Annotated in this window: 95 protein-coding genes, 1 tRNA gene and 1 pseudogene (2 of these 97 cut by a window edge); 45 read left to right on the plus strand and 52 right to left on the minus strand. The window is 71.9% G+C overall.

All coding sequences use genetic code 11. The annotated features are described in order from the left end of the window. The 6 genes from AC0KTA_RS24030 to AC0KTA_RS24055 all read right to left on the minus strand — a co-directional run. Positions 1-32, minus strand: partial view of a hypothetical protein gene (locus AC0KTA_RS24030; RefSeq protein WP_481050289.1) — the beginning only. 355 nt of this gene lie to the left of the window's left edge; 32 of the gene's 387 nt are visible here — the first part of the coding sequence; its start codon is at positions 30-32; its stop codon lies beyond the left edge, outside the window. Between the two features lie 507 nt (positions 33-539). Beyond that, complete coding sequence (locus AC0KTA_RS24035) at positions 540-713, minus strand: hypothetical protein (protein WP_481056737.1); 174 nt, start codon at positions 711-713, stop codon at positions 540-542. Next, a complete protein-coding gene (locus AC0KTA_RS24040) occupies positions 710-2,047 on the minus strand; it encodes an AAA family ATPase (RefSeq protein ID WP_481050290.1) in 1,338 nt (445 codons plus the stop codon). The genes AC0KTA_RS24035 and AC0KTA_RS24040 overlap by 4 nt, the downstream gene beginning before the upstream one ends. Positions 2,048-2,080: 33 nt before the next feature. Continuing rightward, entirely contained in the window at positions 2,081-3,901 is a 1,821-nt protein-coding gene (locus AC0KTA_RS24045; protein ID WP_481050291.1) for a heterocycloanthracin/sonorensin family bacteriocin, read from the minus strand. Then, on the minus strand, positions 3,892-5,235 hold the full coding sequence (locus AC0KTA_RS24050; protein ID WP_481050292.1) for a hypothetical protein: 1,344 nt from the start codon (positions 5,233-5,235) through the stop codon (positions 3,892-3,894). The genes AC0KTA_RS24045 and AC0KTA_RS24050 overlap by 10 nt, the downstream gene beginning before the upstream one ends. Next, a complete protein-coding gene (locus tag AC0KTA_RS24055; protein ID WP_481050293.1) occupies positions 5,177-6,271 on the minus strand; it encodes a phosphatase PAP2 family protein in 1,095 nt (364 codons plus the stop codon). The genes AC0KTA_RS24050 and AC0KTA_RS24055 overlap by 59 nt, the downstream gene beginning before the upstream one ends. 250 nt (positions 6,272-6,521) lie before the next feature. Here AC0KTA_RS24055 and AC0KTA_RS24060 point away from each other — a divergent pair, with 250 nt between their 5' ends. Then, positions 6,522-7,118, plus strand: a complete 597-nt coding sequence (locus tag AC0KTA_RS24060; RefSeq protein WP_481050294.1) for a histidine phosphatase family protein — start codon at positions 6,522-6,524, stop codon at positions 7,116-7,118. 27 nt (positions 7,119-7,145) lie between these two features. Here the strand turns inward: AC0KTA_RS24060 and AC0KTA_RS24065 are convergent, their stop codons facing one another. Then, the gene (locus AC0KTA_RS24065) at positions 7,146-8,600 is read right to left on the minus strand and encodes an NsdA family TPR-like regulatory protein (protein WP_481050295.1); all 1,455 of its coding nucleotides are present in this window, start codon (positions 8,598-8,600) and stop codon (positions 7,146-7,148) included. A 315-nt stretch (positions 8,601-8,915) separates the two neighbouring features. Here AC0KTA_RS24065 and AC0KTA_RS24070 point away from each other — a divergent pair, with 315 nt between their 5' ends. Together AC0KTA_RS24070 and AC0KTA_RS24075 are read left to right on the plus strand one after the other, a co-directional pair. Continuing rightward, positions 8,916-9,425, plus strand: coding sequence for a hypothetical protein (locus AC0KTA_RS24070; protein ID WP_481050296.1), 510 nt, complete (start codon positions 8,916-8,918; stop codon positions 9,423-9,425). Between the two features lie 200 nt (positions 9,426-9,625). Further along, the gene (locus AC0KTA_RS24075) at positions 9,626-10,486 is read left to right on the plus strand and encodes a spermidine synthase (RefSeq protein ID WP_481050297.1); all 861 of its coding nucleotides are present in this window, start codon (positions 9,626-9,628) and stop codon (positions 10,484-10,486) included. Positions 10,487-10,512: 26 nt separating this feature from the next. On the opposite strand, the gene AC0KTA_RS24080 is transcribed toward AC0KTA_RS24075, so the two are convergent. Continuing rightward, positions 10,513-11,085, minus strand: coding sequence for a hypothetical protein (locus AC0KTA_RS24080; protein WP_481050298.1), 573 nt, complete (start codon positions 11,083-11,085; stop codon positions 10,513-10,515). 210 nt (positions 11,086-11,295) lie between these two features. Between AC0KTA_RS24080 and AC0KTA_RS24085 the strand changes: the two genes are divergently transcribed. From AC0KTA_RS24085 to AC0KTA_RS24095, 3 genes are all read left to right on the plus strand, one after another. Continuing rightward, positions 11,296-11,994: a response regulator transcription factor gene (locus AC0KTA_RS24085; RefSeq protein WP_481050299.1), complete on the plus strand. Its 699-nt coding sequence runs from the start codon at positions 11,296-11,298 to the stop codon at positions 11,992-11,994. Between the two features lie 28 nt (positions 11,995-12,022). Further along, on the plus strand, positions 12,023-13,441 hold the full coding sequence (locus tag AC0KTA_RS24090) for a sensor histidine kinase (RefSeq protein ID WP_481050300.1): 1,419 nt from the start codon (positions 12,023-12,025) through the stop codon (positions 13,439-13,441). 408 nt (positions 13,442-13,849) lie between these two features. Next, on the plus strand, positions 13,850-15,277 hold the full coding sequence (locus AC0KTA_RS24095) for a glycoside hydrolase family 18 protein (RefSeq protein ID WP_481050301.1): 1,428 nt from the start codon (positions 13,850-13,852) through the stop codon (positions 15,275-15,277). Between the two features lie 147 nt (positions 15,278-15,424). Here the strand turns inward: AC0KTA_RS24095 and AC0KTA_RS24100 are convergent, their stop codons facing one another. The 4 genes from AC0KTA_RS24100 to AC0KTA_RS24115 form a co-directional block, all read right to left on the minus strand. Further along, positions 15,425-16,876 carry a GH1 family beta-glucosidase gene (locus AC0KTA_RS24100; protein ID WP_481050302.1) on the minus strand — a complete coding sequence of 484 codons (1,452 nt, stop codon included), beginning with the start codon at positions 16,874-16,876 and terminating at the stop codon, positions 15,425-15,427. A 57-nt stretch (positions 16,877-16,933) separates the two neighbouring features. Further along, positions 16,934-17,785 (minus strand): carbohydrate ABC transporter permease, encoded by an 852-nt coding sequence (locus AC0KTA_RS24105; RefSeq protein ID WP_481050303.1) that lies wholly within the window; start codon positions 17,783-17,785, stop codon positions 16,934-16,936. A 9-nt stretch (positions 17,786-17,794) separates the two neighbouring features. Beyond that, positions 17,795-18,769 carry a carbohydrate ABC transporter permease gene (locus AC0KTA_RS24110; protein ID WP_481056542.1) on the minus strand — a complete coding sequence of 325 codons (975 nt, stop codon included), beginning with the start codon at positions 18,767-18,769 and terminating at the stop codon, positions 17,795-17,797. Between the two features lie 118 nt (positions 18,770-18,887). Next, complete coding sequence (locus AC0KTA_RS24115; protein WP_481050304.1) at positions 18,888-20,225, minus strand: ABC transporter substrate-binding protein; 1,338 nt, start codon at positions 20,223-20,225, stop codon at positions 18,888-18,890. A gap of 261 nt (positions 20,226-20,486) precedes the next feature. Here AC0KTA_RS24115 and AC0KTA_RS24120 point away from each other — a divergent pair, with 261 nt between their 5' ends. After that, positions 20,487-21,542 (plus strand): LacI family DNA-binding transcriptional regulator, encoded by a 1,056-nt coding sequence (locus AC0KTA_RS24120; protein ID WP_481050305.1) that lies wholly within the window; start codon positions 20,487-20,489, stop codon positions 21,540-21,542. Positions 21,543-21,807: 265 nt separating this feature from the next. Here the strand turns inward: AC0KTA_RS24120 and AC0KTA_RS24125 are convergent, their stop codons facing one another. The 5 genes from AC0KTA_RS24125 to AC0KTA_RS24145 form a co-directional block, all read right to left on the minus strand. Further along, the gene (locus tag AC0KTA_RS24125; RefSeq protein ID WP_481056543.1) at positions 21,808-22,176 is read right to left on the minus strand and encodes a cupin domain-containing protein; all 369 of its coding nucleotides are present in this window, start codon (positions 22,174-22,176) and stop codon (positions 21,808-21,810) included. A gap of 199 nt (positions 22,177-22,375) precedes the next feature. After that, positions 22,376-22,448: transfer RNA gene (locus AC0KTA_RS24130), tRNA-His, on the minus strand. Positions 22,449-22,559: 111 nt separating this feature from the next. Then, positions 22,560-23,162, minus strand: a complete 603-nt coding sequence (orn, locus tag AC0KTA_RS24135) for an oligoribonuclease (RefSeq protein ID WP_481050306.1) — start codon at positions 23,160-23,162, stop codon at positions 22,560-22,562. Between the two features lie 10 nt (positions 23,163-23,172). After that, positions 23,173-24,453: a helix-turn-helix domain-containing protein gene (locus tag AC0KTA_RS24140; RefSeq protein WP_481050307.1), complete on the minus strand. Its 1,281-nt coding sequence runs from the start codon at positions 24,451-24,453 to the stop codon at positions 23,173-23,175. 396 nt (positions 24,454-24,849) lie between these two features. Continuing rightward, positions 24,850-25,263, minus strand: coding sequence for a hypothetical protein (locus AC0KTA_RS24145; protein WP_481050308.1), 414 nt, complete (start codon positions 25,261-25,263; stop codon positions 24,850-24,852). 548 nt (positions 25,264-25,811) lie between these two features. Between AC0KTA_RS24145 and AC0KTA_RS24150 the strand changes: the two genes are divergently transcribed. Continuing rightward, positions 25,812-26,336, plus strand: coding sequence for a universal stress protein (locus tag AC0KTA_RS24150; protein WP_481050309.1), 525 nt, complete (start codon positions 25,812-25,814; stop codon positions 26,334-26,336). A 222-nt stretch (positions 26,337-26,558) separates the two neighbouring features. Beyond that, entirely contained in the window at positions 26,559-27,140 is a 582-nt protein-coding gene (locus AC0KTA_RS24155) for a GPR1/FUN34/YaaH family transporter (protein ID WP_481050310.1), read from the plus strand. Between the two features lie 178 nt (positions 27,141-27,318). Here AC0KTA_RS24155 and glmS read toward each other — a convergent pair whose 3' ends face one another. From glmS to AC0KTA_RS24170, 3 genes are all read right to left on the minus strand, one after another. Continuing rightward, complete coding sequence (gene glmS / locus AC0KTA_RS24160; protein ID WP_481050311.1) at positions 27,319-29,136, minus strand: glutamine--fructose-6-phosphate transaminase (isomerizing); 1,818 nt, start codon at positions 29,134-29,136, stop codon at positions 27,319-27,321. Positions 29,137-29,180: 44 nt separating this feature from the next. After that, complete coding sequence (locus AC0KTA_RS24165; protein ID WP_481050312.1) at positions 29,181-29,438, minus strand: hypothetical protein; 258 nt, start codon at positions 29,436-29,438, stop codon at positions 29,181-29,183. 64 nt (positions 29,439-29,502) lie between these two features. Next, positions 29,503-30,402 carry a DUF4429 domain-containing protein gene (locus AC0KTA_RS24170; protein ID WP_481050313.1) on the minus strand — a complete coding sequence of 300 codons (900 nt, stop codon included), beginning with the start codon at positions 30,400-30,402 and terminating at the stop codon, positions 29,503-29,505. 126 nt (positions 30,403-30,528) lie between these two features. Between AC0KTA_RS24170 and AC0KTA_RS24175 the strand changes: the two genes are divergently transcribed. Continuing rightward, positions 30,529-32,139 (plus strand): beta-N-acetylhexosaminidase, encoded by a 1,611-nt coding sequence (locus tag AC0KTA_RS24175; RefSeq protein WP_481050314.1) that lies wholly within the window; start codon positions 30,529-30,531, stop codon positions 32,137-32,139. A 52-nt stretch (positions 32,140-32,191) separates the two neighbouring features. On the opposite strand, the gene AC0KTA_RS24180 is transcribed toward AC0KTA_RS24175, so the two are convergent. The 9 genes from AC0KTA_RS24180 to AC0KTA_RS24220 form a co-directional block, all read right to left on the minus strand. Further along, positions 32,192-33,976: an IucA/IucC family protein gene (locus AC0KTA_RS24180; RefSeq protein WP_481050315.1), complete on the minus strand. Its 1,785-nt coding sequence runs from the start codon at positions 33,974-33,976 to the stop codon at positions 32,192-32,194. Beyond that, the gene (locus tag AC0KTA_RS24185; RefSeq protein WP_481050316.1) at positions 33,973-34,548 is read right to left on the minus strand and encodes a GNAT family N-acetyltransferase; all 576 of its coding nucleotides are present in this window, start codon (positions 34,546-34,548) and stop codon (positions 33,973-33,975) included. Before AC0KTA_RS24185 ends, AC0KTA_RS24180 begins: the two co-directional genes overlap by 4 nt. Then, a complete protein-coding gene (locus AC0KTA_RS24190; protein WP_481056544.1) occupies positions 34,545-35,780 on the minus strand; it encodes a lysine N(6)-hydroxylase/L-ornithine N(5)-oxygenase family protein in 1,236 nt (411 codons plus the stop codon). The genes AC0KTA_RS24185 and AC0KTA_RS24190 overlap by 4 nt, the downstream gene beginning before the upstream one ends. A 64-nt stretch (positions 35,781-35,844) precedes the next feature. Then, the gene (locus AC0KTA_RS24195) at positions 35,845-37,287 is read right to left on the minus strand and encodes a pyridoxal phosphate-dependent decarboxylase family protein (protein WP_481050317.1); all 1,443 of its coding nucleotides are present in this window, start codon (positions 37,285-37,287) and stop codon (positions 35,845-35,847) included. A gap of 280 nt (positions 37,288-37,567) precedes the next feature. Then, on the minus strand, positions 37,568-38,611 hold the full coding sequence (locus tag AC0KTA_RS24200; RefSeq protein WP_481050318.1) for an ABC transporter substrate-binding protein: 1,044 nt from the start codon (positions 38,609-38,611) through the stop codon (positions 37,568-37,570). 143 nt (positions 38,612-38,754) lie between these two features. Next, entirely contained in the window at positions 38,755-39,915 is a 1,161-nt protein-coding gene (locus AC0KTA_RS24205; protein ID WP_481050319.1) for an acyl-CoA dehydrogenase family protein, read from the minus strand. 5 nt (positions 39,916-39,920) lie between these two features. Next, a complete protein-coding gene (locus AC0KTA_RS24210) occupies positions 39,921-40,901 on the minus strand; it encodes a hydroxymethylglutaryl-CoA lyase (protein WP_481050320.1) in 981 nt (326 codons plus the stop codon). Beyond that, on the minus strand, positions 40,898-42,964 hold the full coding sequence (locus tag AC0KTA_RS24215) for an acetyl/propionyl/methylcrotonyl-CoA carboxylase subunit alpha (protein WP_481050321.1): 2,067 nt from the start codon (positions 42,962-42,964) through the stop codon (positions 40,898-40,900). Before AC0KTA_RS24215 ends, AC0KTA_RS24210 begins: the two co-directional genes overlap by 4 nt. Before the next feature lie 20 nt (positions 42,965-42,984). After that, a complete protein-coding gene (locus AC0KTA_RS24220; RefSeq protein ID WP_481050322.1) occupies positions 42,985-44,601 on the minus strand; it encodes a carboxyl transferase domain-containing protein in 1,617 nt (538 codons plus the stop codon). Positions 44,602-44,684: 83 nt separating this feature from the next. On the opposite strand from AC0KTA_RS24220, the gene AC0KTA_RS24225 reads away from it, so the two are divergent. From AC0KTA_RS24225 to AC0KTA_RS24235, 3 genes are all read left to right on the plus strand, one after another. Then, on the plus strand, positions 44,685-45,278 hold the full coding sequence (locus tag AC0KTA_RS24225) for an SACE_7040 family transcriptional regulator (RefSeq protein ID WP_481050323.1): 594 nt from the start codon (positions 44,685-44,687) through the stop codon (positions 45,276-45,278). A gap of 201 nt (positions 45,279-45,479) precedes the next feature. Beyond that, positions 45,480-46,637, plus strand: a complete 1,158-nt coding sequence (locus tag AC0KTA_RS24230; protein ID WP_481050324.1) for an acyl-CoA dehydrogenase family protein — start codon at positions 45,480-45,482, stop codon at positions 46,635-46,637. A gap of 8 nt (positions 46,638-46,645) precedes the next feature. Beyond that, complete coding sequence (locus AC0KTA_RS24235) at positions 46,646-47,557, plus strand: acyl-CoA thioesterase (protein WP_481050325.1); 912 nt, start codon at positions 46,646-46,648, stop codon at positions 47,555-47,557. A 42-nt stretch (positions 47,558-47,599) separates the two neighbouring features. On the opposite strand, the gene AC0KTA_RS24240 is transcribed toward AC0KTA_RS24235, so the two are convergent. Continuing rightward, positions 47,600-48,394, minus strand: coding sequence for a phosphatase (locus AC0KTA_RS24240; RefSeq protein ID WP_481056545.1), 795 nt, complete (start codon positions 48,392-48,394; stop codon positions 47,600-47,602). Positions 48,395-48,473: 79 nt separating this feature from the next. After that, on the minus strand, positions 48,474-50,483 hold the full coding sequence (locus AC0KTA_RS24245) for a PucR family transcriptional regulator (protein ID WP_481050326.1): 2,010 nt from the start codon (positions 50,481-50,483) through the stop codon (positions 48,474-48,476). Between the two features lie 178 nt (positions 50,484-50,661). On the opposite strand from AC0KTA_RS24245, the gene AC0KTA_RS24250 reads away from it, so the two are divergent. The 7 genes from AC0KTA_RS24250 to AC0KTA_RS24280 all read left to right on the plus strand — a co-directional run bounded on the left by AC0KTA_RS24250 (position 50,662) and on the right by AC0KTA_RS24280 (position 62,464). Continuing rightward, positions 50,662-52,137 carry a sodium:solute symporter family protein gene (locus AC0KTA_RS24250; protein ID WP_481050327.1) on the plus strand — a complete coding sequence of 492 codons (1,476 nt, stop codon included), beginning with the start codon at positions 50,662-50,664 and terminating at the stop codon, positions 52,135-52,137. Between the two features lie 265 nt (positions 52,138-52,402). Then, entirely contained in the window at positions 52,403-53,398 is a 996-nt protein-coding gene (speB, locus tag AC0KTA_RS24255) for an agmatinase (protein WP_481050328.1), read from the plus strand. Positions 53,399-53,510: 112 nt separating this feature from the next. Continuing rightward, positions 53,511-55,208 carry a thiamine pyrophosphate-binding protein gene (locus AC0KTA_RS24260; RefSeq protein WP_481050329.1) on the plus strand — a complete coding sequence of 566 codons (1,698 nt, stop codon included), beginning with the start codon at positions 53,511-53,513 and terminating at the stop codon, positions 55,206-55,208. Positions 55,209-55,309: 101 nt separating this feature from the next. Then, positions 55,310-56,233 (plus strand): serine hydrolase, encoded by a 924-nt coding sequence (locus AC0KTA_RS24265; protein ID WP_481050330.1) that lies wholly within the window; start codon positions 55,310-55,312, stop codon positions 56,231-56,233. 300 nt (positions 56,234-56,533) lie between these two features. After that, a complete protein-coding gene (locus tag AC0KTA_RS24270; RefSeq protein WP_481050331.1) occupies positions 56,534-60,280 on the plus strand; it encodes an ABC transporter ATP-binding protein in 3,747 nt (1,248 codons plus the stop codon). Between the two features lie 134 nt (positions 60,281-60,414). Next, entirely contained in the window at positions 60,415-60,807 is a 393-nt protein-coding gene (locus tag AC0KTA_RS24275; RefSeq protein WP_481050332.1) for a hypothetical protein, read from the plus strand. Positions 60,808-60,991: 184 nt separating this feature from the next. Continuing rightward, complete coding sequence (locus AC0KTA_RS24280) at positions 60,992-62,464, plus strand: aminopeptidase (protein WP_481050333.1); 1,473 nt, start codon at positions 60,992-60,994, stop codon at positions 62,462-62,464. 399 nt (positions 62,465-62,863) lie between these two features. On the opposite strand, the gene AC0KTA_RS24285 is transcribed toward AC0KTA_RS24280, so the two are convergent. From AC0KTA_RS24285 to AC0KTA_RS24295, 3 genes are all read right to left on the minus strand, one after another. Then, positions 62,864-63,493: a hypothetical protein gene (locus AC0KTA_RS24285; RefSeq protein ID WP_481050334.1), complete on the minus strand. Its 630-nt coding sequence runs from the start codon at positions 63,491-63,493 to the stop codon at positions 62,864-62,866. Between the two features lie 141 nt (positions 63,494-63,634). Beyond that, positions 63,635-65,464, minus strand: a complete 1,830-nt coding sequence (locus AC0KTA_RS24290) for a glycoside hydrolase family 3 protein (protein ID WP_481050335.1) — start codon at positions 65,462-65,464, stop codon at positions 63,635-63,637. A gap of 304 nt (positions 65,465-65,768) precedes the next feature. Continuing rightward, the gene (locus AC0KTA_RS24295; RefSeq protein ID WP_481050336.1) at positions 65,769-66,725 is read right to left on the minus strand and encodes a LysR family transcriptional regulator; all 957 of its coding nucleotides are present in this window, start codon (positions 66,723-66,725) and stop codon (positions 65,769-65,771) included. 112 nt (positions 66,726-66,837) lie between these two features. Here AC0KTA_RS24295 and AC0KTA_RS24300 point away from each other — a divergent pair, with 112 nt between their 5' ends. Further along, the gene (locus tag AC0KTA_RS24300; RefSeq protein WP_481050337.1) at positions 66,838-67,797 is read left to right on the plus strand and encodes an EamA family transporter; all 960 of its coding nucleotides are present in this window, start codon (positions 66,838-66,840) and stop codon (positions 67,795-67,797) included. Next, a complete protein-coding gene (locus AC0KTA_RS24305) occupies positions 67,794-68,615 on the plus strand; it encodes a MerR family transcriptional regulator (RefSeq protein WP_481050338.1) in 822 nt (273 codons plus the stop codon). The genes AC0KTA_RS24300 and AC0KTA_RS24305 overlap by 4 nt, the downstream gene beginning before the upstream one ends. On the opposite strand, the gene AC0KTA_RS24310 is transcribed toward AC0KTA_RS24305, so the two are convergent. From AC0KTA_RS24310 to AC0KTA_RS24325, 4 genes are all read right to left on the minus strand, one after another. After that, entirely contained in the window at positions 68,558-69,358 is an 801-nt protein-coding gene (locus tag AC0KTA_RS24310) for a sugar phosphate isomerase/epimerase family protein (RefSeq protein ID WP_481050339.1), read from the minus strand. The two genes, AC0KTA_RS24305 and AC0KTA_RS24310, sit on opposite strands and share 58 nt — an antisense overlap. 21 nt (positions 69,359-69,379) lie before the next feature. After that, positions 69,380-70,315: a bifunctional helix-turn-helix transcriptional regulator/GNAT family N-acetyltransferase gene (locus AC0KTA_RS24315; RefSeq protein WP_481050340.1), complete on the minus strand. Its 936-nt coding sequence runs from the start codon at positions 70,313-70,315 to the stop codon at positions 69,380-69,382. A gap of 100 nt (positions 70,316-70,415) precedes the next feature. Beyond that, positions 70,416-71,441 (minus strand): SMP-30/gluconolactonase/LRE family protein, encoded by a 1,026-nt coding sequence (locus tag AC0KTA_RS24320; protein WP_481050341.1) that lies wholly within the window; start codon positions 71,439-71,441, stop codon positions 70,416-70,418. A 144-nt stretch (positions 71,442-71,585) separates the two neighbouring features. Further along, positions 71,586-72,761, minus strand: coding sequence for a methyltransferase domain-containing protein (locus tag AC0KTA_RS24325; RefSeq protein WP_481050342.1), 1,176 nt, complete (start codon positions 72,759-72,761; stop codon positions 71,586-71,588). Positions 72,762-73,004: 243 nt separating this feature from the next. Here AC0KTA_RS24325 and AC0KTA_RS24330 point away from each other — a divergent pair, with 243 nt between their 5' ends. From AC0KTA_RS24330 to AC0KTA_RS24370, 9 genes are all read left to right on the plus strand, one after another. Further along, positions 73,005-73,199 carry a hypothetical protein gene (locus tag AC0KTA_RS24330; protein ID WP_481050343.1) on the plus strand — a complete coding sequence of 65 codons (195 nt, stop codon included), beginning with the start codon at positions 73,005-73,007 and terminating at the stop codon, positions 73,197-73,199. Next, positions 73,192-73,707 (plus strand): DUF6879 family protein, encoded by a 516-nt coding sequence (locus tag AC0KTA_RS24335; RefSeq protein WP_481050344.1) that lies wholly within the window; start codon positions 73,192-73,194, stop codon positions 73,705-73,707. The genes AC0KTA_RS24330 and AC0KTA_RS24335 overlap by 8 nt, the downstream gene beginning before the upstream one ends. Then, a complete protein-coding gene (locus AC0KTA_RS24340; RefSeq protein ID WP_481050345.1) occupies positions 73,704-74,537 on the plus strand; it encodes a helix-turn-helix domain-containing protein in 834 nt (277 codons plus the stop codon). Before AC0KTA_RS24335 ends, AC0KTA_RS24340 begins: the two co-directional genes overlap by 4 nt. 32 nt (positions 74,538-74,569) lie before the next feature. Then, complete coding sequence (locus AC0KTA_RS24345) at positions 74,570-74,797, plus strand: hypothetical protein (RefSeq protein WP_481050346.1); 228 nt, start codon at positions 74,570-74,572, stop codon at positions 74,795-74,797. Positions 74,798-74,869: 72 nt separating this feature from the next. Next, the gene (locus AC0KTA_RS24350; RefSeq protein ID WP_481050347.1) at positions 74,870-75,307 is read left to right on the plus strand and encodes a hypothetical protein; all 438 of its coding nucleotides are present in this window, start codon (positions 74,870-74,872) and stop codon (positions 75,305-75,307) included. An 83-nt stretch (positions 75,308-75,390) separates the two neighbouring features. Then, the gene (locus AC0KTA_RS24355) at positions 75,391-75,555 is read left to right on the plus strand and encodes a hypothetical protein (RefSeq protein WP_481050348.1); all 165 of its coding nucleotides are present in this window, start codon (positions 75,391-75,393) and stop codon (positions 75,553-75,555) included. Next, a complete protein-coding gene (locus AC0KTA_RS24360) occupies positions 75,552-75,674 on the plus strand; it encodes a hypothetical protein (RefSeq protein WP_481050349.1) in 123 nt (40 codons plus the stop codon). The genes AC0KTA_RS24355 and AC0KTA_RS24360 overlap by 4 nt, the downstream gene beginning before the upstream one ends. After that, positions 75,671-76,270: a methyltransferase domain-containing protein gene (locus AC0KTA_RS24365; RefSeq protein ID WP_481050350.1), complete on the plus strand. Its 600-nt coding sequence runs from the start codon at positions 75,671-75,673 to the stop codon at positions 76,268-76,270. The genes AC0KTA_RS24360 and AC0KTA_RS24365 overlap by 4 nt, the downstream gene beginning before the upstream one ends. 48 nt (positions 76,271-76,318) lie before the next feature. Then, a complete protein-coding gene (locus AC0KTA_RS24370; protein WP_481050351.1) occupies positions 76,319-76,507 on the plus strand; it encodes a hypothetical protein in 189 nt (62 codons plus the stop codon). A gap of 54 nt (positions 76,508-76,561) precedes the next feature. Here the strand turns inward: AC0KTA_RS24370 and AC0KTA_RS24375 are convergent, their stop codons facing one another. Further along, positions 76,562-77,614 carry a LacI family DNA-binding transcriptional regulator gene (locus AC0KTA_RS24375; RefSeq protein ID WP_481050352.1) on the minus strand — a complete coding sequence of 351 codons (1,053 nt, stop codon included), beginning with the start codon at positions 77,612-77,614 and terminating at the stop codon, positions 76,562-76,564. Between the two features lie 192 nt (positions 77,615-77,806). On the opposite strand from AC0KTA_RS24375, the gene AC0KTA_RS24380 reads away from it, so the two are divergent. From AC0KTA_RS24380 to AC0KTA_RS24390, 3 genes are all read left to right on the plus strand, one after another. Further along, positions 77,807-78,958 (plus strand): Gfo/Idh/MocA family protein, encoded by a 1,152-nt coding sequence (locus AC0KTA_RS24380; RefSeq protein WP_481050353.1) that lies wholly within the window; start codon positions 77,807-77,809, stop codon positions 78,956-78,958. A 74-nt stretch (positions 78,959-79,032) separates the two neighbouring features. Beyond that, positions 79,033-80,139 carry a dihydrodipicolinate synthase family protein gene (locus AC0KTA_RS24385; RefSeq protein ID WP_481056546.1) on the plus strand — a complete coding sequence of 369 codons (1,107 nt, stop codon included), beginning with the start codon at positions 79,033-79,035 and terminating at the stop codon, positions 80,137-80,139. Continuing rightward, positions 80,136-81,005 (plus strand): sugar phosphate isomerase/epimerase family protein, encoded by an 870-nt coding sequence (locus tag AC0KTA_RS24390; RefSeq protein ID WP_481050354.1) that lies wholly within the window; start codon positions 80,136-80,138, stop codon positions 81,003-81,005. Before AC0KTA_RS24385 ends, AC0KTA_RS24390 begins: the two co-directional genes overlap by 4 nt. A 1,016-nt stretch (positions 81,006-82,021) precedes the next feature. On the opposite strand, the gene AC0KTA_RS24395 is transcribed toward AC0KTA_RS24390, so the two are convergent. The 7 genes and pseudogenes from AC0KTA_RS24395 to AC0KTA_RS24425 form a co-directional block, all read right to left on the minus strand. Further along, the gene (locus AC0KTA_RS24395; RefSeq protein ID WP_481050355.1) at positions 82,022-83,227 is read right to left on the minus strand and encodes a S1 family peptidase; all 1,206 of its coding nucleotides are present in this window, start codon (positions 83,225-83,227) and stop codon (positions 82,022-82,024) included. A gap of 568 nt (positions 83,228-83,795) precedes the next feature. Beyond that, positions 83,796-84,296: a DUF937 domain-containing protein gene (locus AC0KTA_RS24400; protein ID WP_481050356.1), complete on the minus strand. Its 501-nt coding sequence runs from the start codon at positions 84,294-84,296 to the stop codon at positions 83,796-83,798. Positions 84,297-84,516: 220 nt separating this feature from the next. Then, the gene (gene rbsD / locus AC0KTA_RS24405; RefSeq protein ID WP_481050357.1) at positions 84,517-84,912 is read right to left on the minus strand and encodes a D-ribose pyranase; all 396 of its coding nucleotides are present in this window, start codon (positions 84,910-84,912) and stop codon (positions 84,517-84,519) included. Positions 84,913-85,049: 137 nt separating this feature from the next. Further along, positions 85,050-85,955, minus strand: a pseudogene (locus tag AC0KTA_RS24410) (ribokinase); the annotation flags it as partial. Between the two features lie 83 nt (positions 85,956-86,038). Then, complete coding sequence (locus tag AC0KTA_RS24415; RefSeq protein WP_481050358.1) at positions 86,039-88,012, minus strand: ABC transporter permease/substrate-binding protein; 1,974 nt, start codon at positions 88,010-88,012, stop codon at positions 86,039-86,041. After that, positions 87,999-89,624, minus strand: coding sequence for a sugar ABC transporter ATP-binding protein (locus AC0KTA_RS24420; RefSeq protein ID WP_481050359.1), 1,626 nt, complete (start codon positions 89,622-89,624; stop codon positions 87,999-88,001). Before AC0KTA_RS24420 ends, AC0KTA_RS24415 begins: the two co-directional genes overlap by 14 nt. Continuing rightward, entirely contained in the window at positions 89,621-90,652 is a 1,032-nt protein-coding gene (locus tag AC0KTA_RS24425) for a LacI family DNA-binding transcriptional regulator (RefSeq protein ID WP_481050360.1), read from the minus strand. The genes AC0KTA_RS24420 and AC0KTA_RS24425 overlap by 4 nt, the downstream gene beginning before the upstream one ends. A 351-nt stretch (positions 90,653-91,003) precedes the next feature. Here AC0KTA_RS24425 and recD2 point away from each other — a divergent pair, with 351 nt between their 5' ends. Together recD2 and AC0KTA_RS24435 are read left to right on the plus strand one after the other, a co-directional pair. Further along, on the plus strand, positions 91,004-93,262 hold the full coding sequence (recD2, locus tag AC0KTA_RS24430) for an SF1B family DNA helicase RecD2 (protein ID WP_481050361.1): 2,259 nt from the start codon (positions 91,004-91,006) through the stop codon (positions 93,260-93,262). 228 nt (positions 93,263-93,490) lie between these two features. Continuing rightward, entirely contained in the window at positions 93,491-94,789 is a 1,299-nt protein-coding gene (locus AC0KTA_RS24435) for a citrate synthase (RefSeq protein ID WP_481050362.1), read from the plus strand. Positions 94,790-95,360: 571 nt separating this feature from the next. On the opposite strand, the gene AC0KTA_RS24440 is transcribed toward AC0KTA_RS24435, so the two are convergent. The 5 genes from AC0KTA_RS24440 to AC0KTA_RS24460 form a co-directional block, all read right to left on the minus strand. Beyond that, positions 95,361-97,625: a heavy metal translocating P-type ATPase gene (locus AC0KTA_RS24440; protein WP_481050363.1), complete on the minus strand. Its 2,265-nt coding sequence runs from the start codon at positions 97,623-97,625 to the stop codon at positions 95,361-95,363. A 100-nt stretch (positions 97,626-97,725) separates the two neighbouring features. Further along, positions 97,726-97,971, minus strand: a complete 246-nt coding sequence (locus tag AC0KTA_RS24445) for a heavy-metal-associated domain-containing protein (RefSeq protein WP_481050364.1) — start codon at positions 97,969-97,971, stop codon at positions 97,726-97,728. 159 nt (positions 97,972-98,130) lie between these two features. Then, complete coding sequence (locus AC0KTA_RS24450) at positions 98,131-98,331, minus strand: MarR family transcriptional regulator (RefSeq protein ID WP_189730045.1); 201 nt, start codon at positions 98,329-98,331, stop codon at positions 98,131-98,133. 337 nt (positions 98,332-98,668) lie between these two features. Next, a complete protein-coding gene (locus AC0KTA_RS24455; protein WP_481050365.1) occupies positions 98,669-99,670 on the minus strand; it encodes a helix-turn-helix domain-containing protein in 1,002 nt (333 codons plus the stop codon). A gap of 212 nt (positions 99,671-99,882) precedes the next feature. Next, on the minus strand, positions 99,883-100,782 hold the full coding sequence (locus tag AC0KTA_RS24460) for a sugar phosphate isomerase/epimerase family protein (RefSeq protein WP_481050366.1): 900 nt from the start codon (positions 100,780-100,782) through the stop codon (positions 99,883-99,885). Between the two features lie 127 nt (positions 100,783-100,909). Between AC0KTA_RS24460 and iolC the strand changes: the two genes are divergently transcribed. The 6 genes from iolC (at position 100,910) to AC0KTA_RS24490 (ending at position 108,980) form a co-directional block, all read left to right on the plus strand. Continuing rightward, on the plus strand, positions 100,910-101,917 hold the full coding sequence (iolC, locus tag AC0KTA_RS24465) for a 5-dehydro-2-deoxygluconokinase (RefSeq protein ID WP_481050367.1): 1,008 nt from the start codon (positions 100,910-100,912) through the stop codon (positions 101,915-101,917). Between the two features lie 142 nt (positions 101,918-102,059). Further along, positions 102,060-102,947 carry a Cgl0159 family (beta/alpha)8-fold protein gene (locus tag AC0KTA_RS24470; RefSeq protein WP_481050368.1) on the plus strand — a complete coding sequence of 296 codons (888 nt, stop codon included), beginning with the start codon at positions 102,060-102,062 and terminating at the stop codon, positions 102,945-102,947. 31 nt (positions 102,948-102,978) lie between these two features. Next, complete coding sequence (gene iolB / locus AC0KTA_RS24475) at positions 102,979-103,782, plus strand: 5-deoxy-glucuronate isomerase (protein WP_481050369.1); 804 nt, start codon at positions 102,979-102,981, stop codon at positions 103,780-103,782. Beyond that, positions 103,779-105,686, plus strand: a complete 1,908-nt coding sequence (gene iolD, locus AC0KTA_RS24480) for a 3D-(3,5/4)-trihydroxycyclohexane-1,2-dione acylhydrolase (decyclizing) (protein ID WP_481050370.1) — start codon at positions 103,779-103,781, stop codon at positions 105,684-105,686. Before iolB ends, iolD begins: the two co-directional genes overlap by 4 nt. 32 nt (positions 105,687-105,718) lie before the next feature. Continuing rightward, entirely contained in the window at positions 105,719-107,221 is a 1,503-nt protein-coding gene (gene mmsA, locus AC0KTA_RS24485) for a CoA-acylating methylmalonate-semialdehyde dehydrogenase (protein ID WP_481056547.1), read from the plus strand. Between the two features lie 313 nt (positions 107,222-107,534). After that, entirely contained in the window at positions 107,535-108,980 is a 1,446-nt protein-coding gene (locus tag AC0KTA_RS24490; RefSeq protein WP_481050371.1) for an APC family permease, read from the plus strand. A gap of 335 nt (positions 108,981-109,315) precedes the next feature. On the opposite strand, the gene AC0KTA_RS24495 is transcribed toward AC0KTA_RS24490, so the two are convergent. After that, on the minus strand, positions 109,316-110,545 hold the full coding sequence (locus tag AC0KTA_RS24495) for a threonine synthase (RefSeq protein ID WP_481050372.1): 1,230 nt from the start codon (positions 110,543-110,545) through the stop codon (positions 109,316-109,318). Positions 110,546-110,702: 157 nt separating this feature from the next. Here AC0KTA_RS24495 and AC0KTA_RS24500 point away from each other — a divergent pair, with 157 nt between their 5' ends. The 3 genes from AC0KTA_RS24500 to AC0KTA_RS24510 form a co-directional block, all read left to right on the plus strand. Beyond that, positions 110,703-113,456 carry an alpha/beta fold hydrolase gene (locus AC0KTA_RS24500; RefSeq protein ID WP_481050373.1) on the plus strand — a complete coding sequence of 918 codons (2,754 nt, stop codon included), beginning with the start codon at positions 110,703-110,705 and terminating at the stop codon, positions 113,454-113,456. After that, the gene (locus AC0KTA_RS24505; protein ID WP_481050374.1) at positions 113,453-114,391 is read left to right on the plus strand and encodes an ABC transporter permease; all 939 of its coding nucleotides are present in this window, start codon (positions 113,453-113,455) and stop codon (positions 114,389-114,391) included. Before AC0KTA_RS24500 ends, AC0KTA_RS24505 begins: the two co-directional genes overlap by 4 nt. Before the next feature lie 171 nt (positions 114,392-114,562). Continuing rightward, a protein-coding gene (locus tag AC0KTA_RS24510) for a vWA domain-containing protein (RefSeq protein WP_481050375.1) crosses the window boundary here: on the plus strand, positions 114,563-115,343 show its beginning. Its footprint extends 803 nt past the window's final position; 781 of the gene's 1,584 nt are visible here — the first part of the coding sequence; it begins with the start codon at positions 114,563-114,565; its stop codon lies off the right edge, out of view.

Consider the following 115,343-nt stretch of genomic DNA (forward strand, 5'->3'; position numbering starts at 1 on the left):
TGGCTGGACCGGGGCCGCGAGGGCTCCGCCATGTCGTTTTCCTCTCGTCGTACGCCGCGTGGCCGCATCCATTGTCCCCCCTCCCGCAAGACGCCCGCGCGACGTTCCCCTGAGCAGCCCGGGGTTGCCCCCCGTCGCCCCGCCGACCCGGGCAGGGGGCCTCCCCCCCCTCACATACCGGCACCGTCGGCCTGGGCTGTGCCCACCCGTGCCGCCCTGCGGCACGACTGCCCACAGCAGGTACCGGCCGACGCCGGGTGCCGGCCACCGCACCGCCCACCATCCGGAAGCCGGAGTCGCAACCCCGCCCGGTAGGGAACGGGCCCGGAAGCCGAATCCGCAGCCCCCACCGGAGGGGCAGCCGCCGACGGACCGGAGGGGACGTGGCGGTATGTGCGCGCGCAGCTCGCCCGGCCACGCCGTCCGTCAGGGCAATGCCTACGGCGCCCCAGGCGCGAGCACGGACATACCGCCGCGGCCCCGCCCCACAACCGGAGAACGGGCGGCGCAACCCCCACCGGCGGAAAGCAGCTCAACGGCTAGGGCCGCCAGGTCACCCGGTGCTCGGAGAGGCGGGCGAGGATCGCGTGGTTCGCCTCCCAGCCGTCCGGGCTGTTTCCTTTGGCCGCCTCCGGCGGCGTGCCGGACTCTGTCCGGCGGATGGGCGGCGCTGTGCTCGGCGCCCGCCGACCAGGTGCGGGCACGTCGGTCACGGCCGCCAGGTCACCCGGTGTTCGGAGAGGCGGGCGAGGATCGCGTGGTTCGCCTCCCAGCCGTCCGGGAACTTGACCGTGACGCCCAGTCGCACGGGCTCCGTCGACGGGTGGTCGTCCAGGAGTGTCTCCACCCCCGCCCGGCACACCACGATGCACGCGTGCCGATGCCGCGAGGCAAGCACGCACAACCGCCCCGTCTCCAGATGGAACGCCGTCGCGTCCGGCCGCCCCGACAGCGGATGCAGCACGACGGTCACATCGAACTCCCGCCCCTGCAGCCGGTTGGCGGTGTCCACGGTCACATCCACGACCCCGAGCGACGCAAGCGCACCCCGCACAGCAGCGGCCTGATCCCGGTGCGCGGTCCCCACGGCGACCCGGTCGGCGGTGAGCGGCACGGGCTCCCCGGACCGCTCGGACGTCGCGGCCCCGCCCCGGTCGAGCAGCCGCCGCACGACGAGCGCGACGGCCCGCACGGCCTCCGGGTCCGTGCGCGGCGTGTGCCGGGCGGGCAGTTCGAGGAGCCCCCACCCGGAGACGGCGGCTTCGTCGATGACCCGGTCGGGCCCCGAACCGTCCGACGGGACACCGAAGTTGAGCACCCGGTCCCCGTGCCCCGTACCACTACGGAAGGGCGTGTACGGATAGAACGCGTCGGACACCAGCGGCGCGGCGGACGCGGGCAGCCGCCACGACACGGGCAGCCGGTGCTGCGGCAGTCCCGGGTTGTGCGCGAGCAGCGTGGTCACGGCGCTGGCGGAGGGGTCATAGGCGAGCCCCGCCCACTGCTCGGCCTCGGCGATGGCGAAGGGGTCCAACTGCCCCGGGTCGCCGACGAACAGGGCTCGTTCGAAGAGCCCGGCAACGGCGAGCAGGGCATCCGACCGCATCTGGTAGGCCTCGTCCACGATGGCGTGCCGCCAGGGCTCGACGCCCTTGACGTGCCCCCACTTCGCGGCGGTGGACACGACGACGTCGAGCCCAGCGAGATCGCCGGCCTTGGCGGACTTGCGTACGTTGGGCAGCTCGTCGAGCGCCTTGTCGTACGGGTCGGAGTCGCTGCTGTGCAGCCGCCCGACGGGCAGCTCCGGATCCTTCTCGGCGAGGCGCAGGACGAGGTCGTCGACCTGGGCGTTGGTCTGGGCGACGACCATCAGGGGCCGCCCCGCGGCGGCGAGTTCGCATGCGGCGCGCACGACGAGCGTGGACTTGCCGGCGCCGGGCGGCGAGTCCACGACGACACCGCGGTGCGTGCCGTGCAGCGTGTCGCGCAGGATGGCGTCCGTGGCGCGCGCGGCCTCGGCCCCGGGGTCGAAGGGAACCGTACTCACAGAAGATCCTCCGAGGTCACAGCATCAGGCAGCTCACCCAGAGCACCCGCACCGGAGACCCGGGCACCCGCACCGGAGACCCCGGCACCCGCACCGGAGACCCGGGCACCCGCACCGGAGACCCCGGCACCCGCACCGGAGACCCGGGGCACCCCCACCGGAGCCCCCCGCGCCCCCACCGGACAAATCCGATACCACCCCCGTGGCACCCCCACCGGAATCCCCGTCACCCCCACCGGAGAGACCGGAGAGACCGGAGAGACCGGAGAGACCGGAGAGACCGGAGAGACCGGAGAGAACCGTCCCCCCGACCGCCTCCGGCGGCCCGCCATGCGTCCACGGCGTGTCCTCAGGATCGGGCAACCGAGGCCCACCCCGCTGCTCGTGCTCGAAGAGCGTCCAGCACAACAGGTCACCCACGTCCGGCACAGACCCGGGCTCGGCCTCCTTGCCACGCCCCATCTTGTCCAGGACACGCAGGACGATGCCGCCGTCGGTGTCGTACATCACGAACTGCGCGGCCTGAGGCTTCCCTTCGAGGGAGCGATACACCTTCACGCCCTCGTCCAGATGCGGCCGATCGCCCGTGCGCACGGTGACGAGCGGCCGCGGCCGGGGCGAGCGACCCTCGCTGTGGGCCATGACGACGTCGGTCACCTCTCCGGCGAAGGCTTCGCCCGCGAGCCGCCGCCCGGCCATCACCAGGGGATCGTCCAGGGCCTCCTGGGCGTCGAGCCGGGCCTGCTCACGCTCGCGGGTGCCGAGCTTGTTCGCCGCGGTGACGGCGTCGTCGACGCGCGGCTGCGGCGGCTCGCCCGCGGCCACGCGGTCGCGGTGGCCGGTGAACGACCAGCGGTCACCGCGCCATCGGTCGACGGCGTGCGGCGCCTCGGGCAGCGTGCACAGCGCGTCCAGGCCGCGCCACACGGCGTCCCAGGTGGGGCGCGTGCGGCTCGCCACCAGGGCGTCGATCTCCCGCTCGGCGGCGGCGAGGGAGGCGAGCAGGCCGTCCGCCTCGACGCCGTCCGCGGCGGCGGCGAGGGCGGTGCGCGCCCGGTCGTACCGCTCGATGGCCGGGGCGAGGAGCTGGTTGTCGAAGGCCGGATCCGTGGCGGGCCCGGCGGGCGGGCACAGCAACTGCCCCTCGCCGTCCCGCGCCAGCTCCGCGCGGAGCGCCGCCTCGGCCCCCGAGACGCCCTCGGGCGCCTCGATCCACGCGAGCAGCGCACCCAAGTGCTGCTCCTCCAGGGAGGACTGGCCGGTCGCCCAGTGCCGCGACAGCAGGTCGGTCATGGCGAGCAGGAGCGATGATCCCGGCACCCGGGAGCGCTCGCCGAAGTGCGTGAGCCAGCGCCCGAGCAGCGGCACGCGCGGGGGCGCGGGATACGGCGCGTCCGGATCCTGCTCGGCCGTCCGCCGGAACCGCATCGATCGGCCGAGCAGGCGCACGAACTCGACGCCCGCGCGGCTCGGCACGATGAGCTGCGGCGCGTCCGCGCACAGCTCGACCTCGACCTTGACGCGCTTGCCGGTCTCCGGGTCGGCCTCCGTGCGCTCGGCGGCCTCGACGTCGCCTTCGTACGACTCCACGTACGGCAGCAGGATCTCGGCGAGCCGGGACAGGAACGCGAAGCGCAGGTCGCGGTCGCGGGGCTGGGGCACGGTGAGCAGACGCGGCGACGTGCGCTCCGTGCCGATCAGGGCGCCGAGCGGGGCGCCCGCCTCACCGGCGGTGGTGAGCGGCACGAAGACGAGGGGGCGCTCGGAGAGGTGGCGGTGCCGCACGGTCGCCCGCGGCCGTGCGCGGCCGCTGTTCGTCGCCTCGAGCCGGGCCAGGTTGTCGATCAGGGACAACGCACACCTCCCGAGAGCGCCTCCGCGCGGGACGCGCCGACGGAAGGGCGAGCCGCGTCCACCGACGGGTGGGACGCGCCTGCCGAGTGGGCACGCGACGCGCCCACCCCGGCGGCCCGCGACTCGCCCAGCGCCTCCGCTCGCAACTCGCCCGCCCGGCGCAGCGCCGCCACCGCCGGGTCGTCCGGATCGCCCGCCGTGCCGCGGGAGGCGGCGAGGGCCTCCTCGACCGTCGTGAGCGTGCCGAGGTCGGCGCGCAGGGAGCGGCCGAGGGCCGTGAGCTCGCCCGCCGCGCGGGCCCGGTCGCGGCAGTGGAAGGCCAGCTCGCAGGCGGCCAGGCACTCGGGGGCGTACGTCGCGGGGACCGCGTCGACCGCGGCGGTCAGCTCGGCGGCGGGGCGCGTGACGTCGAACGTGGTGCCGGGCGGCAGCGTGGCCGCGATGTCCTCGACGCGGGTCAGCCGGGAGAGCTGGCGGCGGGTGACGGCGAGCTGCTTGCGGATGTCCACGGGGGACGCGGCCGGGAGGTTGGAGAAGTCCTTGGGGCAGACGAGCAGCGCGCGCCGCCGCACTTCGGGCACGCGACCGGGCCGCTCGGAGGGTTGCTCGGCGACGTGAGCGGAGGCTGAAGGGGCGGCTTGCTCGGCGATCGGGGAGGCGACGTGAGCGGAGGCCGACGCGGCCATCTGCTCGGCGACGCGCGCCGCGACCTGCTCCAGGGCGAGGACGTACACCGCGGACTGGCGCGCCGCCGCGCCCACCTTCGCCGCGTCCGCCGCCCCGTCGATCATCGGGAAGGACTTGATCTCGACGACCGTCCAGGTCCCGTCCGGCGCGACCACCACCGCGTCCGGCTCCAGGAAGGCGGGCGTGCCCGCGACGTCCAGGGCCAGCATGGGGTGGTCGAGCAGCGTCCAGGTGCAGGCGGCCGTGGCCTCGCGCAGGGCGAGCGCCGTGCGGCCCGCGCGGCCTTCGGGACCGGCCGCCGTGAGGTCCGGCACCCGCGCGGAGCCGGGCTCCGGCTCGGGCCCGCCGCCCAGGCACGCGTGCGTGAGGCGCAGCAGCTCCGCGCCGCCGTCGGCCTTGACCCGCGCCTCGAAGGCGTGCCCGCGCATGAACGCGAACTGGGACTGCCCGAAGCCCGACGGGGAGCCGAGCGACTGCGCGAGCGCCGCCTTCGGCACCCCCGCGCCGTCCAGGAGGGCGCGCCGCCTGCAGCCCGGATTCGCCGCGAGCGCCGCCAGGGCGCGGGCGTCCAGGGGCTGCGGCGGTACGTCAGGTCCGCGCAGTTCCGCGAGCCGTTGCCGCAGCGCCGTCCCCGGTGTCCGCGGCACGCCCCGCGGGTCTGCTGCCCTTGTTCCCGCGGGGCTTTCCGGCAGGCTTGCCCGCGGCACTGCCGCCCGGCTCGGCGCCGAGCTTGCGCTGATGGGGAATTCGCTCACCCGCCGAAGTCTGGCATCCACCACTGACATTGGAGGACTCCACCGGGGCCTTGGCGACGGCAGAGGCGGCCGAGGCGCCCGCGGGGCGCCGCGCGGAGCCGGTGCCGCGGGCGGCAAGGGCTCCGGCGAGCACCGGCTGCAGCCGCCCCTTGAGCCGGGCGGCGGCGAGCCGCACGGGACGGACGAGCAGCAGTCCCACACCCATCACGGCCACGCCCGCGAGCGCGTCGAAGAAGTAGTGGTTGGCCGTGCCCATGACGACGATGGTGGTGAGCAGCGGGTAGGCGACGGCGATCGTCTTCACCAGGGGCGTGCGGCCGTACCGCCACAGCACCACGCCGCACCACAGCGACCAGCCGACGTGCAGGCTGGGCATCGCCGCGTACTGGTTGGTCATGCCGCCGAGCCCGCGCGGCGCGCTGGCCTGGCCGCCCCACCAGCCCCAGTCGCTGTACTGCGCCATCGTGTCGACGAAGCCGTAGCCCTTGTCGAGGAGCCGCGGCGGGCAGGTCGGCATGAGCGTGAAGCCGACGAGGCCGATGAGCGTGGAGACCATCAGCCAGGTGCGGGCGGCGGCGTAGTGCACCGCCCTGCTGCGGAACATCCAGATCAGCACCAGCGGCGTGACCAGGTAGTGCAGCGAGGCGTACCAGAAGTCGGCCGGGACGCCGATGGAGGTGTGAGCGGTGAAGAGACGGTTCAGCGGATGCTCGAGGTTGAGGTTCAGGGCCTTCTCGACGCGCAGGATGTCCAGGCCGTGGCCCACGGCGGTCGTGACGTCCCCGCGGGCGAGCAGCCGCCCGGCCGAGTAGGCCCCGTACACCAGCAGGATCAGCGGCAGCTCCGTCCACCACCGCAGGCGGAGCCGGGCGGCCCGGTTCCCGGATATGCCGCCGGCGCCCGCGCCCTGTGCCTCGGTCTGCGGCATCCGGTGGGTCCCCCATCTCATTTCGCGCTGTTCCCGCTCAGTTCGTGCGGCGTACGGCCGCTGGGTCACTTTACGGCGTACGCGAAGGCCGATGAGTCATCCCCCTGGTCGTCAAAGACGCAGAGATCGTCGCCGGGGTTGCTCATCGGCGGCGTGAGTGATGATGGAAGGAACGGACGGGCGACTGTCCGCTTTTGTCCTGAATATCTCCTTGCATATCTCCCTGCACGTCTCCTTGGAAAGGTCTCTCATGGCACCGCGCATCCTGCTGGCCCGGCACGGACAGACGGAGTGGTCGCTGTCCGGCAAGCACACCGGCAGGACGGACATTCCCCTCCTGGACGAGGGCCGGCGCGGTGCGAAACTGCTCGGCGAGCGACTGCACAGGGCGCCCTACGACGGCCTCCCCGGAGTCGAGGTGCGCACCAGCCCGCTGTCCCGCGCGCGGGAGACGTGCGAGCTCGCCGGGTTCGGCGACCGGGCCGCGGAGTGGGACGCGCTGATGGAGTTCGACTACGGCTCGTACGACGGGCTGACCCCCGCCGACATCCAGGCCGTGCGCCCCGGCTGGTTCATCTGGCGCGACGGGGTGCCGGACGGCGAGACGCTGGCGCAGGTGTCCGCGCGCGCGGACGAGGTCGTCGCCTGGGCGCGCGAGGCCGACCGGGACGTCCTCGTCTTCGCCCACGGCCACATCCTGCGCGCCATCGGCGCCCGCTGGCTCGGCTACGACATCGACTTCGCGTCCCGGATCCGCCTCAACCCGACCTCCCTGTCGATCCTGGGCTGGGCCTACGGAGAGCCCGCCCTGGAGTCCTGGAACGACACGGGCCACCTGGTCGGTTAGCGACCACTCGCGCGGGCGGCGGCGCCATCACCCACGCGCGCGGGCGGCGTGCTGCTCCAGGAAGTCGGTCACCCCGGCGGCCCGCCGGTGCGGGAGCAGCAGCCGCGCGGTGGTCGCGAGCATGGACTCGATCCGCGTCGACTGGACCTCGTCCAGCAGGGCCAGGACCCGCAGGCCCTCCGCCGCGGCCTCGTCGGGGCGGCCCGCGCGGGCCAGGTCGTCGGCCAGCTCGGCGGTGTACAGGGCGATGTTCCGGGTGAACTCGGGGGTCTGCGTCGCCGCGACGCCCGCCGCGCGCTGTGCGTGCCGGGACGCGCGCTCCCAGTGGCCGAGCGCCGACCAGCACTGCGCCTCCAGGCCCGCGAACTCCGCGGGACCGTAGAAGGTCATCCACTCCGGGTCGGTCTCGGACGGGCCGATGTCGAACAGCGCGTGCGCGCGCGTGAGCGCCTGCCGGCAGCCCGTACGGTCGCCGAGCCCGGCCCAGCCGCCCGCCTCGCGCAGCGCGATCAGCGAGAGCAGCCGGGGCGAGCCGAGCTGCCGCGCCGCGCGCGCCGCGGCCTGCGCCGCCCGCACCGCCTCCCGGGGCCGTCCGGCGTCGCGCGCCAGGAACGCGGTGTTGCAGAAGGCGTGCGCCTCCAGGGCGGGGTCGCCGGACATCCGCGCCGTCGCCAGCGCCTCCGCGTAATGCGAGCGGGCGTCGTCGAAGCGGCCCGAGTCGTGCGCGAGCCACCCTACGGAGATGGCGAGTTCGCCCGCGCCCGCGTAGAGCCGGTCGGCCACCGCCTGCCCGCCCTGCCGGGTGGTGCCCGCGTCGAGGAGGGCGTAGGCCGTGCGCAACGGGGCGGCGGCTCGCTGGTACAGGCCGTCGGCGCCGTGCCGGTCGTCGAGCAGCCGGATCTGGCGTACGGCCTCCTCGACCGCGCTCACCTCGTTCTCGTCCGCCGCGCGCAGGCGGTGCGCCGCGCGGACGCGGGCGGCCTCGGCGACGCCGCCCAGGGGGAGCCCGACGGCTCCCAGGGAGGCGGCGGCCACCGTGGCCGTGCCGCTGGTCATGAATGCGCGACGCCGCACGTCGCTCTCCTCGTCTCCGGTGGTGGTGCTGTCAGTGCCGTGGTCGCGCGGGTACCTGGCGTCCCCGCGGTCATGCGGGTACGTGGTGTCCGCCCCGCGCGCGTCCCCCGCCGCGCGCGCCCCCCGGCCCCGGACCGCCGCGCGCGGCGCGAAGCCCAGGTCCGACAGCGTCCGGCCGGGGAACATGTGCAGGAACACCCGCTCGTACGCGTAGTTGGGGCAGCGGATCTCGCCCGCCTCCACGCGGCCCACGTACCGCGCGTCGCAGCTCACCCGCTCGCCGATCTCGCGCGCGGCCCGCCGCACCGCGGCCGCGAACTCGCCCGGCGAGCGCTGCCCGCGCAACTGCCGGAACGCGAGATTCGGCCGCGGAGGCGGAGTTGACGATGCCGAAGACGACGACGCCATGCCGGATCCTCTCGCTGGGGGACCGTGCCGGATCGCGCCGTGCCGTCCCGCGCCGTCGGCCGCTGAGGTATCGGCTGGATCGTGTGCGGGGGGCTGCGGACCTGTTCCGGCGGAGCATGAACGTACCGGTTGGGAACCGGCCACCACGCGGAGTTTGGCTACAAACCGGATATCTCACCCGCGATCTGCCATGAACTGCCATCCTTTGCAGCGGCGTGGCGCCGTAGCCGTTGCCGCCCTGGGGCGTTGAACCATGCGGAGAGGGAGCGACGCCGCTCCCGACCTGGCGAGGAGGTTCCCTTGTTGGAGTTCGGCATGGAGAACAGCGAATCCGGGGGCGCGCTGACGACGGCCCGGCACTGGCCGAGCCGGGACCACAGCGCGGGGCCCGGCTGCGTCGAGCCGTGGGACCCGGCCCGCCCCGGCTACCCGCACGCCCCGCACGACGGTCACGAGGACTGCGACCTGGTGACCGTGCCCGCGCGGCAGGGCCTGGAAGCCGTCGACATCCTGCGCCGGGGCGCCGGCGACGAGGCCGTGGGGCCCGTCCTGCACGACGGCGGCTGCGACACTCTCGGCTTTCTTGTGCCGCCCGGCACCGCGGACGGGTGGGACCTGCCCGGCAGCGCGTGCACCCAGACCTACGGTCGGGGCGCTTCCCTCGTTCCTGACCCGGACCCGGATCCTGTGCCCGCGCCGCCCGTCGTCGGTACTGGGTGGCTGGTGCCGCCCGGGGCCACCGATCCCGTGACCGACCCAGCCGTGCTGCGTGCCGCGCTCGGGGAGGCTGCCCGCATGATCGAGGCCGCGGACAACTGCCGTTGAGGCTGTGCGGGGCTGCCATATGGGGCTGCGCCCCTTTCCCCTGCTTGTCGCCGCTTCGCGGCTCGTCCTCAAACGCCGGACGGGCTGAGATTGGCTCGCCCTCGGGCGTCGGGACGGGCTGAGATTGGCTCGCCCTTGGACGACTGGCAAGGGGTCATCGCGCGCGAGCGAAGGTGCCCGTGCCCGGCGATAATGGGCTGATGGCGAGGAACAGGCGAGAACGGCAGACGCGCGAAGCGCTCGTCGAGGAGGTTGACGGGGGGCTTGCCGAGCTTATGCCGGATCGGGAGCGGCCCCGGGGCTGGACGCTGCTCGTGGACGGTGCGCCGCAGTCGCACGTCGACCTCGACGACCCGGCGTATCTCGACTTCGAATACCAGCGCAGGCTCGGCCATATCGTCGACCTCCTCGCCCCGCCGGGACGGCCCGTGCACGTCCTGCACCTCGGTGGCGGCGCCCTCACCCTCGCCCGCTATGTCGCCGCGACCCGCCCCCGCTCCACCCAGCAGGTCGTCGAACGCGACACCGCGCTCGTCCAACTCGTCCGCCGCGCCCTGCCGTTGGACCCCGCCGCCCGCATACGCGTGCGCGGCACCGACGCCCGCGAAGGGCTCGCGAAGACCCCCGACGGCTGGGCCGACCTCGTCATAGCCGACGTGTTCAGCGGGGCCCGCACCCCCGCCCACCTGACCAGCACGGAATTCCTCGGCGACATCCGCAGGGCGCTCAAGCCCACCGGCTGGTACGCCGCCAACCTCGCCGACGGCCCGCCGCTCGCCTATCTGCGCGGCCAACTCGCCACCGCCGCCACCGTCTTCCCCGAACTCGCCCTCGTCGCCGACCCCACCGTGCTGCGCGGCAAGCGCTTCGGCAACGCCGTGCTCCTCGGCGCCGGGCAGCCGCTGCCCGTCGCCGAACTGACCCGGCTGAGCGCCGCCGACCCGCACCCCGCCCGCGTCGAACACGGGCGCGCGCTCCTCGACTTCAGCGGCGGCGCGGCGGCCGTCACGGACGCCAGCGCGGTGGCTTCACCCGCACCGCCGTCTTCGGTGTTCCGCTGAGAGGGCCTCTCAGTAAAGGGCCCCGCTCAGTACTCGTTGATGTCGACCCGCGGCGCGTGGTCGTGCCAGGTGCAGAACACCGACACCCGGTCCGCGCCCGAGGTGTACTCCACCCGGATCCACGTCGACGCCTTCCACACCTGCATCGACCAGCCCGCCGCCGGTGACGCCGACACGAGCGTCGCGGAGGACCTGCCGATGTCGAAGACGACCCGTCCGCCTTCGGTGGTGTAGCCCTTGACGCTTCCGGAGGAGGAGGGGGAAGGGGGTGAAGCGGATTTGTCGGGCTTGTCGTCCTGGTGGTCGGGGCGGTCCGGGGACGGGCTCTTCGTGTTCTCCGGGGTCTTCGTCGGCCCGGGCGGCCTCGACTTGGACGGCTCACCGGACTTCTTCGGCGGCCTGGTGCTCGACGTCGGCTCCGGGCGGTACGTGGACGACGACTGCGGCAGCGCCGACCGGTCGCCCGCCGCCAGCGGCAGGGCGCGCGGCGGATCGTACGCCGTGCCCGCCATCACCGTGTGCACACCCCACCACGACAGCGTGACCGCCGCGCCCGTGGCGAGCGACCACGCGATGGCGTGTACGAGACCTCTGTGCATCGCGGGCCATACTGCACCACGCGTCGCCGCGAGGACCAGGAGTCCCGCCTTCCGCTTTCCCGTCTGGAAGAGGGCATTCGCTGCCCGGAAAGGGCACTTTTCCGGCCCGGAAGGGGGACATCTCCGGCCCGGAAGGGGACATCGGACCCAAGTCCGGGCCAAAAGTCCCGCGCGGCACCGGGGTCCTCCGGATGGCGTACGGTGCCGCCCATGGCAAGTGTGCTCGTCGTCGAGGACGACCAGTTCGTGCGCTCGGCCCTCATCCGGCATCTGACCGACGCCTCCCACACGGTACGGAGCGTCGGTACCGCCCTGGAGGCGCTGCGCGAGGTCGCCCATTTCCGCTTCGATGTCGTCATCCTGGACCTCGGCCTGCCCGACCTCGACGGGTCCGAGGCGCTGAAGATGCTGCGCGGCATCACCGACGTACCCGTGATCATCGCGACCGCGCGGGACGACGAGGCGGAGATCGTCCGGCTCCTCAACGACGGTGCCGACGACTACCTGACCAAGCCGTTCTCCGTCGAGCACCTGTCCGCCCGGATGGCCGCCGTGCTGCGCCGCTCGCGCGGCTCCTGGTCCGGCTCCGGCGAGGCGGCGCCCCGGCAGGTGCTCCAGGTCGGCGGCCTGACCGTCGACCCGCTGCGGCGCCAGGCCGAGCTGGACGGCGCGCGGCTCGACCTGACGCGGCGCGAGTTCGACCTGCTCGCCTTCCTCGCGGGGCGGCCCGGCGTCGTCGTACCGCGCAAGGAACTGCTCGCCGAGGTGTGGCAGCAGAGCTACGGCGACGACCAGACCATCGACGTCCATCTGTCCTGGCTGCGCCGGAAGTTGGGCGAGACCGCCGCCAACCCGCGCTATCTGCACACGCTGCGGGGCGTCGGCGTGAAACTGGAACCGCCGCTGTGAACCGGACCCGACCGACGGGGGCCGCGCCGTGAGGTGGGCGCTCGTGAAGGTGTGCCTGGCCGTCACCACGATGGTCGTGGCCGCCTTCGCCATCCCGCTCGGCCTCGTCATCCAGGAGATGGCCCGCGACCGCGCCTTCTCCGCCGCCGAACGGCACGCCGCCGGCATGGGCCCCACCCTCTCCATCACCACCGACCGCGCCCAGCTCACCCGGGCCGTCGCCACCTCCGAGGCGGGCGGCGACGGGCGGATGGCCGTGTACGTACCGGCCGTCGGCCAGAACCCGCCGCTGAAGATCGGCGACCGCCGCGCCACCGCCCACGACGTGGAGGCCACCCGCGCGCAGGGGCGGGCCAGGACCACCGGCGTGCCCGGCGGCTCCGTGCTGCTCCAGCCCTTCGGGCTGAGCTCCGGGGAGATCGCCGTCGTCGAGATCTTCGTGCCGGAGAGCGAGGTCAGCAATGGCGTGACCACGGCGTGGCTGGTGCTCGCGGGCGTCGGTGTGGCGCTGATCATCGGGTCCGTCGCGGTCGCGGACCGGCTCGGCGTACGCATGGTCCAGCCCGCGCGCCGCCTGGTGGGCGCCGCGCACGACCTGGGCGAGGGCAAGCTCGGGGCGCGGGTGCCGGAGGACGGGCCGACCGAACTGCGGCTCGCCGCCGTGGCGTTCAACTCCATGGCCGACCAGGTCGTCCAACTCCTCGCCAACGAGCGGGAGCTGGCGGCGGACCTGTCGCACCGGCTGCGTACGCCGCTGACCGTGCTGCGCCTCAACGCGGCCTCGCTGGGCGGCGGCCCGGCCGCCGAGCAGACCCGCGTCGCCGTCGAGCGCCTCGAACGCGAGGTCGACACCATCATCCGTACGGCGCGGGACGCGAAGCCGCAGACGGCGGCGGGCGTCCACACCGGCCCGGGTGCCGGGTGCGACGCCGCCGAAGTGATCCGCGAGCGGATGGAGTTCTGGTCGGCGCTCGCGGAGGACGAGGGGCGCGAGGCGCGGGTCGCCGGGGTGGACCGGCCGGTGTGGATCCCGGTGGCGCGGGCCGAACTGGTCGCCGCGCTCGACGCGTTGCTCGGCAATGTCTTCCGGCACACGCGGGAGGGCGCGGCGTTCGCCGTCGACGTGCACAGCGGGGAGGACGCGGTGATCGTGCTCGTCTCCGACGCGGGGGACGGCATCGCCGACCCGGGGGCCGCGCTGGCCCGCGGCAACTCGGGCACCTCGGCGGGCGCGACCGGCTCCACGGGCCTCGGCCTCGACATCGTCCGCCGCCTGGCGGAGTCCACGGGCGGCGATGTCCGCATCGGGAGCTCGGTGCTCGGCGGCACGGAGGTACGCCTCTGGATCCAGCGGGACCCTCGGCGGTCGCCGACCGGGGGGAGGCGGCGGGGGCCGGTACGGCGCCGGAGCAGGCGGTCGGCCCGGGTGAGCGGCGGCGCAGGCTGACGCGGCGGTGCCGTGGGGAGCGCCACACTGGCCGCATGTGTCAAGTGGCCTTAGGCGACAGCGCCGTGGGGAGACGCCCCCACTGGCCGCAGACGCCAAGTGACCGCGCGCGACGGGGGCCACGGAGCCGGGGCGAGGTCGCGGCGTGCGGGGAGCCCCTCTGCGGCCCGAGCCTTGCGGCCGACTGGAAACGGGCGGGCGGGTGGGAAAGATCCGCCGCGAAGCGGCGGCCTAGAAACCCCCCACAACCCCGGCCGGAAGGCCCAACCTTTGCGCACCCCGATCCCACTCTTAAGCCCACCCTAAGATCCACCCCCGGGCCCGGGGAAGCCCGTTTTGTCGCACCCCCACGGGGCTAACGTGCGGAGCGATCCCACCCGCACCCCCCCCGAAAAGGCAGGCGCAGCCATGAGCACCCACCGCCGCAGGATCACAGGCAGACAAAAGGCGATAGGCGCAGCGGCCACCGCGGCCATCGTCGGCGCCGGCGCCTTCCTGTTCTCCGGCACGGCCCAGGCGGCAGCGGTCGGCGCCGCGTACACCAAGACCAGCGACTGGTCGGGTGGTTACACCGCGCAGTACGTGATCAAGAACAGCACAGACAAGGCCCAGTCCGACTGGACCCTGGAGTTCGATCTGCCGGCGGACGCCAAGCTCGGCTCGCTGTGGAACGCCGAGCACAAGGTCGAGGGCCGCCGCGTCACCGTCACCCCGCCCAAGTGGGACAAGGAGCTGGCCCCCGGCGAGTCCCTGACGGTCGGCTTCGTCGTGTCCGGCGCTGCCGACCCGGTCAAGTGCCTGATCAACGACGCCAAGTGCGCGGCCGACGACGGCGCGCCCCCGCAGCCCTCCGGCCGCCCCACCGAGAAGCCCACGCAGACCCCCACCCCGACCCCCAATCCCACCCCCACCAAGACCACCCCCGGAGAGGGCACCGGAACCAAGGGCTCCGCCAAATTCGCCCCCTTCGTGGACACCTCCCTCGCCCCGGCCTACGACCTCGTCGACACTGCCACGAAGACCGGCGTGAAGGAGTTCAACCTGGCGTTCGTCACGTCGGGCGGCGGCTGCGAGCCGTTGTGGGGCGGCACCACGGCGCTCGGTGACGACAAGGTGGCCGCCCAGATCGGCGACCTGCGCGCCAAGGGCGGCGACGTCCGCGTGTCGTTCGGCGGCGCCGCCGGCTCCGAACTCGGCCTGCGCTGCGACAGCGCCGACGCCCTCGCCAAGGCGTACGGCAAGGTCATCGACACGTACAAGCTGACGAAGGTGGACTTCGACATCGAGGGCGCGGCGCTGCCGGACACCGCCGCCAACTCCCGCCGCGCGCAGGCGATCGCGAAGCTCCAGAAGGACCACCCCGGGCTCGACGTCTCCTTCACGCTGCCGGTGATGCCGGAGGGGCTGACGCAGCCCGGCGTCGACCTGCTCGCCGACGCGAAGAAGCACGGCGTGAAGACGTCGGCCGTGAACATCATGGCGATGGACTACGGACCGGCGTACAGCGACGACATGGGCAAGTACGCCACCCAGGCGGCGACCGCCACCCAGGCGCAGATCAAGGGCGTCCTCGGCCTGTCGGACGCCGACGCCTGGAAGACCGTCGCGGTGACGCCGATGATCGGCGTCAACGACGTCACCACGGAGATCTTCAAGGTCGACGACGCCACCGAGCTGGTGAAGTTCGCGCAGGACAAGGGCATCGGCTGGCTGTCGATGTGGTCCTCGACGCGCGACAAGGCGTGCGCGGGCGGCAACAACTCCGTGCAGCCGACGTGCTCGTCGATCGAGCAGGACCCGCTGGCGTTCACGAAGGCGTTCGCGGCCTACAAGTAGCCGTACAAGTAGCCGTACGAGTAGCTGCTTCCCTCACACATAGAGCCACTGCATCCCCCCACACGCGCCCCGGCCGGACTTTCCCCCCACTCGGCCGGGGCGCACCCCTTTTCACATCTCGACCCACATGTTGACTCACACCTCGACTCACGCCTCGGTGCTGGGCAACTCCCCGCTCGCCGCCACCTGCCCGTACCACTGCGCGCTCGTCTTCGGCGTCCGCGCCTGCGTCTCGTAGTCGACGTACACCGCCCCGAACCGCTTGCTGTAGCCGTACGCCCACTCGAAGTTGTCCATCAGCGACCACAGGAAGTAGCCGCGGACATCGGCGCCCGCGGTGACCGCCTCGTGCACGGCGGAGAGGTGGCCGTGCAGATAGCGGACGCGGTCGGGGTCGTGGACCTGGCCGCCCGCGCCGGGCTTGTCGTCGTAGGCGGCGCCGTTTTCCGTCACGAAAAGGGGAACCCCGGGGGCCTGAGCGGTGTACTCAAGGAGAAGGTCCTTCAGGCCGGTGGGGTCCACCGGCCAGTCCATGGCGGTGAGTTCACCGGGCGCCCGGTGGAAGGAGACGGAGTCGGCGCCCGGCCAGGGGGAGTGGTCGGCGGCGCCGTGCCCGTCGTGGCGCGGTCCGCCCGCGTCCGGGTCGGCCGACACGACAGCGGGGGAGTAGTAGTTGATGCCGAGGAAGTCCAGCGGCTGCCGGGCGATGCCCAGGTCGCCGTCGCGCACGAAGGACCAGTCCGTGATCCGGGCGGTGTCCGCGAGCAGATCGTCGTCGTATGCCCCGCGGAGCATCGGCCCGGTGAAGACGCGGTTGGCGAGCGCGTCGATGCGGCGCCGCGCGTCGAGATCGGCGGCGGAGGAGGTGAGGGGGCGCACGGCGCTCGGGTTGAGGCAGACGCCGATCCGGGCGCGCGCGGGCAGCGCCGCGCGCAGCGCCCGCGCGCCCAGTCCGTGGGCGAGGTTGAGGTGATGCGCCGCGCGCAGGGCGGCCGCGGGATCGGTGCGGCCGGGCGCGTGCACCCCCGAGCCATAGCCCAGGAACGCGCTGCACCAGGGCTCGTTGAGGGTCGCCCACAGCTCCACGCGGTCGCCGAGCGCCCCGGCGACGATCCCGGCGTACTCCTCGAAGCGGTAGGCGGTGTCCCGCTCCGGCCAGCCGCCGCCCGCCGGGGAGCCGCTGGGGAAGGCCGACTCCAGCTCCTGGGGCAGGTCCCAGTGGTAGAGCGTGACCATCGGCGTGATGCCGTGCGTGAGCAGTTCGTCGACGAGGGCCCGGTAGAAGTCGAGCCCGCGCTGCACGGCGGGCCCGCGCCCGGTCGGCTGCACCCGCGGCCAGGACACCGAGAAGCGGTAGGCGCCGATGCCGAGGTCCGCCATCAGCCGCACGTCGTCGCGCCACCGGTGGTAGTGGTCGCAGGCCACGTCCCCGGTGTCCCCGCCGAGCACCTTGCCCGGCGTATGGCTGAAGGTGTCCCAGATCGACGGCGTCCGGCCGTCCTCGGCCACCGCCCCTTCGATCTGGTACGCGGCGGTCGCGGCACCCCACAGAAAGGCAGGCGGAAACCGCAGGTTCGCGTCGGACTTCGCGTCGGACATGGAAGCGCTCCCAAGGGTCGTACGGAAAGGGCACATAGGCTTGCTGGCGGAGTGGGCTCAGCCCTTGACGGCGCCCTGCATGATCCCGCCCACGATCTGCTTGCCGAACAGGACGAAGGCGATGAGCAGCGGCAGCGTGCCGAGCAGCGCCCCCGCCATGATCACGGACTGGTCGGGGATCTGCCCCCGCCCGAGCCCGGCGAGAGCCACCTGCACGGTCGGCTCGCCGCCCTGCGTCAGCGCGATGATCGGCCAGAAGAAGTCGTTCCAGGCCATGACGAAGGTCAGCATGCCGAGGACGGCCATCGCGGGCCGCGCCGCGGGAAAGACGACGTGCCAGATCAGCCGGACGCTGCTGGCCCCGTCGACCCGGGCGGCCTCGATCACCTCGGTGGGCAGCGCCTCGATGAGGTACTGCCGCATGAAGAACACCCCGAAGGCGCTCACCAGCGTCGGCAGGATCACCGACTGCAGCTGATCGGTCCAGCCGAACTCGGCCACCATCATGAACAGCGGTACGACGCTGAGCTGCGGCGGCACCATCATCGTGCCGATCACGAGCAGGAGAAGCAGCCCCCGGAAGCGGAACCGCAGCTTGGCGAAGGCGAAACCCGCGAGGGTGGAGAAGAGCACGGTGCCCACGGTCACGCTGCCCGCCACCACCAGGGTGTTGATCAGGGCCGAGCCCATGTTGGCGTCGGTCCAGGCGATCTCCAGGTTCTTGAAGAGATTGCCGCCGAACCAGAAGGGCGGAGGTGTCTCGGCGAGCCGCGTGTTGTTGCGCGAGGCGGCGATCGCGGTCCACACCAGGGGGAAGAGGGAGCCGATGGTGAACAGGATCAGCACGGCGTACGCCAGCTTGCCGCCCTGCAGTTGGCGGCCCGCGCCGCGTTTCTTGAGGCTGGTCACGTCATCCCCTCACGAGCTCCGGCGGATCCAGCGGCTGATCGCCCAGTTGAGCAGGCCGATCAGGACGAGAATGAGGAACATGGTCCAGGCGATCGCGGAGGACCGCCCCAAGTGCTGGTTGAACCAGCCCTGTTCGTACAGATAGAGACCGAGCGTCTGGAACTGGTGGTCGGAGCCGCCGGTGGGACTCGCGCCCTGGTTGAAGAGGAGCGGCTCACCGAAGAGCTGGGTCGCCCCGATCGTCGACACCACGCAGGTGAACAGGATCGTCGGCCGCAGCGAGGGAATCGTCACGTGCCGGAACTGCTGCCAGCGGCTCGCGCCGTCCAGCGCCGCCGATTCGTACAGATCGTTGGAGATGGCCTGCATCGCGGCGAGATAGATCAGCGCGTTGTAGCCGGTCCACCGCCAGATGACGATCGAGGAGACGGCGAACTGCGCGGTCCAGTCGCCGTTCTGCCAGTCGACGGCATCGATCCCGACCAGGCCGAGCCCCCAGTTGATCATGCCGTGGTCGGTGCGGCTGAACATGAGCACGAAGACGAGCGTCGCCGCGGCCACGGACGTGGCGTAGGGGGTGAGGATCGCGACGCGGAAGAACATCGAGCCGCGCAGGCGGTAGTGGAGGAGATGGGCGAGGCCGAGCGCCATCAGGAGCTGCGGCACGGTCGAGATGAGGCCGATGGTGAAGGTGTTGCGCAGCGCGTTCCAGAAGAAGTCGTCTTCCATCAGCCGCGAGAAGTTGCGCAGGCCCACCCACTCCATGTCCGTGGGCGACCCCAGCTCCACGCGGTGCAGCGAGGCCCACCCCGTATAGAGGAGCGGGAAGAGCCCGAAGGCGATGAAGAAGAGGAAGAAGGGCGCGATGAGGGCGTAGGGGCTCCACTTCACGTCCCGGCGGTAGCGGCGGCTGCGCCGGGCCCGGCGGCGTTCGGCGGCCGGGTCGGCGGCGCCGGGGAGCGAGCCGGAGCGGGCGCCGGCCACGGCCTCGCGGCCGTCGCCGGCGAGCGTTCCGGCCCGCGCGCGGGGGGCCGCGCCCTCCTCCCCCGTGGAGGAGGGCGCGGCAGCAGGTGCGTCACTCGGGATGTCGGTCACCGGATGATCACTGGTCCAGTGCGTTGTCGATCGTCTTCACGGCTTTGTCCCAGGCCTTGTCGGCAGACGTTCCCTTCTGGTCGACGCCGAGCATCCCGGTGTCGGCCAGGTACTGCTGGATGATGCCGTCCTTGGGGCCGATGGGCTGGACCGGCACGCCCTCGGCGGCCTTGGCGAAGATCTGTCCGACGGGCGCGTCACCGAAGTAGGGGTTCTTGGCGTCCTTCACTTCGGGCAGGTCGTACGCCGCACTGGCGCTCGGGAAGCTGGCCCGCTTGTCGAACAGCTTGGCCTGCTGCTTCGGGGCGGTCAGCCAGGCGACGAGCTTGGCGGCCTCCTCCTTGTTCTTGCCCGCCTCGGGCACGGTCAGGAAGGAGCCGCCCCAGTTGCCGGGCTTGGGCGCCGTGGCGACGTCCCACTGGTCCTCGCCCTTGTCGCCCGCCTTGTCCTTGATGTAGCCGAGCATCCAGGGCGGGCAGGTCACGGTGGCGAAGGAGGCGTTGGAGAAGGCCTGGTCCCAACTGGGCTGGAACTGCTGGAGCTTGGCGGTGAGCCCGGCCTCGGCGAACTCGGCCGCGATGTCCCAGCCCTCCTTCACGCCCGCGCTGTCCTTGTAGACCAGCTCGCCCTCGGCGTCGTAGAACTTCTCCTTGCCGGAGGCGTGCACGGCGGCCATCACGCCGGTGGCGCCGTCGACGAAGGCGGTGCCCTTGGGTGCCTTCGCCTGGTACCGCTTGCCCGCCTCCAGGTACTTGTTCCAGTCCCCGGCCCACAGTTTGCCGACCGCCTCCCGGTCCGTCGGAAGGCCGGCCTTCTTGAACAGGTCCTTGCGGTAACAGATGCCGGTCGGCCCGATGTCGGTGCCGAGACCGACCGTCTTGCCGTCGTCGGTGCTGCCCTGCTGCCACTTCCAGTCGAGGTAGGCGTTCTTGTCGACGCCGGAGGTCTTGCCGAGATCCATCAGCTTGCCGGAGTGCGTGCCGGTCAGCTCGGCGATGTTGCCGACCTCGACGGCCTGGATGTCGGAGAGGCCGCTGCCGCTGCTGAGGTGGGTGAGCAGGGCGGGCCAGTAGTTCTCGTTGCGCTGTACGGAGTTCTGCTTGATGGAGATGTCCGGGTTGAGCTTCTCGTACTCCTCGTAAAGACCGGCCTCCTGCAGGCCGAAGGCGCCGAACACCCCGATGGTCAGGGTCGTCTTGCCCTTGCCGCCGCCTCCGCCGCCCGAGGAGCCGCCGGGCTCGTCACCGCCGGAATCCTCGGCGCAGCCGGCGAGCAGCCCGGTGGTGAGGGTGGCCACGGCCGCGAGGACCACGGCCTTGCGGGACGTTCGAGTCCTGTAGCGCATTACGTCCTCCTGGTGCCCTGACGTACCGACGACCGGCCAACTACCTTGCAAATGTCACTAGTTGGTGGGAAACGGCTCGGACGGGACGTGCGGGTCATGTAAGAGCCGGGTAGGGTGGGAGCGCTCCCATGTGTGATGTGTTGAAGGTTCGCGGCTTGCCACGGGGGTGTCAAGGCACCGGACGCCGGGAGTTGCGGGCCGTTCGCGCTGTCGCTGGTGGCCGTGGTCCTGCTGTTAGATTCGCGTCGTGGGGAGGCACTGATGGGGAGTGGTCAGCTCAGGGGGCGCAGCGGGGGGCGGCCGACGCTGGAGGAGGTCGCCGCGCGGGCGGGGGTCGGCAGGGGCACGGTGTCCCGGGTGATCAACGGCTCGCCCCGGGTGAGTGAGCACACGCGTGCGGCCGTCGAGGAGGCGGTCGCCGAGCTCGGCTATGTGCCGAACACGGCGGCCCGCGCGCTCGCCGCGAACCGTACGGACTCGATCGCCGTGGTCGTCCCCGAGCCGGAGTCCCGGTTCTTCGCGGAGCCGTATTTCTCGGACATCATCCACGGCGTGGGCGCGGCGCTCGCCGACACCGACATGCAGCTGGTCCTGACCTTCGCAGGCGGCGACCGCGAGCGCCGCAGCCTGGCGCAGTATCTGTCCGCGCACCGCGTGGACGGTGTCCTCCTCATCTCCGTGCACGCCGACGACCCCCTCCCTGACCTGCTCCAGCAGCTGGAGATCCCCGCGGTGATCAGCGGCCGCCGCTCGGCCGACGAGCCCCTCGCCTCGGTCGACTCCGACAACTTCGCGGGCGCGCGGGCGGCCGTCGGCCATCTCCTGGGCCGGGGCCGCCGCGCGATAGCCACGATCACCGGGCGCCTGGACGTGTACGGCGCCCAGCGCCGCCTCGACGGCTACCGCGACGCGCTCGCCGAGGCCGGCCACCCCGTCGACGAGGACCTGATAGCCCGCGGCGACTTCACCGAGGACGGCGGCCGCCGCGCCATGACCGAGCTCCTGGCCCGCCGCCCCGACCTGGACGCCGTCTTCGCCGGCTCGGACGTGATGGCGGCCGGCGCCCGCCAGGTCCTGCGCGAGGCGGGCCGCCGCATACCGGACGACGTGGCCCTCGTCGGCTTCGACGACTCGGCGATCGCCCGCCACATGGATCCGCCCCTGACCAGCGTCCGCCAGCCCATAGCGGAGATGGGCCGCACGATGACGGACGTCCTCCTGACAGAAATCGCCGACACCCGCCCGACACCGGCCCGCCGCCTGACACGCCAGCAGATCGTGCTGCCGACGGAGCTGGTGTGCAGGGAGTCGTCCTGAGGGACGTGGTCCAGGAATATCGAGGGGTATCCCTCCCCCATGGCCACCATCAAGCAGATCTCGCTGGGCGTGAGCGACGACAAGAGGGCGTACGAGTTCTGGCGCGGGGCTCTGGGCTATGTGCGGCGGGCCCCGCGCTTCGAGGGTGACGACTGACCGCACTATCCGGAGGCCCCGCCCCTGATGCCTGGATGAGCCCACCAGTGCAGAGGGCGGCCTGAGTGCCCCTGTCGTGACGGGATAAGCAGTCGTGTGCGCCCGACGGCTAGCCCTCCGCCGCCTTTGCGTACTCCTTCGCCATGCCTCCCGCGAAGTCGTACACCACGACCGGTTCGTCACCGACGACCCAGGCGTCGTGTCCGGGCGGGCACACGAAGACGTCGCCCGGTCCGACTTCGGCCTCGCCGCCGTCGTCGTCCATGCGGATGTGCATCCGTCCTTCGACTACATAGCCGTTGTGGTGGACCTGGCAGCTCTTGGTCCCCGCGATCGGAGCCACGGACTCGGACCAGCGCCAGCCGGGCTCGAAGGTGCCCACAGCGAAGTCCAGCCCCGTGAGATGGACGGCTTCGAGGTGACCGCGGGGGAAGTCACGCCGCTCATCCGGCTTCTCGACTGCCTTGACCTCGATCATGACGACTTCCTCCGTTCTGGACATGCCAACACGGTCGGGGTCGGTCGCCGCCACGGTGTCCACGGCCGGGTGCCCACGACCGATGTCGTCGCCGACCGCCCCTTCTCATTCCATCGTCTGCCTGTCCACCTGAGGGCGCCATCTGGGTGGCATGACGAAGGCCCGACCTGTTTTCACAGGTCGGGCCTTGATCATTCAGGGTGAGTGACGGGACTTGAACCCGCGGCCACCTGGACCACAACCAGGTGCTCTACCAACTGAGCTACACCCACCACGGGCCGGTCTTTGTCGTTCTTCCGACCGGCCGAGAAAAAGTGTACAGGGTCCGAAGGGGTGCTCGCGCACGCCTTTTCCGGACCCCGTACGGGGGGTGCCGGGGAGGGCTAATCCGCAGGCAGGGCGTGCTTCGCGGCGATCGACTTGGCGGTGTCCGAGTCGGGTCCGGGCTGCGGGACGAAGATCGCCTCGCGGTAGTAGCGCAGCTCCACGATGGACTCGCGGATGTCGGCGAGCGCCCGGTGGTTGCCGTTCTTGTCGGGGCTGTTGAAGTACGCCCGGGGGTACCAGCGCCGGGCCAGCTCCTTGATGGAGGAGACGTCGACGATGCGGTAGTGCAGGAAGTCCTCCAGGGTCGGCATGTCCCGCAGCAGGAAGCCGCGGTCCGTGCCGACCGAGTTGCCGCACAGCGGGGCCTTGCGGGGCTCCTTGACGTGCTGACGGATGTAGGTGAGGACCTGCTCCTCGGCGTCGGCCAGCGTGGTGCCGCCGGACAGCTCGTCGAGGAGCCCCGAGGCGGTGTGCATCTGCCGCACCACCTCGGGCATGGTCTCCAGGGCCGCGTCCGGCGGGCGGATCACGATGTCCACACCTTCGCCGAGCACGTTCAGTTCCGAGTCGGTGACCAGTGCGGCCACCTCGATAAGTGCGTCATCCGTCAGCGAGAGCCCGGTCATCTCGCAGTCGATCCACACCATGCGATCGTTCATGCGCCCAACCCTACGGCGCGCTCCTCTGACCGGGCAGGGGAGTGCGACCCGGCGCGTACGCGTCGGCGTGCGGTTTACCCGCGTCCATGGGCAGGGACGCGGTGGCGCCGAGCGAGCTGGCGGCCGCCGTACGCCGGGTCTGGGACGGCACGGGCCCCGGTGACAGGCCGGGATTCCCGGCCGGGCCGGGCCCGGGACCCTCCGCGGAGACCACCGAGGCGGTCGCGGGCACGGCGGTGGCCGCCGCGGCCGACTCGAGCGGGCGCTCGCCCTGTGGCCTGCGCGCCCGGTAAGCGGCGCGGTAGGCGGCGGGCGAGGAGCCGAGCTGACGCCGGAAGTGGCCGCGCAGGGCGACCGGCGAGCGGAAGCCACAGCGCCCGGCGACCTCGTCGACGGAGTAGTCGGAGGTCTCCAGGAGCCGCTGTGCCTGCAGCACCCGCTGGGTGATCAGCCACTGCAGGGGAGCGCTCCCGGTCAGCGAGCGGAAGCGCCGGTCGAACGTGCGGCGGCTCATGTAGGCGCGGGCCGCCAGCGTCTCCACGTCGAACTGCTCGTGGAGGTGCTCCAGGGCCCAGGCCACGACCTCGGCCAGCGGGTCGGCGCCGATCTCCTCCGGCAGCGACCGGTCCAGATAGCGTTCCTGGCCCCCGGCCCGGCGCGGCGGCACGACCAGCCTGCGGGCGAGCGCGCCCGCCGCTTCGTTGCCGTGGTCGGTGCGCACGATGTGCAGGCACAGATCGATTCCGGCCGCGGTGCCGGCCGACGTCAGCACGTCGCCGTCGTCGACGAACAGCTCCCGCGGGTCGACGTGGACGGACGGATAGCGCTTGGCGAGCGTCGGCGCGTACATCCAGTGCGTCGTCGCCGGGCGGCCGTCCAGTAAACCGGCCGCCGCGAGGACGAACGCGCCGGTGCACAGGCCGACGATGCGGGCGCCTTCCTCGTGCGCGCGGCGCAGCGCGTCGAGCGCCTCCAGCGGCGGTGGCGATGTGATCGACCGCCACGCCGGTACGACGACCGTGCCGGCCCGCGAGATCGCCTCGAGGCCGTGTGGCGCGGTCAGTTCGAGCCCGCCGGTGGTACGCAGCGGACCTTCCTCGCCGGCGCACACAAGCAGCCGGTATCGAGGGACTCCCGCGTCCTGCCGGTCAATGCCGAACACGGAGAGAGGTATGGAACTCTCGAAGATGGGACCACCGCTGAAGAGCAGCACCGCGACGATTTCCCGACGGCGCCGCCCGGAGAGTTTCCGCGCCGCGGCTTCCTGCACGGCAGTGGAGTCGTGGCTCATGGCGCTAAGCCCCCCTCGGTCGTCGCGGCTCCCTGTTCTTGGCGCGCTTGATGGACCTGTCGCTCCTGCACGTTTCCCCTCGGTCCTCCACCAGTCCCCCGCCGTACTACAGTCAAGATCGAATCTACTGCGTCACGTGACGCCGCCGTGACCAGTTCAGCACCCGGCGCATTGTCGACATGGCAACTTGGCGTGAAGCATTCGATCACGAAGCGTCGCACTCACGGGGCGCCCAGGGAAGTGCGCCTCGTCCCAGTGGCCGGTCAACGTAGGGTGCAGAGCCCTTCGTCACTCCTTTCACCCCTGGTGGGACGTGGGTTGACCCCCCGTTCGGCCAGGGAATGCCGACGGCCGGGAAGTTGGCTGAAAACATTCGGGGGAGCGTGCGGGAATCAGTCAGTCCACCGGCGCGCTCGGCCCCGGCCGTCGACCGCCCCGATGCGCCCCCGGCGCCTGCCGCTGACGCCGCCCCCGTCCGCCCCCGCCCCGCTGCGCGCGCGCCCTCGCCGCCCCGCGCTCGGACTGCCGCAGGAGCACCCGGCAGACCCCGGTCACGGCCGCCAGGCCCAGGGCCGTCCCGCCCGCGCCGGCCAGGGAGGTCCCGTACCCGACGAGTACCACGGGAACGAGGACGCAGGAGAACGCCGCCCAGCGCACCACGTCGCTCGCCGACTCCTGCGGGGCGGTGGCCGGGGCCCGGGCGGGCCGGGGCGCGGGGACGGCGGAGGCCCGGCGCTCGCGCGCCCCCTCGGCTGCACGGTGGCGGACGGCGGCTGGGGCGGCGGTGGCGGCGGTGGGCGGTCCTGGCACGGCGTGCTCCCTGCGGCGGTGGTTGCGCACGGTGTGGCGGGCAGTGTGGGGCAGTGTGGCGGGCGGCTGCGGATGTCTCCGAAAGAGTGGTTTCAGGGGTTCAACGCGTGGCCGAGCGGCCGGTCACTGGCCTGAAGGAGAGCGCCCGCCCGAACCGGGCGCAAACCGCCTGTACGGGGCAGCCGCCATTGCCATCCGGGCCCGGCTCATGCATGCTCCGGTGAACGCCGTGCGGCCGCGGTGAGGCCTTACAGGGGCCTCGTCCGGGGTTCCGGACGGCGCCGGGACAGCCCCGGAAGGTTCCGGGCGGGACCTGGGCAGGAGAGGAGTGCCGCCGTACCCTTGGGGGTAAGGGCTTGGGAAGATGATTCCCGGACACACGTCCGGTGACCTGCATCGCCGCAGTGCCCCACCTGCTCCCGACCGCGTCGCACCACCCCGGGCACCGCACCAGCCGCCCGACCCGTGCATGCGACCGTGCACCCGAGACACACCGCGCACTGAAAAAAGCCGACCCTCCCACAGAGGACTCCTTCGCCGAGACACCGATGGCCGGTCACGAATTCTCCGAACCCGCGGACCGCAAGCGGCAGGTCGCCGATCCGAGCGCGACCCCCCGAGCGGCGGAAGAACCACGTCATTCCTGCGATCCCGCCTTCCGGCACGGTGTCGTCGTCGGCTTCGACGGCTCGACATCCAGTGAGCGGGCCCTCGCCTACGCGATCGGGATGGCCCACCGCTCCGGCTCCGGCCTGATCATCGTGCACGTGGCCAACCGGCTGCCGACCACGGTCTGGGCGGGCTGCGAGCCCCCCGTCTTCGTCGACGTCCCCGACCACCGCACCGAGGTCCTGGGTCTCGAGCTGGCCTGCGCGGACTATCTGACCGAGGTGCCCTGGATCCTGGTCGAGCGCGGCGGTGACATCTGCCACGAGCTCGAAGAGGTCGGCCGGGAGTACTCCGCGGACGCCATCGTCGTCGGATCGACGCACGGAATCGTGGGGCGCATCTTCGGCTCGGTCGCGGGCCGTCTCGCGCGCCGTGCGCAACGGCCCGTGGTCGTCATTCCGTAGCGCCCGGCCGGGCCGCACACCGCTTCCGGCCTGATTCCGCAACGCCCTTTCGTGCCTGGTGGGATGAGGGTTTCGCAGCGTCAACTTCCCTGTGGCGGCGCATAAATCTACTCGTGCGTAGAGGTGGTTTGCGCCCTTGTGAAGGGTACATATCGCTCGCCGGGGAACCGCAGCCCGGCGCCGCGCGCAGCACGACTGCACCTTGCACGAAGGGAGCCCGCCGTGGACAAAGACGTCTCCGCGGGAAGCACCACCTCCACCCTCGGTCAGCTCGCCCTCGGACTCACCCTGTTGGCCTTCGGCCTCGGTCACACCAAAGTGATCGACGGCGTGACCGCCGCCGACGCGGTCACCCTCGCCACGTATGTCGGGGGCGTCGCGCTCTTCGTCGCCGGACTCTTCGCCTTCCGCGACCACGACGCGTTCACGGGCACGGCCTTCGCCGCCATCGGCGCGCTCTGGTTCACCTGGGGCGTCTCGGCCGACGCGCGGGTCTCCGCGAACGCCGCGGGTCTCTTTCTGCTTCTGTTCGCGCTTGTCGCGCTCACCCTCACTGCGGGTGCAGGCGCAGGCGCCTCCGGCGGCTCTGTGCTTACGCGCGCCACGTACGCGTTGATGTTCGTGGCGCTGCTGTTGCTCGCCATCGCGCAGTTCGGTGACGGTGACGGCCTGGCCAAGGTGGGCGGCTGGGTCGCCGCGGGTGGCGGTCTCCTTGCCTGGTACGGCGCGACGGCCTCGTTGGCCAACTGGCCTACGGCCCTTCCCGGGCGTCCTGCTGGTCGGGGGGTGACGGCCGCCGGCTGAGCAGGCGCGGGCCGGGGTAATGGGCGACCCTGGCCCTTGAAGAGCGGGTCCTTGTGCGCCTGGTGGCACGCACAAGGACCCGCTCACTTTGTTCTTCGACTGCGGGTAGTGGGGGTTGGTCGCGCAGTTCCCCGCGCCCCTAGGGAAGCCGGGGTGCCCCGTACTCGACAGATACCGATTACTCGACAGTCACCGACTTCGCGAGGTTGCGGGGCTTGTCGATGTCGCGGCCCAGGGCCAGGGCCGTGTGGTACGCGAGGAGTTGGAGCGGGATGCCCATCAGGATCGGGTCCAGTTCGTCCTCGTTCTTCGGGACGACGATCGTGTGGTCGGCCTTCTCCTGCTCCTGGTGGGCGACCGCGAGGATCTTGCCGCTGCGGGCCTTGATCTCCTCGAGGGCGGCGCGGTTCTTCTCCAGGAGGTCGTCGTCGGGGACGATCGCGACGGTCGGCAGGGCGGGCTCGATCAGGGCGAGCGGGCCGTGCTTGAGCTCGGACGCGGGGTAGGCCTCGGCGTGGATGTAGGAGACCTCCTTGAGCTTCAGGGAGGCCTCGCGGGCCACCGGATAGCCGCGTACCCGGCCGATGAACAGCATCGACTTGGCCTCGGCGAACTCCTGCGCCAGCTTCTTGATCTCGTCCTCGCGCGCCAGCATCTGCTCGATCTGCGCGGGCAGTTCGCGCAGGCCCGCGATGATCCGCTTGCCGTCGGAGACCGACAGGTCGCGGATGCGGCCCAGGTGCAGGGCGAGCAGCGCGAAGGCGACGGTGGTGTTGGTGAAGCACTTGGTGGAGACGACGCAGACCTCGGGGCCCGCGTGCACGTAGACACCCGCGTCCGCCTCGCGGGCGATCGCGGAGCCGACGACGTTCACGATGCCGAAGACGCGGGCGCCCTTGCGCTTGAGCTCCTGCACGGCGGCGAGCACGTCGTAGGTCTCGCCGGACTGGGAGACGGCGACGTACAGGGTGTCGGGGTCGACGACCGCGTTGCGGTAGCGGAACTCGGAGGCGGGCTCGGCGTCGGCGGGGATGCGGGCCAGCTCCTCGATCATCTGGGCGCCGATCATGCCCGCGTGGTACGAGGTGCCGCAGCCGAGGATCTTGACGCGGCGCACCTTGCGGGCGTCGTGGGCGTCCAGGTTCAGGCCGCCGAGGTGCACGGTGGAGAAGCGGTCGTCGATGCGGCCGCGCAGCACGCGGTCCACGGCGTCGGCCTGCTCGAAGATCTCCTTGTGCATGTACGTGTCGTGGCCGCCCATGTCGTACGACTCGGCCTCCCACTCCACGGTGGTCGGCTCGGCCGAGGTGCGGGAGCCCTCGGTGGTGTACGTGCGGTAGTCGTCGGCCTTGATGGTGGCCATCTCGCCGTCGTCGAGGGTGACGACCTGGCGGGTGTGCGAGACCAGCGCGGCGACGTCGGAGGCGACGAACATCTCCTTCTCGCCGATGCCGAGGACGACGGGCGAGCCGTTGCGGGCGACGACGATGCGGTCGTTGAAGTCGGCGTGCAGGACGGCGATGCCGTACGTGCCCTCGATGTGCCGCAGCGCCTCGCGGACCCGGTCCTCCAGCTTCTCGGCGTCGGAGCGGGCGATGAGGTGGGTGAGGACCTCGGTGTCGGTCTCGGAGAGGAACTCGACGCCGTCGGCGATCAGCTTGGCGCGCAGCTCGGAGGCGTTGTCGATGATGCCGTTGTGGACGACGGCGACCTTGTTGCCGGCGTCCAGGTGGGGGTGGGCGTTCTCGTCGGACGGGGCGCCGTGGGTGGCCCAGCGGGTGTGGGCGATGCCGGTGGTGCCGGTGAAGCGCTTGGGGACGCGGGCCTCCAGGTCACGGACGCGGCCCTTGGCCTTGACCATCTTCAGGCCGGTGGCCTTGGGGCTGGTGATGACGACGCCCGCGGAGTCGTAGCCGCGGTACTCCAGGCGCTGCAGGCCTTCCAGGAGGAGGGGGGCGACGTCACGCTTACCGATGTATCCGACAATTCCGCACATAAGGGTCCCCTTGGGTCAGGCGGTTCGTACGTGGTCAGACGGGTCTAGCCGTACACGATGCGGCGCAGCTGTCTGAGCGTGAGCTCGGGCGGCGCGACCGCTCGGTACTGCAGGTCCGCCGCGATCCGCTCGAAGATCTCCGCGTTCACCAGGCCCTGACCCTGGAGTTCGCGGTGGCGGCGGCGGACGAACTGCTCGGCCGTCTCGTCGAAGTAGGCGAGCACGTCCTGGATCACCCGCAGGGCCTCACCTCGCTGGAGCGAGGTGGAGCGGGTCAGGTGATCGACAAGTTCTTCGTGCACTCGATGATCCTGGAGTACCAAGGGGTCTTTCGCAAGAATCCTGCCCGATATCGGGCAGGATGGCTCACATTCGCTTCAGCACCGCCTGCTTGGCCGCCGCGAACTCCTCGTCGGTCAGCACGCCGCTCTGCCGCAGCTCGCCGAGCTCGCGCAGGCGGCGCAGCAGCGCGTCGTGATCGTCCTCGGCCGCGGCGGCGGTCGGCGCGGGGGCCGCGGCCGCCGCGTCACCGGCCGCGGCGTCCTGCGGGAGCGCCGGCCTCGCGGCGGCCGGGTGCGGAAGCCGGGCCTGCACGGCCGCCGCGACGAGCGCCATCAGCGGGTCCTTCTTGAAGCCCCACAGCTCCACCGAGTTGGGGTCGTACTTCGGCGGGGCCTTGGTGGGGGAGTTCCGCACCGTGAAGCGCAGATAGCCGTTCTCCAGGCCGATGGCGGGCTGCCACTCCACGGCCGCGACGTCGCCGAGCGCGATCGAGCGGGTGCCCGCCGCGGCCTTGGCCTCCTCCGTCTTCCAGTTCCACTCCAGGCGGACGTGCTCCCCGTCGAAGCTCACCGTGGCGTCACCGGCGGCGACCTGGAGCGGCACGGAAGGCCCCGGCAGCAGATAGCTCTCGCAGGCCTTGGCGGGGACCTGCTCCAGGAGCAGCGCGTTGCGCACCTCCTCGACCATGTACTCCGCGACGCCGTAGCGGTCCGAGTCCACGGTGAGCTGGTACGGATCGGAGGCGTCCGCCAGCTTGCCGGCCGTCGCCTGGAGCAGCGGGTCCGCGCCGTCGCGCAGCCGCAGCCGAAGACGGCCGCTCTTCTTGCCCTGTTCGAACGCGATGCCCGTCAACGCCGCGAGCGGCAGGGTGAGTTCGCCGAGCGTCTTGCGCAGCAACGAGACGCCCTTGTCGCGGCCCGGCACGAGCCGCAGCGTCTCTCCGTCGAAGGTCCAGGTCCCGTCGCGTTGGATGATTTCCGCCATGTAGGGATTCTCGCATCGCGGGCTGGGCCAGGTGGTCTACACCTTGACCCGGTCTGGGGTGCGCGGTACGCATGGTGAACGGTTCGACTGCGTCACATCCGCGTTGCCCGGCGAAGGGACCCGCTTGTGAGACAGCACCACAGAACTGCCTGTGTCATCGGATCACTCCTGCTGATCGCCGCCGCCGGTACGTCGTCCTCGACGGCCGCCCCCGGTCCCGCCGCCGAGCGGGCCGAGCCCATCCCGCTCGGCCGTATCGTGCCGGTGCCCATGAGCGCCGAGCCGGGCGGACCCGGATTCGAGATCACCCCCAAGACCCGCATCCGCGTCGGCGACCGGCCCGAGGAGCGCCGCGTCGGCGAGTACCTCGCGGGCATCCTGCGCCCCTCCACCGGCTACCGCCTGCCGGTCACCGACCGCGCGGGCGGCGACGGCATCCGGCTGCGCATCAGCGCCGAGCCGGCGAACAAGGTCCTCGGCGCCGAGGGCTACCGCGTCATCTCCGAGCGCGGCTCCCTCACCATCACGTCCTGGTCGCCCGCCGGACTGTTCCACGGCGTGCAGACGGTGCGGCAGCAACTGCCCGCGGCCGTCGAGAAGAAGACCAAGCAGCGCGGCCCGTGGCGCATAGCGGGCGGCACCATCAAGGACATGCCGCGCTACGCCCATCGCGGCTCGATGCTGGATGTGTCCCGGCACTTCTTCCCCGTCGAGCAAGTGAAGCGCTACATCGACCAGTTGGCGCTCTACAAGATGAACAAGCTGCATCTGCACCTGAGCGACGACCAGGGCTGGCGCATCGCCATCGACTCCTGGCCGCGCCTGGCCACCTACGGCGGGTCCACCCAGGTCGGCGGCGGCCCCGGCGGCCACTACACCAAGGCCCAGTACAAGGAGATCGTCGCCTACGCCGCGTCCCGGCAGATGCAGGTGATCCCCGAGATCGACATGCCGGGCCACACCAACGCCGCGCTCGCCTCGTACGCCGAACTGAACTGCGACGGCGTCGCGCCTCCCCTCTACACGGGCACGAACGTCGGCTTCAGCTCGCTGTGCGTGAAGAAGGACGTGACGTACGACTTCGTGGACGACGTCGTCCGAGAGCTGGCCGCGCTCACGCCCGGCGGGACCGTGCACATCGGCGGCGACGAGGCGCACTCCACGAGCCACGAGGACTTCGTGACGTTCATGGACAAGGTGCAGCCCATCGTCGCCAAGTACGGCAAGGACGTGATGGGCTGGCACCAACTGGCCGGCGCCCGCCCGGCCAAGGGCGCCGTCGCCCAGTACTGGGGCTACGACCGCACCGGCCAGGCCGAGCGCGACCAGGTCGTGAACGCCGCGAAGAACGGCACCAAGCTGGTCCTCTCCCCGGCCGACCGCGCCTACCTCGACATGAAGTACGACAAGGACACCCCGCTCGGCCTGACCTGGGCCGGCTATGTCGAGGTGCAGCGCTCCTACGACTGGGACCCGGGCACGTATCTGCAAGGGGCCCCGGCCGACACGATCCTGGGCGTCGAGGCACCGCTGTGGACGGAGACGCTCTCCACGCCCGCGCACCTGGACTACATGGCGTTCCCGCGGCTGCCCGGCATCGCCGAGCTCGGCTGGTCGCCCGCGTCCACGCACGACTGGAACACGTACAAGACCCGGCTCGCGGACCAGGCGCCGCGCTGGGATGCCCTCGGCATCGGCTACTACAAGTCGCCGCAGGTGCCCTGGCACAGCGAGTAGGCACGTAAGTGAGCGGGGCTCCGCGGGACCGTCCGCGGAGCCCCACCCGGTCTCAGGCGATCGGGTTCTTGAGCGTCCCGGCCAATGGCAGCGCGCCCGCCGGATCGGCAAGGTCCAGCATCTGCTCGTTGTCGCGCAGCTGGAGCCGGTTCAGGCAGGACAGCGCGAACTCCGGCGCGAACAGGTCGTACTGGCGGAACTTGTCCGCGAGTTCGGGCATCGAGTGCTGGTAGTCGCGTACGCACTCGGCAACGGTCCGCCAGAAGGCGTCCTCGTCGATCAGGCCCGCCGTGACGAGGTGCGCGGACAGGAAGCGGAAGAAGCAGTCGAAGACGTCCGTGAAGATCGACAGAAGTTTGCGGTCCTCGGGCACCTCGACGCGAATCCGCTCGACCTCGGGCGGAAGCACCGCCGTCGGGTCCATCACCGCGATCTCCTCGGCGATGTCCTTGAACAGGACACGCTGCACGACGCCGTCCTTCAGGACGAGGATCACGTTCTCGCCGTGCGGCATGAAGACCAGGTCGTACGCGTAGAAGCTGTGCAGCAGCGGCGTCAGATAGGCGCGCAGGTAGCGGCGCAGCCACGCGGTGGGGGCGAGGCCCGAGCGCTCGATCAGGGCGGCCGCGAAGGACGCGCCGTCGCGGTCGGTGTGCAGCAGTGAGGCCATGGTGGCGAGCTGCTCGCCGTCCTGAAGAGACGGCACGGGGCTCTCGCGCCACAGTGCGGCGAGCATTTTGCGGTACGGCGAGTGGCGGTCGGTGGCGGCCTCGTACTCCAGGTGCCGGTAGCCGACGGCGGCGCGCTCGCGGATGATGCCGAGGCCGGTGGAGCGCAGCACGTCGTCGGAGGCGACGAGCGCGGCGAGCCAGTCGTTGATGGCCGGGGTGGCCTTCATGTACGCGGCGGAGAGCCCGCGCATGAAGCCCATGTTGACGACGGAGAGGGCCGTCTTCACATAGTGCTTGGCGGGGTCGGAGGTGTTGAAGAACGTCCGGATCGACTGCTGGGCCAGATACTCGTCGCCGCCCTCGCCCAGACACACCAGGCGCCGGTCGGCGACCTCGGCGGCGAAGGTGACGGACAGCTTGTTCCACCACTGCCAGGGGTGGGCGGGGACGAGGAGGTAGTCGGCGGGGTCGAGGTCCTGGGCGCGCAGGACGGCGTCGAAGCGGGCGAGCGCCTCCGCGCCCAGCTCGGTACGGAGGAACGACTCGTACTCCAGGCCCTGCCCGGCCGTGAACGCGGCCCGGTCGCGGCACGCGGCCAGCCAGATGAGCCGGACGGGGCTCGCAGTCTCGGGCGCGTACGACAGGTACTCGTGCACGCCGAAGCCGAGCCGCCCGTTGTTGGCGACGAAGCAGGGGTGGCCCTCGGCCATGCCGGTCTCGATCTCCTGGAAACCGGCGGCCGCGAGCTCGGCGGCGCTGACGTGGGGCTTGGCGAGCTTGAAGCAGGTGCCGGCGAGGGTGGAGGAGATCTCCTCCAGGTACACCGGAAGGACCTTGTCGCTCAGGCCGAGGGCGGCGCGCAGCTCGGTGAAGAACTCCAGGGCGTTCAGGGGGAGTTCGGTCCCGTCGCGGTGGCGGGTGATCGAGGCGGCGTCGACCTGCCAGTGGTCGAGGGCGAACAGGGTCGTGGCGAAGCGGTAGCGGGTCAGGCCGTCGTCGCTGCGTACGACGTAGCGGCCGCCGCCCAGCTCCTCGGGGTTCAGGAGCCGCTCGTGGGCGAACTCGGCGAGGGCCTTGCGGATGAGGAGCCGATTGGCCTCGGCCCAGCGCTCCGGGGTCAGGTGGTCCACGGCCGCGGACAGGGGGGAAAGGGGCGTGCGGGTCATGTCGTCGCTCCAAAGACTGCGTGCGGGCGGCTTGCGACCGCTCGGCGGATCACCGCCGCTTCGAACTGCTCGCGGGTGCAGAAGCTGAGCAGGGCGTCCTTCTCGGGCTTCTCGATCTCGCGCTCGGGCACGAAGCCGACGCTTTCGTTGAGGCGGTGCACCGCCGTGTTGCCGACGTCGGGCTCGACGACGACGCGGTGCGTGCGCGGGTCGGCGAACAGGTGCTCCATCACGGTGGTGATCACGGCCCGGGTGAACCCGTGGACGGGCCGGTCGGTCGGCGCCACCAGCAAGTGCATGCCGACGTCGCCGGGTTCGGGCTCGTACAGGCCGACGAGCTCGATGTACCGGGGGTCGTAGCGCTCCATCACGAAGGCGGGCTCGCCGTCGTGCAGACCGATGTACGCGTGGTGGTGCTCGGACGCCGCGATCCCCATGTACTCCCGCTCCACGTCCTCGAGCCTCGCGCCCTGCATCAGCCAGAAGGCGGCTTTGGGGTGGGTGACCCATGAGTGGATCAGTTCCGCGTCGGTGAACGGGTCGACCGGTCGCAGCGTGAGAGTCCCCTTCATACGGCGAACTCCTGGAAGGCGATGGACTTCTCCACCGGATAGACCTCGCGGCCGAGCAGCTCGCGGATGATGTACGCGTTGCGGTACGGGCCCATGCCCAGGTCGGGGCTGGTCAGCGCGTGGGTGTGGACGGCGGAGTTCTGGAGGAAGACGCCGCGGCCGGTGGCGTCGACGGAGTAGTTGCGGGCCACGTCGAAGCGGCCGCGGCCGTCGAAGCGCAGGTGCTCGCGCAGCGGCTCCAGGAAGGCGGGCGGGGTGTACCGGTAGCCCGTGGCGAGGATCAGGCCCTCGGTCGTCATCTCGAAGTCCTTGCCCTGCTCCTCCTGGCGCAGGCCGAGGGTGTAGACGCCGCCCGCGTAACGAGCCCTGGTAAGGGCCGAGTTGGTGAGCAGCCGGGTCGGCACGGGCCCGTCCAGATTCTTCTGGTAGAGCAGCTCGAAGATGGCGTCGACCAACTGCCCGTCGATACCTTTGAACAGGCTCTTGTGCTCGCGCTCCAGGCGGTAGCGGGTGTCCTCGGGCAGGGCGTGGAAGTAGTCGATGTACTCCGGAGAGGTCATCTCCAGGGTCAGTTTCGTGTACTCCAGCGGGAAGAAGCGCGGGGAGCGGGTGACCCAGTTGAGGCGGTAGCCGTGGACGTCCATCTCGCTGAGCAGGTCGTAATAGATCTCGGCGGCGCTCTGCCCGCTCCCGACGACGGTGAGGGAGTTCTTCTTCTGCAGCTCTTCCTTGTGCTGCAGATAGCGGGAGTTGTGGATGAAGTCGCCGCCGAGTCCCTTGCAGGCGTCGGGGAGGTGCGGCGGGGTGCCGGTGCCGAGGACGAGGTGGCGGGCGCGGAAGGTGTCGCCGGAGCGGGTGGCGACGACGTACGACTCGTTCTCGTACGCCACCCGAGTCACCGTCGTACCGAAGCGGACGGACGACAGTTGCGCGGCGGCCCAGCGGCAGTAGTCGTTGTACTCCCGGCGCAGCGGATAGAAGTTCTCGCGGATGTAGAAGGAGTAGAGCCGCCCCGATTCCTTGAGGAAATTCAGGAAGGAGTACGGGGACGCCGGATCGGCGAGCGTCACCAGGTCGGACAGGAACGGCGTCTGGAGGTGGGCGCCCTCCAGGAACATGCCCGCGTGCCACTCGAAGTCCGCCTTGGACTCCAGGAACAGGGCGTTCAGTTCGTCGAGGGGTTCGGTGAGGCAGGCGAGGCCGAGGTTGAAGGGCCCGAGTCCGATGCCGATGACGTCGTACGTCGTCCCGGACGCCGTCGGCGTCGTCGTGGTCTCCGGCTGCGCGTCGCGGAGGTCAGCAGGCGCGGTCAAGGTTCTCTCCCAGGAACTGCTCGGCGTGGCCGGCTATCAGATCGAGGACGGCGGCGATGTCGGCGGCGGAGGTCTCCGGGTTGAGGAGCGTGAACTTCAGGAACTGGCGCTCGCCCACCTTGGTGCCCGCGACCACGGCGTCACCGGAGGCGAACAGGGCCTTGCGGGCGTACAGGTTGGCGCGGTCGATGGCTGTCGGGTCGCAGATCGCCTCCGGGATGTAGCGGAAGACGAGGGTGGAGAGCTGCGGCTGGACCACGACGGCGAAGCGCGGGTCGGCGGCGATGAGATCGAAGCCCTTGGCCGCCAGGGCGCACACCTCGTCGAAGAGGTCACCGACGGCGTCGGCGCCCATCACGCGCAGCGTCATCCACAGTTTCAGCGCGTCGAAGCGGCGGGTCGTCTGGAGGGACTTGTCGACCTGGTTGGGGACGCGTTCCTGCGCCGCGCGCCGGGGGTTGAGGTAGTCGGCGTGGTACGTGGCGTGGCGCAGCGTGGCCGCGTCGCGAACGAGCAGAGCCGAGGAACTCACGGGCTGGAAGAAGGACTTGTGATAGTCGACAGTCACGGAGTCGGCGCGCTCGATGCCGTCGAGGAGGTGGCGCCGGGTGCGCGAGGCGAGCAGCCCGCCGCCGTAGGCGGCGTCGACGTGCAGCCACGTCCCGTACTCCGCGCAGAGCTCGGCGATCTGCGGCAGCGGGTCGATGGAGCCGAAGTCGGTGGTGCCCGCGGTGGCGACGACGGCCATGGGGACGAGGCCCTGGCCGTCGAGGCGGGCGAGCTCGCGGGCGAGCGCGACGGTCTGCATGCGCTTGTTCCGGTCGGTGGGGATCACCACGACGGCGTCCGGGCCGAGGCCGAGGGTTTTCGCGGCCTTCTGGACGCTGAAGTGACCGGCGTCGGAGGCGAGGACGCGCAGCCGGGCGGTGGAGTCGGCCTTGGCCTCCTCGCGGGCGAGCAGCAGGGCCTGCAGGTTGGACTGGGTGCCGCCGGAGGTGAACACGCCGTCGGCGGCGGGCCCGAGGCCGACGCGCTCGGTGGTCCAGTCGACGATCCGCCGCTCGATGAGGGTGCCGCCCGCGGACTGGTCCCAGGTGTCCAGGGAGGAGTTCACGGCGGAGAGGACGGCCTCGCCGAGCACGGCCGGGATGACGACCGGGCAGTTGAGGTGGGCGAGGTAGCGGGGGTGGTGGAAGTAGACGGCGTCGCGCAGGTACAGCTCGTCGAGTTCGTCGAGGGCGGCGACGGTGTCGTGCAGCGGGGTGTCGAGGTCGACGGCCTCGACGAGGGGGGCCAGGGTGTCGGCGGTGACGCCGGTGAACGGGCGGGAGGTGGTGGCGATTCTGGCCGCCACCCGCTCGACTCCTTCGGTCACGGAGGCGCGGTACCGCTCCGTGGTGGTGTCATTGAGCAGGTGCGAGCGCATGAACGGTCCTCCAGGTGAGGGGACTTGGTCGCGCCCCCGGGAACAGGGCACAGCAGGGAGGGCCCGGGGGCGCGACGTGGAACTTAGGTTAGCCTAACCTAAGTTAATCTCGCCTTCCCCTTTGGGTCCCTGTGCAACGCAAAGAGCCGCCCGGCTGCGGAGCGCAGCCGGGCGGCACTGGAATCGATTCGGGGGCGAGAGATTGAGCCCGTCCGGCGATTGAGGACGAGCAAGGCCGAAGGCCGCGATCAACGGCGCCCAAGGCCCACGGCCAGCCTACTCAGCCGACCCTCTTGGCCTTTTCGATGGCCTCCGCCAGGTCCTCGAGGATCGGGGCGCACTTGGCGTACGAGTAGATCGGCTCGGTCACGCGGGGGATGACCTGGCCGGCCTTGACGGCGGGCAGCTTCTCCCAGGTGGGCTTCTGCTTGGCCAAGGCGGCAGGCTGAATCGCCGAGGTCCGGTTGTCCATCATGATGACGTCGGCCTTGTACTTGTCGACGTTCTCCCAGGACAGGTTCTCGAACCAGCCGCCGCTCTCCTTGAGAGCCTTCGCCGGCGGCTCGACGAGGTTCACGCCGAGGGCCTTGAAGTACTCCAGGTCCGCGGAGAGGTTGGAACCGGAGACGTAGAAGATGTCCTGGCTGGCGGAGCCGACCAGGACCTTGATCTCCGGGCGGGACTTCGCGGCCTTGCGCAGCCGCTCCGCGGCGGCCTCGAAGCGCTTCTTCGCCTTGACGACCTTGTCGGCCCGGACGTCCGCGCCGAGCGTCTCGGCGAGGGTGAGCAGGCGCTCCAGGGGCTTGGTCATCTGGCGGTCGTAGACCGAGATGCCCACGCTCGGGGCGAGCTTGAGGATCTTGTCCTTGGACGCCTCGGGGACGTACCAGAGGGTGCCCGCGTCGTCGAACATCGTGGAGATGAGGACGTCCGGCTGGAGGCCCACGTACTTCTCGATGTTGAACTGGTCCCAGGCGTTGCCGAGGATCGTCAGCTTGCTGATGTCCATGTCGCCGGCCTGGACGTCCGGCTTGCCGTCCTTGGTCTTCGTCGGGCCGAAAACGCCCTTGACCTCGACGCCGTAGTCGTACAGCGCGGCGGCGACGCCCGTGAACGCCACGATGTTCTTGGGCGTCGAGTCCGTCTCGGCCGTTTTGCCGCGGTCGTCCTTGAAGGACCAGGCGCCGCCGTCCTTCGTGCCGTTGCCCGAGCCGCCCTTGTCCTTCTTCTCGTCCCCGCAGGCTGCGAGGACGGCCGTGAGGCCGAGGGCGCCGCCCGCGGCGAGCATGCCGCGGCGCGAGGGCTTGCGGAGGCTGTGGGGCATGGAGGGTCTCTGCTTTCGTACGGGGCCGCTGGCCGGAAGTGGTGCTTAGGTTAACCTAACCTTGCCTTCCGGCCTGCGGGGCCCCGGGCGACCGACGCGCTCGGCTGATCGCACACGCGACAGGCCGAGGCGTCCTGAAGGGGTCAGCTCGTGAGGCCCAGTTCGCGGGCGATCAGCATGCGCTGGACCTCGCTCGTGCCCTCGCCGATCTCCAGGATCTTGGAGTCGCGCCACATCCGGGCCACCGGGTACTCGTTCATGAAGCCGTAGCCGCCGTGGATCTGGGTGGCCTCGCGGGCGTTGTCGACGGCGACCGTCGAGGAGTGCAGCTTCGCGAGGGCCGCCTGCTTCTTGAAGGGCTCGCCCGCCACCAGGCGGGACGCCGCGTCGCGCCAGGCGAGCCGCGCCGTGTGCGCCTTCATCTCCATGTCGGCGATCTTGAACTGGATGGCCTGGTTCGCGCCGATCGGCCGCCCGAAGGCGTGCCGCTCCTTGGCGTACTTCACCGACTCGTCGACGCAGCCCTGCGCCAGGCCGGTGGCGAGCGCCGCTATGGCGACGCGGCCCTCGTCCAGGATGCGGAGGAACTGGGCGTAGCCGCGCCCGAGTTCGCCGAGCAGGTTCGCCCGCGGCACCCGCACGTCGGAGAAGGACAGCTCCCGCGTGTCCGACGCGTTCCAGCCGACCTTCGAGTACGGCGCCGCGACCGTGAAGCCGGGCGTGCCCGACGGCACGATGATCGAGGAGATGAGGGGCTTGCCGTCGTCCGTACGGCCCGTCACCGCCGTCACCGTCACCAGGCCCGTGATGTCCGTACCGGAATTGGTGATGAAGCACTTCGTGCCGTTGATCACCCATTCGTCCGTCGCCTCGTCCAGGCGGGCCGTCGTCCGCGTACCGCTCGCGTCCGAGCCGCCGTCCGGCTCGGTCAGGCCGAAGGCGCCCAGGGTCTCGCCCGAGCACAGCCGCGGCAGCCACTCCCGCTTCTGCTCCTCGGTGCCGAAGAGGTGGAGGGGCATGGCGCCCAGCGAGACGCCCGCCTCCAGGGTGATCGCGACCGACGAGTCGACGCGCGCCAGCTCCTCTAGGACGATGCCGAGCGCCAGATAGTCGCCGCCCATGCCGCCGTACTCCTCCGGGAACGGCAGGCCGAACAGGCCCATGCGGCCCATTTCGCGCACGATCTCGTACGGGAACTCGTGCCGCTCGTAGAAGTCGCCGATCTTCGGCGCGACCACGTCGTGCGCGAACTCCTCGACGGTGCGCCGGAGTTCCTCGTGTTCGGGGGAGAGGTGGTGGTCCATCGTTCTCACTGCTCCTTGTGGGAGAGGGCACGCACGGTGCGGGACGGGCTCGGTCGGCCCAGCTGGTCGGCCATCCACGCGCTGGTGGCGGTGAGACGGCCGAGGTCGACCCCGGTCTCGATGCCGAGGCCGTGAAGCATCCACACGAGGTCCTCGGTGGCGAGGTTTCCGGTGGCGCTCTTGGCGTACGGGCAGCCGCCGAGGCCGCCCGCGGAGGCGTCCACGGTGGTCACCCCGTGCTGCAGCGCCGCGAGGGTGTTGGCGAGCGCCTGGCCGTACGTGTCGTGGAAGTGCACGCCGACGCGGTGCGTGGGCACGCCCTGTTCGTTGAGGGTGGCGAGCAGTTCCAGTACGTGGCCGGGGGTCGCGACGCCGATGGTGTCGCCGAGGCTCAGCTCGTCGCAGCCCATGTCGAGCAGCGCCTTGCAGACGCGGACGACCTGGGCGATGGGGACGGCGCCCTCCCAGGGGTCGCCGAAGCACATGGACAGATAGCCGCGCACATGCACCTGGTCGTGCGCGTTCTCGGCCTCCTTCGCCCGCGCCACCACCGGCTCGAACATGGCCAGGGCCTCGTCCACCGTGCGGTTCAGGTTGGCCTTGGCGAAGGACTCCGTGGCGCTGGCGAACACGGCCACGCGGCGGGCGCCGAGCGCGAGGGCGCGGTCGAGTCCGCGGGCGTTCGGGACGAGGACGGGGAGGTGCACGCCGTTCGTTTGCGTGAGGTCGCCGAGCAGCGGGAACAGTGCCTCCGCGTCCGCCAGTTGGGGCACCCACTTGGGGTGCACGAAGCTCGTCGCCTCGATGGTGGTCAGGCCCGCGTCGGCCAGGCGGCGGATGAACTCCGCCTTGACCTCCGTGGGGACCGTGGCCTTCTCGTTCTGCAGGCCGTCGCGTGCGCCCACCTCGTGGATGCGGACGCGGGGCGGCAGGTCCTGGGTCGGTACGACCATGGGGAGGCCGCCGCTTGCTTCTTCGGTGGTCATGACGCGTCCTCCTCGGCGGTCTCGGTCCTGGTCTCGTCGGGGACCACCACGGCCAGGATCTGGTCCATGGCGACCGTGGTTCCCGGGGTGACGTCCAGTTCCGTGACGGTGCCGGCGTGCGGGGCGGAGATGACGTGCTCCATCTTCATCGCCTCGACGACGAGGAGGCTCTGGCCTGCGGCCACCTCGTCGCCGGTCGCCACCTTGACGACCGTGACGGTGCCGGGCATGGGCGCCGTCAGGGCGTCCACGCCCGCGTGCGCGGCGCCGGTGAGGGCGGCTTCCACGGGGTCGTGGTCCTGGACGTGCCAGGTGTTCCCGTCCTGGCCGAGCCACTCGCCGCTGTGGTGGAACGTGTGGGTGCGGCCGTGGTGGTGGAGGGTGACGGTGGTGGGCCCTGCGGGGGGCTCCCCAATCCCACCCCTTCCCGAAACTAGGGGGCTCCGCCCCCTAGAACCCCCGAGGTCGACCTCGACGTCCCCGTCAGGGGTGAGTCGGGTGCGTACGACCACGGGGTCGTGACCGGACACCCGCAGGTGATGCACGGTCCAGGCAGCTTCGCCGCCGAGCCGCCACCCATTGGGTACGGAAAACGGGTCCCGCCATCCGTCCAAGGTTGTGGGCAGTCGTCCCGCAGGGCGGGACGGGTGGGCACAGTCGACCCGCACCAACGCGGCCGCCCCATACACCTCAGCCGGAACATCCGCGTCCACCAAGGCTTCGGCCTCGCGCTCGACAAGCCCCGTGTCCAACTCCCCGGCCACCACCGCCGGGTGGGCAAGCAGCCGCCGCAGGAACCCCGCATTGGTCGGCACCCCGAGAATGACCGTTTCCGCAAGCGCCGCCCGCAGCTTGCGCAGCGCGGTCGCGCGGTCCGGCCCGTACGCGATGACCTTCGACAGCATCGGGTCGTACAGACTCCCGACCTCCGTGCCCTCGCTGAGCCCGGAGTCGGTGCGCACACCGTCGCCGGAGGGCTCGCGCAGGAGGACGACCGTGCCGCCGGAGGGGAGGAACCCCCGAGAGGGGTCCTCGGCGCAGATGCGGGCCTCGACCGCGTGGCCGGTGAGCGTGATGTCGTCCTGCCCGAAGGGCAGTTCCTCGCCCGCGGCCACCCGGAGCTGCCACTCCACCAGGTCGATCCCTGTGATCAGCTCCGTCACCGGGTGCTCCACCTGGAGCCGCGTGTTCATCTCCATGAAGTAGTACGAGGCCGGGTCGTCGCCCGGGACGATGAACTCGACCGTGCCCGCGCCGACGTACCCGCAGGAGCGGGCGGCCTCCACGGCGGCGGCCCCCATCGCGGCGCGCGTGGCCTCGTCGAGCAGGACCGACGGCGCCTCCTCGATGATCTTCTGGTGGCGCCGCTGGAGGGAGCACTCGCGCTCGCCGAGGTGCACCACGTTGCCGTGGGAGTCGGCGAGGACCTGGATCTCGATGTGCCGGGGGCGGTCGACCCAGCGCTCCACGAGGAGGGTGTCGTCGCCGAAGGAGGAGCGGGCCTCGCGCCGCGCGGCCGCGATCTCCTCGCCGAGGAGCGCGGCGTCGCGCACCAGGCGCATGCCCTTGCCGCCGCCGCCCGCGGACGGCTTGAGGAGCACGGGGGTGCCGATCTCCCGGGCGGCGTCGACGAGTTGGGCGTCCGTGAGGCCGCTGCCCGAGGAGCCGGGCACCACCGGCACCCCGGCCTTCCGCACCGTCTCCTTGGCGCGGATCTTGTCGCCCATCAGGTCGATCGCGGCGGCGGGCGGGCCGATGAAGGCGAGCCCGGCGTCGGCGCAGGCCTGCGCGAAGGCGGCGTTCTCGGCGAGGAAGCCGTAGCCGGGGTGGACGGCGCCCGCGCCGGACGCGGCGGCGGCAGTCAGGAGCCGCTCGGCCGAGAGGTAGCTCTCGGCGGCGGGGGCGGGGCCGAGCCGCACGGCCGTGTCCGCCTCGCGCACGTGCCGGGCGTCGGCGTCCGCGTCGGAGAAGACGGCCACCGAACGGACGCCGAGCGCCCGCAGCGTACGGATCACGCGGACGGCGATCTCGCCCCGGTTGGCGACAAGGACTGTCTCGAACATGCTCATTCCGTGTGTACCCCTCACATCCGGAAGACGCCGAAGCCGCGTTCGCCCAGGGGCGCACCGGCACACGCGGTCAACGCCAGGCCGAGCACCTGGCGGGTCTCCAACGGGTCGATGACGCCGTCGTCCCACAGCCGTGCCGTGGCGTAATAGGCGTTGCCCTGCTGTTCGTACTGTGCGCGGACCGGGGCCTTGAAGGCCTCCTCGTCCTCCTGCGACCACTCCTCGCCGCGTCCTTCGAGCTGATCGCGCTTGACGGTCGCGAGGACGGACGCGGCCTGCTCGCCGCCCATCACGGAGATCTTGGCGTTGGGCCACATCCACAGGAAGCGCGGTGAATAGGCCCGGCCGCACATGGAGTAGTTGCCCGCTCCGTAGGAGCCGCCAACCACGACGGTCAGCTTCGGCACGCGGGTGCAGGCCACGGCGGTGACCATCTTGGCGCCGTGCTTGGCGATGCCGCCCGCCTCGTAGTCCCGGCCCACCATGAAGCCGGAGATGTTCTGCAGGAAGACCAGCGGGATGCCGCGCTGGTCGCACAGCTCGATGAAGTGGGCGCCCTTCTGGGCGGACTCGGAGAACAGGATGCCGTTGTTCGCGACGATGCCGACCGGGTGGCCGTGGATGTGCGCGAAGCCGGTCACCAGGGTCTGCCCGAACTCGGACTTGAACTCCGCGAAGCGGGAGCCGTCGACGACGCGGGCGATGACCTCGCGTACGTCGTAGGGGGTGCGGGAGTCCGTCGGCACGGCGCCGTACAGACCGAGCGGGTCGACCTTCGGCTCCTCGACGGGGCGGACCTCCCAGGGCATGGCCCCGCGCGCGGGCAGCGTCGAGACGATCGTGCGGACGATGCGCAGGGCGTGCGGATCGTCCTCGGCGAGGTGGTCGGTGACGCCGGAGACGCGGGAGTGGACCTCGCCGCCGCCCAGCTCCTCGGCGGTCACGACCTCACCCGTGGCGGCCTTCACCAGGGGCGGGCCGCCCAGGAAGATCGTGCCCTGATTCCGCACGATCACGGCTTCGTCGCTCATCGCGGGGACATACGCCCCGCCCGCCGTGCAGGAGCCGAGCACCGCCGCGATCTGCGGGATGCCCGCGCCGGACATCCGCGCCTGGTTGTAGAAGATCCGCCCGAAGTGCTCGCGGTCGGGGAACACCTCGTCCTGCATGGGCAGGAAGGCGCCGCCGGAGTCCACCAGGTAGAGACACGGGAGGCGGTTCTCCAGGGCGACCTCCTGCGCGCGCAGGTGCTTCTTGACCGTCATCGGGTAGTACGTCCCGCCCTTGACCGTCGCGTCATTGGCGACGATCACGCAGTCGCGCCCGCTGACCCGGCCGATGCCCGCGATGACGCCGGCGGCCGGGGCGTCGCCGCCGTACATGCCGTCGGCCGCGAGCGGGGCCAGTTCGAGGAACGGCGAGCCGGGGTCGAGGAGGGCGTCCACGCGGTCGCGCGGCAGCAGCTTGCCGCGTGCCACGTGCCGCTGCCGGGCGCGCTCGCCGCCGCCGAGGCGGGCCGCCGCGAGTTTGCCGCGCAGCTCGTCGGCGAGGGCGCGGTGCGCCGCCTCGTTCGACCGCCAGGCGTCCGAGGCGGGGTCGGCCGCGCTCGCGAGGACTGGTGCCTGTTGCATCCGCTGTGCTCCCACTGTTAGTGAGCGTTAACGTATGTCATTCAGGTTAACGAGCGCTAACCGCCCTGTCTAGAATTGCTTCCATGGCCACCAGGACCGACGCCCCCACCCGCCGCGAGCAGATCCTCAAGGAAGCGGCCCGGCTCTTCGCCGAGCGCGGCTTCCACGGAGTCGGCGTGGACGAGATAGGGGCCGCCGTCGGGATCAGCGGGCCCGGCCTGTACCGGCACTTCGCCGGCAAGGACGCGATGCTCGCCGAGCTCCTCGTGGGCATCAGCGAGCAGCTGCTGCGGGGCGGCGAGCGGCGGGCCGCGGAGGCCGCGGGGTCGCCCGGCGCCGCGCTCGACTCGCTCATCGAGGGGCACATCGACTTCGCCCTCGACGACCGGCCTCTCATCACTCTCCACGACCGGGAGCTGGACCGCCTGCGGGACAGCGACCGCAAGCTGGTGCGGTCGCTGCAGCGGCGGTACGTGGAACTGTGGGTGTCCGCGGTGCGGGGCGTGTATCCGGGACTTTCCGAGGTGGAGGCACGGGCGTCCGTGCACGCGGTGTTCGGGCTCCTGAACTCGACCCCGCACCTCGGGCGCCCGGGGGCGCTGCCGGGCCGGGAGGGGATGGCGGGCCTGCTGAGCAGGCTGGCGCACGGGGCGCTGGCGGCGGCGGGGGAGAACTGAGTCCCGGCCGGAGGAATATCAGCCCGGCCGGAGGAACATCAGCCCGTCCGGCGTTTGAGGACGAGTAGGCCGAAGGCCACGATCAAGGGCACGGTGGCCGACGGTCACAGATTGTGCCCTGGACGGTCACCGGAACCCGCGGGTAACCTCGGGCTGAGCAAGCGCTTAGTAAAGCGTGCCGTCGTGAGAGGGAGTCAGGCCGTGAGGCGTACCGTCTTCAACGAGGACCACGAGGCATTCCGGGAGACCGTCCGGGCCTTCATCGAGGCCGAGGTCGTCCCGGTGTACGACGAGTGGTTCGCGGCGGGCCAGGCGCCCCGGGACTTCTACTACAAGCTCGCCGACCTCGGCGTATTCGGCATCCGCGTAGACGAGGAATTCGGCGGCGCGGGCATCGACTCGCACAAGTTCGAGGCGATCATGTACGAGGAGACGGCCCGCGCGGGCGTCTCCTTCGGCGGCTCCGGCGTGCACGTGCTGCTCGGCCTGCCGTACATCGAGATGCTCGCCACCGACGAGCAGAAGAAGCGCTTCCTGCCGAAGTTCGTCTCCGGCGAGGAGATGTGGGCGCTCGCCATGACCGAGCCTGGCACCGGCTCCGACGTCGCCGGCATGAAGACCACCGCCAAGCTCTCCGAGGACGGCACGCACTACGTCCTCAACGGCGCCAAGACCTTCATCACCGGCGGCGTGCACGCCGACCGCGTGATCGTCTGCGCCCGCACCTCCGCCCCGCGCGAGGACGACCGCCGCTTCGGCATCTCGCTCTTCGCCGTCGACACCAAGTCCGCGGGCTACTCCGTCGGCCGCAAGCTCGACAAGCTCGGCCTGAAGGTCTCCGACACCGCCGAGCTCGCCTTCGTCGACGTCGAGGTCCCGGTCGAGGACCTGCTCGGCGAGGAGAACAAGGGCTTCGGCTACCTCGGCCACAACCTCGCCTCCGAGCGCTGGGGCATCGCCTTCGGGGCGTACGCGCAGGCCAAGGCCGCCGTCCGGTTCGCCAAGGAGTACGTCCAGGAGCGCAGCGTCTTCGGCAAGTCCGTCGCGTCCTTCCAGAACACCAAGTTCGAACTGGCCGCCTGCCAGGCCGAGGTGGACGCCGCGGAGGCCGTCGCCGACCGCGCCCTGGAAGCCCTCGACGCGGGCGAGCTGACCCCGGCCGAGGCCGCGTCCGCGAAGCTCTTCTGCACCGAGGTCGCGCACCGCGTCATCGACCGCTGCCTCCAACTGCACGGCGGCTACGGCTTCATGAACGAGTACCCCATCGCCCGCCTGTACGCCGACAACCGCGTCAACCGCATCTACGGCGGCACCAGCGAGGTCATGAAGATGATCATCGCCAAGTCGATGGGGCTGTAACCGGCAGCATGGGCAAGGAACTTCAGGACCTCCTCGACCTGCTCGACCTCGAGCGCGTCGAGGAGGACATCTTCCGGGGCACGAGCCGCCCGTCCCTGGTGCCGCGCGTCTTCGGCGGGCAGGTCGCGGCCCAGGCCCTGGTCGCCGCGGGCCGCACCGTGCCCGAGGACCGTTCCCCAAGCTCTCGGCTGCGCTCGAGCAGGGGAGGCCCCACTGCCCATTCGCTGCACGCCTACTTCCTGCGGCCCGGTGACCCCGGCGCGCCCATCGTCTACACCGTCGACCGCATCCGCGACGGCCGGTCCTTCACCACGCGCCGCGTCGTCGCCGTGCAGCACGGCCAGCCGATCTTCCACCTCTCGGCGTCCTTCCAGACGTACGAGGAGGGGCTCGACCACCAGACCTCGATGCCGGCCGCGCCCGACCCGGAGACGCTGCCCACGGCCGCGGAGGCGCTGCCGCGCGATCTGCCGCCGGACGTCGCCCGGAGGCTGATCGAGGCGCGCGCCGCCGTCGATCTGCGGTACGCCGACGCGCCGCCCTGGGCGTCCGTCGGGCGGCCCCGGGAGCCGCACTCCCAGGTGTGGTTCCGCACCAACGGCAAGCTCGGCGGGGCGGACGCCGGGTCCTTGCTGCACGTCTGTCTCGCCACGTACGTCTCCGACATGACGCTGCTCGACTCCGTGCTGCTCGCCCACGGGCGCGGGGGGTGGGCCGTCGGGGACGTGGTCGGGGCCTCGCTGGACCACGCGATGTGGTTCCACCGGCCGTTCCGGGCGGACGAGTGGCTGCTGTACGACCAGGAGTCGCCCTCGTCCGGGGGTGGGCGAGGCCTGGGGCAGGGGCGGATCTGGACGGCGGACGGACGGCTGGCCGTCACCGTCATCCAGGAGGGTGTCGTGCGGGTGCCTCGGGGCTGAGGGTCCCCTCTGGGGTGTGGGGGTTCCGGCCGCTCCGCGGCCTCAGCTCTGCGTCAGGCCCGCTGCCTCCAGCAAGTACGCCGTCAGCGGGTCATAGAACCGCGGACTGGTCACGTGGTCGTCCAGGGGGACCGTGACCTGGACGGTGCCCTCGGCCTCGCCGATGAAGAGGGCGGGGTCGTTGCAGTCCGCGTAGCCGACGGAGTCGATGCCGCGCTGGCCCGCGCGCCCGGCCCAGCCGTGGTCGGCGACGACGAGGTCGGGCAGTGGCCGGTCCTCGCGGAGGAGGCCGTCGAGGATCGCGTTCATCGGCTCCGGCGAGTGGGTGTGCCACAGCGTCGCGCCGCGCTCCAGGACGGCGACGTCCGCGAACTGGAAGACGAAGCCCTCGTCGGCCGTGAGTCCCTCCGGGATGACGACGATCTCGCAGCCCTCGGCGCGCAGCGCGGCGGCCGTCGCGCGGTGCACGTCGAGGAGCCCGCCGGGATGGCCGGTGGCGAAGAGGACGCGCTCCTTGGCGGCGGCGGCCTTGCGCAGGCGGGCCGCCATCCGGTCCAGGGCGTCGACCGTCAGCTCCGGGTCGATGGTGTCCTGGCCCTGGCGGTGCTCGGGGTCGTCGATCACGCCGCAGCGCTCGGCCATCACCGCGAGGACGTCCTGCTCGTCGCTCCAGCGGTCGCCGAGCTCCAGGCCCAGCCAGTAGTGGCGGTCGCCGTTCGCGAGCCTGCGGTAGTGGGAGAGGTTGTTCTCGCGGGGCGTCGCGACGTCGCCGGCGATACGGGTACGGACGAGGTGCTCGACGAGCGCGGCACGGCTGGGTATCGGCATGCGTCCCATTGTGCCGTCGGCGGCGGGCGCGGGGCGGGCCGTCCCGTAGGCCGGACCTGTGCGGCGACTCACGTTCAGGGGGCGGCGCTCACCCCCGCGGGCCGGTGCGGCCGAGGGCGAACCACAGCTCCATGCGGACGTCGGGGTCGTCGAGGTCGGCGTCGAGCAGGGCCGCGCAGCGGGTGATGCGCTGGCGGACGGTGTTGCGGTGCACGGAGAGCGCGGCGGCGGTGCGGTCCCAACTCCCGTGCAAGGAGAGCCAGGTGCGCAGCGTCTCGGTGAGCGGAACGCTGCCGCCGAGCGGTCCGAGCAGCTCCCGCGCGTGGGCGTCGGCCTCGGCGGGCGCGACGAGCCCGGCGATCCCGCTCTCGCGATGCCGCACCAGCGCCACCCGCGCCGCCTCGGCCCGCCGCAGCGCCCGCCCGGCCTGCCCGTCGGCGGCGGGCAGCCCCGCGACTCCGGCGGGCGCGGAGATGCCGAGCGTCCAGCCGCTCTGGGGGGCGGGGTCGCGGTCGGCGGGGAGGAGGAGGCGTACGAAGTGGGGGGTGGCGGGCTCGGCGGGGGCGGGGCGGTCGGCGTGGGCGTTGTCGGCGCTACGGGTGCCGGGGGCGTCGCCGCTGTCGGTGCCGCGGGCCGCAGGCGTGGAGTGGGCCGTGTGGCCGCCCCGGGCGTGCACGCCGTCGTCGGACTCCGCGTGGCCGTCGACCAGGGTGCTGCCCAGGGCCGCCGCGAGGGCCGCCGGGGTGGGCGGGGGCTGCTCGCGGTCGCCGTGGCGTACGCGTGCGTGCACGACGGTCCACCGGTCGGCGCCGAGCAGCGGTGCCGCGTCGGCGGGGGCCGCGCCGAGCAGCAGCCGCACCAGTGCCGCGGAGCGCGCGGACTCGGCGGCGCCCTGGTGTGGCGCGGTCAGCAGGGAGAGCAGTACGGCGGCGACGCCGGTCACCGTGTGGTCGCCGGGCTCCCGCTGCCGTGTGGCGACCCCGAGCGCGAGCCCGTGCGCCCCGGCGAGGGCGTAGGCGGCGAGGTGGGTACCGGCGATGGTGTCGGTGGCGGAGGCGGGGGCGGGCCGAGGGTTCCCGGCCGCCCCGGCCGCAGGCCCAGGGCTCCCGGCCCGGGCGGCCGTCCGGTCCGGTGCACCAGTGGGCCCCGGCCGCGCGGTGGACGCGGCCGGAGGTTCGGAAGCGGGCGGGGCGGCGCTTCTCGCGTCCCCGGCTCCCGCCCCGCCCGCGTACTGCGCGCCTCCGGCTGCGGCCCCGCTCGCGTACCGCGCGTCCCCGGCTCCGGCGCCGCCCGCTTGCCCCGCGTCGCGCGTGCGCGAGCCGCCCGGCTCGGGCCTGTGGGGTCCAGGGGCTTGCCCCTGGTTGAGGGAAGGGGTGGTCCGGGGGGAGCCCCCGGCAGGGTTCACCACCCCCGCAAGACGGACCAGCCCCGCCAGGGCCTCCGGTCCCGGCTCCGGCCCCGCCGACTGTGCGGGGGTGCCGTCGGGGCCGTACAGCGCCGCGTACCCGCCGAGGCGTGCCGCCAGTTGGCGCAGCAGGGCCGGGACCGGGTCGGGGCGGGCCGCCGCGGCCGCGAGGCCCTGTTGGGCCTGGGTGACGCGGCGGAGTTCGGCGTGCCGGGCCTCGGTCATGAGCTGCCACACCGCGCGGGCGATCCCGCTGAACGTGGTGCGCGGCGGCACTTCGATCAGAGGGAGGCCGTACCGCTCGCAGGCGTCCGCCAGCGCCCGCGGCACCGTGTCGTGCACCGGGGCCACCCCGAAGCCCAGCGCGGCGCCGCCCGCGGCCACGATGCGGGCCACATAACCGTCCAGGTGGGCGTCCGCGTCCGCCGCCGGGACGTGCACCCCGGCCGTGAGCAGCAGCTCGCCGCCCAGCAGATACGGATACGGATCGGCCATCTCCGAGGTGTGCACCCAGTGCACGACGGCCCCGGTCTCCGCCGCGTCCGGGCCCGCGATCTGCCGCAGGCCGAGCTCCTCGCGGGCCAGCAGGGCGGTCAGCGGGACGGGCGGCGTCGGCGGGACCGTCGGGGTCGGGGGCGTCGCCGACCCCGCACCGCCGCCGTCGGGGTTCGGGACCATGGACAGTTCCTCCATCCGCGGCTCGGAGAGTGTAGGAAACGTACACTTCAGCGTCGCTTTCCGGCCACCTAGGGTCGTGCCGACCGGGGCCTCGGGTACGGGCGGATGTCCCCGCGGCCGGTCACCGCAGCGTCACCGCAGCACTCCACCCGCACGACACGCCACTGACCGAGCGCGCAAGGAGGCCCCCCTTATGGCCGTCGACTACACAGTGATCGTCGTCTATCTCGCCGGGATGCTGGCCATGGGCTGGTGGGGCATGCGCCGGGCCAAGTCCAAGAGTGACTTCCTCGTCGCGGGCCGCCGCCTCGGTCCCTGGATGTACTCGGGCACGATGGCCGCGATCGTCCTCGGCGGCGCCTCCACCATCGGCGGCGTCGGCCTCGGCTACACCCACGGCCTGTCCGGCGCGTGGATGGTGTTCACGATCGGGCTCGGCCTGCTCGCCCTGTCGATCTTCTTCTCGGCCCGCATCGCGCGCCTGAAGGTCTACACGGTCTCCGAGATGCTGGATCTGCGGTACGGCGGGCGGGCCGGTGTCCTGTCCGGTGTCGTCATGTGGGCCTATACCCTGATGCTCGCCGTCACCTCGACCATCGCGTACGCCACCATCTTCGACGTCCTCTTCGACATGAACCGCACGCTCGCCATCGTCATCGGCGGCTCCATCGTCGTCGCGTACTCCACGCTCGGCGGCATGTGGTCCATCACGCTGACGGACATGGTGCAGTTCGTCGTCAAGACGGTGGGCGTCCTGCTGCTGCTCCTGCCCATCGCCGTCGTCAAGGCCGGCGGCTTCGGCGCGATGCGCGACAAGCTGCCCGACGAGTACTTCGCGCCGCTCGGCGTCGGCGGCGAGACGATCTTCACGTACGTACTGATCTATACGTTCGGCATGCTCATCGGGCAGGACATCTGGCAGCGCGTCTTCACCGCGCGCAGCGACAAGGTCGCCCGGTACGGGGGGACCGTCGCCGGTACGTACTGCCTCGTGTACGCCCTCGCCGGTGCCGTCATCGGGACGGCCGCCAAGGTCATGTACCCCAAGCTGCCCAGCGCGGACGCCGCCTTCGCCACCATCGTCAAGGACGAACTGCCCATGGGCGTACGGGGGTTGGTGCTCGCCGCCGCCCTCGCCGCCGTGATGTCCACCTCGTCCGGGGCGCTCATCGCCTGCGCGACCGTTGCCAACAACGACATCTGGGCGCGGGTCCGGGGGGCTGTGCGCGCGGGCGCGGATGACGGGGAGCCGCACGACGAGGTGAAGGGCAACCGCCTCTTCATCCTCGTCATGGGCGTCGCCGTCATCGGCGTCTCCATCGCCCTGAACGACGTCGTCCAGGCGCTGACCGTCGCGTACAACCTGCTCGTGGGCGGGCTGCTCGTGCCCATCCTGGGCGGGCTGCTGTGGCGGCGGGGGACCGGGGCCGGGGCGCTGGCCGCCGTCGTCGCCGGCGGGGTCTCCGTGATCGGGCTCATGTGGTGGTACGGCATCCTCGCCAACGAGCCCATCTACTACGGGCTGTTGACCTCGCTCGTGGTGTACGTGGGCGTGTCGCTGGCCACGCCTCCGACGGATGCGGTGACGCTTGCCGCTTGGCGGGAGCGGGTCGCTGGGCGCGGGGCCGAGCCCGAGGCGGCGGCGCCGGAGGCTTCGGTGACGGCATGAGAAGTCCCCAAACCACCCCTTCCCAGAAACCGGGGGCTCCGCCCCCGGACCCCCGCTCCTCAAACGCCGGAGGGGCTGAAATGTGCCGGTACATATCCAGCCCGTCCGGCGTTTGAGGACGAGCCGCGAAGCGGCGATGGCGGGGGTCCAGGGGGCGGCAGCCCCCTGGTTGCGGGAAGGGGCGGGCTTGGGGAGCCCCCGGCAGGGCCCACCGCCGCGCAACACTTGACCACGTAAGACATGCACCACCAGGAGGAACCCGACCATGAGCAGTGTCCCGACCGAGCCCCGTGGGCCCGTCGACTCCTCGCGCGTCCCGCGCTACGCGGGTCCGGCGACGTTCGCCAGGCTGCCCCGCCTCGACGAGGTGGGCAGGACGGACATCGCCGTCGTCGGCGTCCCCTTCGACACGGGCGTGTCCTACCGCCCGGGCGCCCGCTTCGGCGGCAACGCGATCCGCGAGGCATCGCGGCTGCTGCGCCCGTACAACCCGGCCCAGGACGCGTCCCCCTTCGCCCTGGCCCAGGTCGCCGACGCCGGCGACATCGCCGCGAACCCGTTCAACATCAACGAAGCCGTGGAGACGATCGAGGCGGCGGCCGACGACCTGCTCGCGACCGGCGCCCGGATGATGACGCTCGGCGGCGACCACACCATCGCGCTGCCGCTGCTGCGGTCCATGGCGAAGAAGCACGGCCCCGTCGCGCTGCTGCACTTCGACGCGCACCTGGACACGTGGGACACGTACTTCGGGGCGGAGTACACGCACGGCACCCCGTTCCGCCGGGCCGTGGAGGAGGGCATCCTCGACACCGAGGCGCTCTCCCACGTCGGCACCCGCGGCCCGCTGTACGGCCGCCAGGACCTCACCGACGACGAGAAGATGGGCTTCGGCATCGTCACGTCGTCGGACATCTACCGCCGCGGCGCGGACGAGGTCGCCGACCAGCTGCGCCAGCGCATCGGCGACCGGCCGCTGTACATCTCCATCGACATCGACTGCCTCGACCCGGCGCACGCGCCGGGGACGGGCACGCCGGAGGCCGGTGGCATGACGTCCCGCGAGCTCCTGGAGATCCTGCGCGGGCTCTCCTCCTGCAACCTCGTCTCCGCCGACGTCGTGGAGGTCGCGCCCGCCTACGACCACGCCGAGATCACGGCCGTGGCCGCCTCCCACACCGCGTACGAACTGACGACGATCATGTCCCGGCAGATCGCCGCGAACCGGGCCGCCGCCGACGCGCAGCAGACCGCGAAGTGACCCCGCGCCGCCGGGCCGCCGCCGATGCTCCAGGCACTCCGCGGCGGCCCCGCGGCCCGCGTATGGCGATGCAGGGCGCCGCGCCCGCGCGCGCGACGGAAGGATGACCGACATGACCCATGACCACGACATCGTGCTGCGGCCCACCGCCGCGCAGACGCACGCCGCCCTGAATCCCCCGCCGGGACGCAACGGCGGCGACCTCGTCGTAGAGACCCTGCAGGGCCTCGGCGCCACCACCGTGTTCGGCCTGCCCGGCCAGCACGCGCTCGGCATGTTCGACGCGCTGCGGCGCTCGTCCCTCACGTACGTCGGGCTGCGGGTCGAGAACAACACCGGCTTCGCCGCCGACGCGTACGGACGGATCACCGGCGAGGTCGCGCCGCTGCTCCTGTCGACGGGGCCCGGCGCGCTCACCTCGCTGGCCGCGCTCCAGGAGGCGGCCGCCGGATCGTCGCCGGTGCTCGCCATCGGCAGCCAGATCCCGGTCGCCGGGCTCGGCGGCGGGCGCCACGGCTATCTGCACGAACTGCGCGACCAGCAGGCCTCGTTCCGGGACGTGGTCAAGTCCGTCCACACCGTGCGTACGCAGTCGCAGATCCCGTCCGCGATCGCCGCCGCCTGGCAGTCCGCGCTCACCGCGCCGCACGGGCCGGTGTGGGTGGAGATCCCGCAGGACGTGCTGCTCGCCGAGACCTCGCTGCCGGTCGTCACCGCCGTCGACGCGACACCCGACGAGGTCGTGCCCCGGCCCGAACTCACCGCCGTCGCCGCCGACTTGCTGGTACGGGCCGAGCGCCCCGCGATCATCGCGGGCGGCGGTGTCGTACGCTCCGACGCCTCGGGGAAGCTGCGCGCGCTCGCCGAGCGCCTGAACGCGCCCGTCGTCACCACCTTCGGCGGCAAGGGCGCCTTCCCCTGGGAGCATCCGCTCTCGCTCCAGTCCTGGCTGGAGGACCGGCACACCACCGACTTCCTGGAGGACGCCGACGTCCTGCTGGTCGTCGGGTCCGGCCTCGGTGAACTGTCGTCCAACTACCACACGTTCAAGCCGCGCGGCCGCGTCGTCCAGATCGAGGCCGACCTCGGCAAGCTGGAGTCCAACCACCCGGCGCTCGGCATCCACGCCGACGCCCGGCTCGCCCTGTCCGCCCTCCTGGAGACTCTCCTGGAGACCGGCGCCGAGCGGCCCGACCCGGCGGCGCCGGAGCGGGTACGGCGGGTCCTCGCGGCCGTCCGCGAGCGCATCGACGGCCAGGGGCTCACCCTCGAACAGGACGTCCTCGCCGCCGTGCGGGCCGCCCTGCCCGACGGCTCCCCGTCCTTCTGGGACATGACGATCCTGGCGTACTGGGCCTGGTCCGCCTTCGACGCGCGGCGGCCCAACACCATGCACTCCGCGCAGGGCGCGGGCGGCCTCGGCTACGGCTTCCCGGCCGCCCTCGGCGCGGCCGCCGCCGATCCGACGCGGCCCGTGCTCGCCGTCTCCGGCGACGGCGGCGCGATGTACTCGATCGCCGAGCTGGCCACGGCACGGCAGTACAACCTGGACGTGACCTGGCTGATCGTCGACGACGGCGGCTACGGGATCCTCCGCGAGTACATGGCCGACGCCTTCGGCGAGGCGACCGGCACGGAGCTGGCCCGGCCGGACTTCGTGGCGCTCGCGGAGTCCTTCGGGGTGCCGGGCGTGCGGACGTCCCCCGAGGCGCTCAGGGACGACCTCGCGAAGGCGCTCGCGCAGCCGGGGCCGAGCGTGGTCGTGCTGCCCGCGGTGCTGCGGATGTTCGCGCCGACGCATCTGACCTGAGGTTTTTTCTCCTTCACCGTGCAACCTTCACCGGGGTCGGTGAGTCATGTGAAACGCGTGCGCTGGGGGCGCACGCGTGTCCGACTACGGGGGGAACCTCCATGACGCACCGAATATCCCGGCGTACCCGCGTGCTGAGCGCGAGTGCGGCCGTCGCCGTCCTCGCGCCGCTCACGGGGGCGGCCGTCGCCAGTCCGGCCGCCGCCGCGACGCCGCAGGTCACGTGCACGTCGCAGCAGCCGGAGCTGGCGAAGAAGCTCAAGAAGGACATCGCCGCCGCGCTGAAGAACCGCAAGGGCACCATCGCCGTCGGCCTGCACGACCGGTCCACGAAGACCACCTGCACCCTGCGGCCCACGACCGCCTTCGACTCGGCGAGCGTCGTGAAGGTGACCGTCCTCGCCACACTCCTGTGGGACGCGAAGAAGTCCGACCGGTATCTGACGACGCGCGAGTCCAACCTCGCCACCGCCATGATCACCAAGTCGGACAACAACGCCACCAGCACCCTGTGGCGGCAGCTCGGCGCCACCAAGGTGAAGAAGTTCCTGGCCGCGGCCAAGATGACCAAGACTGTGCCGGGGTCCGGCGGCTACTGGGGCCTCACCCGGATCAACGTCACCGACGAGCAGAAGCTGCTCGCCCTGATCACCGGCAAGAATGCCGTGCTCAGCGACAACGCCCGCGCGTACATCCTGAAGCTGATGAACAAGGTCGTCCGCGACCAGCGCTGGGGTACGCCGGCGGGGGCGCCCTCCGGCGTCAAGACGTACGTGAAGAACGGCTGGCTGCCCCGGGCCACGCACGGCTGGCGCGTGCACAGCGTCGGCGCCTTCAAGGGCGGCGGCCACGACTACACGATCTCCGTGCTCACGCACGGCAACAGCAGCATGAACTACGGCGTCGACACCATCCAGAAGGTCTCGAAGGCCATCCACAAGGACCTGACGCCCCGGGTCGCGGCAACCCAGCGCTACACCCCGACGGACACGCCCAAGGAGGCGATGGTCCCGGCGCCGCAATAGTCCGCTGCGGTAGTTCGCCGGACTCGGCGCCGTCGTGGTGCTCCGCCGCTTCGCGGCGGATTTCCCCCGCCCACCCGCCCCTTTCGAGGCGGGTGGGATCCGGGCACGTGATGCAGCCCGTCTTTCTGGGGCGGGTGGGCGGGGAAATAAGCCCGTCCGGCGTTTGAGGACGAGGGCCGGAGGCCCGAAAAGGCAGGGGGAGCGGGGGCGCAGCCCCCATAGTCACGGCGCCCGGCGGGATGAAAACGGTGGACGCCGACGTTGGGCCTCTCGGCAGGTCAGGTCGACGGGAGGCAGACGGTGGCGGAGCAGCCGGAACAGCGGAGCTGGGCGAAACGGCTGTGGGGCTATGCCTGGCGCTACCCCAAGGACGTCGTGCTCGCGCTCGGCTCCTCCCTGGGCGGCATGGCCGTCATGGCCCTCGTACCCCTGCTCACCAAGGTGATCATCGACGATGTGATCGGTGATCACAGCCGGACCATGGGGCCCTGGGCCGCCGCCCTCATAGGCGCCGCGGTCCTCGTCTACGTCTTCACGTACATCCGCCGCTACTACGGCGGCCGCCTCGCCCTCGACGTGCAGCACGACCTGCGCACGGAGATGTACGACACGGTCACCCGCCTCGACGGACGGCGGCAGGACGACCTCTCCACCGGACAGGTCGTCGGCCGCGCCACCAGCGACCTCCAGCTCATCCAGGGCCTGCTCTTCATGCTGCCGATGACCATCGGCAACATCCTGCTGTTCCTGATGTCGCTGGTGATCATGGCGTGGCTGTCGCTGCCGCTGACTCTGGTCGCGCTGGCCGTCGCCCCCGCCCTGCTCTGGATAGCCCGCCGCAGCCGCGTCAAGCTGCACCCCGCCACCTGGTACGCGCAGGCCCAGGCCGCCGCCGTCGCGGGCGTCGTCGACGGTGCCGTCGGCGGCGTACGCGTGGTGAAGGGCTTCGGGCAGGAGGACCAGGAGACCGGGAAGCTCAGGGAGGTCGGGCGGCGGCTCTTCGCGGGGCGGCTGCGCACCATCAAGCTGAACTCCCGCTACACCCCCGCCCTGCAGTCCGTGCCCATGCTCGGGCAGGTCGCGATGCTGGCGCTCGGCGGCTGGCTCGCGGTGAAGGGCGAGATCACGCTCGGCACGTTCGTGGCGTTCTCCACCTACCTCGCCCAGCTCGTCGGCCCGGTGCGCATGCTCGCCATGGTCCTGACCGTCGCCCAGCAGGCCCGCGCCGGCGTCGAGCGCGTCCTGGAACTCATCGACACCGAGCCGACCATGAAGGACGGCACCAAGGAGCTGGAGGACGACGCCCCGGCGACCGTCGAGTTCGACGACGTGTCGTTCGCGTACGAGGACGGGCGCCCCGTCCTCGACGGGCTCAGCTTCGAGATACGCCCCGGCGAGACCCTCGCCGTCGTCGGCTCCTCCGGCAGCGGCAAGTCGACGGTGTCGCTGCTGCTGCCCCGGTTCTACGACGTGACGCGCGGCGCCGTCCTCGTCGGCGGCCACGACGTGCGCGAGCTGACGCACGAGTCGCTGCGCGCCGCCATCGGCCTGGTCCCCGAGGACTCCTTCCTCTTCTCCGACACCGTCCGCGCCAACATCGCCTACGGCCACCCCGGCGCCACCGACGAGGAGATCGAGCGCGCCGCCCGCGCCGCCCAGGCCGACCGCTTCATCGCCGAGCTGCCCGACGGCTACGACACCAAGGTCGGCGAGCACGGCCTGACCCTCTCCGGCGGCCAGCGCCAGCGCGTCGCCCTGGCCCGCGCCATCCTCACCGACCCGCGCCTGCTCGTCCTCGACGACGCCACCTCCGCCGTGGACGCCCGCGTCGAGCACGAGATCCACGAGGCCCTCAAGCACGTCATGGAGGGCCGCACCACCCTCCTCATCGCGCACCGCCGCTCCACCCTCAACCTCGCCGACCGCATCGCCGTCCTCGACGGCGGCCGGCTCGCCGACCTCGGCACCCACGAGGAGCTCGAGCGCCGCTCGCCGCTGTACCGCCGCCTGCTCACCGACCCCGACGAGCTGGGCGGCGTCTCGCCCGGCCACATCGACCCCGCCCCGGCCGCCGCCGAGGCCGTCGAGGACACCTCCGTACGCGACGAGCTGGAGGCCGAGTTCGACGCCGAGCGCGGCATCACCCCGCGCCTGTGGGTCGGCGACCGGGAGCCCAAGGACATCGCCTTCGCCGGGACTCCGGCCACGCCCGAACTCCTCGCCCAGGTCGACGCGTTGCCGCCCGCCACCGACACCCCCGCCATCGACGAGGCGCGGGCCGTCACCCCCGAGGAGTCGTACGGACTGCGCAGGCTGCTGCGCGGCTTCGGCGCGCCCCTCCTGGTGAGCCTGCTGCTCGTCGCCGTCGACGCCGGGGTGGGCCTGCTGCTTCCCGTCCTCATCCGGCACGGCATCGACGAGGGCGTCACGCAGACCGCGCTCGGCGCCGTGTGGGCCGCGTCCGGGCTCGCCCTCGTCGCCGTCGTCGTGCAGTGGGCCGCGCAGACCGGCGAGATCCGCAAGACGGGACGCACCGGCGAACGCGTCCTCTACGCCCTGCGCCTGAAGATCTTCGCGCAGCTCCAGCGCCTCGGACTCGACTACTACGAGCGGGAACTCACCGGGCGCATCATGACCCGGATGACCACGGACGTCGACGCGCTGTCCACGTTCCTGCAGACCGGCCTGGTCACCGCCTTCGTCTCCGTCGTCACCTTCTTCGGCATCATGGTCGCGCTCCTCGTCATCGACGTGCAGCTCGCCCTCGTCGTCTTCGCGACGCTGCCGCTGCTCGTCATCGGTACGTTCTTCTTCCGCAGGTCCAGCGTGAAGGCGTACGAACTGGCGCGGGAGCGCGTGTCGGTGGTCAACGCCGACCTCCAGGAGATGGTGTCCGGGCTGCGGATCGTGCAGGCCTTCCGGCGCGAGGGGACGGGCAGCGAGCGGTTCGCGGCGCGCAGCACGGAGTACCGCGCGGCCCGCATCCGCGGCCAGTGGCTGATCTCGGTGTACTTCCCGTTCGTGCAGTTCCTGTCGTCGGTGGCCGTGGTGGCCGTCCTGATCGTGGGCGCGAACCGGGTCGACGCGGGCACGCTCACCACCGGCGCGCTGGTCGCGTACCTCCTCTACATCGACCTGTTCTTCGCCCCCGTCCAGCAGCTCTCCCAGGTCTTCGACGGCTACCAGCAGGCCACCGTCTCGCTCGGCCGCATCCAGGAGCTGCTCCAGGAGCCCACGTCCACGAAGTCCGCCGACGAACCGCTCGACGTGCTCTCGCTGCGCGGCGAGATAGCGTTCGAGGACGTCGACTTCGCGTACGGCTCCGACGGCGCCGCGGACGCCGCCGAGAACACGGAGACCGCGCTGGCCGGGGTGCGGCTGCGGATACCCGCGGGGCAGACCGTCGCCTTCGTCGGCGAGACCGGCGCGGGCAAGTCCACGCTCGTCAAGCTCGTGGCCCGGTTCTACGACCCGACGTCAGGGCGGGTCACGGTCGACGGCACCGACGTGCGCTCCCTGGACCTCACCTCGTACCGCCACCGGCTCGGTGTCGTGCCGCAGGAGGCCTATCTGTTCGCGGGCACCGTCCGCGACGCCATCGCCTACGGCCGCCCCGACGCCACCGACGCGCAGGTCGAGGCGGCCGCGCGGGCCGTCGGCGCGCACGAGATGATCGCCACCCTCGACGGCGGCTATCTGCACGAGGTCACCGAGCGCGGCCGTAACCTCTCAGCGGGCCAGCGCCAGCTCGTCGCCCTGGCCCGCGCCGAGCTGGTCGACCCCGACATCCTGCTCCTCGACGAGGCCACCGCCGCCCTCGACCTCGCCACCGAGGCCCAGGTCAACCAGGCCACCGACCGCATCGCGGGCAAGCGCACCACGCTGGTCGTCGCCCACCGCCTCACCACCGCCGCCCGCGCGGACCGGGTGGTCGTGATGGACCACGGGCGGGTCGCGGAGGACGGCACGCACGAGGAGCTGCTCGCGCGGGGCGGGCGGTACGCGGAGCTGTGGCGGACGTTCGTGGGGGAGCCGGTCGGGGCGTAGGCCGGGCCCGGCCAGGGGGTTCTCCCGTACGCCCGGGCGATGCAGAAGTGATAGGGCGGGTTCCGCAACCGCCGGGGGCCTGTCCGGCGTCCGTACGTCAGTACGCTGATGCGGGGGTGTCGGGAGGGGCAGACGTGAGTAGTGGTCGGATACGGCGGAGCCTGGCCGCGGGTGCCGCCGCGCTCGTGGCCGCCGTGCTGTTGGCGCTCGCGGGGCCGGGCGTCGGCACCGCCGCCGCGGCGGCCCCCTGCCCCGGTCACAAGGTCCGCACCCTGGCCTTCAGCACAGGCAAGGTCGTCCTCTACAAGAAGCGCGGCTACGTCTGCGCCGTGACGTACGCCAAGCGCCCCGGCGCCCGCAAGTGGATGTCGGTCAGCGTGCAGGCACGCGGCAGCCTCGCCGTGCGGGACAAGGGCCGCTTCACGCGCCTCGCGGGCCCGGTGAAGGTGCATTCGGGCCACCGCTGCGTGTGGGTGAAGGGGTCCGTGGGGCGGGGGAGCATCAGCTCGGGCTGGATCCTCTGCTGAGCGCTGGGCGCTGTGCCTGAACGGTGAGCCCCGGACCGGGCTCGGCCCTCTTTCGTCCGCTGAGCGGACTTCCTCGTCCTGTCAGTGAATTTCCCTGAGTCCCATATGTCCTCAATCTGCCCTGGTGTGCGGGGAGTTGCTCGGTTAGGTTCCGGTCAATTGCTGCGCCGACAGGGGAGGATGCATGCGCAAGACCCTCAGATGGGTGCTTTCGTTCACGGTGCTCATAGGCACCGTGGGCTTCACCGGAGTCACGGCCACGGCGGCCACCGACGCCGACCGGGGTGCCGCCGCACAGAAGGACAGCGCACAGGACAGCGCACAGGACAGTGCCGCCAAGGACATCAAGGACCGGCTCCTCGCCATCAAGGGCATGAGCCTGATCGAGGAGAAGCCGTACGACGGCTACCGCTTCTTCGTCCTCAACTACACCCAGCCCGTCGACCACCGGTACCCGTCCAAGGGCACGTTCAAGCAGCGCATCACCGTGCTGCACAAGGACACCGCCCGGCCCACCGTCTTCTCGACCTCGGGCTACGGCCTGAACACGAACCCGGGCCGCGCGGAGCCGACCCGCATCGTCGACGGCAACCAGGTCGCCATGGAGTACCGCTTCTTCACTCCCTCGCGCCCCAGCCCCGCCGACTGGACCAAGCTCGACATCTGGCAGGCCGCGAGCGACCAGCACCGCATCTTCAAGGCCCTCAAGCCGATCTACGGCAAGAAGTGGCTGTCCACGGGCGCCTCCAAGGGCGGCATGACCGCCACGTACTTCGAGCGCTTCTACCCGCGTGACATGGACGGCGTCGTCGCCTACGTCGCGCCGAACGACGTCAACAACCGCGAGGACTCCGCGTACGACCGCTTCTTCGAGAACGTCGGCACCAAGGAGTGCCGCAGCAAGATCGAGGCGGTGCAGCGGCAGGCGCTGCTGCGGCGCGCGCCGATGGAGAAGCTGTACGCCGAGTACGCCGCCGACAACCGCTACACCTTCAAGACCGTCGGCAACCTCGACAAGGCCTTCGAGGCCGTCGTGCTCGACGTGAACTGGGGCTTCTGGCAGTACCAGCCGTCCGCCACCGCCTGCGCCGAGGTCCCGGACGCCAAGACCGCCACTGACCAGGCGCTGTTCGACTGGATCGACGAGGTCGGCGGCTGGTCGTCCTACAGCGACCAGGGCCTCGAGCCCTACACGCCGTACTACTACCAGGCCGGTACGCAGCTCGGTTCGCCCGACATCAAGCAGCCCTGGATCGCCGACCTGAGCCGCTACGGCTACCAGCCGCCCCGGAACTTCGTCCCCCGCGACATCGCGATGAAGTTCCAGAAGCACGCCATGAAGGACGTCGACCGCTGGGTGCGGCACAACTCGCAGCGGATGCTGTTCGTGTACGGCGAGAACGACCCGTGGGGCGCCGAGCCGTTCCGGCCCGCTCGCGGGGCCAAGCACGACTCGTACGTCATGACCGCGCCCGGCGCCAACCACGGCGCCAACGTGGGCGGGCTCGTCGGTGACGACAAGGCCAAGGCCACCGCGCGGATCCTCGCCTGGGCCGGCGTGCCTGCCGCTGAGGCCGCGGAGGCGAAGCCGCTTGCCCCGTACGACGGGAAGCTGGACCGGCAGGACCGGGACCGCGAGCACACATTGAGGCCGTAGGCCTCGGGGCCCGGGTCTGGGGGCTCTGCCCCCAGGCCCCCGCTCCTCAAACGCCGGAGGGGCTATTTCCCCACCCACCCGCCCTTTCCAGTCCTACGGGAAGTAGTCGGCACATCACCCCACCCGCCCGCCCCACTCCGCCCGAAGGGCGAAAAAGGGCGGGCGGGTGGGGAAAAGCCCGTCCGGCGAAGGGCGGGTGGGTGGGGGAAAGCCTGTCCGGCGTTTGAGGACGAGCGCGAAGCGCGATGGGCGGGGGGGTTGTCCCACCCACCCGCGGACCTCCACCTCTCATAGCCCGTCCGGCGTTTGAGGACGAGGCCGTTCAGGCCGATACGGGGGTCCGGGGGCGGAGCCCCCGGTTTCGGGAAAGGGGCGGGCTTGGGGAGGCCCCCGGCAGGGTCACACCCGCACCGCACAGCCCACCGGGCGCGAGCCGCCCAGGCTCACGTACAGGGCCGTCCCCGGCGGGCACAGGGCGCGTTCGGGGACGGCCGCGACGACGCGGTACTGCGGGGCCCGGCGGCCCGAGCCGTCGCAGGGCGCTTCCCGCACCTCCCCCCGCCCCGCCCCGTACACACAGTCCCCCACCACGGTCCGAGGCCCCCCACCCGCCCCGGGATCCCCGGGATGCGGCGGTTCGAGACGGCGCATGCAGGCGTACCCCTGCGGCACCTCCCCGTCCCCGTCCTCATCGACGGCAGGCCGACTCTCACTGATGTGCAGAATGAAGTCGGTACGCGCGGGGCACGGGGGCTCGTCCCCGCTCCGCCCGCCGTGCCGGGCGATGACGCGCGCGGCGGCCCGCTCGCTCCCGCACGGCACCTCCGTGAAGAACTCCCGCCCCCGCGAACTGCATTCGCCCGCGCCGAGAAACACCGCACGGACCTCGGAAGAGGCGGACCCGGAAGACCCGGATGAGGTGGAATCTCCCGGCAGCTGGCACCCCGCAAGCGCAAGCGCCCCCACGGCAGCAAGCAGCGCACCCCCGCACGCCACCCCCACCCCCACCCCCGCCCGCGACACCCGCATGGGCCGACCCCCCGACCCCCGACACGCCCGCCAGGGGCACCCAGCGTGGCCCGTGGCGGCGCGCGCACGCCAGGTGCTCGGAGGGCTTTGCGCACCTTGGACGTGGCGGCCGGGGCGGGCTGCGTACGCCGGGTACGCCCGTCAGTCGGCGGCGGCGTACGGCTCGTACGAAAGCCCGTAGCCGATGGGGTACAGCACCTGCCCGGGGTCGTCCGGGCTCGGCACCGGCACGGGCAGGCGGCCGGCCGGGCGGGCCTGGCCCGCGATGACGCGGGCGGCGGCGCGGAGTTCGACGTCCGTCCAGGAATACGCGGCGAGCGCGGCGGTCACGCCGGGCAGCCGGGTCACGTCGTGCGGGGTGCGGACGGAGACGATGATGACGGGCGGGCCGTCCGCGGCGGCTGTGTGGCCGGTGAGAGCGGTGACCAGGGCGTGCTGGGGGTCGCCTTCCGCGACGTCGTACGTCGTCACGATCACGGCGTCGTGCCCGGAGGCCGCCTCGGCGAGGGCCTTGTCGACGGCCTCCGGAGACGGCTCGGTGCCGGTGCTCAACGCCGTTGCGGTGAAGCCGAGTTCGGTCAGGGCGGCGGCGAGCACGGTGGTCGGCGGTCCGGTGGTGCCGGACGGCGAGACCGGGTCGGCGCCGAGGACCAGGACGCGGCCGTGCGCGGCGGGGGACAGCGGGAGCAGGCCGCCCTCGTTGCGGAGCAGCGTCGTGGTGCGCTCGGCGATGCGGTCGGCGGCGGCGAGGTGGGCCGCGCTGCCGACGGTGGCGTCGACGTCGTCCGGGGCGGCGGCCGACGCCTGCTCGAACAGGCCCAGTTTCCGCTTGAGCCGGAGGATGCGCAGGACCGACTCGTCGATGCGGGCCTCGGTGAGTTCGCCCTCGCGCACGGCCTGGAGGACCGCGTTCCAGGCGAGTTCGGGCCGCGGCGGGTTCAGGAGCTGGTCGACGCCCGCCTTGAGCGCGAGGACGGCGACGCGGTCGTCGCCGTACTTGGTGCGCACCCCCTGCATGGACAGCGAGTCGGTGACGACGACGCCCCGGTGGCCGAGCTGCTCGCGCAGGATGCCGGTGACGACGGGGTACGAGAGCGTGGCGGGGTCGAGGGCCGGGTCCAGGGCGGGGACGACGATGTGCGCGGTCATCACGACGTCGACGCCGGCGGCGAGCGCGGCGCGGAACGGCGGCGCGTCCAGCTCCTCCCACTGCTCGCGGGTGTGGTGGATGTACGGCAGCGCGGAGTGGCTGTCGGTCTCGGTGTCGCCGTGGCCGGGGAAGTGCTTGGCGGCGGGGGCGATGCCCGCGTCCCGGTAGCCCTTGATCTGCGCGGTCACGAACGCGGACACGGCGTCCGGGCCCGCGCCGAAGGACCGTACGCCGATGACCGGGTTGGCCGGGTTCACGTTGACGTCGGCGGACGGCGCGTAGTTCTGGAAGACGCCGAGCGCGCGCAGCTCGGCGCCGGCGATGCGGGCCGCCTCGCGGACGTCGTCGGCCGAGCCGCCCGCGCCGAGCGCCATCGCGCCGGGTAGCAGCGTGGCGGGCGCGCCGACGCGGGCGACGATGCCGTGCTCCTGGTCGATGGTGAGCAGGAGCGGGATGCCCGGCGGCTGTTCGAGGGCCACCCGCTGGACGTCGTTGGAGAGCTCGGCGAGCTGGCGAGGGGCACGGGTGTTGTGCGCCCAGCCGAAGTAGATGAGGCCGCCCGGGCGGTACTTGGCGACGGCGTCGCCGGCGGTGCGCACGCCCAGCTCGCGCTCGTTCAGCTCGACGTCGGCCGGGTCGGGGGCGGTGGCGTGGTGGCCGTACACATGCAGGACGAAGAGCTGGCCGACCTTCTCTTCGAGCGTCATGCGGGAGAGCAGGGCGTCGAGGTCGGGGTGGGTGTCGGTGTGGCGGGTGTCGTGGTCGGCGTGGTCGGTGTGGCCACTGGGGGTGCTGTGGGTGCTGTGGGAGTCGTGAGGCACTTGCCACGGATATCCCGTGGGGTGTGGCGGGTCAAGGCCGTGAGGTGTGGCGGGGTCAAGGCCCGGACGGCGTCGCGCTGCGGGGAGGGGCCGCCGCCGGCGCAGAGGAGGGGGCGCACCGGCGGCGGCGCGCTGCCGGCCGCGGGCGGCGGAGAGGGTGGTCAGCGTTCGCAGCCAGCAGCGAAATGCCGACACCGCCTCGCGGAGACTCTCCGGCAGCGTGCCTGTTGGACGCCCCGGCGCTCCCCAGGGTTCCCGAACGGGGCCTGATGACGGCAAGTTGGTGCGGGTGGGGGCGGTGGGGTCAGCCCGCGGGGTGAGACGGACCGGTGGATGTGTCGACGGCCGCGTCGGCAGCCGTGGTGACCGTGTCCCACGACTCGCGCAGCGCGCGCACCGTCTCCGCGATCGCCGGGCGCCGTGCCGCCCCCGTCCGCCACACCGCGTACAGCCTGCGCACCGGCATGGGGTCGAGGTGGACCGCCGTCACCCCGGCCGGGAGCGGGCCGCGGCCGAGACGGGGGATGAGGGCGATGCCCAGACCGGCCGCGACCAGGGCGATCAAGGTGGGGTTCTCCTCCGCCCGGTGGACGATGTCCGGCTCGCAGCCCGCGGCCCGCATCGTCCGCACCAGCCAGTCGTGGCACACCCGCCCGGGAGGCTGCGAGATCCACCGCTCGTCCCGCAGCTCCGCGCGCCGCACCGACTCGCGCCCGGCGAGCCGGTGCCCCGCCGGGACGAGCAGATCGCACAAGTCGTCGCCGATCACGGCCTGTTCGACGCCGGGCGGCGCGGGCAGCGGCGCGATGTCCCAGTCGTGGGCGACCGCCAGGTCCGCCGCGCCCTTGGCGACGAGGTCCACCGACAGGTGCGGTTCGACCTCCGTCAGGCGCGCGTCCAGGGCCGGGTGGCGGCGCGCCAGGTCGGCGAGCGCGCCGGGCAGCAGGCCGCGCGCCGCCGACGCGAACGCCACCACGGTCAGGCGCCCGGCCGGGACGCCCCGCCGCTCCTCCAGGTCCGTCTCCGCGCGCTCCACGATCGCCAGCAACTCCCGTGCCGCGTCCGCGAGTCGGACCGCCTCGTCGGTCAGGGCCACGCCCCGGCCCTGCCGTTCGAGCAGCGTCGTACGCGTCTCCCGCTCCAGCTTGGCGATCTGCTGGGACACGGCCGACGGCGTGTAGCCGAGCGCCGTCGCGGCGGCGCCGACGGTGCCGTGGACGGCCACGGCGTGCAGGGCGCGCAGCCGCGCGAGATCCAGCATGGGGGCCACCTCGTCTCGTCGTTCAGCACGCCTCATTCATAAGCGATGCTTCAGGCAATCATGAAGAAATTCGCGCTGGTGCTGAACACTCCCGGCGCGTGATCCTCGACGCATGCGCCCCTCCCACATCTGCCTCGCCGTCCTCGTCGCCGCCGTCTGGGGCGTGAACTTCGTCGTCATCGAGGTCGGCCTCGGCCACTTCCCGCCGCTGCTGTTCTCGGCGCTGCGCTTCCTCGTCGCGGCGCTGCCCGCCGTGTTCTTCGTCGGCCGCCCGAAGGTCGCCTGGAAGTGGCTCATAGGGGTGGGGCTCGTGCTCGGCGTGGCCAAGTTCGGGCTGCTCTTCATCGGCATGGACGCGGGCATGCCGGCCGGTCTTTCGTCGCTCGTGCTCCAGATCCAGGCGGTGTTCACGGCGGTCGTCGCCTTCGCCGTGCTCGGTGAACGCCCGGCGCGGGTACGGGTGGCGGGCATGGCGGTCGCGCTCGCGGGCATCGGGGTGGCGGCCGTGCACGAGGGCACGTCGGGACCGCTCATGGCCTTCGGCCTGACCGTCGCGGCCGCCGCCTGCTGGGGCGTGTCGAACGTCCTCACCCGCAAGGCCGCGCCGCCCGACGCGCTGAACTTCATGGTGTGGGTGAGCACCGTCCCGGTCCTGCCCCTGCTCGCCCTCTCGCTGCTCTTCGAGGGCCCCTCGCGCGACCTCGACGCCCTGCGCGCGCTCGACTGGCAGGGCGTCGGGATCATCGTCTACGTCGCGTGGATCACGACGGTGTTCGGCTTCGGCGCCTGGGGCTACCTGCTGCGCCGCCACCCGGCGTCCACGGTCGCGCCGTTCTCGCTCCTGGTGCCGGTCTTCGGCATGTCGTCGGCCGCGCTGTTCCTGGACGAGTCGGTGGGGGCGCTCCAGTGGTGCGCGGCGGCGCTGCTCGTGGGCGGGGTGGCGCTGGCTTCGCTGCCGGGGAAGCCTGTGGCCCCGCCTGCCCCGTCCGCCTCACCTGCCCCGTCCGCCTCGCCTGTCTTGGAGACGTACGCTGACGAGGTGACCGTCCCGGAACCGGCGCCCCGCGCATGACTCCCCGCACCACACCGGGCCCTGACCGTGGCCGTGGCCCCAAGGCCCTGCGCCCCGTCGACCTGGCCCGGATGGCGGGCGTGTCCACGCAGCTCGTACGCGACTACGCCGACGCGGGCATCCTGCCGCCCACCCCGCGCACCCCCTCCGGCTACCGCCGATTCGCCCCCGTGCACGGCCGCGCCCTGCTGGCCTACCGGGCGCTGGCGAAGGGGTTCGGTCCCGAGACGGCCCGGGCGGTGATGCGGGCGGTGCACGCGGGCGACGTACCCGAGGCGCTGACGCTGATCGACGCAGCGCACGCGGAGCTGCACGCCCGGCGGGAGGCGCTGCGGGCGACGGGTGCGGCGCTGGAGGCCGTGGCGAGCGGGGACCCCGGCGCCGTGTCGGCCCCGGCGCCGCGCGCGCCCCTGACCGTCGGCGAGGTCGCCGCCCGCGTGGGCGTGCGCGCGTCGGCGCTGCGGGTCTGGGAGTCGGCGGGCCTGCTCGCGCCCGCGCGGGAGCGGGGCACCGGGTACCGCCGCTACGGCGCGGCGGACGTCCGCGACGCCCGCATGATCACCATGCTCCGCCAGGCCGGCTACCCCCTGCCCGCCATCCGCCCCGTCCTCGACGGCCTCCGCGAGACGGGCGGCAGCGAGGCCCTGCGCGCGGCCCTGGCCCAGCGCCAGGCCGACCTGACGCGCCGGTCACGGGCGATGCTGGAGGGGGCGGGGCTGCTGCACGGGTATGTGACGGAGGTGGCGGAGGAGAGGCAGACTTACGCCGACTCCGTCAGCAGCCGTGCCAGCAACTCCCGCCCTGGCCCGAGGAGTTGAGGCAGCGGTGTCGCGTCCTCGTACCAGCGCTTCTCGTACTCCCAGCACAGCCAGCCATCCCAGCCCTTGCGGGTGAGGAGTTCCACGCACTCGGCGAGCGGCAGGACGCCCGCGCCGAGGGGGAGCGGGGTGGTGTCCTCGATGCTCGCGATGTCCTTGACCTGGACGTAGCCGAGGAACGGGGCGAGCGCGGCATAGCTGTCGGCGACCTGTTCGCCGCCGAGCCAGGTGTGCATGACGTCCCACAGGGCACCGGCCTGCCGGTGGCCGACGGCGCCGAGGACGCGGGCCGCGGCGGCGCCGGTGCGGTGCGAGTCGTGGGTCTCCAGGAGGAGGCGGACGCCGACGTCGGCGGCGTACTCAGCGGCGGTGCCGAGCCGCCGCGCGGCCGTCGCGTCGGCCTCCGCTTCGCTCTGCTCGGTGCCGCCGCCCGGGAAGACGCGCACGAAGGGCGCGCCGAGGTCGCGGGCCAGGGCGAGCAGGCCGCGGATCTCGTCCAGGACGGGCTCGTCGTCGCCGGGCGCCGCGACGCGGGCGTACCCGGCGATGCCCAGGACGGCGACGCCCGCCGCCTTGAACTCGGCGGCCACGTCGGCCCGTTCGGTGAGCCCGATGCCCGGGTGGACGGGCTCTTCGGGGTGTGCGCGCAGCTCGACGCCGTGATAGCCGTACGTGCCGGCCAGGCGCAGCACGTCCGGGAGGGGCAGGCCGGGTACGCCGAGCGTGGAGAAGGCGAGTTTCATGGGCGGACCTTATCTTCTGCCTTACTCTCCGCCCAGCAACGAAAGCCGCCAGTCCTGCCCCACCAGATCCGCGCCGAACGACCGGTGCGGCTTCTCCGCCGTGAGGACGAAGCCGTGCCGCTGGTAGATCGAACGGGCCGCCGCCAGCACGTCGTTGGTCCACAGGACCAGTTCCCGGTACCCGACGCCCCGGGCGAACTCCACCACCGCCGCTACCAGGCGGTCCCCGATGCCGAGGCCGCGGGCGTCCGGTTCGACGAGGAGCAGCCGCAGCCGCGCCGTGCCGGGCGTCTCGTCGCGTACGCACATCACGCACCCGACCGGCCGCCCGTCCAGCTCGGCGATCCACACCCGTTCCAGATGCGGGTCGTGGTCCTGGGCGAAGTCGGCGACGATGCGGGCCACCAGGCCTTCGTAGTCGGCGTTCCACCCGAACTCGGCTGCGTACAGCGCGCCGTTGCGCTGCACGATCCAGCCGAGTTCGCCCGCGCCCGGCTCGCGCAGCAGCACGTCGTCCGTGCGCGGCGGGCGGCGGGCGCCGTCCGACAGGATGCCGCGGACGGTCGCCATGGCGGCGGTGAGCCGTTCGCGCTCGGCGGCGGGGACCGTCGAGAGCAGCGAGCCGACGGCCTCCCGCGACCGCTCGTCGAGCAGCTCGGCGGCGCCGCGCCCGCGCGCGGTGAGCGTGACGTGCCGCCGCCGGGTGTCCCGCTCGGACGCGCCCCGCTCGACGAGCCCGTCCTCCTCGAACTTGGCCAGGATGCGGCTCAAGTACCCGGCGTCCAGGGAGAGTTCGCCGCGCAGGTCGGCGACGTCGGTGCGGGGCGAGTGGGCCAGCTCGTACAGCACCCGGGACTCGGTGAGGGTGTAGGGCGCGTACAGGTGCCTGCTGTAGTCCAGCGCGCCGATGAGGTTGGTGTAGAAGCGGTTGAAGGACCGGATCTCCTGGACGCTCACGGGTACCACCTGCCGCCTGGCCGCTCGCCGATACTTGACTGAGTCAGAGATACGACTCCGAGCATACGACGAGAACCGGCCAGCGGCCATGTCTGAGCCGTTATGTCTGGGCCGCTATGTCTGGACCCGCGCCCCGTCCGTCACCCAGCGGCACGGCCACGGCGTCGTACGTCGTGTCGGGCGTCGGCGTGGTCGTGAAGCGCGCGTTGACGAGATACAGCCGGTCGCCGAACGGGGAAGCCGTCGACGGCACATCGAACCGGGGGTCGTTGACGCGCCGCTGCAGCGTGGCCGTACGGGCCCCCGCGTCGAGCCGGAACACGCTGACGACGTTGGCCCGGTTCTGCACCACGTGCAGAGTGCGGCCGATGCGTACGAGCCCGTCGCCGTTGAGCACGTTCTCCGCGCCGCGCAGCCGGATCTCCGTGGCGTACCCGCTCTCCGGGTCGACCCGGTAGAGCCGCCCCACGGGCTGACTGCTGACGACGATCAGCGCCCGCCCGTCGGGCGCGCCCACGATCCCGTTGGCGTTGTTGACGTCGGGCACCTGCTGCCAGTCACCACGGAGCGGCACCCGCCGTACGTCCCCGCCCCGACGCCCATCGTGGCGCACCCCGTACAACACCGCGTCACGCGAGTCGGTGAACCACGCGCGATCGCCCACCAGCTGCACATCATTGACGAAGTGCCCGTCTCCGTCGGCCAGTTGGTACGTCGCCACAACCTCCCCGCTCCGGAGATCCAGCACCCGCGCACTCCCGCCCCCACCCCCGGCGACGTACAACAGCCCGTCCCGCCCGACCTTCATCCCGACGGCCTGCAGCCCCGCCGCCCCCGCGTGAACGACCTGCCCACGCCCGGTCCGCAGATCGGCCCGGTACACGGCTCCGGTGCCGAGCGACCCGACGTAGGCGTACGGCGCGGCCCCGATGGCGATGCCTTCGGGGCGGAAGCCGTTGGGCAGCGGGAATCTGGTCGGCCATGGGCCGCTCGGGGGCGCCGCGGGGGACTCGGCGGCTGACGCTGTGCCCGTGGTGGTGCCCGTGGCGACGGCGAGCGCGGAGACGGTTGCACCGGCGAGCAGGGCGCGGCGGGACGGAAGAGGCGGAAGCGGGTCTCGGGTCATGGTTCGGCTCTCCGTATCGGTGGGAGTGGAGTGGGCGGAACTCCCGCCCAGCATGGGCCAGTTGGGCACGATCGGGTACCGGAGTTCCCGTCAGCGTCACGGGTTCGTCATCGTCGGCAGCCGGACCGCCGGCGGCGGCGTCGGCTACAGAGTCCAGGGGTACACCGTGCCGTCCGGCGCGGTGTACCTCACCGCCTGTTCACCGGCGGTGGCCTCGATGGTGAACCACTCGCGACGGGGCCGGTTGAGCCGCTGCCACAGCTTGTGGGCGGCTTCGATCGGCTGCCACAGATTGCGCGGCCCGGTGGAAGTGACCAGCGGTGGCCCCTCGGGCATGTCGTCGATGCGGGTCGCCGAGCCGTCGGCGGGGTCGTACAGGGTCGTCACGTGGAGCCCGTCGTCGTTCTTCCCGTAGGTCCGGACGAGTTCGGGGGGCATGTGGAGCTGGGCGAAGAACGAGAACGTCCAGTCGTCGAGTACGCGCGCCGAGAACTCGGCGTCCCCGCACTGGCTGTCCGGGAGGGCAGGCACCTGTGCGGTGGTGTCCGTACCGCTCTTGAGCGGCATGAACGCGGCGGGTGTGTGCAGGATGTAGCCGACCGCAGCACCGTCGGGGAGCTTTGTGAGCCGGGCGACCATTCCGCCGGCGAGCGTGCCCTTGATCGGGACGACCATGATGCCGCCGGGGCGCAGCCGCGCCAGCCACTCGGACGGAATGCGGCGCACGGACGCGGTGGCGATGATCCGGTCGTACATGGCGTGCGGGGGAAGGTCCCGCGCGCCGTCGCCGAGGACGGTGAGCGGATTGAAGCCGACGGCGTTCAGCCGCTGGTGGGCTTTGGTCGTGAGGGCTTCGGTCCGGTCGACGGTCGTGACGTGCTTGTCCCCGGCGAGGAAGCACAGCGCTCCGGCGTTGTAGCCCGTGCCGGTACCGGCCTCGTACACCTCGTTGCCCTCGTTCACGTCGAGGGCGTCGAGCATGTCCGCCATGAGGCTCGGTGCCGTCGAGGACGACGTGGGAACGCCGGTCAGCCCCTCGGGGGCGGCGTCCTCGGCGTGGACGCCGTCCACTTCGGTGATGAGGGAGTCGTCCGCGTAAACGGCGCCGAGCCACGCGTCCGCGTCGCCGTCGGTGATGCGCCACGGGATGAACCGTTCGCCGTCGCGGCGGTAGAAGACGGGTACGAAGGGGTGCCGGGGCACGTTGAGGAAGGCGCCCGCCAGGCGGGAGGACAGCACCGTGCTTCCGCGGTCGATCTGCTGCGTGAGGGTGACGCGGGCGGCGAGGGTGCGCTGTTCGTCGTCGAGGATGTTGGTCACTCGCCGGTTCCTTCCAAGTAGTCACAGATCGCGGCCGTGTTCCGCAGCCCGGTCGCCTGCTCGGCGAAGCCGCGTCTTCTGCCGTCCCTCCCTTCTGCGTCAGGCAGGAACGCGAGCAGCGTAGGCCGTCCTGCACAGTCAGCGGCCCAGTTTCCCGTTCCGGAAACTCGCACGCCTTGCCCCTGTCGTCGTCACCCCGGAACGATCAGATGAGACAGTCAGGCGATGGGAAGGGGAATGCTCATGAAGGTGACCACGCTCGCGACGACATGCGACAAGAGGGACTGCCCCACCATCTACAAGACCGACCGGGGCACGATCCTCGTGCAGGGCACGACCCCGACGGATCACGGTCTGACGATCCCCGGGCACGAGACGCTCGTAGAGATCCCCGTGGACCTGATCCGCGAAGCGTTCGGGGACACGGCCAGTGCCTGACCTGGGGGACCTGTTCGACGACTTCCGGCAGGAGGCGTTCCGGCTGGAGACCCTTGACGACTACAGCCAATCGGGCGGCGTCGACGCGTACCGGCTGTTCCTTGACGGCCAGGAGCGGCCGGCCGACTACAACGACGACTGGTTGGCAGAGGTCCGGGCGCACACCGAAGCCGGACGGCGCATGTACCGCGTCCACGTCATCAGGCGGCCACTGACGCCGTATCTGCGGTTCGAACTGGGGTGGGGATACCGGACCAACGCCACGGCCGGAGAGGAGTTCTTCATCCTCGACGTGACCGACCGGCCCAATCCCCTGCCCGACGGTGTCGGGGACTTCTGGCTCTTCGACTCCACGACCCCGGCTCAGTTCCACTACAGCCATGACGGCAAGTTCCTCGGGGCCGACGTACTCCCCGACGACCGGGGAGCCGAGTACGTCACCTACCGGGACACTGCCCTGGCTCACGCTGTCCCGTTCGCGGATTGGTGGGCAAAGTACGGGGAGTGAACCGTTCAGAGCTAGGTGCGGCGCTGCGGGTACTGCGGGAAGCCTCGGGGAAGGAGGCCAAGGCCGTTGCCCGCAGCGCTGTCATGTCTGCCAGCAAGCTCAGCAAGGTGGAGACGGGCAAGCTCGCGCCGACTGCTGACGACGTCGACCGCATCCTGACTGCCATCGGCGTCTCGGACGACGTGAAGGCGGAGTACATGGATGCCGCCCGTGCCGTCGCGACGGAGGCCACAGCTTGGCGTCTGATCCAGCGGGCGGGGCTCCACAAGGCGCAGAGGCAGTTGCGGGCTCTCGAAGCCCGCATGAGCCTCCTGCGGCTCTTCCAACCGGCATTGGTGCCGGGCCTCCTCCAGACACCGGAGTACATGCGGGCCGTCCTGTCCCGGCACGAGGACCTGACAGAGGACAGCGTGCGCCAGACGGTCAGTGTCAGGCTCGAACGGCAAGAGGTCCTGTACGACCAGGGCAAGACTCTCCGCTTTGTGATCACGGAACCAGTCCTGCGATGGCTGATCGTGCCGCCCATGGTCATGGTGGGGCAGCTCGACCGGCTCATCTCTGTGTCCCGGCTCCCGCATGTAGACCTGCGGGTCGTGCCGCTGGCCGGACCCAAGCGCGACATCCCCAACCACTCCTTCGTGGTCCGCGATGACCGGGCGGTGACGGTGGAGACCGTCCACGCCGAGGTGGTGGTGACCGATCCCAGGGACGTTGCCCTGTACGTCGCCAAGTTCGATGGGTTCGCCTCCGATGCCGTCGACGGCGACGACCTGAGAGACCTTTTGGCGGCGATCAGGGACGACCTTTTTCAGCAACGGGAAAGTGGCTAGGCCGAGTTGAAGAAAGGCCAGACCATGTGGGCATGGCCAAGACGACTCCAGAGCCCCCGGTCACCCTCCCGACAGGCTTCAATGCCTGGCTACTCGACTGCTGCCCCGTCCAGGGCTGCAAGGTGTGCGCCGCGAACTACAAGCAACTCAAGATCTGCGAGGAGAGAGGCGACATCACCCAGGCCGCCCGGCATGCGACAGAGATCCGAGATCACGCAGGCGGAAAGCACGAAGCAGCGAAGGCGAAGAAGAAGTCCTGAAACGACGTGCTTCAGCCGTCACGACGCGACCCCCCACCCCCTTGTACCGACCTCAAAGGGGCAATGACCTCCGTGACTTCGACACACGCCACCCCGGCCACTCCGGACCCCCGGCACGACCACCCGGCCGACACCATGGCGACGTCCACGAAACGCACCAGCAGCGCGACCACCGACGACGACGCCAAGCACGACCAGATCCAAGAGCACGTCAACACGGTGAAGCACCTGTACTGGCCCTGCGAGCCCGAGGAGATCCGCTCGCAGACCTGGACGATGCTCCTGGACCTGACCTGGCTGCTCAGCCAGGACCTCGGGCAGGAGCACAACGAGCGCGTCAACGACATGGCCCGCCGCGCCCACCAGGTCATCGGCAGCCACCAGGACTTCGAGGACACCAGGAGCGCGCACCGCTACATGCTCGTCGTGACGGACCACACCCGGATCGCGAACCTGCTGTGGTCGCTGCGCCGGGCCGAGAAGGCCGGCGAACGCGGCACCCGGCCGTGAACCCGCCGAGTGGGCTACGCCGCACCGTCGGCGGGGATGTCCTACGACGCGACTCGAAGAACTCGAAGAATGGGAGTCACGCCATGCGACTCGGGCCCACCGCCGTCGCCGCCCTCGCCGGTGTTCCAGGCGAGCCCTGGCCCGGCCCGCCGACTCCACCGACATCTGACGGCGGCGCCCCCGGCGAACCCTCGCCCGGCCCTCAGGACCCGCCGGGCACCGACGGCGGCCCCAGGACCGTCAAGTGACCGTGAGCGAACATCCGGAGCGACCCAGCCGCACCGAGTTGGGCAGCACCCTGATCGAATCCGGCGCCCTGCCCTCGGACTGGGTGCCCACGTTCGCGGCCGTGTGGCCGCAGGCATGACCGTCCTCGACGTCGGCACCGGCCGGGGCGAGACCGCAGGTCTCCTCACCCACCGCCTGGGCCGCGGACACGTCACCACCGTCGAGTTCGACGGGGGCGTGTCCCGCGAGGCCCGCGAGCGCCTCGCCGCCTGCGGCCTGTGCCCCACCGTCGTCGTCGGCGACGGCCTGGAAGAGCACGTGCCCGGCGGCCCCTTCGACCGGGTGCTGATCACCTGCGGCATCCGGTCCTTCGGCGACACCCTCGCCAGGGTGACGCGCGGCGGCTTGATCGTCGCCCCGTTCGGCACCCACTACACCAACGCCGACGCCGTCGTACGCCTGGCCGTGACCGGCGACGGCACCGTGAGCGGGCCGGCGGCAAGTTCGCCCCCGACCACTTCGCCGTCGGCCTGCGCGTTCGGGACATGTGCCTGTCGATCGCGGACAAACGCGACGGCGGTCGCCCCGTGTGGCTCTACGGCCTGGCACTTGAGCGCACCTGAAGCTACAAGGTCGCCTCTGTTTGAGGCTTTTCGGGACCGTGTGAGCAGCTGGCCTGGCTCACCTCCAGGAAAAGTCCCCAAAGCAACTTCAATGAAATGCTGGAAGCCGTGAACGGGTGTCGGCATCGGCGGCGCTCTGGTCAACTCGTTGGAGGCCGAAGTGAAGTTCCTTCTCGAAGTCGACGTGGACGGCACCGCATCCGCGGAGGACACCACCCGCGAACTGGGCCGCATCCTGCGCTACTGGGCGGGCAGCCTCAAGCACTACGACCTGAAGCCCGGTGCCGGTGAGGCGGTGTACGACTCTGCCTACCGGGAGGTCGGCCGGTGGACGGTCGCCGAGTCCTGACCGCGCCCGCCCCGCGGAAGCGAGCAGCCGCCCCGCGGAACGGCGCACCCCGGCTCAAGACCGCCGCGGCACCCCCGTAGACCCCCGCACCATCAACTCCCCGTGCACCGTCGCGATCCCCCCGGGCGGCTCCTCCTCGCGGCCCATCGCGATGCGCCCGGCCCGTGCCCCCGCCTCGTACAGCGGAAGCCGCACCGTCGTCAGGGCGGGCACCGCGTCGATGCTGAAGGGGAGGTCGTCGAAGCCCGCCACCGACACGTCGCCGGGGATCGACAGGCCCCGGTCCCGCAGGGCCGCGCAGGCGCCCAGGGCCACCGTGTCGTTGGCGGCGACCACGGCCGTCAACGACGGTTCGCGGCGCAGGAGTTCGAGCGTCGCGTCGTACCCGGACCGGCGGTCATAGGGGCCGTGCAGGGTGAGGCGCGGGTCGTCCGCGACGCCCGCGGCGGCCAGTGCCTCCTGGTGGCCCTCCAGGCGGTGGCGGGTGGTCGTGCGCTCCGTGGGGCCCGCGATGTAGCCGATCCGGCGGTGGCCGAGGCCGAGGAGGTGGTCCGTGAGGCGCCGCCCGCCGCCCCGGTTGTCGAAGGTCAGCGCCACCGCGTCCGGCGCGTCCTCGGCCGGCGGCCGCCCGCACAGCACCACCCGCGAGCCCGCCTCGCCGAGCCGCCGCAGCTTCCCGCCGATCGCCGCCGCGTGCGGGGCGTCCTCGATGGCGCCGCCGGTGACGACGACGGCCGCGGCCCGCTGCCGCTGGAGCAGGGTCAGATACGTCAGCTCGCGCTCGGGCGAGCCGCCGGTGTTGCACACCACCGCCATCCGCTCGCCCCCCGCCCGGCCGCCCGGCCCGGTGATCTCCGACTGGACCGCGCTCGCCATGATCCCGAAGAACGGGTCGGCGATGTCGTTGACGAGGATGCCCACCAGGTCCGACGTCGCGGCGGCCAGCGAGCTCGCGGGCCCGTTCAGGACGTAGTCCAGCTCGTCCACGGCCCGCAGTACCCGCTCACGCGTGGCGGCGGCGACGGGGTAGTTGCCGTTCAGCACGCGGGACACGGTGGCGGGGGACACCTGGGCGCGAGCCGCCACGTCCGCCAGGGTCACGGTCATCTCTTGGCCTCCGGTCTTGTACGAACCTTGTCGGGCAGGCTAGCTTCTCCCCAATAGAAAGCGCTTGCTACGCATGGAGCGCTGTACAGGGCACGTACGGGGACAAGAACCCCCCGCGACGTACAAGAACCCCGGCCCCCGCCCCGCCCACCGGCCGCGCGCCCAGCGCCCCGCGCCTACGGAGGAACTCACGTGACACGCAAGACGGTCCGCATCGCCATGAACGGCGTGACGGGACGCATGGGTCACCGCCAGCACCTGGTCCGCTCGATCCTCGCGCTGCGCGAGCAGGGCGGCCTCGAACTGGGCGACGGCACCCGGCTGTGGCCGGAGCCGGTCCTCGTGGGCCGCAGAGAACCGGCGCTGCGCGAGCTCGCCGGGCGGTACGGCCTGGAGCACTGGTCCACCGACCTGGACGCGGTCCTCGCCGACCCGGCCACCGACATCTACTTCGACGCGCAGGTCACCTCGGCCCGCGAGGCGGCCATCCGCAAGGCGGTCGCCGCGGGCAAGCACGTCTACACCGAGAAGCCCTCCGCCACCTCCTTCGAGGCTGCCCTCGACCTGGCGCGGCTCGCCCGGGACGCGGGCGTCAAGCACGGCGTCGTCCAGGACAAGCTCTTTCTGCCCGGCCTGCGCAAGCTGGCGCGCCTGATCGACGGCGGCTTCTTCGGGCAGATCCTGTCCGTGCGGGGCGAGTTCGGCTACTGGGTCTTCGAGGGCGACTGGCAGGAGGCGCAGCGCCCGTCGTGGAACTACCGGGCCGAGGACGGCGGCGGCATCGTCGTCGACATGTTCCCGCACTGGGAGTACGTCCTGCACGAGCTGTTCGGCCGGGTCCGCTCCGTACAGGCCCTCGCCGTCACGCACGTCCCGCAGCGCTGGGACGAGCGCGGCAAGCCGTACGACGCGACGGCGGACGACGCCGCGTACGGCATCTTCGAGCTCGACGGGGGCGCCGTCGCGCAGATCAACTCGTCCTGGGCGGTGCGGGTGCACCGCGACGAGCTGGTGGAGTTCCAGGTCGACGGCACCCACGGCTCGGCGGTCGCGGGCCTGCGCGGCTGCCGCTTCCAGCACCGCGCCGGCACGCCCAAGCCGGTCTGGAACCCCGACCTGCCCGCCACGCACTCCTTCCGCGACCAGTGGCAGGAGGTCCCCGACAACGAGGACTTCGACAACGGCTTCAAGGCGCAGTGGGAGCTGTTCCTGCGGCATGTGTACGAGGACGCGCCCTACCGCTGGGACCTGCTCGCGGGCGCGCGGGGGGTGCAGCTCGCGGAGCTGGGGCTGCGGTCGTCGGCGGAGGGGCGCAGGATCGACGTACCGGAGATCGCGCTGTGAACTCACTGAACCCGCAGAATCCGCTGAATCCGCCGAACCCGGCGAACCCGTCGTCGGAGGCATCGTCGGCCCCGCTGAACCGGGAGTCGTCGGAGGCCCCGCCCCCGCCCCTGACCTCCCGCACCGTCTTCGCCGCCGCCCACGTCGTGGCCGACCCGTACGCCGACGTGTCCCCGGACGACCCGGCCGCCGTCGACTGGGACGCCACGCTCGCCTTCCGCCGCCACCTGTGGGCGCACGGTCTGGGCGTCGCCGAGGCCATGGACACCGCGCAGCGCGGCATGGGCCTGGACTGGTCGGGCGCGGCCGAGCTGATTCGGCGGTCGGCGGCCGAGGCGAAGGCGGTGGGCGGCAAGATCGCGTGCGGCGTGGGCACGGACCAGCTCACCGCGCCCGCGGCGACCCTGACGGACGTACGGACGGCGTACGAGGAGCAGCTCGCGCTCGTCGAGGACACGGGCGCGCAGGCCATCCTGATGGCGTCGCGCGCGCTGGCGTCGACGGCGGAGGGCCCCGACGACTACCTGACGACGTACGACGCCCTGCTCCGGCAGGCGAGCGCCCCGGTGATCCTGCACTGGCTGGGCCCGATGTTCGACCCGGCGCTCGCGGGCTACTGGGGCTCGGCCGACCTGGACGCGGCCACGGACACCTTCCTGGAGGTGATCGCCGCGCACCCCGGCAAGGTGGACGGCGTGAAGATCTCGCTCCTGGACGCGGACCGCGAGGTCGCCCTGCGCCGACGCCTGCCGGACGGGGTGCGCTGCTACACCGGCGACGACTTCCACTACCCCGACCTCATCGCGGGCGACGACCACGGCTTCAGCCACGCGCTCCTGGGCGTCTTCGACCCGCTGGCGCCGGTCGCGGCCAGGGCCGTACGCGCCCTGGACGCAGGCGACCCCAAGGCCTTCCGTGAACTCCTCGACCCCACAGTCGAGTTGGCCCGCCACCTCTTCCAGCCTCCCACCCGCTTCTACAAGACGGGCGTGGTCTTCCTGGCCTGGCTGGCCGGCCACCAGAACCACTTCACGATGATCGGCGGCCTGCAGTCGGCCCGCTCCCTGCCGCACCTCACCAGGGCGTACGAACTGGCCGACGCCCTGTCCCTGTTCCCCGACCCGGACGTGGCGGCACACCGCATGCGCACGCTTCAGCAGGTCTACGGAGTGATGACATGACACCACCCCAGCCCGGGAAGTCCCCCACCCCCCTCCCGCCCGCCGGCTTCAGCATCAACCAGATGACGGTGAAGCAGCTCCCGCTCCCCGAACTGGTCACCGCCTGCGCCGACTTGGGCATCCGGGGCGTCGGCCTGTGGCGCGAGCCGGTCCAGGAGTACGGGGTGGAGGCGGCCGCGAAGCTCGTGCGGGGCGCCGGTCTGCACGTCACCACCCTCTGCCGGGGCGGCTTCTTCACCGCCCGCGACCCCGCCGAACGGGCCCGCGCCCTGGCCGACAACCGCGCCGCGATCGACGAGGCCGCGACCCTGGGCACCGACACCCTGGTCCTGGTCTCCGGCGGCCTTCCCCCCGGCGACCGGGACCGCGACCTGCCCGCCGCCCGCGAACGCGTCGCCGACGCCCTCGCCGACCTCGCCCCCTACGCCGCCGCCCGCGCCGTCCGCCTCGCCATCGAACCCCTCCACCCCATGTACGCCGCCGACCGCTGCGTCGTCTCCACCCTCACCCAGGCCCTCGACCTGGCCGAACGCTTCCCCGCCGACCAGGTCGGCGTCTGCGCCGACACGTACCACATCTGGTGGGACGACCAGGCCCCCACCACCCTCACCCACGCCGCCACCACGGGCCGCCTGCACGCCTTCCAACTGGCCGACTGGACCACCCCTCTACCCCACGGCGTCCTCACCGGCCGCGGCCAACTCGGCGACGGCGCCATCGACTTCCACCACTGGTGCCGCCTTGTCGAGTCCTCCGGCTACACCGGCCCGACCGAGGTCGAACTCTTCAACGACGCCCTGTGGGCGGGGGACGGGCGGGAGGTTCTGGAGGAGACGGTGCGGAGGTACGTGGAGTACGCCTGCTGATCCACTGCCGGGTGGGTTCGGCCACTCCCAGGAGATGCCGTGGATGCCTGCCGGGCAGCGGCCCGGGGCCGCGTGGACCGTGCCCGAGGCATCCAGGGCGACGCGGTGGTTGTAGCTGTTCTCCGCTCCCGAGTGCTCGCGGTAATAGCGGTGGCTGACCACAGGGAGTGCCGCCGGGTGGAAATAGACATGGAGCAGATAATCGCGAAGGCGGGTGCGGGTGCGACGCTGGTAATGGTCGTCCGTGCCGTTTCCCGGATCGGCGTAAATGGTGTAGTCGATGACAGCTGTCTCGTTTTTCGCGAGTTTACGGCCGAATCGTATGTCGGCGACGGCCGTATCCTCATCGGATAGAAAGCGGACAGGCCCCGCAATTCCGCAGCGAACGGTGACGTCGACCGCGCGGGCGCCGCTGTCGAAGGTGTGGATGACGGTGAGATGGTCGGCCCCCTCGCGGGTGGCTCGCAGCACCTGCTGAACGGCGATCGAGCTGACGCGCCGGCGCTCGTCGATGGTGACGGTTTCCCGGATGCTGACGGCGCTGACGGCCTCGTTGAGGCGCGCGAAGTCGGGGCCGAGTATCCGTTCCGCCAGGGAGTTCTCGCCGAAGACGTGGTGCGATGCGCGCAGGTCGTGGGCCGGCGGTCCGATCCGGCCCCGGGGGCGGTACGGGCCGATCAGGGAACGCAGCGCGCCGGACGGCACCGCGAGGATGGTCTCCAGGGCGTCCACGGCGCGCAGCGAGTCGGCGCGTTCGGGCTCGCTGCGGCCTCGCTGCCAGTAGCTGAGCGTGGTGAGGCTGATCTGTATCCCCTGCTCCGCGAGCCGGCTGCGGACTCGCTCGAGGGACAGACCGCGTCTCTTGATGGCCTGTTGGAACGCCAGGGCGAAGGAGTCCTGGTGCAAGGAGTCCTGGGGCACGGGATCTCCCAATGGGTCGAACGGCCGCACGGGCGGGCCGCCCACCGTATACGGCGGGCGGCCCTGGGCCTGCGGTGGGTGGGTCAGTGGGTGGGTCAGTTGGTGTTGAGCGTCAGGTTGTAGTGGGAGAGGGCGTCGTCCAGGGGCTGGAAGTAGGACGAACCGGGCGAGTTCACGCTGCCGTTGCACCGCTGCGCCGACGGGCCGCCGGAGGTCATGCCCTGGGCCTGGCTGCCGGAGATGTAGGCGCCGCCGCTGTCGCCGCCCTGGGTGCACACCGACGAGCTGCCAAGACCTGTGACGACGGTGTTCGGGCCGCCGTTGGGGTCGCTGTAGGTGACGGTCACGTTGTACGAGTTGACCTTGCCGCAGGTCCAGAACGTCGTACGGCCCGACTTGCACAGGTCCGCGCCGGCCGCGGCCCGCCTGCTGCCCTGGACCGCGACGGTGCCCGCACTGCCGTAGGTCCCGACCCGGGTGGCTATGGAGTTGCCCGAGTCGATGGCCGCGATGCCCATGTCGACGCTGCGGCTCCCCTGCGCGAACCGGGTGTTGGTTCCCTTCGCGAAGCGCTGGCCCTTGTACGTCAGGACCGGGAGGTCTTCGATGCAGTGGCCCGCGGTGACCAGGAACTGGCGGCCCGAGGAGTCCCGGGCGCCGTAACCGACGGAGCAGACATAGCCGTTGAAGGCCATCTCGTCACCCGGTGTGACGACCGCCTGAGTGCTGAGCTTCTCCTGGCCCTTCACCACGCGTACGGCGTCGCCGTGGGCCCGCGCCGCCCGGAGGAAGGACTTGTCCGCCGCGCTCTCGGCGCCGCCGACCTTCACGGTGACGGTGTCGGACGCGAGGTCCACCGACCAGGCGGTGACACTGCTCGGCGCCTTCTTGAGGGCCAGGGTGTCGAGCTCGGCCTTGATCCGGTCGAGCTCGGTCTGGCCGTGCTCGGCCGTCCGCGGGGTCAACCCGGCGTCCTCGATGCTCTCTTCGGCCTCGGAGCCGGTCGCGTTGACGACGAGAGTGCCGGCCTTGTCGAAGAAGGCGCCGTCGGTCGCGACGCCCTGCTCTGCGAGCTCGGAAAGTCTGTCCTGCTGGGCTTCCTGGCGGTCAAGGCGGTCGACCGCGGCCTTTTCGCTGACGCCGAGGCTCGTGGCCAGGGCCTTGACCATGGCCGGTTCGTAGCGCTCACCGGCCCGGTCGCCGGACTGTTCGCCGGCCTGCGCGCCGGTCATGGCGGTGACGGAGAGCAGCGCACCGGCGGCCGATGCCACGAGAAGTTTCCGGGACACTCGCACAGTCATTCCTTCCGGTCACAGAACACGCGGCCGGGCATGGGGGATGTGCGATCGGCAGGTGAAGCCGAATTCACGGGGTGGCCGCATGGCTGACGGCAACCGGTTTCCCGGTCACCGTGAGACGGAACTCTGGCGCATTTCCGTGGCTTGCCTCAAGAGTGTTCGGTCGTCGCAAATTCAACAGAGTTCATCCTCACTGTTGAAAGCGAGTGATGATGAAGAGGAAAAGGGGAAAAGGGGGATATGGCGGTCGCCGGATGCGGTGAGCATGTGGAAATGGCGTGCTCGCGGGATATGGCGGGAACCATTCTGAATGGGCTGGTTGGACGCCTTGGTTCGCTTCTGCGAGTTTCGCTTCGGCGCCACGCCATGGAGGAGGGCATTCCCGGCGGGCCGGTCCGCCGGGACCTGCGCCCAGAAGCCCGTCTGCCGCAGAATCCGGGACAGTTGCGGCCGGCTGAGGCGCAGGTGGGAACGGCGGGCGAAGAGCGCCCACGCCGGTCCCGGAATGGGGTCCAAGGGCTCAACGCCGCAGGGGACTTACACGACCCGCACCGGGTGATGCGGTGTGCCGCTACTTCTTGCCGCCGCCCAGGATCTGCCCCAGCAGGCCCCCGAGGTCGGGCTCGGCCGCCCCGGCGGGCGAGGACTTTGCCTTCTGGGCGCGCTTGGTGAGGACCGTGAGGACCACCGGGATCAGGAGTTCCACGACGCGGACGACCGTGGCGGCGGGAAGGCCGGTCTTCTTCGCGACCGCGTTCGCCACCGGCCTGCTGAGCTTGCTGAGCATTCCTGCCATCATGCCGCCGCCGAGCAGGCCGCCGAGGCCGCCGCCCAGGGTGGCCACGCCCTGGAGCGGGGCTTCTTCGGCGAATGCCTGACGCACCTCGTCGGCCTCCGCCGGGTCCGCCGTCTCCGCCTTGTCCCGCAAGCTGCCCGAGAGCGTCGAGGCCGTCGTACCCACGACCTCCTGGGCACCCGCCGGGTCCGTGCCGAGCGCGTCGGCGATCTCCCCCAGGCGGTCGTCGCCCAGCTCGTCGAGTACGTCCTGCTCGAATGAGGTTTCCTCGCTCATGGGCGAAACGCTACGTCCGGGGTGGTTCGTCGGCACGCCGAAATCATCCGGGGGAAGTTGCCGAAGTCGTGCAACCCTTCCCGCACCACGCGGGTCGTAGTGGGTGTCAGTCGCTCTGGAGGGGGGATCTGGGGGGATCCGCGGAGCACTGGCAGGGGAGGGAAACCGAGGGGGCCCGGTCGACGGACCAGGCCCCCTCGAAGCGTTCCGGGAGACCCCCTCAGAAGAAGACCCCGCACGTCAGCATCACATTCGCGTACGGACTCGCCTCCCCGGTGCGCACGACGAGCCGCGCCCCCGCCGTCAGCTCCTTCAGCTCCTCGTGCGGGACGAGGCCGAGCGCCGGACCCGGGAAACGCCGCTCCAGCAGCGCCGACGTCCCCGGATTCGCCTCCCGGACCTCCCGCGCGGCCACCGCGCCCTCCACGACGAGCTCCGCGAGGAGTCCGTCGAGGACCTGCGCGAACGTCGGCACTCCGGCCACGAACGCCAGGTCCACCACCCGCGGCCCGGCCGGCAGCGGCATCCCCGCGTCGCACACCAGGACCCGGTCGCCATGGCCCAGCTCGGCCAGCGCCCCCGCGAGATGACGGTTGAGTATCCCGGCCTTCTTCACCGTGCCTCACCGCGCGACGCAGTTCCGGTCGCCCCGGCCGACCCGCTTGTCCGGCCGGGGGTCCGGGGGTTGTCCCCCGGGACGGCACAGCACCGTGCCTCACCGCGCGACGCCGTTCCGGTGGCCGCGGCGTCGCCCAGGGCCGCCACCTCCGCCTCCGTCGGATACGACACCTGCGCCCCCGCCCGCGTCACAGCCAGCGCCCCCACCTTCGCCGCGTACCGCGCCGCCGACTCCAGGTCCTCGCCCGCGCCCAGCCGCCACGCCAGCGCCGCCGTGAACGCGTCCCCGGCCCCCGTCGTGTCCACGGCGTCCACCTTCACCGACGGCACCCGCGCCATCCCCTCGGGTCCCGCCACCAGCGCGCCCTCGCCGCCGAGGGTCACCACCACCGACCTCGGGCCCAGGGCCAGCAACCGCCGCGCCCAGTCCTCCGGCGCGTCGGGCACGTCCGCCCCGGCGCCCCGCAGGATCACCCGCGCCTCGTGCTCGTTCACCACGAGGGGATCGCAGGCCGCGAGCACCTCACCAGGCAGCGGCGCGGGCGGCGACGGATTCAGGACCAGGCGGGTGCCGGCAGGCAGGACGCGTACGACCTCCGCGACCGTGTCGAGCGGGATCTCCAGCTGGACCGAGACCACCCGGGCCGCCTCGAAGAGGCTCGCGGCCGCCCGTACGTCCCCGGGCGTCAGCCGCGCGTTGGCGCCCGGCGCCACCACGATGCTGTTGTCGCCCGACGGGTCCACCGTGATCAGTGCCACCCCGGTGGGCGCGCCGCCCACCAGGACCCCCACCGTGTCCACGCCCGCCGAACGCTGCGAGTCCAGGAGCAGCCGGCCGTACGCGTCGTCGCCGACCCGGGCGAGCAGCGCCGTCCGCGCGCCGAGCCGGCCCGCCGCCACCGCCTGATTCGCGCCCTTGCCGCCCGGGTGGACGGCCAGGTCCGAGCCGAGCACCGTCTCGCCGGCCCCCGGCCGCCGCTCGACGGCGGTCACCAGGTCGGCGTTGGCCGAGCCCACGACCAGCAGGTCGTAGTCATGCATCGTGGTCTGCCTTTCCAGTCTTTCCCCGTGTACGTGTGCCTCCGCGCGCGGGACCTCACTTGCGGCCCCGCGCGCGGAGAACCTCACTTGAACCGTGCCACGTTCTTCTCCGTGACCACCTTCACCGGCACCTTCACCACGGCGGTGGTGTCCTTGTCGTCCGCCGCGGCGATCGCGTTGCGCACCGCGATCCGGCCCAGCTCCTTCGGCTGCTGCGCCACCGACGCGTACAGCGTCCCCGCCTCGACCGCCTTCAGGCCGTCCGGGGTGCCGTCGAAGCCGACCACCGACACCGACTTGCCCGCCTTGCCGCCGAGCGCCTTGACCGCGCCGAGCGCCATCTCGTCGTTCTCCGCGAAGACGCCGTCGACGCCCGGGTTGCCCTGCAGCAGGTTCGTCATGACGTCCAGGCCCTTGGTGCGGTCGAAGTCCGCGGGCTGCTTGGCGACGACCTTGATGCCGGGGTAGGCCTTGATGCCCTCGGCGAAGCCCTGCCCGCGCTCCCGGCTCGCGGAGGTGCCCGCGGTGCCCTGGAGCACGACCACCTCGCCCTTGCCGCCGAGCTTGTCGGCGAGGGCCTTCGCGGCCTGCTTGCCGCCCGCGACGTTGTCGGAGGCCACCAGCGTGGCGACGTCCGCCTTGTTCACGCCGCGGTCGGCGGCGATCACCGGGATGTCCGCCTTGTTCGCGGCGCGCGCGGCGGGGCCGACGGCATCGGAGTCGACCGGGTTGACGATGACGGCCTTCATGCTCTCGCTGGTGAAGTTCTGCAGCTGGTTGGCCTGTTGGGACGCGTCGTTCTGCGCGTCGGTGACGGTCAGGTCGACGCCCGCCTTCTCGGCCTCCGCCTGCGCGCCCTCCTTCATCTGTACGAAGAAGGGGTTGTTGAGGGTGGAGAGGGACAGGCCGATCTTCGTCGACGTACCGGAGGAGCCGGAGTTGAAGACGGACACCGCGGCGATGACGGCCGCGGCGACGACCGCCGCGATCGTGTACTTCAGCGCCTGCGGGCCCTTGCGCCCGGACCCGGAGGAGGTGCTCCCGACGGCGCCGCCCCCGCCCGGACCCGCCCCGGCCCGCCTGCGCAGCGTGTCGAGGAGCACGGCCAGCGCGATCACGACACCGATGACGACCTGCTGCCAGAACGCCGACACGGAAAGGAGGTTGAGGCCGTTGCGGAGCACCGCGAGGATCAGCGCGCCGATCAGCGTGCCGGAGGCCTTGCCGACGCCGCCCGCGAGGCTCGCGCCGCCGATGACGACCGCGGCGATCGCGTCGAGCTCGTACCCCTGCGCGGCCTGCGGCTGCGCGGACACCAGACGGGACGCGAGCACGATGCCCGCGACGGCCGCGAACAGGCCCGACAGGGCGTAGATGATGATCTTCTGCCGCTTCACGCGCAGCCCCGACAGGCGCGCGGCCTCCTCGTTGCCACCGATCGCGTACATGGAGCGGCCGATGTACGTACGCGCCAGGATCAGGGCCGTGATGAGGCCCATCGCCACCATCACGATCACCGGCACCGGCAGCCAGCCGCCGAGCGTGTCGCCGACCTTGGAGACCGACTCCGGGAAGGCGATCGGGCTGCCCTGAGATATCACCAGGGACAGGCCGCGGCCGATCGACAGCATCGCCAGCGTCGCGATGAACGGCGGGAGTTTGCCGTACGAGACGAGCACGCCGTTGACCAGACCGCAGGCGATGCCCGTGCCGACGGCGAGGAGCACCGCGATCCAGACGGGCACGCCCTCCTTCGTCGCCGACCACGCCAGGACCGTGGCGGAGAGCGCCGCCACCGAGCCGACCGACAGGTCGATGCCCGCCGCGACGATGACGAAGGTGACGCCGAAGGCGAGGATGGCCGTCACGGCCGCCTGCACCCCGACGTTGAGGAGGTTCTGGGTGGTCAGGAAGTCGCCGGAGAGCAGCGACATCGCGACGACCAGGACCACGAGGGCGCTGAGCGCGCCGTTGTCGAGCAGCACGCGGCGCAGGTCGAGGCCCCCGCCGGCGCCGCCCGTGGCCGTCTTGTCCGGCCGGGTGTCAGTGGTGGCCACGGAAGCCCTCCTTCGCGTCCCCCGCAGGGGTGTTGTCCTTGTGGGTCGCCGGGGTTCCGGTGCCGACGGCCAGCGCCATCACCGCGTCCTGCGTCGCCTCGTCCGCGCCGAGTTCGCCCGCAAGGCGGCCCTGCGCCATGACCAGGACCCGGTCGCTCATCCCGAGCACCTCCGGCAGATCGCTGGAGATCATCAGGACGGCGTGCCCGGCGGCCGTGAGTTCGTTGATGAGCTGGTAGATCTCGACCTTCGCGCCGACGTCGATGCCGCGCGTCGGCTCGTCGAGGATGAGGACCTTCGCCTTGGCGAGCAGCCACTTGCCGATGACGACCTTCTGCTGGTTGCCGCCGGACAGCGTGCGCACATGCTGGCCGAGCCCGGCCATGCGGACGCCGAGCTGCCCCGCGATCCGCCCGGCGGCATCCCGCTGGGCGGCGCGGTCGACGAGGCCCGCGCGGGTCGCCGCCCGCAGCGTCACCAGGCCCAGGTTCTCCTCCACGGACGCGTCGAGCACCAGGCCCTGGCCCTTGCGGTCCTCCGGGACCAGGCCGATCCCGGCGGTCATCGCCGCGTACACGTCGTGCCGGGGCAGCGCCCGGCCCGCGACCTCCACCGTGCCCGCGTCGTACGGATCCGCGCCGAAGACGGCCCGCGCCACCTCCGTGCGCCCCGCGCCGACCAGACCCGCAACCCCGACGACCTCACCGGCGCGCACCTCGAAGCCCACGTCGTGGAAGACACCGCCGCGTGTGAGGCCGCGGACACGCAGCAACGGCTCCTGCCCGTCGGCCTGTTGACCGTCCCCGGTCCGCTCGCGCGGGTACTGCTGCTCGATGGAGCGGCCCACCATGAGGCGTACGAGTTCGTCCTCGGGCGTCGACGCGGGCACCTGGCCCACACTGCGGCCGTCGCGCAGCACGCTCACGCGGTCGCCGAGCGCGGCGATCTCCTCCAGGTGGTGGGTGATGAAGACGACGCCGACGCCGTCCGCGCGCAGCCCCCGCACGATGGCGAAGAGTTTCTCCACCTCTTCGGAGGTGAGCACGGCGGTCGGCTCGTCCATGACGAGCACGCGCGCGTGCAGGCTGAGCGCCTTGGCGATCTCCACCATCTGGAGCCGGGCGATGCCCAGTTCGCGGCAGCGGGCGCGCGGTGAGACGTCCACGCCCACGCGCGCGAGGAGCTCGGCGGCGTCGGCCTCCATCTTCTTGCGGTCGATGAGGCCGAGGCGGCGCGGCTGGCGGCCCAGGAAGATGTTCTCGGCGACCGTCAGGTCGGGGACGAGGTTGAACTCCTGGTAGATGGTGGCGATCCCGAGCCGCTCGGCGTCCTGCGCGCCGTGGATGCGCACCTCCTCGCCGCCGACGAGGATCCGCCCGGCGTCGGGCTGGTTGGCGCCGGAGAACATCTTGATGAGCGTGCTCTTGCCCGCCCCGTTCTCGCCCAGGAGTACGTGCACCTCCCCGCCGCGCAGATCGAAGTCCACGCCGTCCAGGGCGACGACACCAGGGAAGGCCTTGCGGATGCCCTCGACGCGGAGCAGCTCGGGGGCGTCGGGGGTGTCGGGTGTGTCAGGGGCAGAATCCTGCGCGTCCTGCGCGGGGCCACTCATGCGTCACTCCTTCGTGTCGCTCCGGTCGTGGTGTGCTCGCCGCACGAGCTGCGCACGACGAGGCGGGCGGGCAGCGTCACGGACTCCGGCGTCCGGCCCTCGATCAGATCGGTGAGGGCCCGGACGGCGGCCCGGCCGAGCTCGCCCGTGGGCTGGGCGATCGCCGTGACGGGCGGGTCGGTGTGCACGAACCAGGGGATGTCGTCGAACGCGGCGAGCGCGATGTCGTGCGGGATCCGCAGCCCGCGCGCGCGGATCGCGTCGAGCGCGCCGAGCGCCATCAAGTTGTCGGCGGCGAAGACGACTTCGGGCGGCTCGGGCAGGGCCAGGAACCGCTCGGTGGCGCGGCGGCCGCTGCCCGCCTGGAAGTCGCCCTGCCCGATGTAGTCGTCGGGGAGCGGAAGACCGTACTCGGCGAGCGCGTCCCGGAAGGCCGCCACGCGCTCGCTGCCGGTGGTGGTGGCCGCCGGGCCCGCGATGATGGCGAGCCTGCGGTGGCCGAGACCGTGCAGATGCGCCACCAGGTCGCGCACGGCGGCGCGGCCGTCCGCCCGCACCACGGGCACGTCCAGACCCGGGATCCAGCGGTCCACGAAGACCATCGGCGTGCCCGCGCGGGCGGCGTGGAGGACCAGCGGGGAGCCGCCGTCGGCGGGGGAGACGAGGAGGCCGTCGATGCGGCGGTCCAGGAGCGTGCGGATGTGGTGGTCCTGCAGCTCGGGCCGCTCGTCGGCATTGCCGAAGATGATGCTGTAGCCGAGCGCGCGGGCCTCCTCCTCGACGGAGCGGGCCAGCTCGGTGAAGTACGGGTTCAGTACGTCACTGATGACCAGGCCGAGGGTGCGCGTCTGGTCCGTCCTGAGGGACCGGGCGAGCGTGTTGGGCCGGTAGCCGAGCGCGTCCACCGCGGCGAGCACCCGCTCGCGGGCGGCCGGACTCACGGACGTGTGCGCGTTCAGGACGCGCGACACCGTGGCGACGGAGACGCCCGCCCGGGCGGCCACGTCCTTGATGCCGATGCTTGCCACTGCCGATGCCACCTCCTCGTGGAATCGATTACACGAGGGATTGGAATCGATTACACGGCTCGTGACAACCCCTGCCGGGTGGCCGAAACTCGATTGTTACTGGCGAGGGCGCCTTTGCTGGCGGGGGCGCCTTGACCGGGCGGGGTGGTGCGCCCCGTCAGGGGCGCGGGGAACTGCGCGCTCAGCCCAAGAAAAGCCGCAGACGCATCTGCCGAGTAACTGAGCAGACGCGTCTGCGGCTTTGTCGTGGCTGGTCGCGCAGTTCCCCGCGCCCCTGACGGGGCGCACCAACCGCACGCCAACGGTCCGTGCGCCGTAGGCGCTGTCAGTGGGCGGGGGTAGCGTCGGGTCATGTCGAGTGCCGCACAGCAGAGGAGCACCGCCGGTGGGCCCGCACCCCGCATGGCCGTCGTCGAGGGCGTCCTGGAGCGCATCACGTACGCCAACGAGGAGAACGGGTACACGGTCGCCCGTGTGGACACCGGCCGCGGCGGCGGCGACCTGCTGACCGTCGTCGGCTCGCTGCTCGGCGCGCAGGTGGGCGAGTCCCTGCGGATGGAGGGCCGCTGGGGCTCCCACCCGCAGTACGGCAAGCAGTTCACCGTGGAGAACTACACGACGGTGCTCCCGGCCACGATCCAGGGCATCCGGCGCTATCTCGGCTCCGGCCTCATCAAGGGCATCGGCCCGGTGATGGCCGACCGCATCACGACGCACTTCGGCGTGGACACCCTCGACGTCATCGAGACCGAGCCCAAGCGCCTCATCGAGGTCCCGGGCCTCGGCCCGAAGCGCACGAAGAAGATCGCCGCCGCCTGGGAGGAACAGAAGGCCATCAAGGAAGTGATGGTCTTCCTCCAGGGCGTCGGCGTCTCCACGTCCATCGCCGTGCGGATCTACAAGAAGTACGAGGACGCCTCCATCTCGGTGGTCCGGAATCAGCCCTACCGCCTCGCGGCCGACGTGTGGGGCATCGGCTTCCTCACCGCCGACCGCATCGCCCAGTCCGTCGGCATCCCGCACGACAGCCCGGAGCGCGTCAAGGCCGGTCTGCAGTACGCCCTTTCGCAGTCCACCGACCAGGGCAACTGCTTCCTGCCCGAGGAGCGCCTGATCGCCGACGCGGTCAAGCTCCTCCAGGTCGACACGGGGCTCGTCATCGACTGCCTGGCCGAGCTGGCGGCGGACCCGGAAGGAGTGGTCCGCGAGTCCGTCCCAGGACCGGACGGCGGCGACGACGTCACGGCCGTCTATCTGATCCCCTTCCACCGCGCCGAACTCTCCCTGTCCGGCCGCCTCCTGAGCCTGCTGCGGGCGCCGGAGGACCGGATGCCGGGCTTTAAGGACGTCGCCTGGGACAAGGCGCTCGGCTGGCTCAAGGGGCGCACGGGGGCCGAGCTCGCGCCCGAGCAGGAGGAGGCGGTCAAGCTCACCCTGACCAGCAAGGTCGCCGTCCTCACCGGCGGGCCCGGCTGCGGCAAGTCCTTCACGGTGCGCTCCATCGTGGAGCTGGCCCGCGCCAAGAAGGCCAAGGTGCTGCTCGCCGCGCCCACGGGCCGCGCCGCCAAGCGCCTCGCCGAGCTCACCGGCGCCGAGGCGTCCACCGTCCACCGCCTGCTCGAACTGAAGCCCGGCGGCGACGCGGCGTACGACAAGGACCGTCCGCTGGACGCCGATCTGGTGGTCGTCGACGAGGCCTCCATGCTCGACCTGCTCCTCGCCAACAAGCTGGTGAAGGCCGTGCCGCCGGGCGCCCATCTGCTCTTCGTGGGCGACGTGGACCAGTTGCCGAGCGTCGGCGCGGGCGAGGTCCTGCGGGACCTGCTCAGCGAGGACAGCCCCGTGCCCGCCGTCCGGCTGACCCGGGTGTTCCGCCAGGCCCAGCAGTCCGGTGTGGTCACCAACGCCCACCGCATCAACTCCGGGCAGCCGCCCCTGACCCAGGGGCTGAGCGACTTCTTCCTCTTCGTCGAGGACGACACGGAGGAGGCGGGCCGGCTCACGGTGGACGTCGCGGCCCGCCGCCTGCCCGCGAAGTTCGGCCTCGACCCGCGCCGGGACGTGCAGGTCCTCGCCCCCATGCACCGCGGCCCGGCGGGCGCGGGCCACCTGAACGGCCTGCTCCAGCAGGCCATCACCCCCGGCCGCCCGGACCTGCCGGAGAAGCGCTTCGGCGGCCGCGTCTTCCGCGTCGGCGACAAGGTCACCCAGATCCGCAACAACTACGAGAAGGGCGCCAACGGCGTCTTCAACGGCACGGTGGGCGTCGTCACCGCCCTGGACGCCGACGAGCAGCGCCTGACCGTCCGCACCGACGAGGACGAGGAGGTCGGGTACGACTTCGACGAACTCGACGAACTCGCCCACGCCTATGCGGTGACAATCCACCGCTCGCAGGGAAGTGAGTACCCAGCGGTGGTGATCCCGGTCACCACCGGGGCCTGGATGATGCTGCAGCGGAATCTGCTCTACACGGCCGTGACACGCGCGAAGAAACTGGTCGTGCTCGTCGGTTCGCGCAAGGCTCTGGGCCAGGCGGTTCGTACGGTCTCCGCGGGCCGGCGCTGCACGGCCCTGGACCACCGGCTCGCCGGTCGTCGCACCGGCTGACGGCGGGCGTCAACGCGCCGCGGACCGCTGATCGATCAAACGAGTCGGAAAGGTCACAGTGCACTTTCGGAACTGGGGCGAAGGGGGCAGGATGAGCAGGTTGGCGGCACTGAGTGCCGCCAATAGGCCCAATGGTCGACCCCGAGTGCACTCTCCAGGGCCAAATGGGGGATGGTAGAGACAGTCAGGGCACCTCGAAGAAGAGGCACAACGTCGGTGAGGGATGACGTGAGCGAGAACGCTAACAAGGCTGTAGTACTGCGGTACGGCGATGGCGAGTACACCTACCCGGTGATCGAGTCCACTGTCGGCGACAAGGGCTTCGATATCGGCAAGCTCCGCGCCCAGACCGGTCTGGTGACCCTGGACAGTGGCTACGGCAACACCGCCGCCTATAAATCCGCCATCACCTACCTGGATGGCGAGCAGGGCATCCTGCGCTACCGCGGTTACCCGATCGAGCAGCTCGCGGAGCGCTCCACCTTCACCGAGGTGGCGTACCTGCTGATCAACGGTGAGCTGCCGAAGGTGGACGAGCTCGCCAGCTTCAAGAACGAGATCACCCAGCACACCCTGCTGCACGAGGACGTCAAGCGGTTCTACGACGGCTTCCCGCGCGACGCGCACCCGATGGCCATGCTGTCCTCCGTGGTCAGCGCGCTGTCGACGTTCTACCAGGACAGCCACAACCCGTTCGACGAGAAGCAGCGGCATCTCTCGACGATCCGGCTGCTCGCCAAGCTTCCGACGATCGCGGCGTACGCGTACAAGAAGTCGGTCGGCCACCCGGTGGTCTACCCGCGCAACGACCTCGGCTACGTCGAGAACTTCCTGCGCATGACGTTCTCGGTGCCCGCCGCCGAGTACGACCTGGACCCGGTCGTCGTCTCCGCGCTGGACAAGCTGCTCATCCTGCACGCGGACCACGAGCAGAACTGTTCGACGTCCACGGTGCGCCTGGTCGGCTCCTCGCAGGCCAACATGTTCGCCTCGATCTCGGCGGGCATCTCGGCCCTGTGGGGTCCGCTGCACGGCGGCGCCAACCAGTCGGTCCTGGAGATGCTGGAAGGCATCCAGGCGTCCGGTGGCGACGTCGACACCTTCATCCGCAAGGTGAAGAACAAGGAAGACGGCGTGAAGCTCATGGGCTTCGGGCACCGCGTCTACAAGAACTTCGACCCCCGGGCAAAGATCATCAAGGCGGCGGCGCACGATGTCCTCTCGGCGCTCGGCAAGTCCGACGAGCTGCTCGACATCGCGCTGAAGCTGGAGGAGCACGCGCTGGCCGACGACTACTTCGTCGAGCGCAAGCTTTACCCCAACGTGGACTTCTACACCGGTCTGATCTACCGCGCGATGGGCTTCCCGACCGAGATGTTCACGGTCCTGTTCGCCCTCGGCCGGCTGCCGGGCTGGATCGCCCAGTGGCACGAAATGATCAAGGAGCCTGGCTCCCGCATTGGCCGTCCCCGGCAGATCTATACGGGCGAGGTCATCCGCGACTTCGTCCCCGTCGAGTCCCGGTGACACAGGCCCCCTAGGGGCGCGGGGAACTGCGCGACCAGCCACCAAAAAGCCGCAGTCGCATCTGCCGAGTAACTGGGCAGACGCGTCTGCGGCTTTTCGCGCGCTGGTCGCGCAGTTCCCCGCGCCCCTTACGGGGCGCATCACCCCCGCCCGGTCAGGCGCCCCCGCCAGTGAAAAGCACCCCGCCGTCGATCCCCCCACGGGTCGACGGTCGGGGTGCTTTCCTGTGCCCCGGTGCGGATTCCCCCCACGGGATCCGGCCGGGAGTCTGTGGTTGCGGTCTGCCGGGACGCGTACGAGATCGGGAGGGCCGCTCAAAGCTCCCCGGTGCACGTGCCCCGGCCAACGCACTTCGAGGACATCCCCCAAGATGTCCCCCGACGCCTGATGGATCCCCCAAGATCCCTCTGGTGTCGCCTTCTTAGACTCACGAGCCCCCTCGATGGTTACGTTGCGATCGTTGTGATCTACGTCTCTTGCATATGCCACCGAACAAGCGCAAGAGGGCTCTTATGCGGATTTCTCCCTTTGAGGTGAGAGTCCCGCGAAGACAGTGTGAAGGATCGCGAGGCTATGTGAAAGACCGCAAGCGGAGGCTGTTGGTGACGACGAACACGGACGAGAAGGCCATGGCCGCCCCGGCGATCATCGGGTTGAGCAGTCCGGCCGCCGCGAGCGGCAGCGCGGCGACGTTGTAGCCGAAGGCCCAGCCGAGGTTGCCCTTGATGGTGGCGAGGGTCCGGCGGGCGAGCCGGATCGCGTCGGCGGCCACCCGCAAGTCGCCCCGGACGAGCGTCAGATCGCCCGCCTCGATGGCGGCGTCCGTGCCCGTGCCCATGGCGAGCCCCAGGTCGGCCGTGGCGAGGGCGGCCGCGTCGTTCACGCCGTCCCCGACCATGGCCACGACCCGTCCCTCGTCCTGGAGGCGGCGCACCACGTCGGCCTTGTCCTGCGGCAGCACCTCGGCGTACACGGCGTCGGGCGCGATGCCGACGTCCCGCGCGACCGCCTCCGCCACGGCCCGGTTGTCGCCGGTCAACAGCACCGGCCGCAGGCCGAGTTCACGCAGCCGGCGCACCGCTTCGGGGCTGGTGTCCTTGACCGTGTCGGCCACCGTGAGCAGCCCGCGCGCCGCGCCGTCCCAGGCGACCAGGACGGCGGTGCGGCCGGCCGCCGCGGCGCGCTCGTTCGCCGCGGCGAGGTCGTCGAGGTCGGTGACGCCCGCTTCCGCGAGCAGCCGTTCGCGCCCGGCGAGCACGACGTGCCCGTCGACCGTGCCGCGCACCCCGTGCCCGGGGACGTTCTCGAAGTCCCGCGGCACGGGAAGCGCGCCCACGTCGAGGCCGAGCCGCTGGGCCGCGCCCGCCGCGACCGCGCGCGCGACGGGGTGTTCGGAGGCGTGCTCCAGGGCGCCCGCGAGCCGCAGCAGCTCCTTCTCGTCGGCGCCGTCGGCCGCGTACACGTCCTGGAGGGCCATGCGTCCCGTCGTCACCGTGCCGGTCTTGTCGAGGACGACCGTGTCGACGCGGCGGGTGGACTCCAGGACCTCCGGGCCCTTGATGAGGATGCCGAGCTGGGCGCCCCGGCCCGTGCCGACGAGCAGCGCGGTGGGCGTGGCGAGGCCGAGCGCGCAGGGGCAGGCGATGATCAGTACGGCGACGGCGGCCGTGAACGCGGCGGCGGAGCCCACGCCGTTGCCCAGCCAGAAGCCGAGCGTGGCCACGGCGAGCGCGATGACGACCGGCACGAACACGGCGGAGACGCGGTCGGCGAGGCGCTGCACCTCCGCCTTGCCGCTCTGCGCGTCCTCGACGAGCCGGGCCATCCGGGCGAGTTGGGTGTCGGCGCCGACGCGGGTGGCCTCGACGACCAGGCGCCCGCCCGCGTTCACGGTCGCGCCGGTCACCGCGTCGCCCACGGTGACGTCGGCGGGCACGGACTCGCCGGTGAGCATCGAGACGTCGATGGCGGACGCGCCCTCGACGACCGTGCCGTCGGTGGCGACCGTCTCACCGGGGCGCACCACGAAGCGGTCCCCGACGGCGAGCCGCCCGACCGGAACCCGGACTTCCGTACCGTCCGGGCCGAGCACGGACGCGTCCTTGGCGCCGAGTTCGAGCAGCGCCCGCAGTGCCGCGCCCGCCTTCCGCTTGGAGCGGGCCTCCAGATAGCGGCCGAGCAGGATGAACGTGACGACGCCCGCGGCCACTTCGAGGTAGAGCGCCGCCGAGCTGTCGCCGCGCGCGATCGTGAACTCGAAGCCGTGCCGCATGCCCGGCTCGCCCGCGGTGCCGAAGAACAGCGCCCACACCGACCAGCCGAAGGCGGCGAGGGTGCCGAGCGAGACGAGGGTGTCCATGGTCGCCGCGCCGTGCCGGGCGTTGAGGACCGCCGCCCGGTGGAAGGGCAGCCCGCCCCACACGACGACCGGCGCGGCCAGGGTCAGGGACAGCCACTGCCAGTACTCGAACTGCAGCGACGGCACCATCGCGAGTACGACGACGGGCAGGGCCAGGGCGGCGGAGACGAGCAGCCGCTGGAGCAGGTGGTCGGCCTCGGTGAGGTCGGTGGTGACGGGCCGCTCGGCGGCGTCCTCGTCGGGACCGGTGTCCGGTGGGGGCGGAACGATCTCGTGCGCCGAGTAGCCGAGCTGCTCGACCGTGGCGACGAGCTGGCCGACCTCGACCCCGTCCGCGTACGCCACCTTGGCCTTCTCCGTGGCGAGGTTGACCGACGCGGTCACGCCCTCGATCCGGTTCAGCTTCTTCTCGATGCGGGCCGAGCAGGAGGCACAGGTCATTCCGCCGATGGCGAGTTCGACCTCGGAGGTGTTCATGACGGTTCTTTCGGGCGCGGCGAAGTGCGGGGAAAAGGCACGGGGCCCCGCGGCCGTGGGTGGCGTGCCGCGGGGCCCGAGGGCGGGTTCGGGGCGGCGGTCAGGCCTTGCCGACGAGCTCGTAACCGGCCTCGTCGACGGCGGCGCGGACCGCCTCCTCGTCCAGCGGGGCGTCGGAGACCACGGTCACCTTGCCGGTGGCGGCCTCGGCCTTGACCGAGCTGACGCCCGCCAGTTCGCCGATCTCGCTGGACACGGCACCCTCGCAGTGGCCGCACGTCATGCCCGTCACGGCGAACACGGTGGTGACGGAGCCGGTCTGCGAGGTCTGGGCGTTGGCGGTCATGTCGTTCTCCTCAGTGAAAGTGTGGACGCGTGGGACGTCGGCGCACGCGCGGGGTTCCGGTGGCTCCTGGTGGCTCCAGGGAACCCCGACGTGCTTCACACTATACCCCTAGGGGGTACCAATCCAAGAGGGGGCGGGGGGATGCGGGCCGGACCCGGGTCAGCCGTCCTTGCGGGCACGGTTGCCGGGGCGGGACGCGACCCAGGCGCGGATGGTGTCCGCGTACCAGAAGGGCTTGCCGCCCTCGACGTGGTCGGGGTCGGGGAGCAGTCCGTGCTTGCGATAGGAGCGCACGGTGTCGGGCTGCACCCGGATGTGCGCGGCGATGTCTTTGTACGACCAGAGCCTGCGGTCGGTCATCAGTGGCTCCTCCCTGCGCGCACCCAGGGCGGCCGGAACGGCCGACGGGGGAGCTGGGTGCGGCAATGGCGATCACTCGGCCTTGTGCCCCGTGAACGACACAGAGTGACCGGGAAGGGGCGTCTGTCGACCGGCTGTGACGCAAGACCCGCATACACGGGACATGTGTGACAGGAAGGGGGTGTTTGTGACGGAAGTGCCGCTTGCGGAGGGCGCGGTGGTGGGGCGTGTCCGGGGCGCGTGATGACGCGGCGTGATAACGGCGACGCGGCTGTGGGCGGGGCGGGGGCACGCGGGGGCTGCCGTGCGTCGGGGCGAGCGAGGGGCCGCCCTGCCGTCAGCGCCGCCGCGCGGCCCGGGGGAAGACCGCGCCGTGGCCGGGCGAACCGGGCGTGAGCACGAGGCTCGTCTGCTCGCCCGCGAGCCGCGCGGCCGACGGCGGGCCGCTGTGCGCCGGGAGCGGGGTGCCGCTCGCGTGCGCGAACTGACGCGGCGTACAGCCCGTCATGGCCTTGAACTCGCCGCTGAGGTGCGCCTGGTCGTAGAAGCCGCAGAGCGCCGCCGTCTCCGCCTGGGAGCGGCCCGCGGCGAGCAGCCTGCGGGCGCGCTGCAGGCGCAGGATCCGGCCCGCGGCCTTCGGGCCGAGGCCGATCTGCTCGCGGAAGCGGTTCTCCAGCTGCCGCACGCTCCAGCCGACCTCGTCCGCGATCCGGGCCACCGACGCGCTGCCCCCGGTGCGCACCAGCTCGTCCCAGGCCCGCACGGTCCGCGGCGAGCACGGCGGCCCGGTCCCCGACCAGCGGATGAGGACCTCGTCCAGGAGCGCGAAGCGCTCGCTCCACCGGGGCAGCGCGCCGAGCGCCGCCGCGAGGTCGCCGACTCCGTCCCAGCGGCCCCCCTCGGGCCGGACGCCGAGCGCGTCCGGGTCCAGGGCGCGCTCGGCCAGCTCGTGCTGCTCCGTGCCGAAGAGGGTGAACGAGGCCCACGGCGTGAGCAGCACCTCGACGCCCGCGAGCCGCCCGTCGTGCTCGCCGAGCACCGGCCGCGTGGTGAGCCCGGAGAGCACCGAGACCAGCGACACCGGCGGGCGCGCGGAGCCCGCGAGGCCCCTTATGCGCAGCCGGTCGCCGAAGCCGAGCATCAACGTGACGGCGCCGATGGGGACTTCGAGCCGGCGCCGGGGCGCGCCGAGGGCGAGCCGGAAGCCGCGGTAGCTGATCACGCCGGGCCGCAGCCGCGGGTGCGGGCGGGCGAGCGCGACCTCCCAGAGACCGTCCGGACCGTGCAGGGAGCGCACCGCGGTGCGCCTACGTGCCTCGTGCCAGCGGCCCGAGTTCATCCGGCCTCCCGCTCGTCGTCGGCACGGCGTGGCCCGCCGTACGACAAGCGTGCCGCACCGGGGCGCCACGCAGGAGGCCCGGGACGAAGCTACGGGGAAGCGGGCGCGACGAAATCCGCTGCGGTAACGGGCGCGCCCTGAAGGGGCGCGGGGAACTGCGCGCCCAGCCCCCACCGACCCGCAGGGAAAACACCGCACATCCAGCGAAGCGCTTACGCTCCGCAGGAGCGCAGGAACGACCGCGTCCGGCGGGCGATGGGCAGCGGCGCGTCCGGCTCGCACGGGTACATGTCCTGCTCGACGATGGCGAAGAGATCGACGTCCAGCCGTTGCGCGGCCTCGAGGACGGGGCCGAGCGCGGGCACCCCCGTGGGCGGCTCACACATCACGCCGCGCGCGACGGCGGGCCCGAACGGCATGTCCTGCGCGCGGACTTCGGCGAGCACGGCCGGGTCGACCTGCTTGAGGTGCAGATAGCCGAGGCGCTCGCCGTACGTCTCGATGAGCTTGACGCTGTCGCCGCCGCAGTACGCGTAGTGGCCGGTGTCCAGGCAGAGCGAGACCAGGTCGGAGTCCGTCGCGTCGAGGAAGCGGGTGACGTTCTCCTCGGTGTCGATGTGGGTGTCGGCGTGCGGGTGGACGACGATGGTGAGGCCGTAGCGCTCACGCACCTCGCGGCCCAGGCGCTCGGTCTGGGTGGTCAGTTCGCGCCACTGCGCGGGCGTGAGCGTCGCGTCCTCCAGGACCTCGCCGGTCTTGTCGTCGCGCCAGAAGGACGGGATGACGACGAGGTGGCGCGCGCCCATCGCCTGGGTGAGCCCGGCGATGGCGGACACGTGCTCCCACGTCCTGTCCCAGACGTCCGGCCCGTGGTGCAGGCCGGTGAAGACCGTGCCGGCGGAGACCTTCAGGCCGCGGCGGCTCGTCTCGTCGGCGAGTTGGGCGGGGTCGCTCGGCAGATAGCCGTACGGTCCGAGCTCGATCCACTCGTATCCGGACGCGGCGACTTCGTCGAGGAAACGGCTCCAGGGGACCTGCTGGGGGTCCTCGGGAAACCACACGCCCCACGAGTCGGGGGCCGAACCGATCCGGATGCGGGACAGCGTCGTCATGGCCGCAAGCCTCGCCGCCCGCCGAGAACAGTGTCAAGGACTAGTCCGAATGTCAGGACAAAATGTTGACAGGGTTCCTGGGACGGGATTAGACCTGAGGGAGGCGACAGGCTGCCTCCAGGAAGGGATGTGCAGGGTGACCGATCCGTACACGGATTCGTACGACCCGTACGAGCCGTACGACGTCATCACGATGGGCCGGATCGGGGTGGACCTCTACCCCCTGCAGACCGGGGTGCCGCTCTCGCAGGTCACGACGTTCGGGAAGTTCCTCGGCGGCTCGGCCACGAACGTGGCGGTCGCGGCGGCGCGGCTCGGGCGGCGCGTGGGCGTTGTCACGCGGACGGGACAGGATCCCTTCGGCACGTATCTGCGCGAGCAGTTGCGGGAGTTCGGGGTGGACGACCGGTGGGTCGGCGAGGTCGCCGGGCTGCCCACGCCCGTGACGTTCTGCGAGGTGTTCCCGCCCGACGACTTCCCGCTGTACTTCTACCGGCAGCCGAAGGCGCCCGATCTGGAGCTGTCGGCGGCCGAGCTCGACCTCGACGCGATCGCCGAGGCCCGGATCTTCTGGATGACGGGGACCGGGCTGTGCGCGGAGCCCAGCCGGACGGCGACCGTCGCCGCGCTCGGCGCCCGCTCCGGCGGGATCACGGTGTTCGACCTGGACTGGCGGCCCGCGTTTTGGAAAAGCACAGCTTGGAACGAGCCGGACGAGGCCCGGCCGCATTACGCCGCGGCGTTGCGGCACGCGAGTGTGGCCGTGGGCAATGTGGACGAGGTGGAGATCGCCACGGGGGTGCGGGAGCCTCGGGCGGCCGCGGGAGCCCTGTTGGCGGCGGGTGTTGAGCTTGCCGTGGTCAAGCAGGGGCCCAAGGGGGTGCTTGCCATGAACCAGGCCGGTGAGGTGGTGGAGGTGCCGCCGCTGCCCGTGACCGTGCTGAACGGCCTCGGGGCCGGGGACGCGTTCGGTGGGGCGTTGTGTCATGGGCTGCTTGCCGGGTGGGAGTTGGAGCGGGTGATTCGGTACGCCAACGCGGCGGGGGCGATTGTCGCCTCTCGGCTGGAGTGTTCGTCGGCCATGCCGTACGCGTCCGAGGTTGAAGCTGCGCTTCAGGCGGGGGCTGTCCTGTGAACCGTTGGCGTGACGGCACCCGGAACCGTGGGCGCCTTGAGGGTTGGGAGCCGCCCTGCGGCACGATTGCCCACAGCGGTGAGCGAGTTGCTCGGCGCGTTGCCCACAGCGGTAGCGGTAGCGGTACCGGGGTGGTGGCGTGATGTCCGTCGATGTGGGTGAGCTTGTTCGTACTCGGGTGCGGCACCCCGAAGCCATTGCCGAGGCGGCCGTGCGGCGTCGGCGGCGGGAGTTGGTCGGGGCGTCCGGGCGGCTGATGGTCATCGCCGCCGATCACCCCGCCCGGGGCGCCCTCGGGGTCGGCAAGGACCCCTGGGCCATGGCCGACCGGGCCGACCTGCTGACGCGGCTGTGTCTGGCGCTGTCGCGGCCCGGGGTCGACGGCGTGCTCGCCACCGCCGACATCCTGGACGACCTGCTGCTCCTCGGAGCCCTGGAGGACAAGGTCGTCATGGGGTCCATGAACCGGGGCGGGCTCGCGGGCGCCGCGTTCGAGCTGGACGACCGGTTCACCGGATACCGGCCCGAGGACCTGGACCGGCTCGGCTTCGACGCGGGCAAGCTGCTCCTGCGCGTCGACTACGACGACCCGGGATCCCTGACGACCCTGGAGGCCACCGCACGCGCCGTCGACGCGATGGCCGCGCGCAAACTGCCCGTGTTCGTCGAGCCGTTCCTGAGCCGCAGACAGGCCGGAGTCCTGCGCAACGACCTGAGCGCCGAGGCCGTCACCCGGTCCATCGCCATCGCCTCCGGCCTCGGCGGCACCTCCGCGTACACCTGGCTGAAGGTCCCCGTCACCGACAACCCCGACGACATGGCCCGCGTCATGGAGACCTCCACGCTGCCCGCCGTGCTGCTCGGCGGCGACATCGACGCGGACGCCAGGGACGCGGACGCGGCGTACGAGAAGTGGCGCGGCGCGCTGCGGCTGCCCACCGTGCAGGGCCTGGTCGCGGGGCGCACGCTGTTGTATCCGGCGGACGGCGACGTGGCGGGCGCCGTCGACACAGCGGTCGGCCTGCTGTAGCCGTGTCGTACGCAATCAAGAGGAGCCCCGCATGACGTACGTACCAAAAGGAAGTGCGGCCGACGGGACCTATTCCGTCGCCATCGACCCCAAAAGCGCAGCCTGGACGTACGCCGGGCTGCGCGTCGTCGAGATCCCGGCCGGCGGCACGCACTCTTTCGCCACCGGCGAGAGTGAATGGATCGTGCTCCCGCTGACCGGCGGCTGTACGGTGCACGCGGAGGGCGAGATCATCGAACTCCTGGGCCGCGAGAGCGTGTTCAGCGGAGTCAGTGACTTCGCTTACATTCCCCGTGACGCCCACATCCAGATCGCCTCCGGCGTGGGAGGCCGCTTCGCCCTGGCAGGAGCGAAGTGCGAGCGCCGACTCCCCGCCCGCTACGGCCCCGCGCCGGAGGTCCCCGTCGAGGAGCGCGGCAGCGGCGGCTGCGCGCGCCAGGTCCGCAACTTCGCGTCGGCGGACGCCTTCGACTGCGACCGGCTGATCGCCGTCGAGGTGATCACGCCGGGCGGCAACTGGTCCTCGTATCCGCCGCACAAGCACGACGAGCACCGGCCGGGCGTCGAGTCCGTCCTCGAAGAGATCTACTACTTCGAGATCGAGGGCGAGCACGGCTTCGGCTACCAGCGGGTCTTCCCCTCGCGCGAGGGCGGCACGGACACGCTCGCCGAGGTGCGCTCCGGCGACGCGGTGCTCGTGCCCGACGGCTGGCACGGGCCGTCGATCGCCCAGCCGGGGCACACCATGTACTACCTGAATGTCATGGCGGGACCGGGGGACGAGCGGGAGTGGAAGATCTGTTTCCACCCCGACCACACGGAGGGTTACCGATGAGCGAGACGAACGGCGCCGCGCGCGGCCTGCCCGGCACGGTGCGGCTCACGACGGCCCAGGCCCTCGTGCGCTTCCTGACCCGGCAGTTCACCGAGCGGGACGGCGAGCGGCACCGCCTCATCGGCGCGACCTGGGGCATCTTCGGGCACGGCAACGTGGCGGGACTCGGCCAGGCGCTTGTGGAGTACGGCGAGCAGATGCCGTTCCACCAGGGGCGCAACGAACAGGCCATGGTGCACGCGGCCGTCGGGTACGCGCGCCAGAGCGGGCGGCTCGCCACGCACGCCGTGACGACGTCCATCGGGCCCGGCGCCACCAACCTCGTCACGGGCGCCGCGCTCGCGACCATCAACCACCTGCCCGTACTGCTGCTGCCCGGCGACACCTTCGCGACCCGCCCCGCCGACCCGGTGCTCCAGCAGCTCGAAGTGCCGTACGCGGGCGACGTGTCCGTGAACGACTGTCTGCGGCCCGTCTCGAAGTACTTCGACCGGATCGCCCGCCCCGAGGCGCTCATCCCGGCGGCGCTGCAGGCCATGCGCGTGCTCAGCGACCCCGTCGACACGGGCGCGGTGACCCTCGCGCTGCCGCAGGACGTGCAGGCGGAAGCCTACGACTGGCCGGAGGAGTTCTTCGTCGAGCGGGTCTGGAAGGTGCGCCGCCAGGCCCCCGACCCCGCCGAACTCGCCGCCGCCGCACGCCTGGTGCGCGACAGCGACCGGCCGCTGATCGTCGCGGGCGGCGGCGTCCACCACAGCGCCGCCGAGCAGGCCCTGTCCGAACTCGCCCACGCCACCCGGATTCCCGTGGCCTCCACCCAGGCCGGCAAGGGCTCCCTGCGCCACGACCACCCCGCCGACGTCGGCGGCATCGGCCACACCGGCACCGCGACCGCCGACGAACTGGCCCGCACCGCCGACCTGGTGATCGGCGTCGGCACTCGCTACACCGACTTCACCACGGCCTCCGGCACCCTCTTCGCCGCGCCCGGCGTGCGCTTCCTGAACATCAACGTCGCCGCGTCCGACGCCCACAAGATGGCCGGCACCACGGTCGTCGCCGACGCCCGCGCCGCGCTCGAAGGGCTGCGGGACATGCTGGCGGGCCACCGCGTCGACACCACGTACGCGAACGAGTACGTCGACGACAAGGACCGCTGGGAGCTCCGGGTCGACGCCGCGTACGAAGCGGACGAACCGGATGTGCGGCCCACCCAGGCGCAGGTCCTCGGCCTGCTCGACGAGCTCGTCACCGAGGCCGACGTCGTCATCAACGCGGCCGGCTCGCTCCCCGGCGACCTGCACAAGCTGTGGCGGTCCCGCTCGCCCCGGCAGTACCACGTGGAGTACGGCTACTCCTGCATGGGCTACGAGATCCCGGCCGCGATCGGGGTGTCCCTGGCCGCGCCCGAGCGGCCCGTGTGGGCGCTGGTCGGCGACGGGACGTATCTGATGATGCCCACCGAGATCGTCACGGCCGTGCAGGAGAACATCCCGATCAAGGTCGTGATCCTGCAGAACCACGGGTACGCGTCCATTGGGGGCCTGTCGGAGTCCGTGGGCGGCGAGCGCTTCGGCACCGCCTACCGCCACCGGGCGCCGGACGGCACGTACACGGGCGCCCCGCTGCCCGTCGACCTCGCCGCCAACGCGGCCTCCCTCGGCCTGCCGGTGCGACGCGCGAAGACGGTCCGCGAGCTGCGGGAAGCCCTGCGCGAAGCGCGCGAGGCGGACGGTCCCACATGTGTCTACGTGGAGACGGAAACGGCAGACACAGTGTCGGGCCCGCCCCCCGCACAGGCGTGGTGGGATGTGCCCGTGGCCGAGACCGCGACGCGCACGTCGGCGGTCAAGGCACGCGAGGAGTACGACCGGCACGTCTCAGCCCGGCGCCGCCAGCTGTGAAAGGGACCCTTGGCATGACCAGCATGACGAGCATGACGAAGACCGTCGACCACTGGATCGGTGGCAAGAGCGTCGAGGGCGCGTCCGGTACGTACGGCCCGGTCACCGACCCGGCCACCGGCGCCGTGACGACCCGCGTGGCCTTCGCGTCCGTGGACGAGGTGGACGCGGCCGTGGCCGCCGCCAAGGCCGCGTACGCGACCTGGGGCCAGTCCTCGCTCGCGCAGCGCACCTCGATCCTGTTCAAGTTCCGCGCGCTGCTCGACGCGCACCGCGACGAGATCGCCGAGCTGATCACCGCCGAGCACGGCAAGGTGCACTCGGACGCCCTCGGCGAGGTCGCCCGCGGCCTGGAGATCGTCGACCTGGCGTGCGGCATCAACGTGCAGCTCAAGGGCGAGCTGTCCACGCAGGTCGCGAGCCGCGTGGACGTCTCCTCGATCCGCCAGCCCCTTGGCGTCGTCGCGGGCATCACGCCCTTCAACTTCCCGGCCATGGTGCCGATGTGGATGTTCCCGCTCGCCATCGCCTGCGGCAACACCTTCGTGCTCAAGCCGAGCGAGAAGGACCCGTCGGCCTCGATGAGGATCGCGGAGCTGTTCGCCGAGGCGGGGCTCCCGGACGGCGTCCTCAACGTCGTGCACGGCGACAAGGTGGCCGTGGACCGCCTCCTGGAGCACCCGGACGTGGCGGCCGTGTCCTTCGTGGGCTCCACCCCGATCGCCCGCTACATCCACACCACCGCCTCCGCCAACGGCAAGCGCGTGCAGGCCCTCGGCGGCGCCAAGAACCACATGCTGGTCCTGCCGGACGCCGACCTGGACGCGGCCGCCGACGCCGCCGTCTCGGCCGCGTACGGCTCGGCGGGCGAGCGCTGCATGGCGATCTCGGCGGTCGTGGCGGTCGGCTCGGTCGGCGACGAACTGGTCGCGAAGATCAAGGAGCGGGCCGAGAAGATCAAGATCGGTCCCGGCAACGACCCGTCATCGGAGATGGGCCCGCTCATCACGGCCGCGCACCGCGACAAGGTCGCTTCGTACGTGAAGGGCGCGGCGGAGCAGGGCAGCGAGGTCGTCCTGGACGGCACGGGATACACCGTCGAGGGCCACGAGGACGGCCACTGGATCGGCCTCTCGCTGCTCGACCGGGTGCCGGTGACGGCGGACGCCTACCAGGACGAGATCTTCGGCCCGGTGCTGTGCGTGCTGCGCGTCGAGACGTACGAGGAGGGTCTGGCCCTCATCAACGGCTCGCCGTACGGCAACGGCACCGCGATCTTCACGCGGGACGGCGGCGCGGCGCGGCGCTTCCAGCTGGAGGTCGAGGCGGGCATGGTCGGCGTGAACGTGCCGATCCCGGTGCCGGTGGGCTACCACTCCTTCGGTGGCTGGAAGGACTCGCTCTTCGGCGACCACCACATCTACGGCAACGACGGCACGCACTTCTACACCCGCGGCAAGGTCGTCACGACCCGCTGGCCGGACCCGTCGGACGCACCGGCGGGCGTGGACCTGGGGTTCCCGCGCAACCACTGAGCGCCTCGGCGCACCGAGCGAAGCCGTCCGCAGTGCGGACGGCTTCGTTTATTTTTCGGTGAACGGCTGCGGTTCCCGCACTGATCGCGTAAATCGGACGAGCAAGGCTCTAAATGGATTTGACCTTGCTATCGAAGGTTTGGCGATGCGATGTCTGGCCAGTGTCACCTACTTGGTGTCAACGTCTGGGATTCGATGGCGAGTTGATGATCGCCGGAGTTGCGGATTCCGTAGGTAATCGGCCATTGACGTTTTCCTGACGTCGGCGTTTCGATGAGCCGCACCCCTCGCCCGAGCCGATCGGAATCTCCGTATGACCGAAACGCTTCACACGCCGCCGCCGGCCGAGTCGGCTGTTCTGGACGCGGCCGCCGCGCCCGCGCCGACGGAACCGGCTCCCGCGGCCGCCGAGGCACCGCGCAAGCTGAAGCGTTCCATCGGCGTCGTCGGCGGCACCCTGCTCACGCTGTCCTGCGTGACGCCCGCGTCCACGCTCTTCGTGGTCGTGCCCGACCTGTTCTCCTCGCTCGGCACCGCCACCGCCCTCACCATCGCCATCGGCGCCCTGCTGTGCGTGGGCGTCGCCTTCTGCTACTCCGAGCTCGGCACGCTGATCCCCAGCGCGGGCGGCGAGTACGCGATGGTGTCGACGATGGCCGGGCGGCTCGCGGGCTGGCTGGTGTTCGTGCTTTCCCTGCTCGTCGTGATGATCGTGCCGCCGGTGATCGCCATGGGCACGGCCGACTATCTCGCCCCGGTCGTGCACCTCGACGCGTCCTGGGCGGGCGCCGGCGTGATGCTCCTCGCCACCCTCGCGGGCCTGCTCGACCTGCGGGCCAACGCGTGGATCACCGGGATCTTCCTGGTCCTGGAGGTGGTCGCCGCGGGCGTCGTCGCGGTCCTCGGGTTCGCACACGCCGAGCGGGGGGTCTCCAGCCTCACCGACCTCAGCGTGGCCGCGGGCTCCGGCTCCGGCGACGGCACGAAGACCGTCACCGCGATGCTGATCATCTCCGGGCTCGCCATCGCCCTCTTCGTCACGCAGGGCTTCTCCACTGCCGTGTACCTGTCGGAGGAGATGGAGAACCCGCGCAAGAACGTCGCTCGCACCGTGCTGCTCACCCTCGGCATCTCGGCGGTCGTGCTCCTCGTGCCGGTCGCCGCGATCACCATGGGCGCCCCCGACCTCGCCGCGCTCACCAGCGGCGACATCGGCGCCATGGTCGCCGCCTGGTCCGGCTCCGGCGTCGGCACGTTCGTCAGCCTGTGCGTCGCCCTCGCCATCATCAACGCGGGCATCGTCATGGTGATCCAGAACTCGCGGGTCCTGTTCGCCTCCGCCCGGGACAAGGCGTGGCCCACGCCCGTGAACGACGTCCTCTCCCGCCTCGGCCGCTTCGGCTCCCCCTGGGTCGCCACCCTCTTGGTGGGCGTCCCCGGCGCCGCGCTGTGCTTCGTGAACCTGGACACGCTGTACGGGGTGACCGGGGTGTCCGTGACGGGGATGTACCTGCTCGTCGCCGTCGCGGCGCTGCTTGCCCGGCGTGGGTCGCGGGCGGGGGCGCCCGCGTGGCGGATGCCGCTGTGGCCCGGGGTGCCGGTTCTGCTCATCGCGGTCCTCGCGTACGTGCTCAGTCAGCAGGAGGCCGAGTACCTCCTGTGGACCGGCGGCATCGTCGCCGTGGCCACGCTGTACTGGGCGTTCTACCTGCGCCCGCGCAAGGACAGCCGCTGGCTGGTGACGGTGCCGGGCGAGTAGCCCTCGCGGGGGGCGCCGAACTGGGGGCTCTGCCCCCAGACCCCCGCTCCTCAAACGCCGGAGGGGCTATTTCCCCACCCACCCGCCCTTTTCGCCCTTCGGGCGGGGGTTGCGCCTGGACCGGTTGTTTCCGGCGGGTAGTAAGGGTGGGTGGGAGAAAGCCCGTCCGGCGCTTGAGGACGAGCCGCGAAGCGGCGATCGGCGGGGGTCGTCCCACCCGCCCGGGACACCCACCCTGCTGGGGTCCAGGGGGCGCAGCGCCCCTGCCCGCGGCGGAGCCGCTGATCGATGCAGCGGGAAGGGGCGGGACTGGGGCGCCCCCGCGAGGGGCCCCCTCACCCCCGCAGCCGCCGCTCCACCCCCGCCCAGTCCTCCGGGTCGACCACCGCGGACGGCCCCGCCACCAACAGGTCCCGGTCCTTGAAGCCGCTGGACGTGGACACGCACACCACGGGGCCTTCCCCACCCCACTCACCCCGGGAAAGCTGCCGCAGGCCCGCGAGCCCCGCCGCCGCGGACAGCTCCCCCCACACCCCGTTCCGCGCCAACTCCGCGCGGGCGGCAGCCATCTCCTCGTCCGTGACGAGCACGGCGGCCCCGCCGCTCTCGCGCAGCGCGACCACCCCGCGGTGGCCGCCCACGGGACAGTCGATGGCGTACGCGGCGGTGGCGCCCACGGACACCCGCGTGAGCGTCCCCGCGCGCACGGACGCGGCGAGCGGACCGCCCGCGGCGGGCTCGCAGGCGTACACGCGCGGCACCCGGTCCGCGTACCCGAGCCGCACCAGCTCGGCGAAGCCCTTCCACGCGCCGAACAGCATCTCTCCGTAGCCGGTGGGTACGAACACCGCGCGCGGGACGGTGCCCAGCTCGGCGAAGATCTCGTACGCGAGGGTCTTGTAGCCCTCCGGGCCGAAGCCGTGCCCGGTGTGCGCGGCGGGCGTGAGGTTGCTGACGGGGTGGTAGCCGGTGCTCTCGACGATGCGGCGCAGCAGCGGCCACCGCTCCTCGACGGGCACCGGCAGCACCGCCGCCCCGTACGCGCGGAGGAAGGCGTCGACGGCGGGCGGCACGTCCGCCGAGGTGACGACGGCGCACCGGAGCCCGGCCCGCGCCGCGTACGCCGCCGCGGACGCGCCGTGGTTGCCGGACGAGGCGACGACGATGCCCTCCGCGCCTGCGCCGACGGCCGCGCTCACGGTGATCCGGTTCAGCCGGTCCTTGTGGCTCCAGGTCGGGTTGCGGGACTCGTCCTTGATCCACACGCCGTCCTCGAGCGGGACCAGCGGTGTGCCGCCCTCGACGAGGCCCGGCGCGTGCAGCGGGGGCAGCAGTGCCGCCCAGCGCTCATGGCCGCGCGGCCGGCCCGCCGACGTGGCCAGGTAGCCGGCGGGCACCTTGTCGTAGGCGTAGTCGACCTCCACGGGGTACGCGACGGAGTCCGTGCTCGTGGCCGGGCAGCCCTCGGTGAGCGGCGGCCACAGCGGATACCGGACGGAGGGGTCGCCGAGCGAGCGCTGGCCGGTGGCCAAGGATTCCGTGGGGGCCGCGAGCGGAGATGTCATGGGTCAACAGGGTAGGCGCCCCTGACAGTTGGCCGGCCGGGGCCGCGCCCTACCGCGTCGGTGGTACGCGGCCACCCCCGCGTACTTCCCGGGGAGGCCTCCGGGTTCAGACCGGCGGGGGCATTGGTTGTCAGCGGGCGCCCGTACCGTTGAGGCCATGGATCTACGACGGCCCAGGGCCGGAGCCTGGAAGGGCGCCCTTCGCCGGCCGCGGCGGCTGTTCGCCGCCGCGGCCGCCGTTGTGCTGCTGGCGGGAGCGGGCACGTGGACGGCGCTGGCGTCGGACGACGGGCCGGGCGTGCGCCGCTCGGACCAGGTCCTCGACGTGGGCACGGCCGACGGCCGCGAGGTGCGGATCGACACGTCGTACTTCACCGCGGGCGACCCCGGCGAGAAGCGCCCCGCCGTGCTCGTCGGGCACGGCTTCGGCGGCAGCAAGGACGACGTGCGCGAACAGGCCGAGAAGCTCGCCCGCAAGGGCTATGCCGTCATGACGTGGTCCGCGCGCGGCTTCGGCAAGTCCACGGGCCGGATCGGCCTGAACGACCCCAAGGGCGAGGTCGCCGACGTCTCCCGGCTCGTCGACTGGCTGGCGAAGCGCCCCGAGGTGCGCCTCGACAAGGCGGGCGACCCGCGCGTGGGCGTCACCGGCGCCTCGTACGGCGGCGCGGTCTCGCTGCTCGCCGCCGGGTACGACAAGCGGGTCGACGCCATCGCCCCGGTGATCACGTACTGGAACCTGGCGGACGCCCTGTTCCCCCGGGGCGTGTTCAAGAAGCTGTGGGCCGGGATGTTCCTCAGCTCGGGCGGCGGCTGCGACCGCTTCGAGAAGCGGCTGTGCGAGATGTACGAGCGCGTGGCGGTGGCCGGGAAGCCGGACGCCGAGGCGCGCGAGCTGCTGTCCGAGCGCAGCCCCTCCGCCGTCGGCGACCGCATCAAGGTGCCCGCGCTGATCGTGCAGGGCCAGTCGGACTCGCTGTTCACCCTCGACCAGGCCGACGCGATGGCCAGGGCCATCCGCGACAACCACGCGCCGGTCTCGGTGGACTGGATCGCGGGCGGCCACGACGGCGGCGACATGGAGACCGACCGCGTGGCGGGCCGCGTCGGCACCTGGTTCGACCGCTATCTGAAGGACGACAAGGGCGTCGACACCGGCCCCGCCTTCCGCGTCACACGCACCGGCGGCATCGACTCCACGGACGGCGCGGCCACGCTGCGCGGCGCGAGCGGCGACCGGTATCCGGGCCTGGCTAGCGGCGTGCGCGAGGTCCCGCTGGCCGGCCGGCCGCAGACGTTCGACAACCCCGCGGGCGCCTCGCCGCCCGCCGTGTCCGCGCTGCCGGGCATCGGCTCGGCGGCGGGCGGCGGAGGCGGCGGGGGCGGCAGCGGCGGCGCGGGAGGCGCGGGCGGCGGAGGCGGTCTGTCGCAGCTCTCCTCGCTCGGCATCGGCGTCTCCCTCGACTTCCCCGGCCAGTACGCGGCCTTCGAGTCGAAGCCGCTCACCGAGGACCTGCGGATCACCGGCGCGCCCACCGTGCGGGCCCATGTGAAGTCCGACAGCGAGGACACGGTCCTGTTCGCGAAGGTGTACGACGTCGGGCCCGGCGGCGACCAGCGGGTGCTGCCCGCCCAGCTCGTCGCCCCGGTGCGGGTCGAGGGCGCGGTGGACGGCGCGAACGTCGACCTGACGCTGCCCGCCGTGGACCACGAGCTGAAGAAGGGCCACCGCCTGCGCCTCGTGCTCTCCGCGACTGACCTCGGCTATGCCTCACCGGCCGAACCGGCCGCGTACACGGTGTCGTTGAAGGGCGGCCTGAAGGTCCCGACGGCCCCCGGTGTCGACACCCCGGCCGCACCGCTGCCCGCCTGGGTGTGGTGGCTGCCGCTCACCGGCGCGGCCGTCGCGGCGGGCCTGCTGGCCCTCGGCCGCAGGCGGACCACGGCACCCGCGCCCGACCCGGCGCTCGCCGAAGTCCCCCTGCAGATCACCGACCTGAGCAAGCGGTACGCGAAGTCCGCCGACCGGTACGCGGTCCGTGACCTCTCCTTCCGCGTGGAGAAGGGCCAGGTCCTCGGCCTCCTCGGGCCGAACGGCGCGGGCAAGACGACAACCCTGCGCATGCTGATGGGCCTCATCCGCCCGGACGAGGGCGAGATCCGCGTCTTCGGCCGCGCCATCCGGCCCGGCGCGCCCGTCCTGTCCCGGGTCGGCGCGTTCGTCGAGGGCGCCGGATTCCTGCCCCACCTCTCCGGCCGGGAGAACCTGGAGCTGTACTGGAAGGCCACCGGCCGCCCCGCCGAGGACGCTCACCTGGACGAGGCCCTGGAGATCGCCGGGCTCGGCGACGCGCTCGCCCGCGCGGTGCGCACGTACTCGCAGGGCATGCGCCAGCGCCTGGCCATCGCCCAGGCCATGCTCGGCCTGCCGGACCTGCTCATCCTCGACGAGCCGACCAACGGCCTCGACCCGCCACAGATCCGCGAGATGCGCGAGGTGCTGATCCGGTACGCCGCGGGCGGGCGCACCGTCATCGTCTCCAGCCACCTCCTCGCGGAGGTCGAGCAGTCCTGCACGCACCTGGTCGTGATGGACCGCGGCCGCCTCGTCCAGGCGGGCCCGGTCGACGAGATCATCGGCTCCGGAGACACGCTTCTGGTGGGCCTCGCGGCCGACATCGCCGAGCCGCTCGTCGAGAAGGTGGCGTCCCTGCCGGGCGTGGCCTCGGCGGTGCGGGCGGACGGCGGCCTGCTGGTGCGGCTCGCACCCGTGGCCGACGCCGGCCACGCCGGTTCCGCCGCCTCCCGGCTGCTCGTCGAGCTGGTCCGGCTCGAAGTCCCCGTCGAGTCCATCGGGCCGCACCGCCGCCTGGAGGACGCGTTCCTGACCCTGATCGGAGGCACCGCATGACGGCGACCGAGAGCACGCCGGACGCGCCGGAGGCACCTGAGGGGGTGGCCGCGCTGGACGCGCCCGACACGTCGGCCCCGGGCCCGGCCGAGCGCGCCACCGCGCCCGGGTACCGCGCCGGGCGCACCCTGCCCCTGCGCGTCGAGTTGGTCCGCCAGCTCAAGCGGCGGCGCACGCTGGTGATGGGCGGCGTGCTCGCCCTGCTGCCGCTCGTGCTGCTCATCGCGTTCGCCGTCGCCGGTTCGCCGGGCGGGCGCAACGGCGAGGTCACGCTGATGGACACGGCCACGGCGTCGGGGGCCAACTTCGCCGCCACCTGCCTGTTCGTCTCGGCGGGCTTCCTCCTCGTGATCCCCGTCGCGCTGTTCTGCGGAGACACCGTCGCCTCCGAAGCGGGCTGGTCCAGCCTGCGCTATCTGCTCGCCGCGCCCGTGCCGCGCGCCCGGCTGCTGTGGTCCAAGCTCGCCGTCGCGCTCGGCATGAGCGCCGCCGCGATGGTGCTGCTGCCCCTGGTCGCGCTCGCGGTCGGCACGGCGGCGTACGGCTGGGGGCCGCTGGAGATCCCCACCGGCGGCACGCTCGACGCGGGCACGGCGGCGCGCCGCCTCGCGGTCGTCGTGGCGTACGTCTTCGTGTCCCAACTGGTCACCGCCGGGCTCGCGTTCTGGCTGTCCACGAAGACCGACGCCCCGCTGGGCGCGGTCGGCGGCGCCGTCGGCCTCACCATCGCCGGGAACGTCCTGGACGCCGTGACGGCCCTCGGCGGCTGGCGCGACTTCCTGCCCGCGCACTGGCAGTTCGCCTGGGCCGACGTGTTCCAGCCGACGCCGGAGTGGGGCGGCATGATCCAGGGCTCGGCGATCTCGGTGACGTACGCGTTGGTGCTGTTCGCGCTGGCGTTCCGGGGGTTCTCGCGGAAGGACGTGGTGTCGTAGGGGGAGCCTTGAGGGGGCGAGGGAGGCGAGGGGGAGGACGGGCGACGGAACCCCAACCTCCGCCTGCCGTCGCCGACTTGAGACTCTTCCGCAACATACGGGGCCGATCGTCCTGGGCCCCTCGGCCGTCACAGTCACGAGTGCTGACGACACGACCGAGGGGGCGGACCCATGGGACGCACGAGGAAGCGCCGCGCAGGGACGCGCGGCCCACGCATCGGCCTTGCCGCCGCCGTCCTCGCGGGCGCCCTGCTGCTCGCGGGCTGCAGCGGCGGCGGGAGCGACGACGGCGGCCGGACCGCGAGCAAGGAGCGCGCGTCCGGCGCCCAGCCCGCCCCCGACAAGCCCCGCCACAACGCCCCCGCCCCGGCCCCCGACGGCACGGAAGGCCAACAGGACGGCGCACACCACGACATCGCCCCCGAGCCGGGCCCCGCCGACCTGCTCTCCACCTTCGCCCTGGACGTGGACACCGCCTCGTACGGCTTCGCGCGCCGCACCCTCGACCAGGGCCGGCTGCCCGACCCGGCGACGGTGCGGCCCGAGGAGTTCGTGAACAGCTTCCGGCAGGACTATCCGAAGCCCGACGGCGACGGCTTCTCGGTGACCGCGGACGGCGCCCGCACCCGCGCCGACGGCTGGTCCCTGATGCGCGTCGGCCTCGCGACCCGCCCGGACCCGGAGCGGGGCGAACGCCCGCCCGCCGCGCTCACCTTCGTCATCGACATCTCCGGCTCCATGGCCGAGCCGGGCCGCCTCGACCTGGTCAGGAAGTCCCTCGGCCTGATGACGGACCAGCTGCGCGACGACGACTCGGTCGCGCTCGTCACCTTCAGCGACCGTGCCGAGACCGTCCTGCCCATGACCCGCCTCGGCGACAGTCGCGACCGCGTGCACGCCGCGGTGGACCGGCTGCGCCCCACCAGCTCCACCAACGTGGAGGCGGGCGTCA

This window comes from Streptomyces sp. Y309 (assembly GCF_056712025.1).

Bases quoted from the DNA above. Each gene is read 5' to 3' on its own strand.
- AC0KTA_RS24505 (WP_481050374.1), top strand. From the start codon at position 113,453: ATGACGGCGACCGAGAGCACGCCGGACGCGCCGGAGGCACCTGAGGGG.
- AC0KTA_RS24400 (WP_481050356.1), bottom strand. From the start codon at position 84,296: ATGAGCGAGGAAACCTCATTCGAGCAGGACGTACTCGACGAGCTGGGC.
- AC0KTA_RS24080 (WP_481050298.1), bottom strand. From the start codon at position 11,085: ATGCACAGAGGTCTCGTACACGCCATCGCGTGGTCGCTCGCCACGGGC.
- AC0KTA_RS24095 (WP_481050301.1), top strand. From the start codon at position 13,850: ATGAGCACCCACCGCCGCAGGATCACAGGCAGACAAAAGGCGATAGGC.
- AC0KTA_RS24375 (WP_481050352.1), bottom strand. From the start codon at position 77,614: ATGACCGTGACCCTGGCGGACGTGGCGGCTCGCGCCCAGGTGTCCCCC.
- AC0KTA_RS24395 (WP_481050355.1), bottom strand. From the start codon at position 83,227: ATGACTGTGCGAGTGTCCCGGAAACTTCTCGTGGCATCGGCCGCCGGT.
- AC0KTA_RS24140 (WP_481050307.1), bottom strand. From the start codon at position 24,453: ATGAGCCACGACTCCACTGCCGTGCAGGAAGCCGCGGCGCGGAAACTC.
- AC0KTA_RS24250 (WP_481050327.1), top strand. From the start codon at position 50,662: ATGGCCGTCGACTACACAGTGATCGTCGTCTATCTCGCCGGGATGCTG.
- AC0KTA_RS24065 (WP_481050295.1), bottom strand. From the start codon at position 8,600: ATGGCGTCGTCGTCTTCGGCATCGTCAACTCCGCCTCCGCGGCCGAAT.
- AC0KTA_RS24330 (WP_481050343.1), top strand. From the start codon at position 73,005: ATGAAGGTGACCACGCTCGCGACGACATGCGACAAGAGGGACTGCCCC.
- AC0KTA_RS24440 (WP_481050363.1), bottom strand. From the start codon at position 97,625: ATGAACACCTCCGAGGTCGAACTCGCCATCGGCGGAATGACCTGTGCC.
- AC0KTA_RS24420 (WP_481050359.1), bottom strand. From the start codon at position 89,624: ATGAGTGGCCCCGCGCAGGACGCGCAGGATTCTGCCCCTGACACACCC.
- AC0KTA_RS24070 (WP_481050296.1), top strand. From the start codon at position 8,916: ATGGAGAACAGCGAATCCGGGGGCGCGCTGACGACGGCCCGGCACTGG.
- AC0KTA_RS24455 (WP_481050365.1), bottom strand. From the start codon at position 99,670: ATGAACTCGGGCCGCTGGCACGAGGCACGTAGGCGCACCGCGGTGCGC.
- AC0KTA_RS24490 (WP_481050371.1), top strand. From the start codon at position 107,535: ATGACCGAAACGCTTCACACGCCGCCGCCGGCCGAGTCGGCTGTTCTG.
- AC0KTA_RS24500 (WP_481050373.1), top strand. From the start codon at position 110,703: ATGGATCTACGACGGCCCAGGGCCGGAGCCTGGAAGGGCGCCCTTCGC.
- AC0KTA_RS24285 (WP_481050334.1), bottom strand. From the start codon at position 63,493: ATGCGGGTGTCGCGGGCGGGGGTGGGGGTGGGGGTGGCGTGCGGGGGT.
- AC0KTA_RS24150 (WP_481050309.1), top strand. From the start codon at position 25,812: ATGGCCGGTCACGAATTCTCCGAACCCGCGGACCGCAAGCGGCAGGTC.
- AC0KTA_RS24085 (WP_481050299.1), top strand. From the start codon at position 11,296: ATGGCAAGTGTGCTCGTCGTCGAGGACGACCAGTTCGTGCGCTCGGCC.
- AC0KTA_RS24310 (WP_481050339.1), bottom strand. From the start codon at position 69,358: ATGAAACTCGCCTTCTCCACGCTCGGCGTACCCGGCCTGCCCCTCCCG.
- AC0KTA_RS24100 (WP_481050302.1), bottom strand. From the start codon at position 16,876: ATGTCCGACGCGAAGTCCGACGCGAACCTGCGGTTTCCGCCTGCCTTT.
- mmsA (WP_481056547.1), top strand. From the start codon at position 105,719: ATGACGAAGACCGTCGACCACTGGATCGGTGGCAAGAGCGTCGAGGGC.
- AC0KTA_RS24115 (WP_481050304.1), bottom strand. From the start codon at position 20,225: ATGCGCTACAGGACTCGAACGTCCCGCAAGGCCGTGGTCCTCGCGGCC.
- AC0KTA_RS24205 (WP_481050319.1), bottom strand. From the start codon at position 39,915: ATGGACCACCACCTCTCCCCCGAACACGAGGAACTCCGGCGCACCGTC.
- AC0KTA_RS24295 (WP_481050336.1), bottom strand. From the start codon at position 66,725: ATGCTGGATCTCGCGCGGCTGCGCGCCCTGCACGCCGTGGCCGTCCAC.
- AC0KTA_RS24225 (WP_481050323.1), top strand. From the start codon at position 44,685: ATGGCCACCAGGACCGACGCCCCCACCCGCCGCGAGCAGATCCTCAAG.
- AC0KTA_RS24305 (WP_481050338.1), top strand. From the start codon at position 67,794: ATGACTCCCCGCACCACACCGGGCCCTGACCGTGGCCGTGGCCCCAAG.
- AC0KTA_RS24220 (WP_481050322.1), bottom strand. From the start codon at position 44,601: ATGCAACAGGCACCAGTCCTCGCGAGCGCGGCCGACCCCGCCTCGGAC.
- AC0KTA_RS24470 (WP_481050368.1), top strand. From the start codon at position 102,060: ATGTCCGTCGATGTGGGTGAGCTTGTTCGTACTCGGGTGCGGCACCCC.
- AC0KTA_RS24260 (WP_481050329.1), top strand. From the start codon at position 53,511: ATGACCCATGACCACGACATCGTGCTGCGGCCCACCGCCGCGCAGACG.
- AC0KTA_RS24180 (WP_481050315.1), bottom strand. From the start codon at position 33,976: ATGACCCGCACGCCCCTTTCCCCCCTGTCCGCGGCCGTGGACCACCTG.
- AC0KTA_RS24450 (WP_189730045.1), bottom strand. From the start codon at position 98,331: ATGACCGACCGCAGGCTCTGGTCGTACAAAGACATCGCCGCGCACATC.
- iolC (WP_481050367.1), top strand. From the start codon at position 100,910: ATGTGCAGGGTGACCGATCCGTACACGGATTCGTACGACCCGTACGAG.
- orn (WP_481050306.1), bottom strand. From the start codon at position 23,162: ATGAACGATCGCATGGTGTGGATCGACTGCGAGATGACCGGGCTCTCG.
- AC0KTA_RS24320 (WP_481050341.1), bottom strand. From the start codon at position 71,441: ATGACCCGAGACCCGCTTCCGCCTCTTCCGTCCCGCCGCGCCCTGCTC.
- AC0KTA_RS24075 (WP_481050297.1), top strand. From the start codon at position 9,626: ATGGCGAGGAACAGGCGAGAACGGCAGACGCGCGAAGCGCTCGTCGAG.
- iolB (WP_481050369.1), top strand. From the start codon at position 102,979: ATGACGTACGTACCAAAAGGAAGTGCGGCCGACGGGACCTATTCCGTC.
- AC0KTA_RS24245 (WP_481050326.1), bottom strand. From the start codon at position 50,483: ATGGAGGAACTGTCCATGGTCCCGAACCCCGACGGCGGCGGTGCGGGG.
- AC0KTA_RS24280 (WP_481050333.1), top strand. From the start codon at position 60,992: ATGCGCAAGACCCTCAGATGGGTGCTTTCGTTCACGGTGCTCATAGGC.
- AC0KTA_RS24170 (WP_481050313.1), bottom strand. From the start codon at position 30,402: ATGGCGGAAATCATCCAACGCGACGGGACCTGGACCTTCGACGGAGAG.
- AC0KTA_RS24120 (WP_481050305.1), top strand. From the start codon at position 20,487: ATGGGGAGTGGTCAGCTCAGGGGGCGCAGCGGGGGGCGGCCGACGCTG.
- AC0KTA_RS24055 (WP_481050293.1), bottom strand. From the start codon at position 6,271: ATGCCGCAGACCGAGGCACAGGGCGCGGGCGCCGGCGGCATATCCGGG.
- glmS (WP_481050311.1), bottom strand. From the start codon at position 29,136: ATGTGCGGAATTGTCGGATACATCGGTAAGCGTGACGTCGCCCCCCTC.
- AC0KTA_RS24200 (WP_481050318.1), bottom strand. From the start codon at position 38,611: ATGCCCCACAGCCTCCGCAAGCCCTCGCGCCGCGGCATGCTCGCCGCG.
- AC0KTA_RS24355 (WP_481050348.1), top strand. From the start codon at position 75,391: ATGCGACTCGGGCCCACCGCCGTCGCCGCCCTCGCCGGTGTTCCAGGC.
- AC0KTA_RS24240 (WP_481056545.1), bottom strand. From the start codon at position 48,394: ATGGGACGCATGCCGATACCCAGCCGTGCCGCGCTCGTCGAGCACCTC.
- AC0KTA_RS24345 (WP_481050346.1), top strand. From the start codon at position 74,570: ATGGCCAAGACGACTCCAGAGCCCCCGGTCACCCTCCCGACAGGCTTC.
- AC0KTA_RS24060 (WP_481050294.1), top strand. From the start codon at position 6,522: ATGGCACCGCGCATCCTGCTGGCCCGGCACGGACAGACGGAGTGGTCG.
- AC0KTA_RS24265 (WP_481050330.1), top strand. From the start codon at position 55,310: ATGACGCACCGAATATCCCGGCGTACCCGCGTGCTGAGCGCGAGTGCG.
- AC0KTA_RS24365 (WP_481050350.1), top strand. From the start codon at position 75,671: ATGACCGTCCTCGACGTCGGCACCGGCCGGGGCGAGACCGCAGGTCTC.
- iolD (WP_481050370.1), top strand. From the start codon at position 103,779: ATGAGCGAGACGAACGGCGCCGCGCGCGGCCTGCCCGGCACGGTGCGG.
- AC0KTA_RS24125 (WP_481056543.1), bottom strand. From the start codon at position 22,176: ATGATCGAGGTCAAGGCAGTCGAGAAGCCGGATGAGCGGCGTGACTTC.
- AC0KTA_RS24195 (WP_481050317.1), bottom strand. From the start codon at position 37,287: ATGCGCTCGCACCTGCTCAATGACACCACCACGGAGCGGTACCGCGCC.
- AC0KTA_RS24185 (WP_481050316.1), bottom strand. From the start codon at position 34,548: ATGAAGGGGACTCTCACGCTGCGACCGGTCGACCCGTTCACCGACGCG.
- AC0KTA_RS24460 (WP_481050366.1), bottom strand. From the start codon at position 100,782: ATGACGACGCTGTCCCGCATCCGGATCGGTTCGGCCCCCGACTCGTGG.
- AC0KTA_RS24210 (WP_481050320.1), bottom strand. From the start codon at position 40,901: ATGACCACCGAAGAAGCAAGCGGCGGCCTCCCCATGGTCGTACCGACC.
- AC0KTA_RS24445 (WP_481050364.1), bottom strand. From the start codon at position 97,971: ATGACCGCCAACGCCCAGACCTCGCAGACCGGCTCCGTCACCACCGTG.
- recD2 (WP_481050361.1), top strand. From the start codon at position 91,004: ATGTCGAGTGCCGCACAGCAGAGGAGCACCGCCGGTGGGCCCGCACCC.
- speB (WP_481050328.1), top strand. From the start codon at position 52,403: ATGAGCAGTGTCCCGACCGAGCCCCGTGGGCCCGTCGACTCCTCGCGC.
- AC0KTA_RS24235 (WP_481050325.1), top strand. From the start codon at position 46,646: ATGGGCAAGGAACTTCAGGACCTCCTCGACCTGCTCGACCTCGAGCGC.
- AC0KTA_RS24495 (WP_481050372.1), bottom strand. From the start codon at position 110,545: ATGACATCTCCGCTCGCGGCCCCCACGGAATCCTTGGCCACCGGCCAG.
- AC0KTA_RS24300 (WP_481050337.1), top strand. From the start codon at position 66,838: ATGCGCCCCTCCCACATCTGCCTCGCCGTCCTCGTCGCCGCCGTCTGG.
- AC0KTA_RS24390 (WP_481050354.1), top strand. From the start codon at position 80,136: ATGACACCACCCCAGCCCGGGAAGTCCCCCACCCCCCTCCCGCCCGCC.
- AC0KTA_RS24215 (WP_481050321.1), bottom strand. From the start codon at position 42,964: ATGTTCGAGACAGTCCTTGTCGCCAACCGGGGCGAGATCGCCGTCCGC.